Source organism: Paenibacillus sp. Soil766, assembly GCF_001428105.1.
GTDB lineage: Bacteria > Bacillota > Bacilli > Paenibacillales > NBRC-103111 > Paenibacillus_E.
Genome location: NZ_LMSJ01000011.1, coordinates 57,672 through 153,676, shown reverse-complemented (window position 1 = coordinate 153,676; position 96,005 = coordinate 57,672). Strand labels below are relative to the sequence as shown.

Annotated in this window: 70 protein-coding genes and 1 pseudogene (1 of these 71 only partly in view); 6 read left to right on the top strand and 65 right to left on the bottom strand. The window is 44.9% G+C overall.

The genetic code is table 11. The features are described 5' to 3' along the window. Positions 1-195 (top strand): hypothetical protein (locus tag ASG89_RS37550; RefSeq protein ID WP_235549679.1); only part of this gene is annotated, 195 nt, incomplete at its 5' end. Here ASG89_RS37550 and ASG89_RS09470 read toward each other — a convergent pair. The 10 genes from ASG89_RS09470 to ASG89_RS09425 form a co-directional block, all read right to left on the bottom strand. Beyond that, positions 173-1,573, bottom strand: a complete 1,401-nt coding sequence (locus tag ASG89_RS09470) for a sulfatase (protein WP_057310333.1) — start codon at positions 1,571-1,573, stop codon at positions 173-175. The genes ASG89_RS37550 and ASG89_RS09470 overlap by 23 nt on opposite strands. Positions 1,574-1,652: 79 nt before the next feature. Then, the gene (locus ASG89_RS09465) at positions 1,653-3,089 is read right to left on the bottom strand and encodes a sulfatase (RefSeq protein ID WP_057310332.1); all 1,437 of its coding nucleotides are present in this window, start codon (positions 3,087-3,089) and stop codon (positions 1,653-1,655) included. 35 nt (positions 3,090-3,124) lie between these two features. After that, the gene (locus ASG89_RS09460) at positions 3,125-9,160 is read right to left on the bottom strand and encodes a LamG-like jellyroll fold domain-containing protein (RefSeq protein ID WP_235549678.1); all 6,036 of its coding nucleotides are present in this window, start codon (positions 9,158-9,160) and stop codon (positions 3,125-3,127) included. A 101-nt stretch (positions 9,161-9,261) separates the two neighbouring features. Further along, positions 9,262-11,037: a glycoside hydrolase family 2 protein gene (locus tag ASG89_RS09455; RefSeq protein WP_057310330.1), complete on the bottom strand. Its 1,776-nt coding sequence runs from the start codon at positions 11,035-11,037 to the stop codon at positions 9,262-9,264. A gap of 46 nt (positions 11,038-11,083) precedes the next feature. After that, entirely contained in the window at positions 11,084-13,099 is a 2,016-nt protein-coding gene (locus tag ASG89_RS09450) for an alpha-L-arabinofuranosidase C-terminal domain-containing protein (protein WP_235549677.1), read from the bottom strand. A gap of 33 nt (positions 13,100-13,132) precedes the next feature. Continuing rightward, positions 13,133-13,975 (bottom strand): LamG-like jellyroll fold domain-containing protein, encoded by an 843-nt coding sequence (locus tag ASG89_RS09445; protein WP_082592941.1) that lies wholly within the window; start codon positions 13,973-13,975, stop codon positions 13,133-13,135. Positions 13,976-14,033: 58 nt separating this feature from the next. Next, entirely contained in the window at positions 14,034-14,675 is a 642-nt protein-coding gene (locus tag ASG89_RS09440; RefSeq protein WP_057310328.1) for a hypothetical protein, read from the bottom strand. Between the two features lie 43 nt (positions 14,676-14,718). Then, the gene (locus ASG89_RS09435) at positions 14,719-15,612 is read right to left on the bottom strand and encodes a carbohydrate ABC transporter permease (protein ID WP_057310327.1); all 894 of its coding nucleotides are present in this window, start codon (positions 15,610-15,612) and stop codon (positions 14,719-14,721) included. Positions 15,613-15,626: 14 nt separating this feature from the next. Next, positions 15,627-16,583, bottom strand: coding sequence for an ABC transporter permease (locus ASG89_RS09430; protein WP_057310326.1), 957 nt, complete (start codon positions 16,581-16,583; stop codon positions 15,627-15,629). A gap of 28 nt (positions 16,584-16,611) precedes the next feature. Then, positions 16,612-18,213, bottom strand: coding sequence for an extracellular solute-binding protein (locus tag ASG89_RS09425; RefSeq protein WP_057310325.1), 1,602 nt, complete (start codon positions 18,211-18,213; stop codon positions 16,612-16,614). Between the two features lie 205 nt (positions 18,214-18,418). On the opposite strand from ASG89_RS09425, the gene ASG89_RS09420 reads away from it, so the two are divergent. After that, entirely contained in the window at positions 18,419-19,261 is an 843-nt protein-coding gene (locus tag ASG89_RS09420; RefSeq protein ID WP_057310324.1) for an AraC family transcriptional regulator, read from the top strand. Positions 19,262-19,405: 144 nt separating this feature from the next. Here ASG89_RS09420 and ASG89_RS09415 read toward each other — a convergent pair whose 3' ends face one another. The 11 genes from ASG89_RS09415 to ASG89_RS09365 all read right to left on the bottom strand — a co-directional run bounded on the left by ASG89_RS09415 (position 19,406) and on the right by ASG89_RS09365 (position 31,524). Continuing rightward, entirely contained in the window at positions 19,406-20,233 is an 828-nt protein-coding gene (locus ASG89_RS09415; protein WP_057310323.1) for a sugar phosphate isomerase/epimerase family protein, read from the bottom strand. A gap of 28 nt (positions 20,234-20,261) precedes the next feature. Then, on the bottom strand, positions 20,262-21,719 hold the full coding sequence (locus tag ASG89_RS09410; protein WP_057310322.1) for a sulfatase-like hydrolase/transferase: 1,458 nt from the start codon (positions 21,717-21,719) through the stop codon (positions 20,262-20,264). A 53-nt stretch (positions 21,720-21,772) separates the two neighbouring features. Continuing rightward, complete coding sequence (locus ASG89_RS09405; RefSeq protein WP_063867801.1) at positions 21,773-23,452, bottom strand: extracellular solute-binding protein; 1,680 nt, start codon at positions 23,450-23,452, stop codon at positions 21,773-21,775. 47 nt (positions 23,453-23,499) lie between these two features. Next, positions 23,500-24,381, bottom strand: a complete 882-nt coding sequence (locus ASG89_RS09400) for a carbohydrate ABC transporter permease (protein WP_057310321.1) — start codon at positions 24,379-24,381, stop codon at positions 23,500-23,502. 17 nt (positions 24,382-24,398) lie between these two features. Continuing rightward, positions 24,399-25,373, bottom strand: coding sequence for an ABC transporter permease subunit (locus tag ASG89_RS09395; RefSeq protein WP_082592940.1), 975 nt, complete (start codon positions 25,371-25,373; stop codon positions 24,399-24,401). A gap of 169 nt (positions 25,374-25,542) precedes the next feature. Continuing rightward, positions 25,543-27,066, bottom strand: coding sequence for a response regulator (locus ASG89_RS09390; RefSeq protein WP_057310320.1), 1,524 nt, complete (start codon positions 27,064-27,066; stop codon positions 25,543-25,545). Next, complete coding sequence (locus tag ASG89_RS09385) at positions 27,056-28,891, bottom strand: sensor histidine kinase (RefSeq protein ID WP_057310319.1); 1,836 nt, start codon at positions 28,889-28,891, stop codon at positions 27,056-27,058. Before ASG89_RS09385 ends, ASG89_RS09390 begins: the two co-directional genes overlap by 11 nt. A 181-nt stretch (positions 28,892-29,072) precedes the next feature. Then, entirely contained in the window at positions 29,073-29,636 is a 564-nt protein-coding gene (locus ASG89_RS09380; RefSeq protein ID WP_057310318.1) for a hypothetical protein, read from the bottom strand. Position 29,637: 1 nt separating this feature from the next. After that, positions 29,638-30,048: a hypothetical protein gene (locus ASG89_RS09375; RefSeq protein WP_235549676.1), complete on the bottom strand. Its 411-nt coding sequence runs from the start codon at positions 30,046-30,048 to the stop codon at positions 29,638-29,640. Positions 30,049-30,097: 49 nt separating this feature from the next. Next, entirely contained in the window at positions 30,098-30,898 is an 801-nt protein-coding gene (locus ASG89_RS09370; protein WP_057310316.1) for a hypothetical protein, read from the bottom strand. A 23-nt stretch (positions 30,899-30,921) separates the two neighbouring features. Further along, positions 30,922-31,524, bottom strand: a complete 603-nt coding sequence (locus tag ASG89_RS09365; protein ID WP_057310315.1) for a histidine phosphatase family protein — start codon at positions 31,522-31,524, stop codon at positions 30,922-30,924. 359 nt (positions 31,525-31,883) lie between these two features. Between ASG89_RS09365 and ASG89_RS09360 the strand changes: the two genes are divergently transcribed. Continuing rightward, the gene (locus tag ASG89_RS09360) at positions 31,884-32,450 is read left to right on the top strand and encodes a CBO0543 family protein (RefSeq protein ID WP_057310314.1); all 567 of its coding nucleotides are present in this window, start codon (positions 31,884-31,886) and stop codon (positions 32,448-32,450) included. 55 nt (positions 32,451-32,505) lie between these two features. Here the strand turns inward: ASG89_RS09360 and ASG89_RS37545 are convergent, their stop codons facing one another. Continuing rightward, positions 32,506-32,637: a hypothetical protein gene (locus ASG89_RS37545; RefSeq protein ID WP_268795607.1), complete on the bottom strand. Its 132-nt coding sequence runs from the start codon at positions 32,635-32,637 to the stop codon at positions 32,506-32,508. Between the two features lie 524 nt (positions 32,638-33,161). Beyond that, positions 33,162-34,514: an exosporium leader peptide gene (locus ASG89_RS09350; protein ID WP_057310343.1), complete on the bottom strand. Its 1,353-nt coding sequence runs from the start codon at positions 34,512-34,514 to the stop codon at positions 33,162-33,164. Between the two features lie 756 nt (positions 34,515-35,270). On the opposite strand from ASG89_RS09350, the pseudogene ASG89_RS38190 reads away from it, so the two are divergent. Continuing rightward, positions 35,271-35,375: pseudogene (locus ASG89_RS38190) on the top strand (LysR family transcriptional regulator); the annotation flags it as partial. Beyond that, positions 35,355-35,795: a LysR family transcriptional regulator gene (locus tag ASG89_RS09345; RefSeq protein ID WP_268795606.1), complete on the top strand. Its 441-nt coding sequence runs from the start codon at positions 35,355-35,357 to the stop codon at positions 35,793-35,795. The pseudogene ASG89_RS38190 and the gene ASG89_RS09345, both read left to right, overlap by 21 nt. Before the next feature lie 256 nt (positions 35,796-36,051). Here ASG89_RS09345 and ASG89_RS09340 read toward each other — a convergent pair whose 3' ends face one another. Genes ASG89_RS09340 through ASG89_RS09325 form a run of 4 tightly spaced genes read right to left on the bottom strand, consistent with a single transcriptional unit; the run spans position 36,052 to position 40,294 of the window. Continuing rightward, entirely contained in the window at positions 36,052-36,756 is a 705-nt protein-coding gene (locus ASG89_RS09340; RefSeq protein WP_057310312.1) for a glycerophosphodiester phosphodiesterase, read from the bottom strand. A 12-nt stretch (positions 36,757-36,768) separates the two neighbouring features. Beyond that, on the bottom strand, positions 36,769-38,397 hold the full coding sequence (locus tag ASG89_RS09335; protein ID WP_057310311.1) for a hypothetical protein: 1,629 nt from the start codon (positions 38,395-38,397) through the stop codon (positions 36,769-36,771). A 43-nt stretch (positions 38,398-38,440) separates the two neighbouring features. Next, positions 38,441-39,322: a carbohydrate ABC transporter permease gene (locus ASG89_RS09330; RefSeq protein ID WP_057310310.1), complete on the bottom strand. Its 882-nt coding sequence runs from the start codon at positions 39,320-39,322 to the stop codon at positions 38,441-38,443. Positions 39,323-39,340: 18 nt separating this feature from the next. Then, the gene (locus ASG89_RS09325; protein ID WP_082592938.1) at positions 39,341-40,294 is read right to left on the bottom strand and encodes an ABC transporter permease subunit; all 954 of its coding nucleotides are present in this window, start codon (positions 40,292-40,294) and stop codon (positions 39,341-39,343) included. A gap of 257 nt (positions 40,295-40,551) precedes the next feature. Between ASG89_RS09325 and ASG89_RS09320 the strand changes: the two genes are divergently transcribed. Then, complete coding sequence (locus tag ASG89_RS09320) at positions 40,552-42,804, top strand: helix-turn-helix domain-containing protein (protein ID WP_057310309.1); 2,253 nt, start codon at positions 40,552-40,554, stop codon at positions 42,802-42,804. A gap of 86 nt (positions 42,805-42,890) precedes the next feature. On the opposite strand, the gene ASG89_RS09315 is transcribed toward ASG89_RS09320, so the two are convergent. The 38 genes from ASG89_RS09315 to ASG89_RS35075 all read right to left on the bottom strand — a co-directional run. Further along, the gene (locus ASG89_RS09315) at positions 42,891-45,158 is read right to left on the bottom strand and encodes a helix-turn-helix domain-containing protein (RefSeq protein WP_057310308.1); all 2,268 of its coding nucleotides are present in this window, start codon (positions 45,156-45,158) and stop codon (positions 42,891-42,893) included. A 322-nt stretch (positions 45,159-45,480) separates the two neighbouring features. Next, a complete protein-coding gene (locus ASG89_RS09310; RefSeq protein WP_057310307.1) occupies positions 45,481-46,524 on the bottom strand; it encodes a glycoside hydrolase family 88 protein in 1,044 nt (347 codons plus the stop codon). Positions 46,525-46,594: 70 nt separating this feature from the next. Further along, entirely contained in the window at positions 46,595-48,106 is a 1,512-nt protein-coding gene (locus ASG89_RS09305) for an extracellular solute-binding protein (RefSeq protein ID WP_057310306.1), read from the bottom strand. Positions 48,107-48,143: 37 nt separating this feature from the next. Continuing rightward, positions 48,144-49,025, bottom strand: coding sequence for a carbohydrate ABC transporter permease (locus tag ASG89_RS09300; RefSeq protein ID WP_057310305.1), 882 nt, complete (start codon positions 49,023-49,025; stop codon positions 48,144-48,146). Between the two features lie 20 nt (positions 49,026-49,045). Then, positions 49,046-49,930, bottom strand: coding sequence for an ABC transporter permease (locus tag ASG89_RS09295; RefSeq protein ID WP_157276580.1), 885 nt, complete (start codon positions 49,928-49,930; stop codon positions 49,046-49,048). Positions 49,931-50,339: 409 nt separating this feature from the next. Next, the gene (locus ASG89_RS09290) at positions 50,340-50,543 is read right to left on the bottom strand and encodes a hypothetical protein (RefSeq protein ID WP_057310303.1); all 204 of its coding nucleotides are present in this window, start codon (positions 50,541-50,543) and stop codon (positions 50,340-50,342) included. A 154-nt stretch (positions 50,544-50,697) separates the two neighbouring features. Further along, complete coding sequence (locus tag ASG89_RS09285) at positions 50,698-51,066, bottom strand: globin (RefSeq protein ID WP_057310302.1); 369 nt, start codon at positions 51,064-51,066, stop codon at positions 50,698-50,700. A gap of 152 nt (positions 51,067-51,218) precedes the next feature. After that, positions 51,219-51,509, bottom strand: a complete 291-nt coding sequence (locus ASG89_RS09280; protein WP_057310301.1) for a hypothetical protein — start codon at positions 51,507-51,509, stop codon at positions 51,219-51,221. Further along, positions 51,506-51,847 (bottom strand): hypothetical protein, encoded by a 342-nt coding sequence (locus ASG89_RS09275; RefSeq protein WP_057310300.1) that lies wholly within the window; start codon positions 51,845-51,847, stop codon positions 51,506-51,508. The genes ASG89_RS09280 and ASG89_RS09275 overlap by 4 nt, the downstream gene beginning before the upstream one ends. A 15-nt stretch (positions 51,848-51,862) precedes the next feature. Further along, positions 51,863-53,368 carry an MFS transporter gene (locus tag ASG89_RS09270; protein ID WP_057310299.1) on the bottom strand — a complete coding sequence of 502 codons (1,506 nt, stop codon included), beginning with the start codon at positions 53,366-53,368 and terminating at the stop codon, positions 51,863-51,865. Next, entirely contained in the window at positions 53,365-53,553 is a 189-nt protein-coding gene (locus tag ASG89_RS09265; RefSeq protein WP_057310298.1) for a hypothetical protein, read from the bottom strand. The genes ASG89_RS09270 and ASG89_RS09265 overlap by 4 nt, the downstream gene beginning before the upstream one ends. Then, positions 53,543-54,067 (bottom strand): Rieske 2Fe-2S domain-containing protein, encoded by a 525-nt coding sequence (locus ASG89_RS09260; protein WP_057310297.1) that lies wholly within the window; start codon positions 54,065-54,067, stop codon positions 53,543-53,545. The genes ASG89_RS09265 and ASG89_RS09260 overlap by 11 nt, the downstream gene beginning before the upstream one ends. Before the next feature lie 24 nt (positions 54,068-54,091). Beyond that, positions 54,092-54,655 carry a 4Fe-4S dicluster domain-containing protein gene (locus ASG89_RS09255; protein WP_057310296.1) on the bottom strand — a complete coding sequence of 188 codons (564 nt, stop codon included), beginning with the start codon at positions 54,653-54,655 and terminating at the stop codon, positions 54,092-54,094. Further along, on the bottom strand, positions 54,652-56,823 hold the full coding sequence (locus ASG89_RS09250) for a molybdopterin oxidoreductase family protein (RefSeq protein ID WP_057310295.1): 2,172 nt from the start codon (positions 56,821-56,823) through the stop codon (positions 54,652-54,654). Before ASG89_RS09250 ends, ASG89_RS09255 begins: the two co-directional genes overlap by 4 nt. Continuing rightward, positions 56,810-57,850: a hypothetical protein gene (locus tag ASG89_RS09245; protein WP_057310294.1), complete on the bottom strand. Its 1,041-nt coding sequence runs from the start codon at positions 57,848-57,850 to the stop codon at positions 56,810-56,812. Before ASG89_RS09245 ends, ASG89_RS09250 begins: the two co-directional genes overlap by 14 nt. 144 nt (positions 57,851-57,994) lie before the next feature. Then, entirely contained in the window at positions 57,995-58,549 is a 555-nt protein-coding gene (locus ASG89_RS09240) for a hemerythrin domain-containing protein (protein WP_057310293.1), read from the bottom strand. Next, entirely contained in the window at positions 58,549-59,151 is a 603-nt protein-coding gene (locus tag ASG89_RS09235; protein WP_057310341.1) for a molybdenum cofactor guanylyltransferase, read from the bottom strand. Before ASG89_RS09235 ends, ASG89_RS09240 begins: the two co-directional genes overlap by 1 nt. Positions 59,152-59,591: 440 nt before the next feature. Continuing rightward, a complete protein-coding gene (locus tag ASG89_RS09230) occupies positions 59,592-61,874 on the bottom strand; it encodes a beta-glucosidase (RefSeq protein ID WP_057310292.1) in 2,283 nt (760 codons plus the stop codon). Positions 61,875-61,913: 39 nt separating this feature from the next. Next, entirely contained in the window at positions 61,914-62,804 is an 891-nt protein-coding gene (locus ASG89_RS09225; RefSeq protein ID WP_057310291.1) for a carbohydrate ABC transporter permease, read from the bottom strand. 11 nt (positions 62,805-62,815) lie between these two features. Next, positions 62,816-63,748, bottom strand: a complete 933-nt coding sequence (locus ASG89_RS09220) for an ABC transporter permease (RefSeq protein WP_157276579.1) — start codon at positions 63,746-63,748, stop codon at positions 62,816-62,818. A 181-nt stretch (positions 63,749-63,929) separates the two neighbouring features. Beyond that, positions 63,930-66,215 carry a glycoside hydrolase family 2 protein gene (locus tag ASG89_RS09215; RefSeq protein WP_057310290.1) on the bottom strand — a complete coding sequence of 762 codons (2,286 nt, stop codon included), beginning with the start codon at positions 66,213-66,215 and terminating at the stop codon, positions 63,930-63,932. Positions 66,216-66,316: 101 nt separating this feature from the next. Continuing rightward, positions 66,317-67,825 carry an ABC transporter substrate-binding protein gene (locus ASG89_RS09210; protein WP_057310289.1) on the bottom strand — a complete coding sequence of 503 codons (1,509 nt, stop codon included), beginning with the start codon at positions 67,823-67,825 and terminating at the stop codon, positions 66,317-66,319. A 139-nt stretch (positions 67,826-67,964) separates the two neighbouring features. Further along, complete coding sequence (locus ASG89_RS09205) at positions 67,965-69,566, bottom strand: response regulator (RefSeq protein WP_057310288.1); 1,602 nt, start codon at positions 69,564-69,566, stop codon at positions 67,965-67,967. Between the two features lie 17 nt (positions 69,567-69,583). After that, on the bottom strand, positions 69,584-71,314 hold the full coding sequence (locus ASG89_RS09200; protein WP_057310287.1) for a sensor histidine kinase: 1,731 nt from the start codon (positions 71,312-71,314) through the stop codon (positions 69,584-69,586). A gap of 158 nt (positions 71,315-71,472) precedes the next feature. After that, positions 71,473-73,077 (bottom strand): response regulator, encoded by a 1,605-nt coding sequence (locus ASG89_RS09195; protein WP_057310286.1) that lies wholly within the window; start codon positions 73,075-73,077, stop codon positions 71,473-71,475. Positions 73,078-73,084: 7 nt separating this feature from the next. Next, positions 73,085-74,818, bottom strand: coding sequence for a sensor histidine kinase (locus ASG89_RS09190; protein WP_057310285.1), 1,734 nt, complete (start codon positions 74,816-74,818; stop codon positions 73,085-73,087). Between the two features lie 104 nt (positions 74,819-74,922). Beyond that, positions 74,923-76,278, bottom strand: coding sequence for an ABC transporter substrate-binding protein (locus tag ASG89_RS09185; protein ID WP_063867803.1), 1,356 nt, complete (start codon positions 76,276-76,278; stop codon positions 74,923-74,925). 121 nt (positions 76,279-76,399) lie between these two features. Then, positions 76,400-77,188, bottom strand: coding sequence for a carbohydrate ABC transporter permease (locus ASG89_RS09180; protein WP_057310339.1), 789 nt, complete (start codon positions 77,186-77,188; stop codon positions 76,400-76,402). Positions 77,189-77,245: 57 nt separating this feature from the next. Beyond that, positions 77,246-78,190: a carbohydrate ABC transporter permease gene (locus ASG89_RS09175; RefSeq protein ID WP_057310283.1), complete on the bottom strand. Its 945-nt coding sequence runs from the start codon at positions 78,188-78,190 to the stop codon at positions 77,246-77,248. A 110-nt stretch (positions 78,191-78,300) separates the two neighbouring features. Next, entirely contained in the window at positions 78,301-79,332 is a 1,032-nt protein-coding gene (locus tag ASG89_RS09170) for a glycoside hydrolase family protein (protein WP_235549673.1), read from the bottom strand. 376 nt (positions 79,333-79,708) lie between these two features. Beyond that, entirely contained in the window at positions 79,709-85,351 is a 5,643-nt protein-coding gene (locus ASG89_RS09165; protein WP_057310282.1) for an S-layer homology domain-containing protein, read from the bottom strand. Between the two features lie 278 nt (positions 85,352-85,629). Then, positions 85,630-86,457: a phytanoyl-CoA dioxygenase family protein gene (locus ASG89_RS09160; RefSeq protein WP_057310281.1), complete on the bottom strand. Its 828-nt coding sequence runs from the start codon at positions 86,455-86,457 to the stop codon at positions 85,630-85,632. A 117-nt stretch (positions 86,458-86,574) separates the two neighbouring features. Beyond that, positions 86,575-88,113, bottom strand: coding sequence for an extracellular solute-binding protein (locus ASG89_RS09155; RefSeq protein ID WP_057310280.1), 1,539 nt, complete (start codon positions 88,111-88,113; stop codon positions 86,575-86,577). A gap of 94 nt (positions 88,114-88,207) precedes the next feature. After that, on the bottom strand, positions 88,208-89,068 hold the full coding sequence (locus ASG89_RS09150; RefSeq protein ID WP_057310279.1) for a carbohydrate ABC transporter permease: 861 nt from the start codon (positions 89,066-89,068) through the stop codon (positions 88,208-88,210). Continuing rightward, entirely contained in the window at positions 89,062-90,018 is a 957-nt protein-coding gene (locus ASG89_RS09145) for an ABC transporter permease subunit (RefSeq protein WP_157276583.1), read from the bottom strand. The genes ASG89_RS09150 and ASG89_RS09145 overlap by 7 nt, the downstream gene beginning before the upstream one ends. Positions 90,019-90,161: 143 nt before the next feature. Then, positions 90,162-91,940, bottom strand: coding sequence for a sensor histidine kinase (locus ASG89_RS09140; protein WP_057310277.1), 1,779 nt, complete (start codon positions 91,938-91,940; stop codon positions 90,162-90,164). A 6-nt stretch (positions 91,941-91,946) separates the two neighbouring features. Further along, the gene (locus ASG89_RS09135) at positions 91,947-92,735 is read right to left on the bottom strand and encodes a response regulator transcription factor (protein WP_057310276.1); all 789 of its coding nucleotides are present in this window, start codon (positions 92,733-92,735) and stop codon (positions 91,947-91,949) included. 213 nt (positions 92,736-92,948) lie between these two features. Beyond that, positions 92,949-96,005, bottom strand: the 3' portion of a protein-coding gene (locus tag ASG89_RS35075; RefSeq protein WP_157276578.1) for a cadherin-like beta sandwich domain-containing protein. 1,680 nt of this gene lie beyond the right edge of the window; only the last 3,057 of its 4,737 coding nucleotides appear in the window; its start codon lies off the right edge, out of view; the stop codon is at positions 92,949-92,951.

Below are 96,005 nucleotides of genomic sequence, written 5' to 3'. Positions count from 1 at the left end.
CGACCTCACGGTCGACACCCTTGTCTTGAGCTAATGGTTACTACTGCCTTCACCATTCGGGATTTACACCCTATAGATAGCGCCCATGCTGGGCGCACAATGCAAGAAACCAGCAAACTCAAGGGTTTGCTGGTTCTTCATGAAAATAATATGACAAATAAAATTTTGAAGGCTATCCGCGGGCGGTCCGCATAATAATCCTGTCCTCGATCCAATGATCCCGATACCAGCTGCAGCTTTCGAACGTATCCCCTATTTCGTTCATCTTCTTCTCGAGCATCTTCCTAAAGCCGAGTACGACTGGCTCATAGTCCGATTGCTCCGCCAAATTCGTCATTTGGAACGGATCCGCCGTATTATCGAACAGCAGCTCCTTCCTGTCTGCCCGGTAAATGGCATAAGTAAATCGCTTGCTTCGGAGTGCCCTCCACTCATGTCCGTCCGACCAATCGGCCGTTGCTCCAGTTCCTTGCAGGAAAGCCGCTTCCGGCTCCTCCCCTTTTTCACCGAACGCGAACGGGCTCAAATCCATGCCCTCTACTTCTGCCGGTATCGGCAGCTTCAGCATAGAGAGCAGAGTCGGCATAATGTCACAGGTGTTCAAGCATACATCCGACTCACTGCCCTGCGGAACCCGACCCGGCCAACGGAGCAGGAACGGCACGCGAACGGCTTCCTCGTAAAAGATATTTTTCCCCCGTCTGCCATGGGCTCCGAACAGCTCGCCATGATCGGAGGTAAAGATGAATATCGTGTTGTCCGCCAGGCCAAGCTCGTCGACTGCCTCAATTAATCTGCCCACATTCCAATCCAGATTGGCCGTCATGGCGTAATACACCTTAAGCCAGTCGGTGATTTTCTCTCTCCCCACAGAACGGAACTTGGCCCAATTGTCTGCATACGGATCGTTATGTTCTTGGTAATTCGGCGGAAGCGAAAACTCGACATCTTTGAACTTTTCATAATATTCCGGCGGAACATTGCTGATATCCCAAGGGTCATGCGGTGTGCCGAGCGATAAAAACATAGCGAACGGCTTTTGCCCGGCGGACTTTTCCTTGAGCTGCTCAATGGCCAAGCTAGTTTGCCCGTCCGGCTCGTACCCTTCAATCGGTATCTTCGCCGCCGAGTCAGTGTGGTAGTACATGTTATAGTATTCATGGTGAAAATTGTAGGCTGCCCAGAAGCCGTCAAAGCCAAGCCGGTGCTCCCCAGGAGGCACAAAGGAATTTCGTGGCTCGTAATGATGGCCAAGCTCATTAGCCCACAAATGCCATTTGCCGATGTAGGCAGTATCATAACCCTGTTCATGAAGGACGTGAGCAAAGCTGTGATGGTTCGGATTCATGCGAATTTCATTGATAACCATGCCGGTACTCGTCGTATATTTACCGGTAAATAGCGACGCCCGATACGGAGCGCAAACCGGATGTCCCGAAATCGCGTTCGAAAAGCATCGGCTTTCCGCAGCCAGGCTGTCGATATTTGGCGTTAATGCCTTGCTATCGCCGGCAAAGCCGCAGGAAGACAAGCGCAGTTGATCAGCAAATATATAGACTAAGTTGGGTTTCATATCTATCACTCCTGTCAGTTCACTAATCTTGGATTGCTGCCTTTCGTCTTGTATCCAAAGGAACATCTGGACCGCTGCATCACCACGGAGCGATCTTCTCGGGCAGCGGATCAATTGTTTCAGCCATCCGGTGACATAAGCGCTCCATCATGCACAACTTCAGCGCGCTGTGTTCGGCTGAATGCCACAGATTCACGGATTCGTTCGGATCGTTCACCAAATCGTAGAGCTCGCCTTCATCTCGGGTATTATACATGACGATTTTGTGCGTGCGGTCCCGCACCATCAAGCTGTATCCATTCCCGTACTTGCCCTCTATCGTCTCATAGTTCTCGCAGTACACATCCTCCCGGTGCTCTGCCGTTTCGCCGCTGAGCAGCTTCGTGAGCGATTTCCCCTGCATGCCGTGATAACGTTCAACGCCGGCTGCTTCCAAGAACGTCGGCGCGAGATCTACTAACTCTACGAGGGCGGAACTACGAACGCCCTCTTGATATTTTCCCGGCCAAGAGACAATCAGGGGAACGTGTACGGAAGGTTCATAGAAATGCGATCCCTTCAAATATACCCCGTGTTCGCCCAAGAGCTCGCCGTGATCGGACATGAAGATGACAATCGTATTCTCCAGCTGTCCGGTCCGCTCCAAAGCATCCATCATTACACCGACCTGCTCATCAATCAGATCTACCATGGCCCAATAAGCTGCGGTCAAATAGCGATGGTCCGAATCGTTCATTTGATTGAAGGGATAAAGCTTAGGGTTACCGTAAGCCCCTTTATGATCGTGGCGTTGAAAGCTCGTTTTGGAATCGAGCTCGCCTTCTATGTAATTCGGAAGCGGTATTTGGTCAAGCTTTTCGAGATATCGGTGCAGGTAGCTTTCCGGCGGATCGAACGGGTGATGAGGGGCGTAAATGTTGACCGAAAATAACCAAGGCTGCTCCTTCCCGGTGTGCGCTTCAATGAAATCAATCGCCTTCTCCGCGCACCAGGCAGCCTGATGGTCCTCGGCATCAGGTCCATATGTGACATATTTGCACGCTTCCACCAGTCGCGATTCAAACGTTTTTCCTTTCGCCCTCAGCCACATGCTATATTCGTTGGTAGGCCAATCATCCTTCGGATGGTGCGACCAGTGAAACATATCGTAACCGTCGTCGATCCGGCGCTCTGTGCCGTGGCTCACCTTCGGGTTACAGGCGGTAAGGTGCAGCTTACCGGACAAACCACACGTATAGCCGGCGTCATGCAGCAATTTGGTCACCAGCACCTCGCTGTCCGGAATGTCCTGGCCGTTCTTGCGAAGGCGTACGGTTCTCGGGTAGCGCCCAGTCAAAAAGCTCCCCCTGCTCGGTGCGCAAATCGTTGATTGACAATATGCATTTTCAAAAAGAACGCCACGATTGGCCAATCTGTCAATATTCGGTGTGTTGACAAAAGGATTTCCATAACATCCCAAAGTGTCAAAACGCTGCTGATCCGTACAAATCCATAATATATTCGGCTGTTTGACCATAGTAATTCCTCCAGTCGCAGACGTCTGCTTGTCGATTAGTGCATATTGTAAATACGATACAGAAATACAGCGGCTTCCACTCTATTTGCGTTGACGAGCGGATTCAACTTGCTTTCGGAACCCGTTATCAGATCAGCGTCAACCAGCGAAGAGAGTTCGGTTTTCGCGTAATCCGCGATTTCATGATGATCGTTGAATCGATCCAGGTTGCTGACGGATTTCGTAGCACTTAACCAATTGTACTTCTGTAAGACACGCGCGGTTAGCACCATCATATCTTGTCTGGAAATATAAGCTTTCGGCTGGAATGTGTTGTCTCCCACTCCAGAAGCGATGCCGAGCGCTTTGGCGATTCCGACTGCTTCATAATAGTAATCTTCCTTGTTGATGTCTTCGAAGTTGGAAGTCACTTTCGCCTTCAGATCGAGTGTCCGAACAAGCATCAGAAGGAAATCCGATCTTGTGATTTCGCGATCCGGTGCGAACGCATCCTCCGATATCCCGGAGATCATGCCCTTGGATGCCAACACTTCCACTTGTTTACGAGCCCACGAATGGCGGTCCAGATCGCTAAACGTCTTCTTCACGTAGGCAACCGCATATGAACTGAAGTGGCTTGTACGGAATGTCACTTTGCCCGTTTCCCAGTTGTATTTGCCATTCGGCACGGACTGGATATGGCCTTGATTATCTATATACCACACGACAATATGCTCCGGATCAAGAAGCTCCTCGGATGTCGGTGTATAATCGAGCGATACGGTAACGATGGTATCGGGATTGCTCCAAGCCAGTGGTTTGTTGTCTGCATGGAGTTGAAGTTCCACGACCGGTCGATCACCGATCTTCGTGCGCAGTTCCTCCTCGAATCCAGAGATGTCAGCTTTGCCTATTGTCATCTGAATCGTCGGAAAACCTTCCGCCTCGCCTTGCTTAAACATGTTCTCCGGAAGCGTGACCGTTCCGAAAGGCATTTGCAATTCGATGGTTCTGGTCAACTTCCCCTCCGAGATTGCAGAAGTCGGCAATTCAATCCTGAAGGAGCCTGCATTCGCGATTTCAGGAAGCCCCAAGGTGATCTTTCTGATCCCGTTTGCGTCGCTTTGGGCCAGTGCAAATGCTTGCTCCAAATCGATGGCGCTTGCCTCGACTTGTGCCACATTTCCCCCACTTAGTTTAGCCGTCAATTTGACAATGACGCTGCCGTCTTCCCGAACTTGCGCATTAGCCGGATTCGGTTGGGTTGACGGATTCTGTGTCGGTGTCGGTTCAGACGAATCAGTCGGATCGGTCGGAACTGTCGAGTCGTCTGACTCCATTACCGTAACGACAATTCGGACCTGCACGTTATTCTTATTGTTGATGCCATCCGTCTGCAGCAATGTGCCATTTAACTTATAAGAACCGGAAGACGAACCGTTATAATCGCCTGCCGACCAGCTTACACCAATCGTAGAACTGGTTCCGTCATCCAAAGTGACTTCCACTTCGCTTGGCAGATCCAGTTGATCATAAGGCGTACCATAAGAAACTTCCAATTCGGGCAAAGCCGATGCACTGATTATCGTTCTTTCGATGATCAAGTTCTCGTAGCTCTCTTTGCTGTTCTTGTATAATTCACTGATGTCTTGATCGAACAGCGGAAGCGTGTAGATTTCAACTTGCCCGATCGCTCCCTTGAAATAAGTTGTGCTCGAAACGGTTCCGAATACATCATTTGCCGAGCCTGTTCCGATCATCGCCAATGAAGACGTTTTCTCGATATCGTACAGTTCGGGGTTTCTTGATTTCGGGTCTTCTCCGTTCGGATTCAAGCTGGATTGCTTCGGCTGGAAACCGGTATCCAATCGTCCTTTTTCAACCCCGTCCACGTACAGCTTCAGAATTCCTTCTTCGTAGACTACGGTTACTAGATGCCATTCCGAATCCGCATAGTCGGTGTTTACCGTCTTCAAAACGCCAGCTTTGGAAACACCGGCAACCAACTCATTCCCCTCGAGCTTCAGGGCGAGTCCGCCGTCGCTGTTCCCTTCGTGATACAGCATTTGCGAACGATCCGTCTCATCCGCTTTGACCCATAGGGAGACCGTCCGAATATAGAACGGTTGGTTGTCTTGCGTAAGCTTGACAGCATCTCCGTCACCATTTAGCACAACATAACCCGCGCCTCTTTCCGGTGAAGCGAATGTTGGATTGCCAATAGCCTCCCCGTCAAACTGATGACCGGAGCGATCTTGTGCGTTGCCGACGAACGAATAGAACGCCTCAAGAGAGTAATGCTGAATCAAGTTCCACAGTTCTGTATTGTTGATTAACGACATTCCCGAATGTCTGGCCCTGTACGGGATTCTAAGGTCTAAGTTTTCTTCCGACCATTTCAGTGGATCGGTAATATCGGACGTTGTTTTCAGTCCAAATTTGCCTGCCCACCAATAGTCATAAACCATATGCCACTTGTCCCCCACCTTGAATATCGAAGAGCCTTCCGTTTTCAATGGAGTTACATAATCGCTTATGTGCACCGGATCCTGGTAGGACGAGGTGCCAGTAATGCCATCGTCGGACCATGTTTGCCTGTTCCGCATTCCTCCTGCATTCTCAGGCGTTTCATCCTTAAAGAACATATACCAAACGTTATTGCCCGGAATCTCTTTGTCCTCCGGAATTCCGAGTTTATCCCTGACTCGTTGTCCGGCAATCTCTTCATCCGCAGAGATCGGATACAGCGTCGCATCGATCGTTTTCTTCCCGGGATCGAAGAACAACTTGGCGTCGCTGAAGGTTAACCAGTCCTTTGTCGTAAAATAATAATGCTTGTTGTTTCCTGAGGAGAAATCGCCAACGGTGGAGGACCAATAAATCACATATTCCTCATTTACGGGATCATAGGACCATTCAGGAGCCCATGAATTGAATACGACTTCGCCTCGATCCTTATAAGCCTTCATGACGTCCAGCATCTTGAAGTTGGTCCAATTAATCAGATCTTGAGATTCCGCATAGCCGAGCATACTGATTACACCTTTGCTTGTCGCAGTATTTCCGGTTGAGGCCGTAAACATCAATCGCCATATGCCATCCTCGCCTTGTGCGAGAAACGGATCTCTCAACGCTCTTTTGAAATCGACAACCGGCAGATTGTTGTTTAATTCGTACCATTTTAGGCCGTCTCTACTATAGGAAAAATGCAAATATTCATCCTTTTGACCCGTTTGCGAAATATCGGAGCGGAAATACGACATCAAATAGACGGGAGGGATTTCCTTTTCCTCCTCGACGATAATAACAGACGTCCCGCCGATGCCTCCTACACCCGTCTCCAGCTGAATAATAGCACGGCCTGGTGCATGGGTAGTGACCTTGCCATTTTCGTCAACCGAAGCAACCGCCGTATTGTCGGAGGACCACTTCAGATTGTGAAGCTCCACATTCGACGGCTCATACAACGGCGACATCACATAATCGACTCCAACAGGTAACGTGATGCGAATCGGATTCAGTTTGACGCTTTGCAGTTCCGGAGCGATTACGGTAACAGGAACGGATGCACGGTAGCTCCCATCGTAGGTTGCTACGCTTACTGTTGCCGTCCCGGTCGAATTCGCCACCAGATTTGCTTTAGACAACTCCGTGGCATCGATACGAACAACGGAAGGATCGCTGGATTGCCATACAAGAGCCGGATTTGTCGTATTGATCGGAAGCAACGATGCGAACAACGGATACGTCTGGCCTAGATTCAATGTTAATTCGGTCTCATTGAATTGGATGCTTTCGGCAGAAACGACACCGATCGTCGGCACAACGACGGTATTGTAGAGACGTACATCATCAATAAGTCCTTCGAAATTAGCCCCAGAAGCAGGTCCTCCAAACGCATCCACTTCTTGTCTCCAGCCAATGCCGCCTCCGTTTAACGCTGCAGCGACAAGCGGTATGCCCGTATCCTTCTGCGCCACGAGAACGCCATCCAGATAGAGCTTGAAATCCCCTTTGTCAAATGTAACAAGCACATGATGCCACGATGTCTTGTCGGTAAAATCCACAGAGAGAACATGCTGATTGGTCCCAGAAGCCACAGCTGCTTCCAGCTTGTTGCTATTAAGCTGAACAGCCAGGCCGGCTGCATTGCCTCCCCGCTCGTACAGCACCTGCTTGGCTACCATCTTATTGGCTTTGAACCACAACGAGGCTGAGTGTTGGTCAAATTCGTTTCTCAAGAATGTACCGGATGGCCCATTTATGACAAGTCTGTCCATTGTCCCGTTTAATGAAAGGGCGCCGCCGTTTACCCCTCCTTCAGGAAGCCAGGTACCATATGTAAGATACGAGTGATTATTGTAGTCCGAGGAGTCCATAGCAAAGAAACTGAGTGGAGCCTCGTCCAATTTATACCAGGCCTCTAATCCGGTATTGGGCAGGCTAATAACCTTCGGTTCCACCGGTTCCTCCGGCTCTTCCGGTTCTTCTGGTTCCTCCTCATCCGCCGGGTCAATACTCTTGATGCCGAAATAGTCAACCCTCACATTGATCGGATAAGTCGGCGTAACATTGTTGTTTCCATAAAAACCGACTTGAATATTTTGCAAATTCAGATTGACCGGTTCAGCCGCTAGCACCCAGCTTCCGTTTGACCAATAATAGCTCGTGTATTGATTTCCGACCTTCTTGATTTTAAGCTTGACTTGCAAACCGCCCGGATGATCAGTCATGCCATTTCTGGTGTACACGGCTGCCGTCTCAGAACCTGTCTCGATGAATTTAGCCGTATTATTCCATACCTGATTCACTCTGTAGAAGTTGTCGGCATCCTGCATCACAATCAAGCCTGCCTGTTGATGGTTCCGTAGTATCGGAGCGTGCAGACTGGTTACGATTTCAAAGTTCTCTGGAGCATCACGCAAAAATACATTGTTCAAAGTATTATTCGCCTGATAGAGATCGGTGGCTGTTGTCTGAATGGTCAAATAACCCGGATTTTGGGTAAGACTCCATTTGCCCGCATCCTCTTGATAAACTGACCATTCTACTCCATGGGAAGAAGAATCAAAATGATCGACGGTAAAGGAAGACAGATCCGGCTCTTGCGTTGCGATGCGATCGCTTGACAAAGACTGGATTCTTATGTTATCAAAAGCTACATTCCCAGTTGGGTTCGAAGCCAAAGCTGAGCTCCAGGCTCTTATTCCGAAAGTCCCAATGGTATGATCCTTATCGGTGAATTTAAAGTGAAACTTCCCATTCAAATAAACATAATAAGTAGTGCCTAGTCCGACCACCTTTAACCGATTCTTGGCGTTGGGCGTAACCGGAACCTTGCTCGTGCCATTCGTCCCATCCAATCGCATAATTTGGGTGAATTTGCCCGTAGACCCGTCACGTGTCATTTTAGTAGCCGCTAACACACCGCTTGCGGCAAAACCGACAAAGTAACCATTCATCGTGTCTGCGCCGGCGCCAGGCTCCGTCACTCGAAAGACAAATCCTGAATTCAACGTGCTGCTGTAAGGATTAATGTCAGCTTCCATGACAAAATTCTGCGGAGAAGCGTTGGCCAATGCCGCGATCATTGCCTTGTTGGCATCCGTCTTGTTCGCCACATACTGTCCATCGGAATTTGACCATGTGCCGTTAGTCGGTTGAGTATTACCTGCGTACAACTGCCAATCCGACGGGTTGAACTGGCTGAAATCATGGCTCCATTCCGATTCGATATTAGCGATGACATAAAGTGCTTCAACTTTCGCGGAGGCCGTTCCGCCTGGCATTTCGGCATAGGCCCGGATTTGCGTAACGGAATCGACAGGGATCGGCTCCGTATACACCTGAGAGCTTGATGTCGGTTCGCTTCCATCCAACGTGTAACGAATGACTGCACCCTGGGAATACGTGCTTAATGTAACCGTTTGCGGTTCAGAGTAAATGCCCGCCGGTATATTGAAATTCGGTGCTTCCGCCTCTTCCACCGCTGCCGAAGCAACCGGCACAAGAGTCGCTGGCGGGATCATGCCAAGCAGCATAAGTGTGAATACGAGGACCGCGAGCGTTTTTTGCCATGTTGTTTTTGTCATAGGCATCGATTTGTCCAAATCATTCCCTCCGATTGTATCCAATTCGATAATTCAATTTATTTAAGAAGGACCCGGCGGCCGCCGGGTCTTCTCTTGTGCTATTACTTACCTATAAAACCCAGATTGATCTCCCTAATCTTGTCGATCGGCACTTTAGGCTTACGATCCTCGGTCAGAAGTCCGTTAATCTCTTGCTGGACATCGGTGATTTGTGTATAGCAGTATCCGACGATGTAGTCCGTCTGTTTGATCGCTTCATGAATACCGCAGAAACGATTCATGAACGCCTCTTCGGTGGCCTCCTGATTGCCGTAGCCCCAGCCCTTGTCAGACTGGAAGGCGATGCCGCCGAATTCGCTGATGATAATCGGCTGCCCCTTGTAGCTGTAGCCGTCGGCGAGAGCATACTTGAATTGATTGCATGTCCTCTCGTTGCCCACGATATCGTCCTTGCTGGCGTAGCGCTCCAGGAATTTCTCCTTCGTTTCCACATAATCATGGAGAGTCAATATATCGGACACCGTATGCTCCCAACCGTCGTTGGTCACGACGGGGCGATTCGGGTCGAACACTTTGGTCAGATGATAGATCGATTCGGTGAATTGCTGCTGCTTGCGATCCTTGAAGATGTTTGCAATCCCCCACGATTCGTTGAACGGAACCCAGGTGATGATAGAAGGATGGTTGTATTGCTGGCGCACGATCTCCATCCATTCCGACGTGAAGTTCTGGACTGCGTTGTCATTAAATTCGAAGGTTGCAGCCATCTCAGACCAAACCAATACGCCTTTCACATCACACCAATACAGGAATCGGGCATCCTCGATCTTCATATGCTTACGGACACCGTTATACCCCATCTGCAGCAGCAGATCGATATCCTCGATCAGCGCTTCCTCGGAAGGGGGAGTCAGGTGGCTGTCCGGCCAATATCCCTGATCTAGGATTAGCCGCTGATAGATCGGCACATTGTTCAGCAGCACCTTGCCCTTCTCAATAGATACCTTCCGCATGCCGAAATAGGTATAAACATGGTCGATCTCGACGTCATCCCGATATAAAATTAACTCTACATCATACAGATTCGGATGGGCGGGAGACCAGTATCGGCGCTTCCACGGTCCGTTCATCTCGTGAACGAGATCAACCTCGAGCGAAAGCCAAGGACGGTCGATGGTCAGGCTGGTCTGTTTGACCTGGCGGTCCTTCATGGTGATGATCGTCTCCAGCCGAAGTCCACTTTGGGTGTATACATCACCCTTCACCTGATACTCGAAACGAACGGTTGAACGGTCGAGGTCTGGCGTTATTTTAACTGAATCGATGTGTAACCCGTCTACGTATTCGAGCCAGACGGATTGCCAGATGCCTGTCGTCTGCACATAGAAGCACTCGAAGTTTTCGTCCACCCATCGTTGTTTTCCACGCGGTTGAGTCGCATCCTTGCTGTCCTCCACCTTCACGGTGAGCTCATTCGGAGCTCCGAATGTCACATAGGGCGTGATATCGAACGAGAAAGCCGCATAGCCGCCCTGATGCCTTCCGACGCATTCACCGTTTACCCATACCTTCGCAATATAGTCCACCGCTTGAAAATGCAAGACGATTCGCTTGTCGTCCGCTTCCGATGGAATGTCTAGCTTTCGGTTATACCAGACGAAGGAATGGTGAGCTTCCTCTCCAATCCCGCTAGCTTTCGTCTCATAGGTGAAAGGAACGATAATCTTACGGTCTCCGCCAAAGCTACGTGGCCACCTATTGGCTTCACCTGCGTTGGCATCATCGAAACCGAAGTTCCATTCTCCGTTCAGATCGACCCAGTTATCCCTTAAGAACTGAGGTCTCGGATAATTTTTTACATATTTCTTGGTTGTCATTTGGTTTCTCCGCTCCTCTGTTTAAAACAATTCATTTTATGGAATTTTATCTTGTAATTTCCAGTATATAGACAGAAGATGCCCTCAGTTGACAGGAAACTACACCATGAATGAATGACAAATGATGTGCCTGGGGGATTACGTCATTCGGATGATTAACATCATTTATCGTCTCATAATCGTCTGCAGTCAATTCCGACAGACAGGCTGTGCCCGACTCGGCAAATCCGCCCAGTTGCACTTCCGTTAACGTATCTTCGAGGCTGCGATTCACCATAAAGACCGTAAGCCTATCTCCTTGTACGTTCGTACAAGCCACGACGTCCAGATCCGGCAAGCGATCAAGCTGAGGCGCTTCAGACAGTGGGCTGTTCACCTGAAAGCTGCCGCATTCGGTATGAGTTTGTACCAGGTAGCCTAGGTCCCGGTTCGCGTACATGTTCATAACATAATAGGTCGGTGTGCCGTAAACGGTTAACGATTTGCCGCTCCAACCCGAGGATTTGCCGCGAAATTGATCCGCATAATAATCCCCAACCCGGATACATCCGCCAAGCCAGCCGTTAACAAGGTCGGAGAAGCTGCCTATCTCTACCAGGTCGCATTGCCGGATAAATTCGTTCAAATTTGCTGCATTCGCTACCGCAGCTTCAAGGGTATGCTCATTGGGTAGATCCTTACGGATGGTATTGGGATAGTACATCGTATTGTATTCCGTAATTGCCAGTTTCAGGTGGGAATAGCGATCGGATGATCCGAACTTCTCCCTCAATTGACGTATAGATTCCCTTGTCCATTCGGGATAAGAGACGATCGCCTTATACCGCTCTTCCCTCGGTGTACGATGATTCATTCCAAATCGAGAATAACCGTGATATAAGTGCAAGGTCAAGTAATCCATGAACTCAGCCGCTTTTTCCAGAAGAGGCTCGTTCCACTCCATCTTCGTATCCCCGCAGGCGAGCAGCTTGATTTCGGGATCGATAGCCTTCATGGCCTTGGCAAACAGTACATATCGATCAGCGAATTGCTCAGCGTTGCAATGTCCGACCTGCCATGGTCCCCAAACCTCGTTCCCGATCTCCCAATACTTCACTCCAAAAGGCTCGACGTGCCCATGAGCGGCCCTCAACCGTCCCATCGGGGTATCCGTACCGCCATTGCAATATTCAACCCATTCGGCCGCTTCTTCCGGCGTTCCCGAACCGTCATTCACACAAATAAGAGGCTCGACGTTCAGATCACGGCAAAACCCAATAAACTCATCCGTACCAAAATACTTGCTCGTCCATCCTCCCCATGCTTCATTGATTACACAGGGCCGCTCATAAACAGGCCCGACAGCCTGCTGCCAGTGGTACGCGCTAATGTAATTCCCTGCGAGCCGCATCATGCCGGCGTTCAAGTCTTTGGTCATATCCATGACTTCCTTGCGGACATTGCCTCTACTGTCAGAAGGAAGGAGCGAAATGTGATCCAGCCAGAGCATCCCCGTAGATACATGATCAAGCCAACGCTCGTGATCCGAGGGTACGTATAATCTGAACTCCGCATGCTCACAATCACATATTACCGTGAGTCGTGATTCATAATGCATCCAGTTATGGCTCATCAGATCAATTCGCGCCGAACCGAGTATGTCTCCGCTCATCCGATCTACAATTTCTGCAACGACGAACTTGATTTCGACAGAAGCTCTTGCATAGAGGGCCAGTCGATATCCTTCTAGGTCTTTCTTTACTGAAATGGACTGGCTTACACCCGCGTAAGCTTCGTCATCGCTATAAATTCGAATCATTTGACTATGGCCGGAATGCAACGTTGCGGCAGGTTCAAGCGCATAGACAGTGCTTTTCCCGTTCGTATAAGGACGCCAGCTTCCAGAAAGCCTTTTAGACGTCACATCCATGCTTTCAAAATCCATATCTTTAAGAGGATAGGCCAACATCGCATCCATGTGATCACGGATATCCTCCACAAAATGTCCGAACAAATAAGGATGAATTGGGTCTTTGCCGACCTGCTTCATATCCACCTGTATCTTAGCTCTTGATTGCATCATGAACTTCCATCTTCCTTCCATCCGTTATGCGCTTCACCGCATTTTTTTAACTTCCTCTTTGTAAAGATAGGCCACATCCGCGTCCTGCAGAGGAGTGTTATATATGGCAGCCTCGCTCAGCACACCGCGGAAATCCGCTCCTTCGCCCGAGCCACCGAAAGCGTCCTTGTCGAATCGGCGGCCGAATCCGCCTTCACCCAGGTGCGCATCTACTTTCTGAAAACCAGTTTTAACCGTGTCATTCAATTTGCCATCCACGTACAGCTTTAAACTTCCCTCACTGAAAACCGCAGCTACGTGATGCCATATGCCCGGATCCTTTATCTTTGCGGAGACGACGGCATTTTTCCCTCCATCCGCCGTTGCAGCTTGCAGGCGTCCTTTCGCAAACTGGATAGCAAGCCCTGTGGTGTCACTTCCCTCGTCGTACAACACTTGCGTTCCATCTGTCTGTTCCGCCTTCATCCAGAAGGATACCGTTCGAAGTGAATACGATTCTTGAAGGAAATCTTCATTCGCCGCCCCTTCTTTTAACAGTTTTCCACAGCTATCGTCCATCCTGTAACGGGCCAGCAAGGAAAAATGGTTGATCAGCTTGAAGAGCTCTTCCTCCGAAACCGGGAAGAAAGACGCATGTCTGCGTTGGTACGGAAACCGAATATCGTCTTGCTTCAGCTCCTTGGACCAGTTGACCATATCGGTCGATTCCATCACGGCGTATTTTCCTTCTGCCCAGTAGTCATAATACAGATACCATTTTTGCTGCCCGGTTAATTGGAGCACTTGCGCCGCTTCGGTCGTATTCGGTGTGATCAGCTCGCTTATGCTGCCGTAGCCTCCGTCCATCCTGTCGGAAACGGCCACCCTGTTGCGCATGGGACGAGTGAGCTCATCCTTGAAAAATAAATAATTTTTTCCATTATGCTGAGTTACGTTAGAATCGATGATCGAGTACCGGGGGTTCAGCAGGAGTAAATGTTTTCCAATCCTTTGTATAGCTCTTGAAAATTCGGTTGTCGTTGGCCTTGTCTGAATTCAGCGTGGATGACCAATGGACCATGTACCGACCGCTCGCTTCATCCCAGTTCCACTCGGGCGCCCACGAATTTCCTACCTGACTGTAATTCTCCATCACGGTAAGAGGCCTAGCATCGGTAAATGTGATCAAATCGCTTGTTTGGGCAAACCCGATCTGCCTTCTGGCATAAGGGGAGAATGGTTCCGAATGCATGGTGTGAACCAGATAATAGTTCCCATCGGGGCCTTTGTTCATAAACGGATCCCGGATGATCTCTCCACCGACCGGTGTCGCCCAAACCGCCTTGTTATTGTTCAGCTCATACCAATGAAGCCCGTCTCGGCTAAACGCGTAATGCAGCTTTCGCGTCATGTCCGTTTGATTTGGGCCGGAGCGAAAGTAAGTCATCAAATAAGCCGGCTTCACTTCTGCCGAGCCTCCTTTTAATTCCCCTGTCCCAACCGAATCGCTCTGGCAGCCGGCAACCGACAGCATGAGAGTTAGGGCCGTCGACAGAAGAATCATATTATTTGCAAAACAGGGGACTATTTTTTTCATGTTACGCAACTCCAGTTCTAATCGATGTGTCCCTTTTCCAGACTTATCCTTTCAAAGAACCGATCATAACGCCCTTTACAAAATGCTTTTGCACGAAAGGATACATCACCAGTACCGGCAAGCTGGATATAATGATGACCACATATTTCATGCTCTCGGCCAGCAGCACCTTAGACTCCAACCCTACATTGCTGTCGAATGAATCCGCCTGACTGACCATAAGAACTTCACGCAGCACGAGCTGTAACGGGTACATATCCTTGCTGCGAATATAGATCAAGGCATTGAAGTATGAATTCCAGTGACCGACAGCGTAAAACAGGACCATGACTGCCAAGATCGGCTTGGAAAGCGGCAATATCACATGTGTCAACAGCTTCCAGTTCGAACATCCGTCGATATGTGCCGCTTCTTGGATTTCCCAAGGGATGTTCGATTGAAAATACGTTCTCATGACAATCAAATTATAGGTGGCAATTGCGCCAGGGATCACTAGCGCCCACATCGTATCCACCATACCTAAATTTTTAACGAGGAGATAAGACGGAATGAGCCCCCCGCTGAAAAACATCGTAAGCGTTACAAAAAACATGATGACTCCCCGCCCAGGCATGTCTGGTCTTGAAAGCGGATAAGCCGCTAATGTTGTCATGATCAGATTGATCGCCGTACCAACAAGCGTATATACAATGGTATTTCCATATCCATTCCATATTTGAGCGTTTTGAAATACATTCTTGTATGCTTCAAAAGTAATCTGTTTAGGCAGCAAAAGCACTTCGCCATTCAGCACCAAAGCTGGGTCACTGAAGGATGCACTAACGATATATAGTAACGGGTACAGCACCACTACCAAAATAATGGCAGCCAATGAGTTGACGACGGCATCGAATATTTTTTCATCCGATTTTCTTTTCTTGGGCGTTAGTTCCTTCATCACATAGCCCCTCCTTACCATAAGCTTGTCTCTGCCTTCTTACGGGCAAAGCGATTTACGAGTATTAACAGCACAAGGTTAACAAAGGAGTTAAACAAGCCAATTGCAGCTGTATAGCTGTATTCTCCTTTAAGAATACCTGCCGAGTAGACGAAGGTAGATATGACATCACTAGATTCCAAATTCAAATTATTTTGCATTAACAAAATTTTCTCAAAACCGACACTCATGAAATGTCCTACATCGAGAATGAGTAAGATAACGATGACAGGAAGAATGCCTGGAATGGATACGTGCCAAATGCGCCGTAATCGACTTGCTCCATCCATTTTGGCCGCTTCATACAGCTGCGGGTTGACGCCGCTAAGAGCTGCAATATAGATAATCGATTGCCATCCCATATTTTGCCATATGTTAGAACCGATGAAGATGGACTTAAACCAGCCCGCTGAATCCAAGAATCGAACCGGCTCTCCGCCAAATGCTTCAATGATCGTATTCACAGGACCTCCTCGCGGAGATAAAAACACCATCAGCATGCCTACCATGACGACGATAGAAATAAAATGAGGGATATACGTAATGTTTTGCACAATCTTGCTGTATGCTTTATTTCGGATTTCAGTAACAATTAAAGCCAGAAGTACTGGAATAGGAAAAGCAAACAATAAGGAGAACAAGTTAATCGAAATGGTGTTCCACAGCAGTCTCCAGAAATAGTAAGATTCAACAAAGCGTTGAAAATGATCTAAGCCTACCCATGCGCTGGCACCGATCCCCTTGGCTGGGCTGAAGTTTTTAAACGCAATTTGCAAGCCATATAAGGGACCATAATGGAACACCAGATACCATGCCATAGGAATCAGTAGCATCAGGTAGAGATCGTATCGACTACCCATTGATTTTAAGAGGCTGGAGCGCCTCGATTTGGATCGAGACGCAACGCCCACAGTATTTGCCGTACTTTTCATCTGTAGCCCTCCAGCCGTCATGCGGTTCTTATTTTTGCTTTTTGAGGTTATCATAAGCGTCTTGATACAGCTGTTGCAGCTCGTCTACTTTCATTTTCTTCAAAGTGGCCTGAAACTCTCCCCACTTATCGAAGCTGATGGCGCCTGCAATGAACTTAGTGCTTTGCTCATCGTAATATTTGTCAATATCATTGCGCAGCACGTTGATTTTTTGCGCGGTTGGTTCGTCGAACATGGGTGCTGCATAACGAATTTTTGGCATGTACGGATCCAACTTCTTTTGAGCTTCCTGAACCTGCGGTGGATTAATGAAAGACGCTACCTTTTCACTAATCAAGTGAGGGGCTCCTCCGCCGGCATATGGCGTGATTTTGGACTGATTGCCCGACTTCAGGAATTCTTCCTTATAGTACGGGATTCCGTTCTTCATATCGAAATGCTCACCTTCTCTGCCGAATCTAAGCAAGGTAGAGCCTTCATCACTGTAGAAATAGTCAATCCAGCGCATGGTTGCTTCCGGCTGCTTGTTGACCGGGGTAATGGCAAAGGCTCCGAAATCCCGCGGTACCGGTGCAGTTTGACTTTGCATCTGGTCTCCGAACGGACCTTTGGGAGGGGCAATCCCTGTATACTGATCCGTTAAGGTCATGAAGTTATTGTTGGTCTGATCGAAAAAGAATCCCGTATTGCCTGATCCTTGCTTGGCCAGATATTGTCCTTCTTTATGTGAGAATACTTCGGAATCTAGGAGTTTCTCCTTATAGAGCTTGTTCAAATACATCAGCATCTCTTTATTTCGGTCGCTTCCCATCCATATCTGTACTTTGTCTTTATCCAGATTGATAGCATAGCCAAACTGTTGATCCAAACCAAACGATCCCGACATCATGTTAATGAGAGGCAACCCTAGGCCCGCACCTGCGCTTGCTCGTGCGGTCATGGGAATCTCATCCGCTTTACCGTTGCCGTTCGGATCTTTGTCCCGGAATGCTTTCAGCACCTCGTACAGTTCGTCCGTTGTCTCAGGTATTTGCAGGTTCAGCTTCTTCAGCCATGCCTGGTTGATCCATTTTTTATCCGTGCGTGCCGCCGCCAATGTAACAATTCCTGGTATAGCGTAAATGTGGCCTTCCGGAGTTGTTATGGCTGAGCGGATCTCAGGATATTGTGCCATCAGCTTTTTGATATTAGGCGCATACTTGTCAATCAGATCTTCTAGCGGGATCAACTGGCCTCCCGTTCCATAGCGGATCGCTTCCAATGGTCCAATGCCTGAGCGATATAATGCATCGGGTAGCTCATTGGACGCGAACAGCAGATTCTTCTTCTCTTGGAAACCGTCTGTCGGCGCTTCGATAAATTCAACCTTGATATTGCTCTTTTTCTCAAAATCCTGGAATACCGGCATATCTTTGAACGGGCCGTTGACAGGCGCGATTCGGGTAAACATCTTCAGCTTAATCGGTTCCTTGACGATCGGAAATCCGTCCGCCGACACGGAATTACCATCTTTCGCTTTAGGCGTGCTCGCGTCTTGCCCAGCGCCTGGTTTGTCCGCATTGCATGCTGAGAGCAGCATGCCGGATACGACCAAGGTAGAAACCAGTGAAGTCCCCCATTTTCTTTGCATCTTTATGTTCCTCCTCATATTTGGGTATCATCTCAAGAAAAGAAAACGCTTTCTACGAGACGCTTTTCATCTATAATAATCCCTTCGGCATTCGAAGTTAATGCCTAAATTGGAATAGTTGGTGTGCAATAGGGACATTAGAATCGATACAATTCTGGCAATATGTTATAGTACTATTAAAGACCTTTATAAAGAAGGTGAGCTTATGAAGCATGGAGAGCTTTATTTCAATCCAACCGATCTTAGGGTGCCGATTCACATCCCGATGTTCGGCATAAATTACTGCCACTCCGATTACCGAAACGTTCGTCAAGGGTCGGAAATTACCGTACTCTGCTTTGTTCTGGAGGGACAAGGCATAATCCAAGTGAATTCGCTTACATTTCATCCGAAGAAGGGGGACGTATTTATACTCCCCAAAGGCAATAATCATGAGGTTAAAGCGGATCCGAAGCAGCAAGAGTACTGGACTTATTTGTGGTACAACTTGCGCGGCAACAGCCTACGTTTTCTGAAAGCGTTTGAGTTGCAGTCGACGATTCTGGTCCCTGACATCCCGCACCTGGAACCACTGTTTCGCAAAAGCTTTGAATTGATGCAGGGAGAACTGCCGGATAATGAACTGCTGCATCTCATGCTGCTAATGAATTGCTCGGAGATCTTAGCCAACTTAGCTAATGTTTTAGCAAAAAGAAAGTCGATTTTACCCGTTCAAATTCAGCAAATGAAGCAGTATTTGGAAAATCAGAGCTTGGATTCGTTCCATTCTAGCCAGATGAGCCAGCATTTCGCCATGTCGTTCAAGCAAATTAACCGTTTGTTTAAAAAAGAAATCGGTACAACTGTCTATGATTATCTAATGATTAAAAAAATAAACTTGGCCAAAATGCTACTTGAGGAAACTGATCTGTCGATTCATGAAATTGCTTACCGGATTGGATATGCAGAACCCCATTATTTCTCCAACGTGTTTAGGAAAAAAACGGGCTTCACTCCGACCGAATACCGGAAAAAAAGGCCGTTGATTTACGAATCCCCGTTACAATAGAAGGACCGTCCGGATGTATCACAATGCTCGCAGTAACGTTCGCCTTTAGAGTCTTATGTCTTGATTGTAAAAGAACAACAAACCGGCACCCCATCGGGGGTCCCGGTTATTACCCAACCTATCCATTCATACTCAACTTCGCTATTATTTCCAGTCTATACCTTCCTGTCGAAGTATTTCTTTAATGGCTCCGGAAGCCACCTTAAACAAATCCCCTCCGGAATATCCTTCAAATTTCCCAGCTGCTGAGAGATGAGGCTCCAGTGAAAGGAAACCTTCATACTTCCGCTCTTTCAAGACAGAGAGCAGTTCTGCAAGTTGACCATCCCCTTCCCCAGCCGGGACAACCTTTCCTGTTTCCAAAAGCGCATCCTTGATATGAATATAAGAGATATAAGATTCTACCAACGGGTATGCTTCTGTCATAGGCCGTACTTGACATTGAATATAATTTGCGGGGTCAAATGCACAGCGGAAATGAGAAGATCCGCAAGCTTCTAATAAGACTTGGCAGCGTTCCGCCGTATCTCCGTAGATATGCTTTTCATTTTCATGCAGCAGAATGACCTGCTCCTGCTCTGCAATCCGGACAAGCTCCTTCATTCTAAGGAGTACTTCCTCTTTGTAGCGATCAGGACCTTCTCCTTCGGGTATGAGAAAGGAAAAAATGCGGATATACGGCGTTTCGAAAAATTTCGCCAAAGAGATGGCTCGCTGAAAATCAAGCAAGTGAGATTCAAAATCATCTATGATTTTTATTTTCCCAATTGGCGAGCCGATAGACGAAACTTTAATGCCCCTGCTATCCAATCTCATCTTCACATCTTTCACCTGATCGTCCGATAATTTCAGCACATTTGTTTTCCACACGCTGCGCAGCTCTAGATAAGAGATGCCTTCCTGTGCCAGGATATCTAACTGCGTATCCAAATCAGGTGAGATTTCGTCCGCAAATCCAGTTAACATAATCATTGCAATTCACTCCCATTATACAAAGTTTTTAGCTAAGACCCATTCTTATATATTGGCTGTCAGGTGCTTCATATCGCACCAGAAGCTCCTTCATCTTGCTTTCCATATTTCCCTCGAGCTCTCGGTTACGGATCGGAGTCTGCTGCTCGGGATCGGTGAGCAAATCATAGAGAAGCGGCAAGCCGGAGGCATTGTGATGTCTGCGCGATTTCACCGGAACTCGGTAAACCGGCATCTGCGTTCGCTTGAGGAAACGCCCCATTTCTGCATTCGCATAGCTTTCCGGGTCAGCCATAGCTCCGACTGGAATAGCCGTATGGTGGTGAACGATACTGCCTTCGATTGGTTGACGGCAATACGTATACCTACCGTCCGTAAGGTTTATATCCTTGCCAAAATAGCCATAAAGCACAGCGTCATGATGGAATTGATCATCATGCAATAAATGAACAAGTGATTTGCCTTGCACATTATGGGAGGGGATGGCCCCATGCAGCTCCATAAACGTAGGCATCAAGTCAATGGTTGTCGTAAGCGCATTAACTCTCTGACCATTGTTCGCCGCCCGCGGTGAATACACAATAAGCGGGATGTGCGCTAATTTGGCGTAGTCAAACATATAGTTTTTGGCCCAATAGCCGTTGTCGCCTAATAAATGCCCATGATCTGTTGTCAGAATAACAGTGGTATCTTTCCATAGATCAAGCTCATTCATGGTATCCATAAATTTGCCAAGCCAAGCGTCTGCCATCGTCAGGGTGCCTGCATAACAATTGCGGATATGTGCTATGGCCTCTTCCCCTTCATGCTCAGGATCCACCGGTCCATAACTCGGCCAATCGAAATGATACTTATTGTTCCAAGTATCCTTATACATATCTACATATTTTTGCGGACATACAAAAGGTTCGTGGGGATCAAACACTTCCAAGTGCAAATGCCAGTTATCCTGCGCATAATTGTGTTTGAGAAAGTCAATCCCTCTCATAAACGATTGCGGAGTTGGGTAATCCTCATCTCGTTCCAAATTCATTGCCGCGCGGTTAACCCAATCCTGCCTTCTATTCTTACCTCGGTACACCGGAACAACCGGATCCTTGACCCGAGGATGCCAATGATCGCCTTCTTGCCCCCTTAGAAATTCCCAAGTGTTGAAGCCCGTGTGATAACCCATTCCATTCCATTCAAAATAATGAAAGTGGTCGGTAATCATGTGACTGTACGTTTCACGTTGTTTCCTCAGTTCACGGACTAAGCATTCATCGAAGGGCTGAAGTGGACTCCATGGCGTTTCGAGGAAGTTAAGTCTGCCGGTTATGATGTCGCGGCGGGCGGGCATGCAGGGCAGTGAACCGGCAAAATGATTGTCAAAAACGATCCCCCGTTCAGCCAAACGGTCGATATTTGGTGTCTGAACCCAAGAGTCACCGTAGCAGTTTAAATAATGCCTGTTTAAAGAATCCATTAGAATCATTATCGTCTTCAAAACAATACCTCCTAATGAAAAAGGGCTCGAGGATATCCTCTGCCCTATTCCCTTTATTTGAGATCTTGCATAATTTTTTTATACTGCTCATTTTGTTTTTTAGCAATGTCGAAAATGTCGGAAGACAAGATCGAGTTTTTGCTTTCTGTTTCGTACCACTGCTTGTACCAATCCTCCACTTGCTTGCCTCCTGAATTGTTCCAAGCAGCTTGCGCATCTTTAAGCGCCTGATCAATGGAGTACTTTGGCCCACTGACTATAGCTTTCAACCAAATATCACCAATCGCTTTATCCAAATTAGATTCCACACTAAAAACGTCTTTTGGCGGTGTCGGCATGTGTTCGGAATGCGTCAGCTCTGGATAGCTGCGGTCGAACGTCATGTAAGTCTCGCGGAACGAATCGTACGTTTTTTGATATTCGTCTTTTTTGGGATCACTCTTGAATGCGACAAGAGGCACATCGCACTTGTTAAATGAGTTACCACTGTTTTCCAACATTCTCATATCAAGCGTAAGGTCTGATACTTCCTTCTTAAATTTGTTGGCATCATTAATTTCTGCACACCCATCTGTTACCTTATAGTGCGTCCCCTCTTGGCCATAATCAAGCGCCTTCGTTGTTGTATCCTTGAGTAGGAAATCAACGTACTTGATGACGGCATCCGGATTTTTCGTAGTCGCGCTAATGGCAGCAGTCATTTGAACGGGATTTTTAAACGTTGGCACGAAGGAACCGAACGGACTCTTTGGATACGGCATGAACGCAACATCAGCTCCGGGTACGTTCTTCTTCAGAGGGTTAATCGTTCCTAGAAGCGTATCCTTCACAACATCCGAAGTGAGGAATCCGTAAATACCAACCTTACCAGTAAGAAAATCCTGCTTCGCTTTGGCGCCATTTGTATCTGTGGTAAAATCCTTATCAATCAAACCCTCATCATACAAACGCTTTGCAAACGTGAAATACTCTTTCTGACGGTCCCAATCTAGCTTCAACTGGTTGTCTGTTACCACCCACTTGGACATCGCCCCGAATATTTGCTTGAGGCTGAAGCTGGAATTGCTGCTTAACGAGATGCCGTACGTATTTCGCTTGCCGTCTCCGTCTGGGTCTTGTTCCGCGAACGCTTTCAATACCTTGTACAAATCTTCCGTTGTTTGCGGTACGGAAAGCCCCAACTTCTGCAACCAATCCGTCCGGATCAGTAACCCACGGTTCGGTTCAACCCAATTCACTTTTCCAAAATAGTATAGCTTTCCGTCGCTTTTCGTACCCGCCTTCTTCAAAGAAGGATTATCCTGCAATACTTTTTTATATTCGGTACTGTATTTCTCGATCAATTGGTCAAGCGGCATGAACTGCTTCTGCTGCTGAAGCGGATCCTTCGTTTTTGGCGCATACTCGAACAGCAGGTCTGGCGCACTTCCAGAAGCGTACAGTACGTTAATCTTTTCTTCCGGCTGAGCTCTTGGAATCGCTACGAACTTTACGTTTGCTGGGCCATTCTCGTTGATCCACTTCGTCCAACGATTCGCCTCAATCGTCCCCTCGTCTGGCGACACATTCCCCCTGTCGTAGATAGACACGGTAATGTTCTTTTTCGCCTCGCCTTCGCCATCTTTCCCAGATTTTCCTGAATCGCCTTTATTCGTAGACGAGCAGCCAGCAAGCAATGTCCCTCCCGCTAAAGTGAACACCAGCATGCCTGTAACCCATTGATGCTTTTTCATACGATAACCCCTCTCAACTCGATAAGTTTGTTTGTATGATTGCGAGCTTAGCCCTTGACGGAACCAAGCATAACACCTTTTACGAAAAACTTTTGCAGAAATGGATAAACCGCAAGCATTGGTAGAACAACAACCAGTACACCTGCCGCTTTCAACGACTCTGGCACGACCTGCGATTGTACACCAGAGGTTACACCGCTATTTAATAACTCCTGCAGCAAGCTTTGGCTTTGAATCATATTTTGGACAAGTACAGTCAAGTTAAAACGACTCGTATCATGAATATAAATCAATACGTTCATGAACATGTTCCAGTAGCTGACGCCATAGAACAAGGTTAAAGTTGCAATTACCGGTAAAGATAGCGGAAGTACAATACGAACCAGGTAAGAGATCTCCGAACAACCGTCAATTCTTGCAGCATCATCAATTTCATCAGGTATGTTCTCGAAAAATGTCCGCATGACGAGCATGTTATATGTGCTTACAAGCGCAGGCAGCCATAAGGCAAAATAGGAGTTCATCAAACCGAGAGACTTAACAACCAAATACGTCGGTATGAGCCCCCCTGAGAAGAGGATCGTAAATACCATAGCCAGTGTAAAGAAACGGCGCCCGTAGAAAATTCGTCGGGATATTGGATAAGCGGTCATGATCGTGGCCGTCATACTCAAGACAACACCAATGATAGTAATGATGATACTGTTCTGAAAGGCGGATACGATGCGCGTACCTTTGAACAGAGAGACGAAAGCCTCAGTATGCCAACCCACTGGATAGAAAGTGACCTGTCCAGTTTCGATAGCCGCGGTGTCGCTAAATGCGATAGCTATCGTGTTGATAAGCGGAAACAAACAGGTCAGCCCTAGCAGAGCCAAAACCATATTATTAATGGCGTAGAACCATTTTTCACCCTTCGAAATTCTCATGATTATTCCTCCTAAATCTACCAGAGCCCACGGTCGAATTTGCGTGCAAGCGCATTGGCACTAAGCACTAGAATTAACCCTACAATGGATTCAAACAAGCCCATGGCGGTAGTGAGACTGAACTGCGCTCCCTGCAAGCCGACTCTATACAGATAGGTGCTGATGACGTCAGCCACATTAGAAACGACTGCATTCTGCAGCACATAGACGTGATCGAAGCCCACCTCCATGATTCGTCCCATGGCAAGGATGAAAAGCAGAACGATCGTTGTGCTGATACCAGGAATTGTTATGTGCCTGATCTGCTGAAGCTTATTCGCTCCGTCCAAGCCGGCCGATTCATACAAGCTTGGATCGATAGAAGATAATGCCGCCAAGTAAATGATCGCACTAAAGCCCATTTCCTTCCATATGCCAGATCCTAGGTAGATACCAATCCATGAGCTGGGGGTGAATAAGAACGGGAACGTCTTACCGGTCCAACTATTCAATATATGATTGATCGTTCCTGACTCCGTTGCAAATAGGGTGACGACGAAGCCTCCGATGATCACCCATGAGAAGAAATGAGGCAGATATACGATGGTCTGAATCGTTCTCTTGTACCATGATTTCCGAACTTCATTGAGTAGAATTGCTAGAATTATAGGAAATGGAAAGCCAACGAATACGTTCAGTAAGCTAAGCACAACTGTATTTCGGATGATATTCAGCGTTTGCGGCTGCTGAAAAATCATTTCGAAGTTCTTGAAGCCGACCCAAGGGCTGCCAAACACTCCGTCAAAAAAATTATAATCCTTGAAGGCTATGATGAGTCCACCCATAGGAAGATATTTAAATAATACATAATACAGCAACCCAGGAATAAAAAGCAGCATCAGCGGGACGTTTGCTTTCCATCTTCGACGGCGGGCCGCCTGCCTTGTCCTGCGCTGCACTTCATAAGCCTCTGGCGTTCCGGCGGTTTTGGGGGAGATAGGCGCTGTTGTCATGACGTTGTAACTCCTCTCTGTTTCTTTCGCACCTTCATTATAAACCGGACAGTTCGACTAAAACCTTCAATCTCTACGGGCATATCTTGAATATCTACAGGAGGTATTCGCAGCTTTGCAGGAGAAAAGAAAAGCTCCTGACCGCATACATATCGGCAGGAGCATATTTTCAATTGCGATGCAGCTTGCGGTATTCGCTTGGCGTGTGTGCGACTGACTGCTTGAAGGCCGTTGCAAAATAGTTCGAATCCGCATATCCTACCGCTTCAGCGATTTCGGTGATCTTCATATCCGTGTTCGTCAACAGCATCTTTGCCTTGTCTGTACGCAGCTTGGTGAGATAGCCGCTGAAGCTTTCGCCTGTTTGCTTTTTGAACAAGTTGCTGAAATAGTTCGGATTCAAGTGCACTTGAGCAGCTACAGTCGCAAGGCTGCACTCCTCCATATAATGCTTCTCCATATATCGAATGGAGCGATCAGCAAGACCGCTATTCCGTTCCTCCAACCACTGGACCGTTGCCTGCTCTAAAGAGGCAATTCGATCTGCTACCCATGCCTCGACTGCAAGTTGAGAAGGCAGCACACGAAGCTCCTCAAGCTCAGAACCTATGTCCTCCGTCTGCAGCTGGGCCTCAAGGTCCTTGTGCATCACTTGCCGGACCACCATCGCTAGGCACAGCGCCTCTCTTTTTCGATGGGCTAGCGAATCCTTCGGCTTACCCTCAAAGCTCATTTTCAGAAATCCACCGATCTCGGCATGTTTCCCCAGTAGCAGCAGTGAGGTAATTTCGGCGTGAATCGCTCGAATTCTCGTCTCATCGTCAAATACGGTCTTGTCATCGGAGACCAACAGAAGTGTCGATCCCGCCTTGTACATATCGAAGCGCTTTACCACATCTCCTATGGAGCTTATTGTACCTAGTTGAAGCACGCTTAGAGGAAGTCCCAACAGGGATTGAACGGTCGTAAGCAATTTATCGAAGTAAGCCTTATTAGAGCTGTCCATCTCTAAGAAAAACGCAAATCTTCCGTATTCTACCGTTATCCATCGTCCTCGGATTCCTTGGGACAGCATTAATTCCGCTGTGATGTTGCTAATAGCGAATTGAAGCAGCTCCACATCATCGGCACGATAAAGTTTGCTCTCTGGCAGGAAAGTCTCTACATGAACAACCCAGAAATCAAGACCTAATACCCAATCGATTTCTTGAAATCGTTCACCGGCCGGTTGAGGCAGACCCAGCAGCGCTGACCGTAGCGCATGATCTTCTCTGACACGCTGTTCTCTATGTTCCCGCTGGCGCAGCTCGCTCTTCATTCTGAGATGTTCATGAGCTTGACGAAGCACCTTGCAAATCTCTTCTTCCGAACACGGCTTCAGTAAAAATTCTTTCACTCCATAACGCAACGCGGTCTGAGCATATTCGAAATCACGATAGCCAGTCAAAATAATGACCGCAGTCTCGCCATGTTGCTCTGAGATGCGCTGGGTCAATTCGAGCCCGTCCATCATCGGCATGCGGATATCCGTAAGCACCATGTCGGGTCTTAGATGTTCCATTTGCAGAAGAGCTTCTTCCCCATTACCAGCTTCACCAGTTACGCTCCATCCAAGCTCGTTAGTCTCAATCAACTTCTTGAGTCCTCTGCGGATCAGCGGCTCATCGTCTACAAGTAAGATACTACCTATCATCTGCTTCCCCTCCCAACGGCAAAATCACTCGGAACGTCGTACCGATTCCCACTTCTGACTCAATTCGCAGCCCGTATGGCTCACCGTAAAGCAGGTTAAGCCGCCTTATGACACTACGGATTCCAATGTGATTTCGCCTCCGCTTGTCTTTCCCAGGTGTATCCTCCGAAGAAGTAATCTGCCCCCTGCTCGCCTCCGCGGCGCCGATCACCTTCCGTATCATCTCGTCAGACATGCCTTTGCCATTGTCAATAATTTCGATAATTATGGCCGGCACCGGGTGGGCGGTTACGTTGTCACTTGCGTCTGCGCTATATGCGCGGATGACAAGTACCTGAGCGGAAGACTTTTCCGTGAAAGCATGAACAAATACATTCTCCACCAACGGCTGCAAAATAAGTCGGGGTATCGGCATGCGCTCAATCCCCTCCTCCATTTTCACGATCGACTCCAGTTGATGACCGAAACGGTGATTCTGTATGTTCAAATAATTGCGAATTTGGCTGAATTCATCATATAACGTTGTGTCCGTCTCAGCCGGCTCCAATGCATACCGCAACATGTCCGAAAGGGATACAATGAGCCCTGCCGTCTCCTTATCATCTTTCAAATAAACCATCCAGTAGATGCTATCGAGTGTATTATGCAAAAAGTGCGGATTCAATTGGGCTTGCAGCGCAGTAAGCTCGGCTTCCCGTTCGCTAAGTTGGCGCTCGTACACTTCTTTAATTAGTGAATCCACATGCTCTGCCATCGAGTTGAAACTGCGGGCCATGAAGCCTAGCTCATCATCCGAACGCACTTCAACACGGGTACGCATGTCCCCGGCTTTCATCCGCGTCATCCCTTGCACCAGCTCGCGAAGCGGGCGCAATAACCGACTGCCCGCCCAAATCACCAGCACAACAGTGAGCAGCAAACTGATGATTCCAATAAGTAGATTCACTTGCAGGATGATGCCGCTTCGTGATTGGAGGGAGTCTAGCGATACCCGGCTAATTAATGTAAAGTCAACTTGACCGGAACGGCTTTTCGCGTATAAGTACTGCTCATTATCTACATGACCGATGCTGCGGTTAATAACGCTGCCTGGTTTGGGCGCTGCATTTAATTCGGACACATCACTATATACAAGATTATCCATTTTGTCATAAAGGAAAACGTTGGCCTGATCATCCTTAACCAGGTCAATCAAATACTCCGATATGAGCGACTGGTCGAACAACATAATCATAATGCCGTAAGGATTCTGTTGAACGGTCTTCATTTGCCGGGCTGCCGCAAAAAAAGTTTGATAACCTGAAGCCGCATTCGAACTCGGTAACTGCAAAGGGAACCAGATGAGATTACCAAAGGATCCATCTAAAGAAGATTTGATATGTGAAAAAGCTTCCTTGGTCAGCTGGGTTGAGTACGTATTCGTCCCAGCGAAACTAAAGCCATTCTCCTTGACGTCGTACAGATACATGGCGGTCAATTTCGGCTCGTCGTATTTCACTTGAAACAGCAGCTTGTTAAGCTCGTCTTGATCGGAAAGTTGGGTAAAGGTTTCTCGCTGTTCGGTTTGAGCGGATCGCTCAAGTACTTGCTGTACATAGGGGTGAAACACGATAAAATTTGAGATCCTATAGATATCTCTGATCTGCAAATCCAACCTCGCCGCTGCCTGTTCATTGGTCTTTGAGAACTGTTCGCTGATCTCCTCAGTGAACAGATTGAGGTGTATTCTATAGGTAATGTACCCGGATACTGCAAACGCAATCAATATGATAACAGCAAGGCTTACGATCAGCTTCTGGGAAAAACTCTTGCGGTCCAGTTTCATGAAGTCACATCCATTCCTTACGAGCTTATGAAACATTTCTATTATTCTTAAATAGATCTATAATTGTCAAGTAGATGACTTGCGTGAATTTCAGCTCCGCTTGAGCGGGAGTAAGCATTTCGCAAATAAACGAATGTTCGCAAAAAAACCTCCCGTTTGGAGGTGGATGCGTAACTTATTGTCATAATGTACGACGACGTAGTTCAAAAAAATACTGTACAATGGGATGCTTTAACTTCATCTTCTCGGTCATGTTTATAATTCGTTTTTTTCCAACTCGTCTGTCAACCAAAGCAAGAATATTCAATAAGATATCGTTGCTCTCTATGCTTTCCTCAATAGAAATGGATAAAAACTTGTTAGCTATATCCATAAAATTTGATTTACTTAATGATGATTGTGCTGACATAAGCTCCTTTGCATATTCCGATATTTTTCTACTTCTTGCTATTACTTTTAAACGATCCTCCGGCACACTCCCTTTGGTATCTTTTCTAACCGCTTCGATTTCTTCCTTGTTGATAGGAATCTGGATATCTGAATCATTCTTAATTTCCAACTCCGTCTGATACCATCTGATTAAGGTATCATTCATATTGAGTACGTTCTTTTTATCTACCGCAATATAACAAAGTCCTGCTTTATCCGGTAAATAGCGGTAGCTAGTTGAAAGGTATTCGACCCTTCCATTTAGCGCAGGACTGAGAAAACTCTCCAGTTGTTGTTTCAATTTACTCCAGGCCATTTCATCCTCCTATGGATCGGTTAATTCTGATATATATATATACAATATATTTTTCTCCCAGTTTTACAAGAAGCAATTCAGATTGCATTTGACCTTGAATCGTAAATATCTTTGTCCCAACTTGGAGTTTAGTTGCCATGTAATCTTCAAAAGTATTTCCATCTTTGTACTCTTTTCTTACCTCGCCTAACTCATGATTTATTGTCAAATCCATTTGTTTATATTGCTCCTGATCTTCGTCACGTTTGTAAAAACGTGCACCATAGACACATAGAATGTCCGCGTCTTTGTTCTGCTTAAATATCTTCTCTGATGTGGAGGTTCTCTCCATTTGACTAATCTTATTTGCCCCTTCAATTTTTGGGTCTTTATAGCACCCAACTATTAATAATAGCACAATGCAAACGAGCATGATCTTGAAAAAGGGGGTCATTGTTGTTTCATCCTTTTATAAAGATAAATTAACTATTCTCAAAAACACGTGCAATTATGGATTTGAATGCCTGATACTCTTCGCTAAATTTAAGATAATCACCTTTGGAAAATATAGCGGAAACAGATAAACGGAAAATGATTGCACGAATAATCATTTCTTTATATAGTTCATTATCTGGAAGCAGATTAATCTCAGAAATATCGCTTCCCTGCCATGCTATACAATCACAAACTAAAATGGCTTCTGCATATTCTACTGGAGCAATTGTTGGAGAAAAATCAATTACTAAAGGACTCAAAACATGGTCAAAAAGAATATTTCCCGACAAGTCACTATGAACAATTTGCACCTTATATTGCTCTTTTAGGCTTACCCTATTTAGTAATTCATTAATAATTTCTTGTGTTTCTCTCGGTAATTCCCTTGGTAATTCTCCTATTTGCCATGCTATACGATGACCCTTGGACCAAGGATTATCAGTATGTGGGAAGTTCCGAAAATCAATGGAAGATAGATCACGGTGAAATGACTTCGACACCAGAAGTTTTTCTTCGATGCGACCTTTTACATCCTTACCTACCTCATAGTGAGTACAAGCCCATCCTCTATTTACAAAAGTACCGTATTTACTTCTAATAGGCTTTGATACTCGATAACCTTGAGGGATTATATTGAAAATAATATTCAGTAACCATTCAGCATGGTGTACGTCATCAACAGGTTTAAATACCGCATTCCTGACTCTTACTGATGTATTCTGTCCGCCACTCAATGGCACAATATCCCCACTAAGATTAAATGAATATAGTATATCTTTGGAGAGCACGATTTCTTCACCCCTCTAGCAGATTAACAATGCATGTGAGTACTATTAGCAAAATCAACAAATTGAAGTCCTTCAGCATCATGTCTTATTTTAGTAATAGAGCACTCTGGAACCAGATTGCTTTGTTCAATTATAAAATTCGGATGTTTATTATTGAGCTCTTCTTGAGAAAATTCATTTAATAAAAAGTCTGTAATCAAACCACCGTGGGTCACTATGAAAGTACTTTCCTGTGGATATTGGGCTGATATTTCTAATATGAATGAAGATAAACGCTCACCAGCTCTTCTTGCGGAATCTCCAATAGGAGGCGAGAAATCCCTGTCCTTCGTGCATAAATCGCACATTTCAACGAATTCCTGGAAAGTTTGTCCTGGCATGTCTCCCCAATTAGCACGCTCTCGTAAGCGAGCATCCTCAATAATAGGTATTCTTATTGCATTTCCAATAATCTGAGCGGTCTGTTTTGCTCTGTTGAGTGGACTACTAAATATTCTAGATATATGTATTTGTTTAAAATAGCTTGCTGTCGCATGTGCTTGCTTTACACCCTCGGCTGTAATAGAGACATCGCCAATATTTTTTTCTTTTATAGCATGCCTAACAATGTAAAAATCTGTACTCATTTTCACCACTTCTCTCGAAAGATTTTACAATCATCTAATTAGATGAAAGTCTAATTAGATGATACAATAATTTAAAATAGACTTAAAGATTATTCATCTAAATGCCTCCTCTTTTCTTTTTTATTAACTGCCATTGTTTCACATAACTTTCGAAAACACACATTTTTGATACTTTCCTGCCACGCTCTACTGCCAGTTAGTTAAGAAGGCTGCCGCTCTATGCTGTCGGCAGCCTTCTCCTTATTTTCTATTGAGCTGCAGTGTTCCGTTAGTTTAACGACTAACCTCGTTATCCGACACAGTACTTAAATAAATCTCCAGTAAATGGACATAATACGCATAGATTAGGGGGGGACTATGTGGATAAACAGAAAATAATTGAACTTATAGATTCCAATGCTGAAAAGGCAGAAGACGTAATAAGTGAGAAGATAACGATATGGGCTGAATACGAATTATTTTCAGCTTTGTGGTGGATGGGGGTCGTACTAACGTTGCTTCCATGGGTTATTTGGTTCTTAGTTAGACCAAAAGAAAGCACTGACAGGTTACTTTATGTTGGGCTCATGGTTATGGCATTTTCATTGACTACAGATGTACTAGGGGATCAATTCTCTTTGTGGCACTATAGATTTAATGTTATTCCCATAATTCCAACGTACTTTCCTTGGGATGTAACACTAATGCCTGTTACTTTAATGCTCTTTTTACAAACAAAACCAAAAATGAATTTATATCTAAAAGCACTGATATTTGCATTAATTTCATCTTATATAGCGGAGCCAATTTTCCATTGGTTGGGGGTTTACAACCCTAAGAACTGGAGATACACTTATTCAGTTCCGATACAATTTCTTCTCTACCTAGCTGCCTATTATATATTACATAGAAGAAGTAACTTTGAACAAATCCCGCAACGTCTTTAAATTCATGTACTAATATGATCGTCCTGAACCAAGTTACAAATTTCTCGAAGCCTTACTAGCTGTTCTCAAACGCTATTGGCTTCCCAAACTCGACTCCGCGAAAGTCTTGCGCTCTAGCCACATGGTTAAATTTGGCGATGTCTATACCAATAATTAATGTAGCCGGAGTGACTTGGGTAGAATTCATAGTGTAGTCTCCTTGATATTGTTATTGGATCTGTCGCTGGCCAGCAACCGGGATCCTTTTAACATCATACCAAGGAGTCTTTTTGTTCTTCAAACCTCGCATTTCTACATAATAGGAATGCTGCCCGTTACTTCAACATACAAAGCGTCGTGTGATGATTGAACTATAATTCACCAGTTAGTGTAATGGAGGTTCCGTTATTACCATCATATTGAATTATTTAGCTTCCATTCTAAGTCTTCTTTACTCTCACACTAAGAACATTTTTACCCAAATCCATTAAGTTGGTATGTCATTCTCATAATAAACTTCACGTACATCATATGAAACCGCTACCAGTTCCTTTGCGTGACCAAACTGATCGATTTCCCGATCTCAGCAGCCAACATTTTCGAAAATATACGCTTAGAAAATGATTTGCAAGAAAAAAGCCAATTTCCCCTACTTTAAGGAAAATCGACTTAGACTCTATTATCAAGTGAGGTAAGACCAATGGCAATTTCCTCATACCTTGTACTTCGAGTTTATGGAATGAGACCTATTTGGGCTGCTATTCTGTCTAATGCTTCTTGTACTGTAGTCGGAGGAGGTGCTACCCAATTTGCTGGATTACTAGGTGTGTAAGCTAATCCGAAAGCATCATCTACTCGTATTAATGTTGTATTAGTTCCAACGAGAGTGACTCGAGAGCGAATAGGTATCGAATCAACAGTGGCCCTAACTCTTGTAATAACATTATTAACTCCGTTGACAACCAATCTTCCTGAATTAGGAAAAGGATTGAAAATGTTCTCCGTAATAGCAAAACTAGTTATATTTAATGGATCAATTGGAATATGACCAGATTGAACATTAATGATGACATTTCCATTTATTCCCCCGCCTACTAAATTCAGCTGAGTATCTGTCGTTGATTGTGAATTTATAATGATATCCCCACTAGAGACAAATGAAGCAAACAAGAACATGTTAATTCCATTTTGAGTGTAGCCGGAAGATAGCATCGAATCACGGATATTGACTTGATTAACAGAAGTAGTTAGCGCTGTAAAGATCGGAGCAGGAGTTAAATTGACACTGACAAAAAATAATTTCCCGCTAAAACTGCTAGCTGTCACAAAGTTAAAATCAAGCGGCGCAGTTAACAAAGTAAGGTCCACAAATCCGGAGCGATTATCATTGACAAATCCGGTTTCAAACCATGATGGATCATTAATATCAAAAGGTATGGCTAATCGAGTTAATAAAGTGCTGGTTCCTACCAATTGCACGTTTGCTTTAAGATGAATTAATGGTTCAGTATACGTACCTGGACCAATAGAGATTGCATAGCGCTTAGCTGGGGATGCATCTATGATCGATGCCATTGCTGCAGTGACTGTCAAGAAGGGGTGGCACTCACTACCATCAGCAGTCGCATCATTACCAGCTTTATTTACGTAAACGATTTGAGTCGCTATTGGTAGAGGTTCTATGCATCCGGGTCCAGTTGCTCCTGTTGCTCCTGTTGCTCCTGTAACTCCTGTAACTCCTGTAACTCCTGTTGCTCCTGTTGCACCTGCTGCTCCAGTTGCTCCTGTAACTCCTGTTGCTCCTGTTGCTCCTGTTGCACCTGCTGCTCCTGTTGCACCTGCTGCTCCAGTTGCTCCTGTTGCACCTGCTGCTCCAGTTGCTCCTGTAACTCCTGTTGCTCCTGTTGCTCCTGTTGCTCCTGTTGCACCTGCTGCTCCAGTTGCTCCTGTTGCACCTGCTGCTCCAGTTGCTCCTGTAACTCCTGTTGCACCTTTAGCACCTTTAGCACCTTTAGCACCTTTAGCACCCTTCGGGCCTACTGGACATCCAGGGAATTCCAATTCTATTTTTTCTCCATCGTACATTTTTATTTCAACTACCTTGACTTGAAACCAATCAGTATCTTCTAAAAATTCCTCAAGTTTGGATACTCTTTCAATTTCGCCATCGCTTTTGTCGAATATTAATTCGTGTTCGTTCCCATTAAAATACTCGATAATAATTTTTTTGATATTAGAAATACCCAATTTTGAAATTTCTTCCAATAACTCGCTAAGTTTACTCAATAACCTGACACCTCCGTATAATTTGATCATAGTAGCATGCAATCGATATACAACCTCTCTTTCTTTAATGGTAACTTTCTCTGGTTTCCCAATATTATATGATCATAAAATTTCAATGCATGGACAAAACAATAGACTCTATGACTTTTTTACTACTTAAATAGCGAACCAATTCAAAGCTTTAAATCTAGTTCTATATTTTAATGAATAATAAACAAAGTTTTTTCATGATAACCTCCTTTGCGTCTTACAGAAGACACGTTGTAATCTTTTTAATGGTTAGAAAGTTTTTCGCTATCCTGCAGAGTTTGTTGAGCGAAACTGCCCTTTACTTCAACGAACAACGGCAGCCGATCGTCTTGTCGGCTGCCGCTTTGACTTTATTCCGCTATCGTTTCCCGTTTAAAGGAAGTAGTAATTTCTTGATCAGATTACACTTTAGTATCTTTAGAATATACAAAAAAGCCGCTTCTTTTTTCCCAACCTATAGCGGACCAAAAATAATTGCCTCCGATGTTGTTTTCAATAACAAATATGTGACACACCAAAGCCGCTGAAAAATTAAATATGACTCAGTCTGCAGTAAGCCACTCCATTGCCGCATTAGAAAAAAATTTAGGTATTAGATTATTTGAACGGGTGAATAGAACTGTAAAAATAACTCAGGCTGGTATATCTATACTCCCTCATGTAAGAGAAATTTTTAATCAGGAAGAAATCATTAAACAGAAAGCAAGAGAACTAGTTGACCTTGAATTTGGTCTAATCAAAATTGGTTGCTTTCCGAGTTTCATAGCAAAACTGCTTCCTGGACTTATTAAAAAATATAATGAAATGTTTCCAAAGATCGAATTCCATGTATTTGAGGGGGATTATAACGACATTATTGAATGGGTTAAAGAGGGCAGTGTAGATTTTGGTATTTCTATCAATTCAAGTGAATTAATATTCGAACCATTAATTCATGATTCAATGCTTGTTGTTATGTCTGAATCTCATCCTTTAAGGGATTCACCTGTTGTTACTATAAAAGATATAGCTACTGAACCCTATATTATCCGACTTTTACTCGTACGATAGGAAGTGTTATAAGGTCGATGGAAACATTAACTCCTGCTTCTAGGTCGTTTATAAACTTTTTATCTGAACAACTGATTTCATAATCTTGTTGTTCAATACCGACCACGGTGTTATCTGCTGTTCGTCACTTCAATAAATCTGCGATATAAAGTATCGTTGATCACGTTCGAACCTCCTAGTTGATGTCATATCGTTAAAAAAAGAAAAAGAGCATAGGATTAGATATCTAATCCATACTCTTTTTCTATACCTCTTATTATCCTGTTGAGAGTATAGAAGCCCATCTTTCCAGCTCATTCGTGCAAATGAGTACGGATGGATAGCGAAGCATATCCCGCATATCCTCTTCCCGGTCAACAGGATAAGGGATAAAGATTATGTTTTCCTGATCACAACGTTGAATCAGCTCTGGAGTTACATAGTTCAAACTAATCGACAGATAACGGGCATTAAGCTCTTTTAGGAGCGGAAATAAGGCTGGGCTTGCACTATGATTAATCAACCCAATTTCAGCTTTAGGGTCCAACTGTCTTAGCTTCACCATGGAATAGTGATCGAAGGATGTAAAAAACACCTGATCCAACATCCCCATCTCTTTTACCATAGTCAATACCTTTTCTTCTAATCCTGGATATAGATTTCCCATCTGCTTAAGTTCAATGTCAATGATTAGTTGATCCCTCAGCAAAGTCAAGGCCTCTTCAAGAGTAGGGATTTGCTCGGTTCCCCCTATCCGCAGCTCCTTGAGTTCATCCAAAGTCAAATCCTTTACCCGCCCGTGCCCATTCGTCATCCGGTCCACTGATGTATCGTGGATAATTACGGGGACGCCATCCTTGCTAAGCTGAACATCCAGTTCCAGATAGGAATAAGAGAGATTCACTGCCTCCTTAAATGAAATCAGCGTATTTTCAGGATAACGGTTAGGGCAGCCTCTGTGTGCGATACCATATACTTTCATCTTGATCCCACCTTATTTCGTGTTATATCGATCATATGCCGCTTTGTAAATTTTCATATATTCGTCTTGTCCCATCTTCTTCACCGTAGCCGTGTATTTGTCCCATTCACTGAACGGCATGGTTCCATTGATAAACTTAGCTTCCGATTCCGTTATGTAATCCGTAATATCCTTGCCAACTGAAGACATGACTTCAATCTCCGCTTCGGTGAAGTTGAAATTGTTCCAGATCTCTTTGACGGCATCCGGTTCCGCTTTTTTGCTTGCAGCAATTGCTGCCGGAAGCGATTCTGAGCCTTTAAAATATTTCTCCTTCACGAATCCTGGATAACCGCCCCCAAGCCATGTGAAATACTTAGCCGATGCTTGGTCTTGGGTTAAACCTTGTGGATTTTTTGTTATATCGCTCACATACTCCATGTTTCCATCAGGCGTTTCTTTGTATGTTACGTCCTTCTGCCCCATAAAATAAAACTTAGCACCTTCATCACTATAGAAGTGATCCATCCAGCGAATCGAAGCTTCCGGATATTTGTTTTTGTTCGTAATCGCAAAAGCGCCAACATGGACCATCGGAACCTTGATATTCGCGTACAGATGCTCACCACCCGGACCTTTTAAAGCACCCAAGCCAATGAAATTCTTTTGTCCCATGACTGTAGCTGGATTCGGCACAATCGTCGTACCCAGCGTATTTTGCTGCCCTTTTGCATACAATGCGCTTGACTTGATTGTAAATATTTCTTTATCCACCAATCCATCAGCATACAACTTGTTAACGTACTGAAGGAGTTCTTTATACTTAAGATCTGTTTTGATAAAGCGCAATTGATTCGTTGCAGGATCAATATCGACATACTTATGGCCAAGACCCCGAGTGCCTAATCCCCAAGCTCCCTTTAATTGATCAAGCAAGCTATCCGTACCCACCCCCGAATAAGGTATTTCATCGGACTTGCCGTTGCCATTCAAATCCGTATTTTTGACAGCCTTGAGGTATTGATAGAACTCCTCCGTTGTTTTGGGCTCAGACATTTTCAACTTATCGAGCCACTCATTGTTGATCCACATCGGCGAACCGATTAGCAGGGATAAGAAGCTTGGGTCATAGAAGGAAGGCAGTGAATAAATATTTCCGTCAGGCATCGTCAAGCCTTTTTTCAAATTAGGGTATTTATCCATTAATTGTTTAAAATTTGGTGCATATTTATCTATTAAATCATTCAGTTTAACAAATACGCCTTGACTTCCGTACCGAGTAAGGTCTGCTGGGGTCAGCTTCGCCGTATAGAAAACATCAGGATAGTCGCCGCCAGCCAGCACCAGATTCCGCTTCTCTACCAGTGCATCGAAGGGGATAAGGTCGAACTTGATGTTCATATTCGTCATCTTCGCATATTCTTTCCAAATGAGCGTTTCTTCAAAGTTGCTGCCGTTCGTCGGCGATTTCCCAGTAAAGAAAGTCAAAGAGATCGGTTGATTCACTATGGGTAGGCCCATTTTATTCAAGTTTGCAACTTCTTCTACCTTTGTTCCCTGCTTATTATCTCCTTCACTGCTCGGCTTGTTGCTGCACGCAGCTAACAAGCCTGTTGCCATCGCAAGTGAAACCATAATCCCTATTGTTTTATTCCCCTTCATTTTTCCTAACCTCCCTAATTTTCCATTCCTTTTGCTCTCACGGCTAACCTTTGATTGCACCAATCATGACTCCCTTCACGAAATACTTCTGAAGGAAAGGATACAGAATGAGCACAGGCAGGTTTGCGAAAATAACTGCTGCGTATTTGATCGATTCGGCATCCATCATGCTCCGGATGAGGGAATCGTCGCTTACATTGACCATTTCCTGCATATTCCCTTGCACCAATATCTCCCTTAAAAAGAGCTGAAGTGGGTACATGTTACGGTCATTCAAATAAATTAAAGCGTTGAAATAAGCGTTCCAATGTCCAACACTGTAGAACAAGATCATAACAGCAATGATCGGCATGGATAAAGGGAGCACGATGCGGAGTAACAATTGCATATTGGAGCAGCCATCGATTACAGCCGCTTCCTGGATTTCATTTGGCATCCCTGTCGTAAAGAAAGTTCGCATAATTAAAATGTTCCATACAGATACTGCGGTTGGAATAACCATGACCCAGAAGGTGTTCAGCATAGCCAAATTTTTGAGAAGCAAGTAGGTTGGAATCATACCCCCACTGAAAAACATAGTAAATACGATAATCGCCATAAATAGATTTCTGCCCTTGAAATCGCTGCGTGAAAGTGGATAAGCCGCTGCTATCGTCATGCCCAGATTGATCGCGGTACCTACGATCGTGTAAGTAATCGTATTCGCGTATCCTCTAATCATGTCAGGGTTTTGCAGAAGACGATCATAGCCGACAAAAGTAATATCCTTTGGCCAGAGCCACACTTCCCCCCTAAGCACCCCCTCCGGATTGCTAATTGAAGCGATTGCTACGAATAGCAGCGGATACAGGACCACAACAGAAACGATGACCAGCATCAAGTAGATGAGCCCCACAATTAGTTTATCAGACCGGGTTTCCCGCATCTCGAAGTTCCATCTCCTTTACCATAAGCTAGTTTCGTTCATTTTACGAGCGATGCGGTTAACGCTAATCAGCAAAACAAAATTAACAACGGAGTTAAACAAGCCTACAGCTGCCGAATAACTATACTGAGCACCTACTATACCGCTTTGGTACACATGAGTTGAGATGACGTCAGAGCTCGACATGTTCAGCTTATTTTGCAGCAAATAGACTTTCTCGAATCCTACCCCCAGAACCGATCCCACATTTAAAATAAGCAAAATAATAATAGTAGGCATCAGATACGGCAGGTTAATATGCCAAATTCGCTCCAATCGGCTCGCTCCATCTACCCTAGCAGCTTCATGAAGCTGCGGATCAACCCCTGCCAATGCAGCAAGATAAATAATCGAGCTCCAGCCCATATGCTGCCATACGCCTGAGAGCACATAGACCGATTTAAACCATGCTGGATCAGTCATGAACGAGATGGGCTTCCCACCTAAAGCCTCAATGCCTATGTTGATCAAACCGTGCTCCGTAGATAAGAACATCATGATCATGCCGACTACGACAACCATGGACAAAAAGTGTGGAGCATAGGTGATCGTTTGTACAAAACGTCGGAAGGCACCTGACCGTACTTCGTTAATCATAAGCGCGAGAAAGATAGGGATGGGGAATCCGACAACCAATTGATAAACCCCGATGCCGAGTGTATTTAGGATCAGCCTCCAGAAGTAGAAGCTATCAAAAAAACGTTGAAAATGCTTCAAGCCCACCCAAGGGCTCTCCCATATTCCTTTAGAAGCGATAAAATCCTTAAATGCGATTTGAACCCCATACATCGGCAAATATTCAAAAATAATAAAAAACGCCAAGACGGGTGCAAATAATAAATAAAGTTCCCAATTTTTACTAATGCTTTTCCAAGTTCGCCGTTTCTTGTTTTTTACAGCAGGATTGGTCGTCCGTATTGAGATCTGTTCCAATGTGCCGTTCACCTCCCTCTTTTTACAGCATCATAAAGCTGCCAATCCTTATCTGTTCGAGTGTTTACTGCTCGAGCATACCGCCTCCATCGATAGGGAAGCAATTCACTTCATTTTCGTTTGCAGGCTATTTTTTTGTTAAATGGCTGATCATAAAAATAGATAATAATCTAAAAAAGATTTCATATCATCCAAACCCCGATATCCTGTAAGATGAAAAAAGAGAATTTCTTTCTAAGGGGTTTGATAAAACTGTGATGTGGTACAAGCAAAGTAGAAATTCACTTTTTTTCAAAATATTCATTAACTACTTAGTCATTATATTAATCTTCGCTGCCTTCTATATGGTGGCATTCACTTTTCTGAAATCCAAGATTCAAAATGAAATTATTCAATATAACAAATTGATCTTAAATAATACAGTCGAACGTTATAGCACCCACTTTACACGGATCAAAAATGTATTGTTCCAGTATTCAAGCAATGAGTATTTGGTTGCCTTCAATAGCCAATTGCTTACCAAAAATGAGAATGACGTTAACTACTTGCTAGCCAAGAAAGTCATCCAAAATTTACAGACGGATAGCTTTAACCCGCTTTTTTATTTAGACAATATCGTGATTTATTTCAATTCAAATTCGTTTACCATCGATAAAGAAGGGAGCAGTGAAGCCCAGGGGATGTTCTCGAATTTGTATGGAAGCGACAAGTATACTTACATGTTCTGGAAAGAGCAATTTAAACTGAATCAAGCCTTCCAGTTGCTTCCTTCCGCGAAGTTTTACAAAACAGCTGAGCGGTCAAAAGGATACGAGCTCATTCCATTTTCCTTCCAGACGTTCAACGGCAACTATCAAATCATCGCTTTCATCGATATCAGCAAAACCCAGCAAGCTTTTTTCGGCGATGACGATAACCGTCAATTCATGATTCTGGGTGCTGACAACAAGATCATCTATCGTTCGTCTGATGAACTGAGCGCCGCAGCTATGCCAGCATTTGAAACGAACCAGGCATACAAGTTGCAGAAAGGTTACTACTACTTTAAACAAAAAGACACAGACGGTTTAACCTATGTGACCCTTGTTCCCTATGCGAACATTGCTTCTGAGTTGCGAAAAATGAACTTAACCCTTGTCCTCATTTTAATCATCACAACGGTCATTGGACTTGCGGCTTCGTTCTATCACAGCAAACGAATTCAATCTCCGGTGGAACAAATTATTTCGTCCATTACAGACCGCAATCCGCTCAAGGTGAAAAGTAGTATTAATGAATTTGCTTTCATTCATCAGAAGATTCATTCTTTACTGGAGGAGAGAGATGGGGTAAAGAATGAACTTGCAAGCAAGCAATCTGTGCTGACGAGCTTCAATTATATTAATAGGCTGAAGAGCATCAACAGCGATCTCAGTGAATGGAAGGATTTTATCGCTACCGAGGACAACTTTATCGTCGTCCTATATGAGCTGAATTTCCGCTCTGCCGCCTATGAGGAATTACAAATTCAAGTCGAACGTGCCTCTTACTATATCCGTGAGCATATCGATTTGATGGTTTCGGAACGGTTTTCCGATTCGCATACGTTCCAAATCGAGAAAAATCAAATTCTGTCCGTCATTAGCGGCGATACCCCCATAGACAATATCCATTCCCTGCTGATGGAGCTCAAGCATCACTTGGATCAAGACAAGAAGTATTGTATTGTGACGATTGCCATCAGCTCCAAGTTCGAGCATGTGTCCCAGTTCAATAACGCTTACCTGCAAGTTCTAGAGCTTGTACAACGGTCTCGGCTGGTGGAAGAAACTCAGATCGTGTTTCAAAGTCGTCCCCTAGCCCCTACGTTTGCTTTCAGTCCCGGTCAGGACCAAGAACTGAACGTCTGCCTGCAAGCCGGAGACAAAGATAGAAGCCTTCAGTTAATCGTACGTTGCCTAGACGATATGTACCAAAAGGAGGCAAGTGTCGCCCAATTCCGTTTCTTTGCCGATGCGGTTATATCAAAAGTATGGAAAATACTTGAGATATTTAATGTCCACACAAGTGCCTCTTGGGAGTTAAAACCACTCATGCATCGACTTAAAGATTGCTATACGCTGAATGAATATAAACTGGCATTCAACTCGGTAATAGAGTCGGCAACATCGCTTGTTCGAAGCAAAAAGGGGGATACTGACCCTATTGTTACCTACGTTATGGATATTCTTCATACGAAGTATGCTGAGGATATCTCGCTCGATAACCTAGCGGACAAACTTAATATGTCCAACGCTTACTTATCCGTCTATATTAAAGAAAAGACTGGGGTGAATTTTATTGATCATTTGAACGACATTCGCATCAACCAAGCACAGGCTTTACTGTCAGGAACAGATATGAACATTAACGATATCAGCATACAGATAGGTTATCGCAATATAACCTCCTTCAATCGTATGTTCAAAAAGCGGACCGGCATGACACCTGGTGAATACCGCAAAAACAATCTACAAATCACTTCTTTGTAAAAACGATTAAAAATGGAATTTAAACAGAAGAAAAAATAAAAGCCCTAGGGGATGCACGGATGCTCCCCTAAGGCTTTTATTTTGCGCTAACCCTCTTCACGATACTGGCCCGGCGTCATGCCTACCAATTTGCGAAAGGAGCGGATAAAGTTCGCAGAGTTGTTGTACTGCAATCGCTCAGCGATTTCAATAACCTTCATATCGGACTCCTTCAGCCATTTTTTGGCCATATCAATTCTATACTGTGTTAAATATTCACCGAAATTAATGCCAGTTTCTTGACGAAAAACACGGCTCACATAATGAGGATGATAGTTGATCCGGGAAGAACATTCCTCAAGTGTGAGCTCTGAATCAAACTCCCTTTTAATCATATCAATAATCGCTTCTGAAATATGCTTGAATTGACTATCTCGACGATTCTCTAGTTCTTGAATATATGGATGTACAAAAATCGACCAAAACCAATGCTCCATCTCCTGTACATTCCGCAGCTTGAACAGAGACTGAATTAAAGAGGCTTCATCTTCTGCAATCCGGTCCAGAGGGATGGACAACTCCTGCCCGAACTTAAGAAGGTCGACAAGAAGTCGAAGTAATGACAGCTGGTAGTCCCGATGCTGAGTGTCAGGTTGGAACAATTCCCCGATAAAATGCTTCAAGGCCAGGTTGGACTGTTCCAGATTTCCTCCTCGAATCGCATCAAACAGGGCCTGCTCCCCTTCATTCGGAAACATAAACAAATTGCTTTTCTGTGGCTGTACATCCTCAATAAACAAAATCGACTCTTGCCCTAGTCCTACCCTGATCTTCAACGATGTCATAGCTTCGTGTAAAGCCTGCTGGGTTTCCGTAAACGAGCTGAAAGAGCGGCTAATTCCAATGCTCACTTTTATGTCCAAATATTGAAAAATAGCCGATTGAATCTCGTCAGAAAGGGTGAAAATTTGCTCTTTAAACTCCGCCCCCTCTTTCGTTGAACCAATCAAAGTGACTTGACTATCTGCTTTGACGATGGGTACCAGCCTTTGCTCAGACAACACCAGTTCACCGACAATATTGCTAATGGCAAACATGAGCAAATCCCGATCCGACTCTTCATATCTGGTATCTTTGAGTGAGTCGATTTGAACAGCAAGTACGCACATGGAAGGCCAGGGCTTATCCATATTGTATAAGCTCAATTTCTCCTCAAAATCAGCAGGATGCATGGCGCCGCTAAACAATTTTTGCATGAAAAACTCCTTGAGCTGATCTTGCTGCCCCTTGAGTTCATTCATGATCAGGGATTGATTTTTAATTAAATAATCGACACGTTCCCCGATAACCTGGAGTTCCCCATTCGGCTTCTGCTCATCAATCGAGGAAGGAATGCTATTGAGCGTAGCATAGATGGATTGGATCGGACTGTACATCTTCTTGGACCCAATCCACGCAAGTATCAGCGTGACCAGCAAAATGACCATGCACACGAGCAGTGTAATCCAACCAATAATTTTATTCTGTGCATTCACTTGATCGTTAGAGGCTACGGAGACATAGCTCCAGCCATTGTACGAGGAAATCCTGTAGGTGACCGTCATTTCCTCTCCATCCAGCTCAGTTTCATATTGATCAGAAGCATTCTTCTTTTCGAGAATGGGTTTCAAGAAGGATTGGCCCGACATATTGCTACCAAGTTGAGTCCGGTCGTGACGATCAACGATATTGAAATTCTGATCGAGAATAAACGCGCTGCCCAACTTACCGTTTTGAAACGCATCAAACTCCTTTATCACATCAGACGAAAGAACTACACAAATGATCCCCGTCGGATTAATGGCGTTAAAGGGATACTTTTTCACAAAGTAAATGAAATGGGAAGAATTCGATGAGTCATCCGATCCGCTTGTCCAGAAGGAACCTGCCTCATTGGTAGAGAATGCCTCTAGCTGTGCCCTGAATTCCGGGGAGCTGTATTCGTTAATCCCGCCACCAGAAACCATCCATTTGCTGCCTAGACTGTATAGAAAAACATCCTTGATCCCTAACTCATAGGTTTGAATCAGTGAGATGCCTTTATACAACTGATGGACCATTTCGAAATCATGATTGGAGATCTCTTTTTCAAAGGCGCCGGTAACGACGGGTGACTGCAACAGCTGCGTTGCCGAATTATCGATCGTTCTAAGCGTTTGCTCGACACGCATCTGCATTTGCTGCAGAAGTTGTTTGTTACTCTCATTTACTTTATCTAATACTGTTCGAGATGAATTGTAATAAGCAAAGGTGCCCAACAGAATAACCGGTATAGTCCCAATCAAGACGGACAAGAACATCAATTTTATTAAATAAGATGAGGAACGAAATCTCATAATGCCTCCAAATCCTAGATCCTTAACAGTTTGTCCAAATTTACAAGAAAACTATAATGTGAGTCATTATTATAACACGCTTTAGCTGTGAAACAGCAGTTCCAATATACCAATAGACTAAGGTTACGTCGACAGTCCCTAGTTGTTCAAATTGGTATCCGAATGCCGTTTTATCCCATTAATCTCGGAATAGTCATAAGTTGTACTCGTTGTCACTAGTTGCGATTTATGAGTACGATTAAAAATCCCCCATAGGATAACAGATCTTTATCTGTCTAACCTATGAGGGAGTATCTACTTATTTACAAGTATGTTATTCAATTTAGCAACCGTTACCAAACTCATTCTTCTGCGTACCCAGCACTGCGGCAAGGAAGGCTAGCGTAAGTCCTTGTCCCCAGCCCTGAATGCGTTTATCCGGTACGTTTCTATATCCATCGGCATCTTTCATGACTGCCGTGCCAGCAGAAACGCCATGTACCGTACCATCCACGCTAATACGCTCTAAGATACCATCGATTGATTTCTGCGTGAACTTATTATATAAGCGCCCTCGCGTTAACAAAGCTGTCGCAATCCCTGCCGATCCCGAAGTCTCCAGCGGTGAGGCAGGATCATCAACAATCGTATGCCACAAGCCCGATTCATTCTGCAGGCGTACAAGCGTGCTTAATTGATCACGAAGCGAACCATCAATGATCATGAAGGAAGGATGTGTAACTGGAACAAGGTCGAGTGCTCGAGCCATTGTCAGGGCTGCCCAGGAATTGCCACGTGCCCAATGGATAGCGGAAAGGTTGTTTTTTACAATGTTGTCCCAGCCATGATAGTACAAATTCGACTTAGCATCCTGTAGGAATTTCTCATGCCCGTGGTACTGCTTGAGCCCATCCTCGATATAGTCCTGATTGTTAAGCAGGGTGCCGATGCGAAGCAAGAAGTATCCAGCCATGAACATCGTATCCACCCAAGCCTGTTCTGGGAAATTGTAGGTTTCTGAATTAACGGTATGTTGGAAAATACCGTCGTCAAACCGCACAGCCTCGTGTGTTAGAAACTCCGCCATATCCTTAGCCGCATCCAAATATCGGTCATTCTGTGTGACTTGATATAAAGTAAGCAGCGAATGGCCGATTGATACTGCGTTGACGGATAGTTTCGGCAAACCGTCCTCCATATTTTCGTCGACCCAAACTTGCAATTGGGTTAAATACTCTTTCTTGCCAGTAGCCGCGTAAGCTTCGCACACACCATAAAATGCTACCCCGCCTGGCCAATCCCAGCTAAAATCCATCTTAAATGTACGATCTACGACTCGGTCGATAGCCGACCGAATCTTTTCTTCGTCGAATAGTATCTTCGCCATCTCTTCTATATCCTCCCCCTTTGAAGATGTAGGATGAGGAATCCTTTTTCCCCATCCACAACAAGTTCCGTTATTTAGCTACTTTAGCGTATTCTGCATTGAATTCCTCGATTACCTTGCTTCCACCGCTTTGCTGCCATTTATCAACCGTCATCTTCCAATCAGCCTCAGTGATCGCACCCATAATGAATTTTACAGTGGCATCTGCAATGATCTTCGAGAGCTCTTTGCCCTTCTCAATCTCCGTATTGGAGATAAAAGGTGCGGCTGGATTAGCTATGGCGATCGTGGCGTTATCTTGGAACAGCTTCGTACTGAGCTTCTCCAGCTCGGATCCATAGTTGACAACTTGATCTTGCATAATCATAAACTGGTTACCATCTGTAATTTCCGCTTTGATCTTTGGATCCTGATTTGGCTTATAGCTGCCGTTCTCAATTGTATATTGCTTTCCTTCAATCCCATATTTCATCAGGTTTTGATTATCCTTCTCGGATACTTTATCGAAATATGCAAGAATTTGTTTGAGCTCAGCTTCCGTTTTCACACTCGTTTTCGGAATCACATACATGCCTAGATAGCCGGCACCGGCGCGGGTTTTTTCACCCTTAGGACCGGAGATGCGATTAATTAAATTAATCTTTGCATTTGGATAGACTTTCTTGATGCTGTCCTCTATATTTCTGCCGTCAAGCATATTATCGATCCAAAGTCCGGCTTGCCCCTTATTCATGACTGCACGGCCGTCCTGTACAAGCGCGAAGTCCTGATTAATAATTTTTTCATCATATAATTTCTTGTAGAACTTCATTGTATCCAAGTAGGCTGTCGTCATATGAGCTGGAACAAGCTTGCCGTCCTTCAATTCCCATTCATTCGGACCGCCCATATAGACCAGAATATCTTTAAAACCAGCTATGTTATTCCCTTGCATCCCCACAGCAAGTCCAATTGTATCCTGTTTACCATTCTTATCGGGATCCCCTGTTGCGAAGGATTTAAGAACAGTATAGAGCTCATCAACGTTCTTTGGCGCCTGTAAGCCTAAGTTTGCCAACCAATCCTGACGGATCATCAAACCGAATCGAGCCAGATCTCGCTCGCGGTATACGCCATAAATTTTGCCGTCGATGGATACGTTCTTCAGCACGATATCCGACATTTTGCTCAAGTTAGGGTAGCTTTTCAGATACGGTCCAACCTCCCAGAACATACCGCTGCGAGCAGCGTTAACAATATTGGAAGCCTTCGGTTCCAACGCAACAAACGTTTTCGGCAGCTCTCCAGAAGCAACTGTCGCACTTAATTTATCCGAGTAGGTCGAAGAAGGCACCCAAGAAATTGTAAGTTTCGAGTTTGTCTTTTCCTCTAGCGATTTGAGCACCGAGCTGTCTGCGGGCATTTGCTCCGCGTTGTAGGTTGGCAGCATCATCGTCAATTGCAGCGGTCCTTGATTAACCCCAGCATCACCATTTCCCTTGGGCGCGGCTTCGTCCTTCCCGCCACAAGCAGTAAGAACTAGTGCAACTGTTGTGAGCAAAGCTCCGGCTTTCACCAATGTCTTCTGATTTCTTTTGTTCATTTTTATATCCTCCCTATGTCTCATATACTATTATATCTCAACCCTTAACCGAGCCCATCAATACCCCTTTGGCAAAATGCTTTTGCAAAAATGGATATACTAACAGGATGGGTAGTGTAGATACCACAATTACCGCCATCTTCACCGATTGCTCTGGCGGAGTGACATAATCAGCATCCATCGCGGTGGAGTCCCCGATCCCGCCTGAAGCCAAGATCACAATCTGCCTTAAGAGTACTTGAATTGGCCATTTCGTATTGTCATTGATATACAGCACTGCGTTGAAGAACGTATTCCAGTGTCCTACCGCGTAAAATAACGAGAAGGTTGCGATTGCGGGCATGGATAGCGGAAGAACAATCTTGAAAAAGATGCCTAGGTCGTTACAGCCGTCGATCTTGGCCGATTCTTCCAAGCCGTCTGGCAGCTGCTGAAAAAAGTTCCGCATAATAATTAAGTTGAAGGCGCTGATGGCGCTTGGGATCAGCAATGACCAATAGGTATCGATCATCCCTAATTGCTTGACAACCAAGAACGTCGGAATCATCCCGCCGCTGAACAGCATGGTGAACACAACCAGCATCAAGATTGGTTTGCGGAAATCCATATCTTTTCGTGCTAATGGATATGCCATTAAGCATGTAAAGAAAATATTGATCAGCGTACCTACGACCGTAATGAAGATGGTAACCAGCAAGCTTCTAACCAGTGTTTGGGTGGAAAAAATATATTTATAAGCATCCAGAGAAAATTCTGTCGGGAATAAGATAAATCCACGTGTCAGCAACTCTTTCTGTGTGGCGAACGAGCCAGCAACGACATATATGAATGGGATTACGGTAAGCAAAGCGAATACAATCAACAGCAACATGTTCAAGCCATCGAATATTCGGCTTCCCCAGCTTTGCTTTAGCGGCATAGCGGTTCAACACTCCTTTTCTAGTAGATACCTTCTTCTCCGAATTTTTTGGCTAAATAGTTAGATCCGACGACAAGAATTAAACCGATGATCGATTTGAACAAACCGATTGCTGTACTAAAGCTGTACTGTCCTTGGCTAATCCCAACAGAGTAAACATAGGTGTCGAACACTTCTCCGACCTCACGATTCATGGCATTAAGCATTAAGAAGATCTGCTCGAAACCCGTATCGAGGAAATGGCCAAGTCGAAGGATTAGCATAATGACGATCGTGCTGCGAATAGCTGGCAGCGTAATATGCCACAGTTGGCGAAGCCGGTTCGCTCCGTCCATGCGTGCAGCTTCGTAAAGTTGCGTGTCGACGCCCGCTAGTGCAGCAAGGAAAATGATCGTACCCCATCCCGTTTCTTTCCAAATGACCTCAGCGGTAATGACCGTCCGGAACCAATCGGTGCTCACAAGGAAATTGATCTTTTCTCCCCCATAACGCACCAGCATCTCATTCACTATGCCTCCTTCCGTCGTTAAGAAGATGTAGGCAATCCCAACGACTACGACCCAGGACATAAAGTGAGGAATGTATACCAAGGTTTGAACGATCTTCTTCATAAATTCCCGTCTTAGCTCGTTTAGCATGAGTGCAATCACGATCGGCAGAGGAAAGAAAAACAGAATATTATAAGTGGCCAGAATCAGGGTATTGCGAAAGAGAACGAGAAAGTTCGAATCGCCAAAAAGTCGTTCGAAGTGTTTTAGTCCTACAAACGGACTATCCCAGAAACCCAGAAATGGTTGATAGTCTTTAAATGCGATAAAGATTCCGTACATCGGCCAGTACTTAAAAATAAGAAAGTACAAGAGACCAGGGAATACCATGAAATAGAGCCATCTGTTTCGTGCCATTCTCCCTAGCATCGTAGACGACCTTGTTGCAGGAGGATATAGTGATTCGCGTATTCATATTTTTTGGCATACTACTTACTTCCTTTCATTCCCCAAATACATTCACTAATAACTTTGAAACTGTATTCACATCATAAAGTGGGGAGTAAATTACAGTCGATAGTCCTTGGTTGTTCAAATTAGTTGTCCATGCCTTTTTGGTGACCACCAACTGTAAACAGTCATTAGTTGCACTTGCTGTCACTGGTTGTTTTTTGTACAGTTCATACCCATCCTTAGGGGGAAAGGCAGCCGAAATAAGCCTTTTCAATGATCTTGAAAACACAAATAGCCATACGATTTCTCGTATGGCTTAGTACTGTTTTTCAATCTCGTCTACTTTCGCTGGAAGATCGTTCGTTCCGCGGCGTTAAAAATAAATCAAATATACAACCAAAACAACGACCAAAATAACGACATATAGAACATTCAGCAGCGTTAATCTGAACATATTATTTTTCGTGTCCTTCATGTATTGGTCATCTTCAGTTTGATTTCCTTTGGAAAACCCCACTGCAAATGTAGCTATAATGGAGATTAGTGAAATAACTGCTATAAAGATGAAAGATATCATGGAGATTCTCCCCTTTTCGTAAAAGATGAATGGCTTCTCTTTATATTCTAAGTCCTAATGAGGGCTAAGCTGTGTGATTTAAGTCACACCTTTTAAAAAAAATAAAAAAAACAGACTTAGCGCTTCATGCCAAGTCTGCTCATTGAAACATTCTCTACTCTTCGCTATTTACGAAAAAGTGTGCCGGACCTTTCAAACGTTCTAAAATAATTAAACGCATTTCATTAGAAGGAACAACTTCCTCAAGTGTTCTTTGCATACAAGTCAGCCATGCATCTGCCCGTTCCCTAGTAATCGGGAAAGGCGCATGCCGTGCTCTCATCATTGGATTACCATGTTTGTCTGTATATAAGGAAGGACCACCGAAAAATTGAGTTAAGAACTGAAACTGCTTTTCAATCAATGGCTCTATGTCCTTGGGAAAAATAGGTGCAAGCAAAGGATGTGCCAGAACTTTTGGATAAAACGACTCCACAATATTCCTTATTGTTGTTTCTCCACCGATATAGACATACAGTTCCATACCTGCAATCGCCTCACTTTCGACTCATCTAGAAATAGTATATCTCCCTAGTTTACACGATTCTTTCAACCAAGGATGTTATCTAAATCACATTTTTCATGTGCTGATCGAAAAAGGACGTACCTGCATGTGTATCGCCTATAGTCGGCTTTCTATGAACCGAAATGGACCTTATAGACCAATTGCGCCGCAATATCAGATGATTGAAGAACTGTTCCATGCTCTGAACTTATTAAACTCGTCAGCTCTCGTCCCCTCAAAGGTATGGCTAGAAACTGATGTTCATTCATATACATTTGCATATAATCTTGATCTTCGGACATGCGTATCTTCTCAAGTGTCATTATTTTGGGTGGTGCTACAGGGTCGAGTCCAGCTTGATCCTCGATATGCACTTCAATTTGAGTGCCAAGCCACCGTGATAATTTTTCTTCCCATTTCATACCTGTGCCTCCCTTATTAAGCGGCAGCAACCCGCATCTGCTTTGGGCATCACTTTTACTTGATACCCTTGGAGATGAACCCAGCAGTCTTGTTCAGCAGGCAAACCACTCCCCGTGTGCGCTTCGATATATCTCAGAACATCTGCTTCACTTTCCCAAATTGCCAACCCTTTAACTTCAGCAACCGCGATATCGAGCCCCTCTTGTTCTCGGAGATCCACATACCAAGTCCCTTTACCTACGAAGAGCTCACTCATCTGCTGTTCTATAATCGTATAGAAGGGAGACTGCGCATGTTCACGAATAAAGCATAAATCCAAAGTAAACTCACTCGGCATATCTCATCATTCCTCCTATTTCACACTTCTTAGCTTAGTGATATCGCTAAACATTCCCGAATAATAGACAACCTCTCCGGCATCATTCTTGACTGCGCTTATCGTGAGCCATTCCAGATATATATCTCCATTCTTTTTACGATTCCAAATCTCACCCTGCCAGAAGCCGTGACCGCGAATTTCATCCCACATCGCATCGTAAAAAGCGCGATTCTGTTTCCCAGATTTCAATACACTCGGCGTCAGCCCCATAACTTCCTTGGCTTCATAGCCTGTTAATAGGGTAAAAGCAGCATTCACCGAATGAATTTTCCCAGTCTTATCGGTCACCATAATTCCTTCAACCGTATTCTCAATAATCCGCGAGGATAACCCTAATTTCTCATTATAAAACATCCAAACAATGAGAATTAAGCTGGCCAAGGCCACTTGGGATAAAGCCATGAATCCAATGGCATAATGCCCTGTCAGTTTGAAGAGAAACGTAAGCAGCAGCGGCGGGAAAAATCCTCCCAAACCACCCATGGCGGAAATGATACCATTCGCAATACCAGCTTGCTTAATGAAATACATAGGAACCAATTTAAAGATCGTACCGTTACCCGTTCCTGCGCACAGTGCAATGGTTAAGCAACCGACTGTGTACCACATCATTGACGGAGCAAATGAAAGTAAAATACCAGAAGCCGTTAAGCCAGCGAATACAAACATAAGAATTTTAAAAGGGTTAAACTTATCCCCGAGGTAGCCACCGATAGGTCTCATAACTGTTGCCAGTACGATAAATCCGCCCGTACGCATCCCGGCATCTACTTTCGACAGGTGAAAGCTGCTGACCATGAAATTCGGTAAATACACAGTGAGAGCAACAAAAGAACCGAATGTAAGAAAGTAGAACAAGCATAATAACCATAGCTTGGAATTGCCGGCAACTCCTTTCATTTGCTCAACAAGAGAGGTCTGTACAGGAGGCTCTTTGCGATCCCCGGCAAGGAAGTTCAATCCTGCCATGACGATCAGTAGAATACTGTAGAGCATGACCGTTTTGGCCCAACCTATTTGGTTGGCTATGACAGGTGCGCCAAAGGTGGAGAGCGCTGTCCCGAGATTACCGATCCCGTAAATTCCGTTCACGAAGCCATGACGTTCTTTCGGATAATATTTAGGCAAAGAAGTCACACCCACTGAGAATACAGCTCCGCCAATGCCAAGGAAGAACCCTCCAATGATGAGATCCCCGAAGGAATTCGCTTGGCTGACCCAGTAAACAGGCGCAAGCAATAGGATAAAGGAGATCGCAAACAGCTTTCTTGCCCCGTAACGATTCGTCCAATATCCCACAGGTACCCGCATGACGGAACCAAACAAGATAGGAATAGCGGTGACCCAGGTGATCTGTGAAGGGGTTAGTTGGATCGTTTCTTTAATAAATGGCATTAACGATGATAGGATGACCCATACCATAAAACCTAGGACAAGAGAGATGGTTTGAAGCGGCAATTGCACTTTTTTAATCGTCATTCGACATCACGCTCCCGACGATAGATCATAATGGCAGTAGGGAATAACAACATATTCATCACAGCATAGACAATAACCGTACGGTATTGGTCGAAATAGTACGCATTCACTGCCTTTTGTGTACATACGATACAGAGGAACAAGATGATGCATAATAAAATAACACCGACATAGCTACGCTTCATATCGTTTCACTCCTATCGCATAAATCGCGCCTTGCTCGTTCTTCAGAAGGACTTCTGGCAATGGTCTCTTAGGCGGCCCAGCTGTCGGGGACCCGGTTCTGGCATCGAAAATGCCATGATGGCAAGGACAGACCATTTCATCCTTCTCTTTACTCCAGAATACGGGGCATTTGAGGTGCGTACACGCATTTTGATATGCTTTGTACTCGTTCTCACCAAGGCGAATCAGCAGCGCGGAATCATGCTCGCCCGGGTAAGCGAACTGGACGGCATCTCCAATTTTCAATGAGCTGATATCTGTAATCTTTAGCTGCGGATAGGACTTTTTCGATAGTCCCGTCAGTTCTTTGGCAGCGAGTGCCCCCCATGGGAGGGTGGATACAGCGAATACGCCTGCTGCACCAACCAACGTCTTCATAAAGCCTCGGCGATCCAATTTTCTCTCATCGTTTTTTCTTATATTGTGTGTATAGTTATCTTCCTTAAAAGGACTATGATTATTGTCCTGTTTCATAAAGCCCACCCCATCACAAGCAGATTAGAACAACTTTTGTTTACCTTGCAGAATACCTGGAAGAGAGATCTTCACATTCGTTTCTCCTTCTAATGGGTCCCAAGGCTGATGACTCGCCGTCCATTTTCCCAGCTTATGCTGAGCTTTCTTCTCCGCTAATTCATCCTCAGTCACCCATTGCAGCGTATTCGTGGGACAAACCGAAGCACACATGGGAGGGATGCCTTCTTTGGTCCGATCATAACAAAGATCACATTTATACATCAGATTCTGCTCTTCATCGAATTTCGGTATACCGTAAGGGCATGCGATGGTACAATTCTGACAGCCGATACATTTCTCAACTAATGCTGAAAGTACCGCGCCTTCTTCGGTAATCTGGATGGCTTGGGCCGGACAGCTTCTAGCGCAAGCAGGATTCACACAGTGAAGACACATTAACGGAATCGTTTGGCGGGTGACAAGCGGATTAACGTCGTATACATAATTACGGTTTCGTTCATCGTGGCCCCCACATTGTGTACAAGCAGCCAAACAGCTTCGACAGCCGATGCAATTATCCATTTCAATATATAAATGATGTTTCATCGGATGTTCATCCTCTCTGTTTGCTTTTCAATTTGCGCTGCGCAAGCCTTAAACTCCGGCATGCGTGACATGGGGTCCAGCGCCGCGATGGTAAGCAGATTAATCGACTGCTCGTGTCCGAAATGATAAGGAACGAATACGGTATCTTTACGAATTGCTTCGATGATTTTCACTTTATACAAGGCTTCCCCCCGCCGTGTATACAATCGAATGACTTCGTCATTTGCGATGTTGTATCTTGCCGCTGTTTCCGGATGGACTTCAACGTAAGGCTCCGGACACATGTCTCGCAAGAAAGGGATTCTTCGCGTTTGATTCCCCGATAAGTAATGATAGACAACCCGGCCTGTCGTAAGACGAAGCGGATATTGTTCACAAGGCTCCTCGGCAGGAGGTCTGTATGGGAGTGCGCATAACTGAGCCTTCCCATCTGCATGATAAAATTTATGGTCTAAGAACATATGAGGTGTGCCTGGATCATCTTCACTTTTACATGGCCAGAAGACACCGTCTTGCTTGTCAATCTTATCCCAAGTAGCTCCGAAATAATCGGCATATCCGCCTTTGGAGGCCAAACGGAATTCATCCGCTACATCCCTGGCTGTCTTCAGATGCCTGAAATACTGCCCTCTGCCAAGTCGCTCTGCCAGTTCTACTTCGATCAGCCAGTCAGGCTTCGATTCGCCAACGGGCTCTTGCGCCTTATTAATCTTGATGATCCGTCCTTCCAGATTCGTTACTGTGCCTTCATCCTCCGACCAGGTTACGGATGGCAGTACGACATCGGCAAACTCGGCAGATTCAGATAAATAAATATCTGCACAGACCATGAAATCCAAATTATGGAGAGCTGCACGGACATAGTTCTGATTCGGCGCTGAGACAGCTGGATTCGAGCAAAGCAGGTATAAACCGCGAATCGATTTGTCTTGCATTAGCTCAAACATTTCATAGGCCGAGACACCTGGCTGCGGCATCTCTTCCGGTTTGATCCCCCACACTTTGCATACTTCTTCGACATGCTTCGGATTCGTAATTTTACGGTAGCCTGGAAGCGCATCGGCTTTCTGTCCATGCTCTCTTCCGCCTTGACCATTTCCCTGTCCAGTAAAGGTGGCTACGCCCGACTTGGGACGGCCGATCTTCCCTGTCACTAAGCACATATTCGTGTAGGCCGATACGTTATCTGACCCTTTGATTTGTTGTTCAATCCCGCGGGCGAACATGACGACGGCGTTCGGTGCTTTGCCGTAAATCTCAGCGGCACGGATCAATTTCTCGGGAGCAACGCCTGTGATTTCACTCGTATATTCAGGTGTGAATTCCTTCACAACTTCTTTCATTTCATCAAAGCCGTTGGTGTGATTGGCGACAAATTCAGCATCCACGTGGCCATTTTGAATTAATAGATGGATCATGCAATTGGCAAGCGCCAAGTCCGTGCCTGGGCGTAAATCAAGATGAATGTCTGCCCGCCTCGCGATAGGCGTTTCCCGGGGATCTGCTACGATCAAATATCCTCCTCGATTCTGCACTTCCCAGATTCGGAACATCGAGGTAGGGTGACACTCGGCTGTATTACTGCCAGCTATGAACAAGCAATCCGTCCCATGCAGATCAGTCCAAGGTAAGGTTGATCCTCTATCCACGCCAAAGCTCCGAAGGAAGCCTGCGGCTGCGCTTGACATACAGAATCGGCCATTGTAATCAATGTAACGTGTTTGCAGGCCAACCCTGGCGAATTTCCCAGTCAGATAGCATTTCTCATTCGTCATCGACACGCCGCTGAATACAGAAAGCGAATCCTTGCCGAACTCTCCTTGCAGCTCTTGGAAACGTTTCACAATCAACGCATAAGCTTCTTCCCAGCTGGCTTCGCGGAAGCCTTCCTTCGTTCCTTTGAGCGATGCATCGTCACGGATCAGTGGACGCAGCAAGCGGTCATCGTGATTCGTTTGCTGGTAAGCCGTCACGCCTTTGGGACACATCTTGCCCAGTGTCACTGGCCAATCATATCGCGGCTCGACACCAATTATGGTATTGGATGAAGTATCTACCCGCAAATTCATCCCGCACTGCATCCCGCAATAAGAGCAATGGGTTTTAACCAATGTTTCATTCGGGTGAGTTTTATTCGCGATCACTTTAAAAAATTTATCCTTTGGCATTCTGGTTGGCCTCCTTCACGCGAATCTGGTGAGTCGGTATCCCTGTAAATCGGGACATTCTATATTTCCGGCGGCATGGCAGGCACAGTTCTGCCAAATGAAAGCCTTCCTCCGTTTTGAATTCAATTTCATTCACTTTAAGCACAGCGATGACATCCTGGGATTGCTCGACAGAAACAAAACCTGTTCCGCAAACCTTACAACTTTTCGTCTCTTGCTCTGCATAATGTTCTCTGTAATTTCGGGCCAACACGCTCATAGGACGGAATGGGATGTGTGCAAGCTTACCGAAAGGGATATAAATCAGCGTCACGATAACGGACCATTGGTGGACTAAAGTAACGACCGGATGTCCATAGCCGTGAAGGACGATATTACAGAAGGTAAGCAGCAGTCCTGTTAAGCTTACGAATAACAGCATATATAAAGGGAGGAAATCGTAGACAAATGTCTGTTCCGCACGGGCTTGCATGTTCTTGATCCTGCGATATAAGGCCATGCAAACACCACCGATGACCATGAAAGCTGTAATATTCAACGCATTGTAAAACAGAAATCCGAGAACGCCATCCGCTTTAATCTTCATCAGGTCGAACCCGAAGCCAACAACCGTGTATGTTCCGTTCTCAGCCATCGTAAAGTACATCCAGCCGAATACGAGTGGGAACGTAACAAAAGCTGACAAGATGCATCCCCAACCAAGTAGAACGTGCTGCGTCCAACGGTACCACCCGCGATTCCAGATAAAGCGATACGTTAGTAAATGTTCGGTTGTTGTCTGAGGCGTACTTTTTCTAAATAATAGCTTGATGCCCTTTTTCAAAATAATTTTTGTTGGCGGCCGTTCACCCCAAGCAATAAAACGATAAAAGAAACCGCAAATGAAAACCACCGTACCGACCATATATCCATATAAAGCTAAGTCAATATGTGTAAAAAATCTCGAACCGACTCCCATGAGAATAATTAATCCGCAAACAACTAGAAAGACACATTTGGCGAATTTTGATGCGAATGCTCGATCCATGATTGATCATTTCCCCTTCACTTGTGATCTTATAGTTGTATTAAACCATGATCCGCTCGTACAGCACTGTGAGAAAAATCACTGTAACATCAAGCAGTTGTAATATGTCCATAGAGCCGGCATTTCGGCGATAACCAATTGATTCTATGAGAAAAAGGATTCCAAATCTGTCAACACTTTTTCCATTAATGGAAAAATAAGTTGTTCTTCCAGGGTAAGGTGGTCATTTAATATCAAACATGCTTGTAAGAGTTGCGCTGCCGCCTCCGCTAATCGCTTCTTCACCATAAGAGGTGTTACCACAATTACAGCTTCTTGAAAGGATTGGATAAATGACATGCCAAGTTCATGGTCTTTTTCCAATACCCAGAAAGAAGGCATAATAGAGGGTACCGATTGACGATGAAAATATGTTAACAGGAACGGAAACAATTCCTGCTCCTCCCATTTCAAATGTTGTTCCAGCTCATCCACAAATTGATCGGTCTGTTTGCTGAGCTCTTGGACAAGCTGTATGCCCTTCACCGAATCATCCAAAAGAATCAGTTCCTTGGCACTCGTTTCGAGCATCCTTAGCTTTTCCCTCAATTCTTCATGCTCTTCCCTTAAACGATCCGTAGCAAAAGCAAGCATCTCTGGGTTTGAAGAAGCAATCCCCAAGGTATAGCCTGTGGAATGTATCGCCATACGGTTTTTCATTATCGTACTCCTTTCTTGTGAGCAATAGCTTCGTAGTCCTCAACCGTCTTGATATTGGAAACAAAATTCAAATCTACGCCGTTCTCAAGTAAGAATCGATCACCTAGTCCGCCCATAAAAACATGGTTTAGCAACGCTGAAATTCTGGTTTCCCCTCTATGTAATAGAGGCACGATATGCGACGCGCAGGCTCGATCATAAATCCCGTGCAATGGATAAAGCTCGCCAGCCACCACTGGAATAACGGATTCGAAGCCATCCAGCTTTCTTTGCAACAACAATTGAGCAGCTCTAATGGAAATAAAAGGCATATCACACCCGACGACCCATACAGAATCATGTTTAGCAAGAGATAATGCCGCATGCATACCGCCAAGAGGCCCATGGTCCGTGAAATAATCCGTAATAATACGAACGGAACGATCGACTTTATTTAAATAGGGTTTGGGATCATTGGTTACAACAATCAACTCATCGCATATTTCCCGCATACAATCTAGTTGTCTAACAATAAGAGGCTTTCCCCCAAACGGAAGCAATGCCTTCAGTTCTCCGTTCATTCGACGGTTTGCTCCACCGGCCAAAATAACTCCTGAAAGCATATCCATCATTTCTCCTCTCAAAATTAATGTATAGTTCCACTTTAGACAAAATAACATTGGTTGTAAGTGAAAAATGTCACACTCCTGCAATACTTGTTGTGATACTCATCATTCATTCCACCTAAAATAAAATGGCTGCGTTCACCCATTGAAGTGAACGCAGCCATTTTGGTATTGCCTCGAGTTGGGAGTGCTCGTTCACATACATCACGGTGATGTGTTCCGAATTTGTCATTTCATCACCCGTTGGAGAGTACGGGATATATACGATTACTGGTGTATTTGGATTATATCAATTTATGGTTATTTATCCATCTAGTACCACCAAATAGATAACTGGGTGGTTGCCGATGACTTCGCGTTAACGACTTCTCTTTATTAAAAAAATTCAAGCGCCGCAATAGTTGCGGCGCTTGAATTTGAACACGAAACAAGGTATATCAAACAAGCGATTTCTTATTAAGATTAAGAATAACCTTATCTAACATGTCTTCTGTCAGTGCACCTCCGCTAAATGCAGCCAGCCCTCGAATCGGTAAATACTTAAGAAAGGCTGCCATCATCTCAGAGCTCAAACCATCCCCTTCTACGTCTGCTGGGGAACTAAACGGAGAATGCTTCACAAGTTCCATAATAACAGGCACTAATTGGGGATGCTCCAACACATCACCAACCGTTGAATTTCGTGTAAATGTTGGCTGTATGACCAAGGAGGATATCACATGAACGGTTTCCTTTAAAACGATGTCCGCAGATGACTTACCAACGAGCACCTCAAAGTCACCTGTTTCGACAACCCAATCCTGGAGTCCAACGTGGTAATAGGCAAAGGTTCTTTTATCTAAGGTAAACGTCACTTGCTTCTCTTCGCCCGGCTCGAGGCTGACCTTCCCAAAGCCTTTTAGTTCTTTATCCGGCCTGGATACACGACTTGCAACATCACGAACATACAATTGAACGATTTCTTTCCCCGCGAGTGTGCCACAATTCTTCACCTTAACAGAAACGATTATTTCGTCGCTGTCTTTAATATGTGTTTGATTAACAGTCAAATCGGAATATTCAAAACTCGTATAGCTTAAGCCATGTCCAAATGGAAAAAGAGGTCGCAGCTTCTTTGTATCATAATAGCGATATCCGACATAAATGCCTTCATTGTACGTAACCGTATCTCCGTCACCTGGGAAAAAGAGATAAGACGGATTGTCACTAAGTTGCACTGGAAATGTCTCCGCTAGCTTACCGCATGGATTTGCATCGCCAAACAAGAGATCTGCAATTGCGCCGCCCATAGCCTGCCCACCTAAATAGGCCTCCAAGACACCGTTAACGCTGCTGAGCCAAGACATCTCAATCGGAGCACCATTACTGAGAACGACCACTACGCGACTCTGTACCGCACCGACTGCTTCAATCACCTTTATTTGGTTGTCTGGAATACGCAAATGTGTGCGGTCAAAACCTTCCGACTCATAACGCTCAGGCAATCCAGCGAAAATAACAACAACATCAGATCCTCCAGCAATCCGGGCAGCCTCTTCGATTTGTGCTGAATCCGAAGCATCACTGTCCAGGTCATACCCTTTTGCATAAGTTATCGTTGCCTGGCTCCCTGCTGACTTTGTTAACTCCTCAATGATGTCGTCCAACTTCGTCGGCTTGATGTGTGAACTGCCACCACCTTGGTAACGAGGCTGTTTGGCTAATGCCCCCACGACAGCAATGCGTCCTTCTTTAGCTAATGGGAGAATGTTGTTCTCGTTCTTTAGCAAAACCATGCTTTCCCTAGCAACTTCTCTAGCCAAGCGGTGGTGTTCTTCTACATCATAAGTTGCGTCCAGCTTCTTATAATCAACTGCCTTAAAGATTACACGTAATAGTCGTTCTACAGCTACATTAAGATTCTCTTCGGAGAGCCGCCCACTTCTGACCGCGTCTATAATCTTCTGGTCTCCCGTTCCTGCGGAGGAAGGCATCTCCAGTTCAAGTCCTGCCTTCAACCCATCAGCTCTCTCATTCACTGCGCCCCAGTCGGAAACAACAAAGCCCTCGTGGCCCCATTCCTCCTTCAAAATATCGGTCAACAGTCGTTCGTTCTCCGCGCAAAACTCTCCATTAAGCTTGTTATAAGCGCACATCACGGTCCACGGCTGACCTTGTTTAACGGCTCCCTCGAAGCTTGCCAAATAGATCTCGCGCAGTGTGCGTTCATCGACAACCGCGTTCGTAGACATTCGGCGGTGCTCCTGGTTATTAGCAGCAAAATGCTTTAAGGATGTCCCCACGCCTTGGCTTTGAACGCCTTGAATATGTTCCGCTGCCATCTGAGAGGATAGATACGGATCTTCCGAAAAATATTCAAAGTTCCGCCCGCATAGCGGTGATCTTTTGATATTGGCGCCAGGGCCAAGTAGAACCCCAACTTCCTCTGCCTGGCACTCCTCTCCGAGCGCAACGCCTACCTTGCGAAGTAGATCTCTGTCCCAAGAAGTCGCTAGCCCTGCTGCGGATGGGAAGCATGTGGCTGGCACACTGTCGAAGAGCCCTAGATGATCTGCCGAAGCACGCTGTTTTCGAAGACCGTGTGGCCCATCCGTCATCATGATCGAGGGAATCCCCAGCCTCTCAATTCCTTTGGTGTTCCAGAAATCAAGACCAGAACAAAGCCCGGCCTTTTCTTCTAGGGTCATTTCAGCTATGATGCCTTTTAAATCTCGTTTCATCGGTATTTTACCCCTTTCATTTATGATCCTAACTTCGTATTAACCTTTCACAGCCCCAATGGTCATACCCTTCACGAAATACTTTTGGAAAAACGGATACGCAATGAGGATCGGGATAACTGCAATAACCGCGATGGCCATACGGAACGTTTCGCTAGGCAGCTGGGCGACCTTAGCCCCTGCACTTGCACTTAATTCGCCATTGCTAGCAAGGAACTGAATGTCGCTCATAATGCGATTGAGCACATTTTGCAGGCTGAACAATTTAGGATTTGTCACATAAATCAAACCATTGTTCCAATCGTTCCAGTACGCCAGTCCCTGGAATAAACCGACCGTGGCCAGAATCGGCAGCGATAAAGGCAGTACGATTTTATAATACATCTTAAATTCCGTTGCACCGTCGATACTAGCCGACTCAAGCACCGGCACAGGAATCGTTGTCATGAAGAACGTCCGCATGAGGAGTACATTAAAGCCATTCATCAGCAAACCTGGGATAATTAGCGCCCAAAGCGTATTCTTCATATCCAGTAGCTGCGTGTAGATCAAGTAGGTCGGAACAAGTCCTCCGTTAAACAACAACGTGAAGAACAAGACGAAAGCGAAGAACGTTCCACCCGGTAAATCCCGTCGTGATAACGGATAGGCAAGCATTGACGTAATAGCTAGGCTTGCCACGGTTCCAACAATCGTGATGAGAATGGTAATCCCATAGGCGTTAAAAATAAGCGATGATTGCTCCCATAAATACTGATAGGCAGTTAAACTGAACTGTTTAGGAAAAAAAGAATAACCGTTTTGCAAAATGGTAGTCTCGTCGGTGATCGAGGACATGACGAGCAGTGCGAACGGAAGCAAGCACGTTAGCGAAAATAAGATCATCACCGTATGAGCTGCCCATTGCCAACCTTGATTTTCTTTATGCATGATGATCCCCCTTAGAACAAAGCATTTTCTTTATTTATTTTTCGTACAACATAATTCGAAACAATAACCAGCACGAATCCAACCAGAGACTGATAGAAGCCCGCTGCTGATGACATTCCGATATTGCCGAGTTGCAGAAGTCCGCGGAATACGTACGTATCGATCACGTTCGTCGTATCGAATAAGGCACCAGCATTCATAGGTACTTGATAGAACAAGCCGAAATCCGAGTAGAAAATGCGACCGATCTGCAGAAGTGTCAGCATGATGATGACGGGGGTAATCAACGGAATGGTAATTAAACGAATTTGATGCCATTTGGATGCACCGTCTAGGGTCGCGGCTTCGTAATACTCTGTGTCAATGCCGATAATGGCGGCGAGGTAAATAATACAAGCATAACCGGCCCCTTTCCAGGTATGGACTAAGGTTAGTATGACAGGCCAATATTTCGGCTCGTTGTACCATGCGATTGGATCAATGCCGAGCAGCGGCAATACCGTCTTATTCATAAAACCATTCTCCATACTAAGCATGGAAAATACTAAATAACTAACCAAAACCATGGAGATCAAGAATGGTAAAATAATTAGACTTTGATAGAGTCGGGAAGCAAATTTACTTTTGATCTCATTAAGTAAAATAGCGAAAGCAACAGCAACGACAAGCCCAATGACGATAAATGCCGCATTGTATAGAAGCGTATTCCGCGTAATGATATAGGCGTCTGACGTTTGGAAAAGGAATTTAAAATTCTGAAATCCAACCCAGTCACTCCCCCAAATACCCTTCGCGAAATTAATGTCTTTGAAAGCAATGACAAGTCCGAACATTGGCAAATAGTTGTTGATTAACAAATAGGCAAGCCCGGGCAGCATCATAAGATAGAGCGGACTATACTTCCATATTCTCTTCGCCGCCAAGCTCTGCGTATGCATTTTCATTCTTGTTTCCCCTTTCAGTTTCGGCAAGATGTTAGGTCTCTTTACATATTCTCATAGTAATCGATTGCCTGTTCTACTCACTACCGTTCCTACGACTTCCGAATTGCACTTTGCCGACCATTGGATTATTTCGAATAAAAAAGCCTCACTGGCGGCATGGACCGAGCGAGGCAATAAATGATTATTTCGGGATGATGTTTAATTCCTTTTGAATAACCGACAGCAATTCTAATGGAATTTCGTAAAATGCAAGCTGTGACATCTTCTCAATTGACATGACTCCTTTGGTCACCTCGAAGAACGGGTTATTTGTCGTATGCCCAAAATATTTGAGAAATACCGCTTTCGCATCAACATGGGTGTAGAGGTCTTCAATGGTATCATAGATGGAGAAGCAGCCATCTTTAAGTTCAATCTGGCCATCTCCGGACAGGTCGAAGTTCTCAAACCAATTGACCACATGCTTGGTTTTCTCTTCTTTCACATGAATGTAACTCTGATTCGCTTCCATGACAGGGATCAAGACCATTTCATCGACATGAACCACGTCTGCTTGAATACCCTCTACGCGAATGCGGTTTTCTCCTTGAACTAACGTAACATCTTTCACTTCAAATACACGCTCACTGCCTCTCATCTCTGCGAGCAGCTCATCATTGTGATATACACGGATATGGTTCATATTCGTTAAAACCTTGATGTCATTTCGTTCCTGATGTCGATGAATGAATCGGCGCCCGGCGAGGTACACAAATGGATCTTGGGACCAATAAGCCTTGCACAAATAGAAGGAATCCTTTTTCAAGGTTCGATCGATGGTCACGAGCCCTTTCAAATTTTTACCCTTCTCCCCGCCTTCATTCCGGTTCGCACTTCCGAAATCAAACATGTTCCACACGTACCCGCCAAGCACATAAGGCCTCTCCTGGAACGTTTGCAGCGCATTATGATGAAACTTAAGCTGATACTCTTCTGTGTAATCCTGAACTTTCGGTTTGTAGGAGTGATAGTTCGGGTTGGTGTCCACGCCGTATTCGGAAACTAGCACGGGAACGTTCGGACTTGTCCGATGGAATTCATCCAGTCTCGTGCCAAGATCATCAATCTCCCCATAATACCAGCCGTAATAGAGATTATAGCCGACAAGATCCGTAAAACTATTGATGATGCTGTCATCCGCCACCCCGTTAATATTCGCCTGAACGACGAAACGGCTGCGGTCCAATTGCCTAGTCATGTCGACCAGCTTCTGGATCGTTCGATACGTATTTTCTGTTTCCACAGCGATTGTAATTTCGTTCTGAACACCCCAGCAGTAGATAGAGCTGTGATTATACGCTTGCTTGATCAGGCGCTCCAATTGTTCGACGGCGTTGCGGCTTTCCAGATCTTTCGTGGACGGAATGCTAATGTACGGAATTTCAGCCCATACCAGGAGCCCGTATCGGTCACAAAGGCTGTAGAAGTAGTCATCATGCTGATAGTGCGCGAGCCGAATGCTATTGACGCCTACCTCCCGGATGATATCCATATCGAGATCCATATGCTCTTTGGTGATCGCATTGCCTACGCCGCCGAAGTCCTGATGTCGGCACACCCCATTGATTTTGATTGGCTTACCGTTCAAAATGACCCCACGTTCGGAAGACAACTCAACTGTTCGAAATCCAATTTCGATTTGACGCGAATCGATGACTTGTCCTTGCACTTTAACTGAAATGAATGCCGTATATAAGTAAGGCTGTTCTATGCCGTTCCATAGAACAGGACTACTTATCTCCCCTTTAAAAGCAAACTCGCTATTCGCCATTAGGGCAAGTATCGAGTTGTCCTGCCAAACGGTATTTCCCAGATGATCCCTGAGTTCGGCCTCTACAGATGCCTGTACTGATCTTGAAAATTCATTCACGATCCGCCCATGAACATCGAGTTGAAACCTCTCTTCACCAAGAGAAGTCTGAGTAAGATAGACACCGTCGCGTCCGTTGTCCATCACATCAAAGTGGATGTCGTCCATAACTAAAAGCTTCACCTCGCGGTAGAGCCCTCCGAAGAATGTAAAATCGGCGAGCAGCGGATAAACTTCGTTATCATAGCTATTATCAACCTGAATCGAGATCCGATTGCCCCCGGCTTTTAAATACGGATTTAAAGATACACGGAACATCGCGTATCCACAGCGGCTCTCCCCTGCAAGCTGGCCATTAATATACACATGACCAATATTACCGGCTGCTCCGATCTCTAGGTAATAGCGTTTGCCTAGCGCTGCCTCGTCAATCTCCAGCTCTCTCTGATACCAACACGCGCCGCGGTGATACGGCTCTTCTCCGCCTTGACCATCCTTATCATTCCATGTATGCGGCAGCGTAACCATTTGCCATTCTTTTAATTTTTCACTAGCATAAGCAGGATCATTTTCTTTGGTGAACATCCAGCAATCATTTAGTTGACTCGATTTATACATATCGGTATCCTCTTTTCTTAAAAATAGATTTGCGTGTGAAAATGGCGTAAAAAAAATGCCCGATCAACCTGCAAGTTGATGGGCATTGGGGAACCGGTGGCTTATTTGCTGCTTTTCGCCCATGCATCCAGCTGTTTTTGCTTCTCCGCAATAATTTTATCAATTCCAGCGGATTTCAGCTTAGCGATGAATTCTGGTAAGGTCTTCTCCGGATCAACGCTGCCTGTTTCAAGCGGAAGTTTATATTGCGTAACAACACTCGCCACCGCGGCATATTCCGTCTTGACCGCACTTGCATCAAACGTGAAGCCCAGCGCCTTGGATTTTAACGCTGATTTATTGAATTGATCCATATTTGACCAAATCTTTGGATCATTCCCGTTAAATACATAAGACAAGAATTGATTACCGAATAAATAACCCATATTCAAGTTGTAACCTGAGGTTTTCGCATCTATGCCTTGAGGGAAGTCGATCACGTTATCTGATTTCACAACGTAATGCTGTCCTTCAATGCCCCAGTTGAACAAGTTCACGATGTCTTTATCCGTATACATCAGGTTCATGAAATCCATCGCTTTTTCTTGCGCTTTGGAATTAATCGGAATTCCCCACATCACATTGATAACGCTCGCTGTTCTCGATACAGGTTGTACCAAGGTTGATGTAACCAAAGGAGTACCCGCAGCAGTTGATTCCGATTGCTCGAAGCCTAATTTCATATTAGCCAGATAGGCGAATGCCCGATTCGACTTGATGAAATCATACTGTGAAGTTTTGTTTGTTGCTGCATCTTTCAAAATCAGTCCCGAACTGTACCAGCCTCTAATCTTTTTGAGAAGCTGCGCATATTCCTCAGTCTCATATAAATTGACGACTTTCAAGTTATTATCGTAATTCGGCAGAACACCCATAGAATCACCAAGATCATCATACGTGCGGTACCTGTCGAGAATGGAGACCCCAATGTTACCTGGAATCAGCGGCGTCATATTCGGTTCATTTGCTTTAATCGTCTTCAATGTTGCTTCAACATCGTCGAGCGTACGTATGCTATTGACATCAATATGATACTTGTCGACGAGATCCTTACGCATGGTTATCCCTTGACTAGAAGCAAAGTCGCGAATCGTTGGAATCGCGTAGATAGATCCGTTAATTTTAGTCGCATTTAAGTAGGCAGGATCCATCGTTTTCGTGATTCCTTGGCCATGCTGCCCAAGAAGCTTATCAAGCGCAATAATTTGCCCTTTCACAACCAAACTGCTGTAATTATTGTTCCCGACAATCATGAGATCTAGCTTCTCATTACTGCTCAGCATCAGGTTCAATTGTTGATCCCAGTTTCCATAACTAATTGGGGTTAGTTTCACTGTCGCATTGATTTTCTGCTGCGTGATTTTGTTAATCGCACCCTGAACAAGTGACATGTCTTTAGGGATCGTTCCGATCACAGGGAAAGCTACGTTCAACTCCGCAGTTTTCTCTGTAGGCATCGAGGATGCCTCTCCTGCGGAAGGCGTGCTGCTAGCGTCATTACCTCCACATGCAGTTAATACGATCATCGATCCAAGAATGAGTGCACTTGCCGACTTTATGCTTTTTCTCATGGTTTTCCCCCATTTACATAGTGTTGCTCGCTTTCAGAAATGGCGCTTAGGATTCATCGGCGATAAGTTTATTTTACCTTCACCCTTCCTTATCCTCTGCCCCGTTCACGACTTTTCATTATGCATTTGCCGACTATAGTCACAGCTCCCGTTGCTGGTGCAGTTGACGATATTCGTTGGGATTCATATCGGTATGCTTCTTAAACATGCGGGAGAAATGCGAAAAATTCGCATATCCAATATGTGATGCAACGGCACTAATCGGCATATCAGTCTTGACGAGCAGCTCTTGCGCAAGCTTAAGTCTCTCTTGAAAGAGATAGTCAGAGATAGCAAGCCCAGTCTCTTTCTTAAAGATGCGGGTCAAATAATCGGGATTGAGAAATACATGATTAGCAATATCTTCACGTGACAAATCCTCGGCGATGTGAAGTTTAATGTAGGAGATGACGCGATTAACCACACTCTCCGATTGCTCAATGGAGCCTAGGAATTCCACCGCTCTGCTCATCGTATGGTTCATCCACGAAAGTAAGTTCGTCACCGAACGGGTCGCTGTTTCAGTAAAGTTCAATGAAATAGGATCGCTAAACAATTGATGTGCTTGAATGCCTTTATTTTGAAGGGCTACATACATCATCTGCTGAAAATCTTGATAAAAAAGTTGGAGCAGGTTCGCATCCAACCGATCTTGCTGCACTTTTTGCTCCAAATACGTGATTGCTTCTTGCAGTACTTTGGAAAACTCCCCTTCCTTCAGCATAACCGCCCATAACCCCATATTTGGAAGTTCGTGATGAGTGAATTGGACTTGGAAGTTGGAAATATGAAACACTTTGTTGTTGTAGGCGACATTACTTTTCTCAACATCACGCAGCTGATTAACCATCGCATACATGTCTTGACCGTGTATAGGTGACCCGATATAACAAGAAAGATCACAATAAAAATACTGACCGCAAGCTTCGATATAGCTTTCGCACTTATTTTTTAAGAGTATTTCGAACTCCGCATGGTTGTCTGCTGGTAATATGGCAAGCAGTCTTCCGCTGTCGAGCGCAATGACTTGACCGTTCTGTTTATTGCCGACTATCAATTCTTCTGCGGCATTCTTAAGCGCATATTCCATAATTTTCTCTTCGCGCAAAGTTAACTTCTTATGCCACCGTTGCACACTGAGAAGTACAGGGACAACCGTCATCGCTTCATCATAAGGAATGTTCCGCTCCGCGGCAGCATTGCGAACCGCTTCCGCTGCAGGGGGAATTGCTTGATGGATCAGATCGATCCAGAAGCGCTCGATCAGCATGGGCTGGTGCTGGAACCAGAATTGACCGTATTGACTGAACTGAGCTTGCTCCGAATCCTTTTGAATTTTATCTATCGCTTTTTGGATTGTTTTCTCTAGTTCAGTAAACGGAATCGGTTTAAGAATATAATCGATGCTTCCAAGTTGGAGCGCTTGCTTCGCATATTTGAAATCCGCATGACAGGTAAGGAAAATAGTCAATGTCTGAGGGTGCTTTTCGTTAACCCACTCTGTTAACTCGAGCCCATTCGCTTGTGGCATCTCAATATCGCAAAGCATAATATCGATCCGCTCGCTATCGAATACTTCTTTAGCTTGTTTCACCGTAAAAGCGGAAAATACGGACGAAATCCCAAGTCTTTCCCAATTGACGCCGGAACGGATTCCTTCAACAGCGTGAATCTCATCGTCCACAATGAGGAGATGAAGCATGATGTTTCCCCCTTATCTTATAACACCGTTTCATAAGGCAGCTTGATTTCGACAACTGCGCCTTGAGGATATCCATTGTAACAGGAAATAGATGCTTTCCCTCCGTACAGAAGCTGCAATCTCTTCTGAACATTCCAAATCCCGATATGCTCTCCTTGTTCGTCGTGAACTGTATTCCCCGAACGAATCATCGATAGAACGTGCTCTGAAAATCCTTTTCCCGTATCCCCAATAACAATCTCAATGTACGGATTCAGACCATTTTCTTTTAAATCAATTGAAACGGAGATGTAAACTGGTTCTTCCAGCGTCACACTATACTTAATCGAATTCTCCAAGAATGACTGTATCACGAGAGGAGGAATCGGGATGTTCTCCAAGAAATCTGGTACATCGATCGAACACGTGAGGCTTGCGGGGAATCTCAGCTCTTGAATGCGAACGTAATTACGGACATGCTGAAGCTCTTCACGAAGAGAAACAAACGTTAGATTGCTTTGAAACATAAACCGGAAGTAACGGACCAAGCATAGGGTCATCTCCTGAATCAACTCGTAGTTTTTCACTTGAGCCAGGTTAAACAAGATGTTTAACGAATTCATAAAAAAGTGCGGATTAATTTGAAGCTGCAAGTGTTGAAGCTCCGCCTTCTGTTTGCTGAGTTGCTCCTCGTACACATGAATCTTGAGTTCCTCGATCTGCGCCATCATATGATTGAATGTTTGATTCACCAGTAGAATTTCATCAGAAGCTTTATGAGATTCAATCCGAACATTGACATTCCCGTCATTAATCCTTTTCATAACCATAATCAATCGTTTTAAAGGAACCAACAGAATATGACGAAGAAAAAAGAGACTCAAAGGTAATAACGCAATGGAAATCACCGAAATAAACAACGTCAGGTGAGATAAATTCGGTAGGTTTTGCAGGATTTGCTTGTCCTCAATAACTGCTACTAGGCTAAAATTACCTTCCTGTGAAGGTTCCCCGACGACCAGCAAACTATTCTTCTCGCCAGACATATAATACTGGTCAAAACCTTTTGTAAAATCGATCTGCTCATCTGGCAGCGATTTCGTACTTATCATGAGCTCTCCCGCTTTACTTACGAGAAGAGTGCTCCCCTCTTTTCCCAAATCGATCAGATTCAGCGGGATCAGCAGTGTCTTCGCATTTACCCAAGCTCCGATGTAGAGATCACCCGACCGAAGAATACGCAGTGCATAGAAGTCTTGTCCGATTTTTCTCACAAACCATCGGCTTTCCGTCTCCGCAAAGTCCGGATGGCTGCCTAAAATCCCATGTAACTCCTGTTCAACCCGATCCCGTTCGGCAAACTCAATGTTCAATTTAAATACATCCAGTAGATCGTTGCGTGTGTCAGAATACACAAAGAAAGCGTCAATGGATTTATAAAGAAGAATATCGCTTGATAATTTATTCGAAACACTGTGCTTCGCCAGTTGGTATTCGTCTTCTGAATTAGGGATGTTCATGGACTGAATATCATAATCGGAAGTCACTAACCCGATCAGATTCCGCTCTGCATCTCTTAATTGCGTGTCGATCTGTCCCATATACAACGAGATCAAATTTTTATTAGATAGTGCAACTTGATTATGAACGACTCGAATACTATAAAAATTATTGTAAAGGAGTAATGTGATGAGTGGGACCGTCACAAGCAGCAGTCCCACCACCAGCTTGAAACGTATCGAATTCCATGAAATATGAAGAATTTTCATTTCTGCTCCCCCGTATGGTTAATTAAAAGACTGTCGAGACGGGCTCGACAGTCCTGTTCATCTTCCTATTGTCGGTTTTTTTGCGATTCTTGAATCATAACAAAATTCGCGATGCTACTCTACCGTTTTAACGACATCGGGTTGTGCATTTCACGACATTATAACTTCTGATAATTCCTGCCCTTATTTTTAAAATCAACTGGGCTTAGGCCATTGTATTTCTTAAAGACTTTAGAAAAGTATGTACGATCGGAATAACCCAACTTGGCTGCGATTATTTCGACAGATATCTCTTTGTTTTTTAACATCTGCAGAGCCAAATTCATCTTATATTGATTTACGTAATCCGTGAAATTGACTCCGGTCATTTTCTTAAAGTACCTAGAAAAATAACTAGGATTCAGGTACAAATGATTGGCAATCGACACTAAGGAGATCGTTTCTGATAAATGCTCCATGATGTAACGGTCAATCAATTGCAGCTTTTGTTTATCAATTCCGGCTGTTTCTCCCTCACCGCTATCTGACATCATTCTTTGAATACGCCCATTAATGCTCTGAATCAACTCTTGCAGCCGCACCGTACCGTCCAAGCCCTGATAGAACAAAGTACGTTCGACTTCGTACCCTGCTTCATATTCAATCAGCCTTACCCACTGGGAGAGATGGACCCTAATCGATGAAGGCGTTGGCTTATCGACTGACAGCCTTTTCTCAAGATGATTCATTTCTTGGGCAAAGCCTTCAAAGTCATGGTCGCGAAACTTCTGAAGCAACGTTTCCTTGAGGATTTCCCCTTGAGGATTAAAGGTATTCATGAATGCTTCTGGTTCTCTGGATGACATCATCTGAATCGAAGCTGTATCATAAAATAACCCTCTATCATACGCTTTCAAATCTTCATACGTCTTGGCTATCCCAGATACGCCACTAAACTCATAACTCATTACAAAATAACTGGCAAGCTTCAAGTAATGTTCCACCTTGTCACTTAAATCACCAGCAAATCGGCGAAAGTCCTCTGGGACGTTGACCGCCAAATTTCGCTGATAGTTCATGACCATATATAACTCTAACTCCTCGCTTGCAAAAACTGATAAACCGCTGACAGCAGAGGCTAGCTCTCTGGCAATATTGTATACCGCATAATAAATAAGCTGTTTATCCTGCAAGCCGTAACAACGAGTGAGTGAAGCAAAATCAATATGAAACATGCCCAGTAAAAAATAGGGAGCCTTCCAGTCGATGCCAAGTCTTCTACCCGAGTTCAAAACAGTGTCGGAATGATCCCCGGTTAGGATTTGCTTCCAAAACGATCTCATTAAAAGATCACTGTTTCTGTCAACCTCTTCCCGGTATAATAAGTTCTCGGTTCTATTCTGCATGAACCCCATCAGTTTGACTGTTTTCTCAATACTTTGCTTAAGCATGTCCGACGTTAGTTCATCTTTGATTAAGTAATCGTCTGCGTTCACTTGGACCGCTTTTTTGGCATAATGAAAGTCTGCATGACAGGTAAGAAAGATAATTCTCACATCAGGCTTAATCTGCTTTAGCTGGTTTGCAAGCTCGATGCCATTCATTTTGGGCATTCCAATATCAGTAATTACCAAATGAGGCATTGATTCTTGAAAAAATTGCATCGCCTTAACTCCTGATTGGGCCGTTGCGATGATTTGCAACCCCATTTCTTCCCATGGGATCAGTGATCGCAAAAACCTGAACATCGGAGCATCATCATCAACTAGCATCACTTTTATCATGACTGACTCACCTCTCCGGCGTACCTAGTGTGTTAAAACCGAAAATCACCGACGTACCGCCATATTCATTAGACCGGATGTCCATGCTAAGATCATAGCCAAAAGTTAACCTTAACCTCTTATATACATTAGCCAAGCCAATCCGTTGATTGGGATCTTGAGGCTCTACAGTGGAAAATAGCACTCTTTCTAACAGTTCTTTCATTTCTGTTTCCTTCATGCCTTCACCATTGTCTTTCACTTCGATGAGGCACCGACTTCCATCGATCTGTGCACGAATCCAGATGCAAGCTTGCTCGGATTCATTTGCAAATCCGTGTACGATGGCATTTTCCACCAACGGCTGCAGACATAAGCGCGGAACCTCCATAAACTCCAGTGCTTCGTCGAGCTGAATGTGAAGATCAACTTGGATCTCGCTACGCATTTGCATGATTTCGACATAGTCACCCAGCAGCTTGCATTCCTGCTTCAATGTACATTTTTCATTGACGATCATGTAAGCTCGCAGCAGGCTCATTAATGCGTCAATTTGCCTGCTATTGACAGAGTCGCCTTCTGTCACTAAGTTACACTTGATTGAATTCAGCGTATTGAGTAAAAAATGAGGTCGAATTTGCGAAAATAGCGCGTCTAACTCAATCATTCGCTTCTCTTCTTGCTCCTGCTCCACTTCCTCGATAAGCAGATTGATTTGATCAAGCATATGATTAAAGGCATTCCCTAGCACAGCTACTTCATCTTTGCCGCTCACTTGAAACCGTATTTGCCTATTGCCGTTGCCGAATCGTTCAGCTGTTTTGCGAAGCTTGTTCAGCGGTGTATGAAGCGTTCTGGCGATAAATATTGAAATAATTAAAAAAGCGAGTATACACAGAGATAAAATCAAAGTATAAATACCGAACACTTTAGAAATCTCCGCAGTAATTTTTTCTGAGGAAATCTGGTATACCAGTTTCCAGTCAGCCCGCTGTATTATCGTTTGTACCTCCAATTCGTGCCGACTGTCCATCTGCACCTGCTCTTTAGGATACTTTTCAATCAACTCTCCCTCAGAGGTAAACAATTGAAATTGGCCTGTACCACTTCTTGCAAACATCCGTTCGAAATAATCCATTGGAATGCCTACGAACAACGTTCCGATCAATTCTCCGTTATCTGGATCGCGAATAACCTTCACAGCAAAATAAAACGATTCCATCGACTTCGCATAAATCTGCTTCAGACCTTCCCCTTTCAGCCAAATGAGAGGACTGGAACTCGAATTGTCTAATACCTTCATTTTATTTTGGGATAGCCATCGTCTTAAATATTCGTAGTCCAAGGAATTATTCCCAGCGTACGTAACGAAATTGCCTTTGTTCACAAAGAACACTTGCGTGCTGAGCCCTGATGTTTTCGAAAACGCCATATCCAAATATTCCGATATGCGCTTTTGTGCAAAAAGCTCGCTTGAAGAGTTTAGTCTCTGGACGTCCTTAAAATCAAATAACTCGTTATAGAAGCTGCTTTCCTTGTTGCTAAACAAATACGAAGCGTAAATAATATCTTCTATATTTTTTGATAAATCTGATGATATAACGTTAACAACACTCTGATTGGAGGTACGAACTTTGTCGATCACAACGCCTTTAATCAAGGAGTACGAGAAGATCGTCACCAACGTAAGCGGAACCAAAATGAAAATTGCAAATGATATTTGGGTTTTCCTGTGAAATGAGAATCTCATTAGCCAGTTCATACACACGTTAACTCCTGTCTCAAACGTTTCAATAGATCAAATATAGCATACCTTTTCGATATTTTTGAGAACAGAGAAAGGCAGCCTGCAGGCCGCCCTTATCCTTATTTCTTATTTTGTTGAATAATTTTGTTTGCTTCTTCGATCATTTGCTTTTGCGCATCCTCTGGCGTCAGATTGTCAAGCAAGAACTTGCTCAGTCCGCTTTCTAATACCGGCTTCAATTGGCTGGAATACGCTGTTGAGAAAGACGGGTCATAAACAGTCTTGATGCGCTTGTCAAACAGCGTTGCAGAAAAGGAATCAACATCGATCAAATCCGTTTTGTCACCAACAACCGCTTTAATTACTTTATCTTTGTCAGCATTTTTCACGCCTGGCACATCACGAATAACATCCATTTGCTGTGTCATGTATTTAACAAATTCATAGGATTCTTGCTTATACTTCGAGCTTTTGCCTACGCTGACGAAACTGCCTCCAAGATTGGATGTACCCACTTCAACATTTTTCGAAGAGACTGGCATTGGTGCAAACACAGTTTTGAAGGTGTGCGGGAATTTAGCCGTATCCTTTATCAAGTTCACAACAAAGTTAGCCGTTGGAATCATAGCCGCCTTACCGCTAAGGAACTCGGAATCATAACGCAGCTTACCTCCGATAACGTCTGAGTACAGTTTAACGGATTGATCATCCTTTTCCATAGCACGACGAAGATTAAAGAAATTCTTGAACGACTCGTCGCCGAAAACAGGCGTTTGATCTTTCTTCAAGTAAGGATGCGGCAGTTCCATAAACGCTGACATATTCGCATACTCACCCCAAGTGAAGAAGAACGCGCCATACTGCTTGGAATCTCCGCTACCTTTGGTCATCTTCTTCGCATACTCTCGGAAATCATCCCATGTCCAACCCCATGTTGGAACCGGTAGCTTAGCGGCGTCAAGTGCATCCTTGTTAATCGCGACCAACCACAATTGGCTGCTATTCTCCAGTCCGTACACTTTGGCATCTAGTTTCGGTGTCATATAGTAGGTTTCGTCGACGTTGATGTTGTCCTTCTTCAAGTATTCGTCAAGCGGCTCAAGTACGCCACGAGCAGCCCTTTCAGTGACAAAGTCTACATTGGAGAAATCTGCTACGTCGATTGGCTCGCCGGAAGCCGCCATAAGGTCAAGTTTCTTGTAAAACTCAACCGAGTTTCCATTGTTCACAAGCTGCACATTTTCAACATGAATATTGGGATTTTTCTTCTCAAAGTTAGTGATAATCTGATTGATTTGATCAATCGAAGGACCTGTCGCCCAGTTATAGTACTTGATCGTTACTGGACCTTTGGAAGCTGCAGATGCTGCCGTTGCAGCTGCATTTGTTTCTTTCGGCGTTGATTGAGATGTTTCTTGTTTGCCGCATGCAGCCAACATGGAAACTGCAAGACCGGACACTACTAACATTTTCATTACTTTCACGCTTATTCCCCCTATGATTAACTTAGTTTAGACTATGTTGCTAAGGCTATTGTAATCGGTTTAATTCTTTCATTGTGTGCACTTTCTTGATGATCTCGTGCACTTTATCGTGCTATCCTTTTACCCCGCCACCGGCAATTCCATTAATTACTTGTTTCTGCAAGACGATAAAAATGATGACCAATGGAATAATCGCTGAGACCGAAGCCATCATCGTTATTGCGTAGCTGCTCGCGTATTCGTCATTAAAAGCCCCCATCCCAAGCGGGATTGTAAACAATTTTTGATTCATTAGAAAGATTAGCGGATTTTGATATTCATTCCAAGTCCACAAAAATTTTAAAATACCGACGGTCGCAATAATTGGCTTGGCCATGGGTAGAACGACCTGCCAATATATACGCAAATATCCAGCACCGTCAATCTGTGCAGCTTCCAGATATTCATGGTGAATGCTTAACATAAACTGTCTCATCAAGAAGGTCAATGCAATGGTGAAAGAACCCATTAGAATCAAGGCAGCGTGCGTATCGTAGAGTCCCAGCCATCTAATCATAATAAATCGAGGTACGAGCGTAGATTCGGATGGAATTAAATAGAAGGACAGTAACAAAATGAAGATTTGGTTCTTAAAAGGAAAATTCAGCTTTGAAAAGGAAAACCCCGCCATGGAAGCAAAAAGCAGCGTAAATAATGTCATAATAAGTGAAAGCTTCAGCGAGTTGAAGTAGTTCAAGCCAAAGGGAACATGACCGAACCATACCGTTTTAAAATTTGCAATCAAATTCCAATGTTTTGGTATCCATTGAATCGGATATGCCATGACATCCACCTCAACCTTGGAAGCAGCTGACAGCATCCAAATTAAAGGTGACAAGAATAAGAGTGACAGGAGCCCCATACATGCCGTAATAATACTTTTCGATAATACCTTTGTACTCACTGCACAACCTCCCTTCTAAAATTGTTTTTTCTGAAGCCGCCAGGTTATGGACGTCACGACAGCAATTATGAGAAACAATACCCAGGACAGCGCCGAGGCATAGCCCATTCTGAAATTTTTGAAGCCTTCTTCATAAATATAGTACACGAGGACATTCGTGGCGTTATTAGGCCCACCTTGCGTCAAAAATGCAATCAAATCAAACACTTTAAATGAAGCAACAATCGAGGTAATGCTTAAAAAGAACGTTGTCGGCCCCAGCATTGGCAGTGTAATCTTCACCAACCGCTGCATCCACGAAGCTCCGTCGATTTGTGCTGATTCGTATAAATCCTCCGGTATATTCGTTAATCCAGCCATATAGATGACAATGTTGTAACCAATTTGCATCCAGATTGCCACGATAATGATTGCCCATAGTGCATAGTCGGTACTTCCAAGCCACTTTGGCGGATTCGAAATACCAATCTGCATCAGAAAATGATTAACCGGCCCTCTGGAAGGATGAAACAATGCGGTGAAAATGGTCGCCACGGCAACACCTGTCGCGATATATGGAATGAAGAACACAACTTTAAAGTACTCTTTCAGGTAGACAGCAGAATTAATGAGTACAGCAAGAATAAATCCCAATGCCATTCCAATAGGAACCGTAACTAGCGTATAGATCGCATTGTTTTTAAGCGAAAAGAGTAATTTGCCGTCATGCAACAACTCCCTATAGTTGTCCAAGCCGATAAAATGAATTGCGCTTATCCCGCCTACCAGGTTCCATTCCGTAAAGCTCAAATAAAGCGAAAAGAAGAGCGGGAAAACCCCTAACAATAGTATTCCAAGGAACTCTGGCGCGACGAAAAACAACCCTACAGCGGCTTCTCTTCGACGATTCGTCCAGAACAATCTCTTGTTTTTTATTGGCGTTACATTCTTTACATCTACTTCACTGATTATACTTTCCATCGTCCCTCTCACCTCTGATTCCTGTACTGTCTTCATGTGATGTAATCATAGTCATAATAACCCCCTGCAACGAGGGACTCATTTCACAAGAGCGTGCTGCTTGCAGATGCTTATTTTAACGGTATTACCATGTTCCATGTGTTTACGGCATTGGTAAATTCGCCAGGACCATCTGCTGTCGCAAAGAACATATGTGTCGGTTTCTGATCATGAAACAAGATGAATGGCCGTTCCAGGCTTCCCATTCTACGTTCCGTACCATCTTCCCATTTAATTATGCGAGTATAAGATTTCTGCCCTTGTAGAGCTTCCCATTTCACGCCATCCTTCGATCTCGCAATAATTCCGCCATGGTATTCCCCGCAGATGTTGCCTGTCATATCCTTGGCGATCATTTCATAACCGCCAGGCACTTGATATATAAATGGATCTTCCAAGTTAAACGTGTCGATCGGGAAAATAGACTCATCGGACAACGCCGTATATGGCCCCAGGTAATGCTCGGCGCGCGCTACTCCGAAAGACATTTCAAAACTGTGCAGGAACGCCGGATAAGGCCGCTGCTTGTACGTTCTTGCTTTATATACAAGCAATACAGAACCGTCATCATGAATACATGGTGCTGGATTGGATGTGAAGAAGTTGTCAAACTTGCTTGGACGCGGCTGTAAGATCGGATGATCCCGACGCTCCCAAGGCCCCTCCAAACTTTTGGAAGTAGCGATACCGATCCGCTTATTGGAACGAGCAACAATTGTTCTAGGATCATCTAAGTCGAACTGCTCATCTGACGATACGTCTTGGAAGGGATGAGTGGAACCCATGTAGAACAAGATGTAGGTGTCCCTATGCTTAAGGATCTGTGGATTATGCGTGCTTCTTCCATCCCAGTATTCAGCTCCTCTAGCAGGCAAAACAACTTCAACAAACTGATAAGGTCCTTCTGGTGTATCCGAAACAGCTCGCACAATCTCAGAAGCTACTAACCAGCCCGGGTGCATAGGCAGCTCTTTAGACCACCGCGATGCAAACATGTGATACCGATGATCTTCTCCTTTAATAACCGAACCGCACCATACCCAATAACCTTCCATACGAAAGCCGCCATTGCTAGGGGCAGGCAGCATATTTTCATGCAACATCTTACTTCACACACCCTTCTAATCTGCTACTTAAATAATGCACCATAACACCAATGTGCTTCGCTTCCTTCATCCAAATTGAGTGGCCTGACATGTCAGCCTCTCCTTTACAAGCAAGTATCTGATCTTAGTATAAAGAGCTGCTCTCTCTTGATGGTGGATATATTCGACCTAGATGTGCACTTTCTGAACTATCTGCAGCTTCATGAGAAAAACTTCTATCGAAGTCCTTCGAGGATGTGCGACCGCGTTTCAAAGGTTGTTTTTATCGCCAATTTGCAAGCCATTTTTCGGGAACCGAAAACTTATACTTTCTAATGTGGTAAAAAAAAACGGGCTGGAACCTGTGATTCATGCTCACAAGCTCCAATGCCCGTTAATATTTGTTCTCCATCTGCCACAGCCTCATAATCACCGTAATCGCCTCTGCTCGCGTAACCTCACCCATCGGGCCAAAACGGTTCCCCGTGTATCCGTTCATCAGTCCTGCTTCTTGGACGATACTCACCGCGTTCAGTGCCCACTCGGCAATATCAGCGTTGTCAGCAAAGGCAGCTTGGCTGCCAGCTTTGGCGGATGCGCCGAGCGCGTTGGCCAGAATAACAGCGAGCTGTGCTCTCGTTAACGTAGCGCCTGGACGGAAGCTGCCGTCCTCGTAGCCTTGCACGAAATTCGATTTAGTTGCTAGTGCAATCGCTTGCTTCGCCCAATCACCGATGACGTCAGTGTCCACGTAATCCTGCAATGTCACCGATCCCGCGTTCGGGTACAGCGCGTTCGTCAGCATAACAACGAATTCAGCCCGTGACACGGTTTGATTTGGCCTAAATGTGCCGTCTTCATAGCCATGCACGATGCCCGCTTTTAGCGCAGCTTGAATATCAGTCTCGGCCCAATACCCTGCAATATCACTAAGATTTGATGTTATAGCTGCCGATGGTTCCTCAGCTGCAGTTTTTTTGTCGTTCACTGCGAAAACCGCAAACTTCGTAAAATGGTCCACATCGACGGTGATTTGGTTACCATCCACCTTACTTCCAGGGACTTCCACCCACACTTTTTGACCTTCATTGAAATAGAACACGGCTGGTTTTTGGCCAGCAAGTAAGCTATTTTTGTCGAAATCAAATGTTAATGTGACGGGTTTGCTGAAATTTTCACTGAAATTTTTCAAAATTTCAAAAATCGGACTGGCAAGAGCCTCTTTTCCTGTGAGCAGCTTATGGTTGTCTAGCACCTTCTCGATCGTAATCTTGAGATCTATCACTGACGCTTGTGCCGGAACTTTAACGGTAATCTCTTGATTTAAGCTAACCTTACCTTCTTTGCCAACAGGCAATGTTAAACTACCATCGTTAGAATGAATAGGGAGGCTGTTTGAAACGGTTAATCCACTCAGGTCTGCGTCGCTGCCGGCGATCTGTGCTGGCGCCGCACGATTCACGGTCACTTGATATAGGTTCGTAGTAGTGCCATCTTCCGCTGTTACGAGAATGCCGACTAGATTAGATCCCACTTGCAAATCGGTCACTGTGTACGTATACACGCTATCCGTCACTGAACGGTAAGTCGCGCCTGTTACTGAAAGGAACTGACTTGGGTTGGATTTACCAACCGTCAAGTTAAGACTGGTGACACTATTTGATACATCTAGACTATAGTTCAGTTGTGTCGGGTCGAACACTTGTGTACCTTGATCTAAGGTCAGGTTCGACAGCAAGGCATCTGTACTGACCACTTTAGTTGCTATTTTAGGAAGTTTAACAATTACGTAGGCTTTTCCTGGAATAGAAACCATCGGGAAGAACAACGTTTCCACACCTTGATCTGTTACCCGGAATGGATTGTAATTCTCTACGCCAATCATGGTAGCATCACTAAGATCGGTGACACTAACCACCTTCAATCCATATCCTGACCCATCTGCAAACTTTGTTTGGATGCGTTGTCCAATCAATGCGTTGGCATTTGAAATCTTACCTTTTACGGTAATCGTATTTCCTCTTACTTCAGGATCAAGGCCCGTGTTGAGCGATGCGGTAGCAGCTCCCGTAATCTCCAATTGTTCCGTATCATAACCGATTAAAGTTTGATTATGAACCACTACTTTTCCTGTCCCATATACGTAACTGAACAAGAGATTGCCTGTCACTGCGTCGATTCTTGCTAAAGCAATATTGCCGGCAAAGGTGATGCCATCGAAGTTGCGTTCAATGGTGTCGCCGCTTGTATAGATGATATCCTTGTATGTATCGCTTATCACGACTGCAATGTTGGTCATTGGGTCTGCTTCGTCAGATTTATACCATTCTACATTGGTTACCTCGCCTGACTGACCCTGTCTATAGATTTCGTGTACAGCTCCGAATTGTGTAATTTGATTGCTATCAGAAACAATGTGTCTTCTCGTGAGATGCGGCGTCACATAGATGGTTTCGTCTGTTTTTGTTTCAATTCTTCTAGCTGTTGGAATACTCGATAGAAAAACATCCGAGCCGTCCACAGCATTCATGAATGTTCGAATCGAAGCGCCCGTTTGTTGTCCTGTCCATGTGAAGGAGAAGCTATTGTCCCCGCTACCTGCTTTCGGATCCATCAGTAGATTTCTGTCAGTTGATAAGCCCGCCGTACTGTTAATGCTCGTCAGATACTCCTGTAAGTTGGCCTTTCCAGTGTCGGCAAGCGGAATGCCTTGGGCCTGAACATCCATATTTTCCAACTCAGCGCCCCGCTGGTAAATTTCATGCGCTTGACCACCTTGCATCCGCGTCAAATCAAACGTATAGTTGCGATTTCCATCGAGATTAACCATCATGAGCAATCTGCGATTCATGACCGCGCCTTTACCTTCCGGGCCTGGATCGGAACCTTCCACGAGCTGTACCTTCTTACCATTAGCCTCTCCGGAATCGTAAGCTAATAGCGCAGGCTTTGCCCAAGCATCTGTTGATGTCGCATTCGCTCCGTCTTGCCTCCATACCCATGGCATATTTCTCCATAACGGTCGCATCGATGGATACCGCAAGGTAGCGCCACTTCCATCACCATAGGTGGTCCGATTCAAGTAGCCTGTATATGGCAGCATTTCGACTCCTGCCCCCCAGAGGTCAAGGGACAAAAAATTCGTATGCGTATGGCCGCCTGAAAAGCCCAGATCCGTAGGTTGATACAACAGCCCTGCATGGGTAGCCTCATTCGTATCACCCTGGAACAGGCCATAATAACCCAGACCTGGTACCTCGATATTCATTAATCCCTTATTGGTAATAGGCAAAGGCTGCGGATCTCCCGTTTTTCCATACGTATCATTAACCGGTATAGCTTTGCCGTCTGGATAAATCATTTTGTCGGTGCTATACCCAAGAGACATCTGAAGTAACGGCCACCTTGAGCTTAGATCCGTGTTGTTTAAATGAAGTCCAAATTTGGTATCCACATAACCCGCTGGATCGATCCAGTTTCTAAGCACATCCACGGTCGTCTTCACATTGCCAACGGCCTGGTCACCGTAACTTGTAGCTTCCTCATACCACATGCCATCAAATAAATAATTGTCACCGTTCATTAACCGGTCATACATATCAATAATTTCACGAATCATCTTCGGATCGTTTAATAGCATACCCGTTACGACAGACGAGCGACCACCATAAGGAGTGATATTATTCAGCCTCATGCTGTTTACGAGCCTGATGTTCTCGTAAGCGCCAGGTTTAAGCCAGAGCTCCTCAATGGTTTGTTTCACTTCAGAAGGGGCAACATTAAGGTCAAGCTGTCCCCAGATATCAGAGTCAATTAATGAACCGTAAGTGTATACCGCATCCTGTGGGAATTGATAATTCCCTCCCCAGAAGTCCGTATAGTTTGTATTCACGACAATTCGTGGATAATCCAACGCCTGATAATAAAGGATAAGTGCTGCCTTCCTTGCGTATTTGGGGTCATTCGTCAGCTTGTAGAGCTGAGTGAACAGCCGTGCATACTTTTCAAACTTGGTATGGAGATCAGGAATACTAATTGCAGATGATGCTTCTTGAACCTCTTGGACAAAATCACTCTCACTCATATCCGTATATACTTGAAGATCGGCCGTCATAATTTGTTCGAAGCTGTAATTAAGCTCGGGTCTGTAAGATGAAGTTAGAACCGCGGCTAAGTCGTCAGAGCTAATGGCGTGAGAGCTCCAAATAAAAGTCGGTTCTTGAACTGTGACTTGAAAAGATTTGCTGATCCCGCTAGCTAATTCGGTCGCAGTAATCGTTGCTGTTCCTGTATTTAGCGCCAACAGTCCGTTACCGGACAGTTTGGCCACACCAGGGTTCGAAGAGGTCCAGGTTACTTTATTAACAAATGCCTTGTCTGGAACCGTCCGATAAGTTAACACTGCTCCCTTCCCTCTATCCACCGTCATATCAGGAATGATAAGTTCCTGCAGCGTTGGAGCAACTTCACCAACTCTCATATAAGCAATGGAAGTCCGACTCGCTGTCTTGCCTGCATTTGTGTTTTGAATCATTTTATTTTGGAGTACACCGACATAATTGCCCAAATCAAGATTGTTGACTTTCAACACCCCATTGATCCAGACACTGTAGCGATGGTTTGGTGAATCCATATCAATAACGATGTCGTACCATTGATTAGCTGCATAAGCGCCTAGCACATTTCCTTTGTAATCTTTGATATTCCCAGATTGATCAAAAACGAGTAACGTAGGCCATGCAGGAGTTCCTGATGGCGGATTCATGCTTTTCATCTCAAAAAGCGATCTGCTGGAATTCGTATTGTTGAATTTCACTCGCGTTTGGATGCCAAATCTATCCGTTTTATTCATAGCGGATTTATATGAGTTTAAACCAGTGTTGACGGCTTCCATAAATAGTACATTGTTATCATCATCGTTAGTAAGCCCCGCACTATTTGAACCCGCTGTAGTCGTAATGCCCCCTACAAATTTAGAATCGACCGTTACAACATTGTAATTTACTTGAAGACTAGAGGTGCTATAATCGGCGTTCAAATATGTAGCATTAATTTGGACTGGTGCTGGCATGGCTTTAACCGTAATACTAATCGAAGCCGTTATAGATGGATTCATGATAGATGAGACCGTAATTTGCGCTGTTCCAGCACTCATACCCGTGATTACGCCTTGATTATCGACCTCTACGATTCCCTCGCTGCTGGATATCCAGTTATAGTTTAGATACGTCGTATTTGACGGTGTTTTGGTTAGTGTTAATGGCGTGGTTTGATTGACAAAGAAATCTTCGCTTAGCGGTTGAATAGCTAGACCAGTTAGTGGAATTGGATCACTAATTGTACCTGCTTTGACGTAGGCGATTGACGTCCGGCTTGGCGCATTGGATGCGTTTTTATTTTGAGCAATCTTATTCTGAAGTACGCCGACATAGTTACCCAAATCAACATTATCAACGACGAATAAGCCATTGATCCAGGCACTGTACCGATGGTTTGGCGAATCCATATCAATGACGATGTCGATCCACTGATCCGCTGCATAGGTCGAAATTATATTGTTCTTCGCATCTTTAACCCTACCAAGCTCATCAAACGTCAACAGTGTTGGCCATGCGGCTGTTCCCGTTGGTGGCGTCATGCTCTTCACTTCGAAGAAGCTTCGGCTAGAAGTGGTATTGTTAAACTTCACTTTGGTTTGAATGCCGAATCGGTCTGTTTTATTCATAGCACTCCTAAAGGAATTAATAGCTCCCGTATTCGCTTCCAGATAGAACACATTAGAACCGTCGCTATCAGCGACTCTTCCTGCCGAGTTACTTCCCGTGCTCGTTGTAACCGTTCCCAATAGTTTAGAATCCAATGTATACACGCCATTCGTAACAGACGGATTGGTTACATTAAAATCTATATTGGTAAAATCACCAGAAACCGTAACAGGCTGTCTCTGGGTAGTATCTGCTCTTACTGTAATCGGTAAAGATGTGCTAATTAGCACCATAGAAAGAACGAAATACATCAATCGCTTTAACGTTTTCAATTATATCCCCCCACGACTACGACAAAATACTTGCAAGTGACCAGTGCGTACAAATCAAACAAATGTAAAAATGCCATCTCCTTTCTATCCGATGCGATTCCACCTCCTTGTGCAATTTAAGGTTAGTATAAACAATCGCCAACAGACGTACGGGTAAATTCTTTACCTTCTATGTGCAATTTAAGTACTTTCTCAAGATTGAGTATACGCTTATATTCAATACATAAAAAACGACCGCAGAGGAAACACCCCCGCGGTCGGCTACATCAAGCTTACTCTTACTTATAGACACTTTTACCAGCATCCTGCACGTATAGCTCCTTCAATGGTACCATAGACTCCTGCGGGACATAATATTTAAATGGATCTTTGTCAATAACGCCCAATAACTGCTTACGCCCAGGTGACGCATTTTCCAGTAATCGGTCAGATGCGTTACGGTAATCGATAGGCCTCATCCAGATCGGACTATAACCTAGAAATAATTGTCTGCGTGTAAACTCAGAGCGGTTAGGCGCCCCGGCATGCCACAAGTTTTGCGGGAAAATGAACACATCCCCAGGTTTACCACAGACTTGCACTTCGCCGGCCACTAGACCATTCACATCCTGACTCTCGGGAAGAAACGGCTTATTGTGAGAGCCTGGTATGACTTTCGTATTGCCGCGGTCAGGCTGTGACATGTCGCTCAGAATATAGCACGTTTTGATGTAATACGTAGAGGTGATGCCGTTTTGTTGCGGGAACTGCGGATGCGGTCCATCTTGATGCCAGTTAATGAAGCTGTGTGACTCGGTTTTCACATCGTTCGGATTCGGCTTCCGAATGGTTAAATGTGAAATATGCAGTTGAATGTTAAATCCGAGCAGATTGACCATTAGCGGGAGCAGAGAGGGCTCGTCGATCAGTGAAGCAATTTCATCGTCACGCTCCACACTGTTATAAATGTTATAGGCTAAGGACTCCGGTTCCTCGGCAACGATCCGGTCAATGGCGGCATTCAACCGATTGACCTTATCTTCCGATAAAATGCCAGGTAGAATCAAATAACCGTCCTCATTAAATTGTTGGATTAAGGCAGGAATATCCAGATGATTTGTAGTCATAGCGCTTCACTCCTTTTAAAAGGTTTATACTCATACTTTATTCTATAAATTTACTCGTGTAAATATCAATTTTAGAGGGAGGAAAGGAAGCACCTTCTCCTTCCTTTCCTCACAATTTCACTTCAAGTAGCCAAGTTCTTTGATTCTTTTCTCCGCTGCATCCAAATACGCTTTATAATTCATGGAACTTTCCAATGTTTTGAGGAAGCTGTCATATTCGCTGAGCGGACGTTTGCCATACAGGAATTTGGAAAACTCTTCTTCGATGTACCGGCTCGCGTCTGCGGCATTATAGCCGTTTGGCATGTCAACAAAACCTGCCAGTCCGTCGATATGCGGCTGTTTACTTGCAAATTCCATAAACTTGGCCTGCGGACCGAATTTCACTGTCAAATACTCCATTTCCGGACGTCCTGCAAATTGATACAACCAGAAGTAACCGCCTTCTTTGCCCATCAATTCAGTCGGAACCACTTTGGTGCCATCGAGATTATAGTGCTTGCCCTTCACCCCGTATTGTACCAACAATGAACCATCCTTCGAAGAAACATAATTAAGCAATTCGATGACCTTTTGCAGCTTCTCTGGATTTTTCTCAAGCGACTTCGGAATCGCATACATAGCTGCTGACCGCCCAATGTCATAGACGCTTGCATATTTACCGCCTGGACCTTTCAACGCATCAACCTGCACCCATTTGGCATTCGGATTAACCGCTTTCATCTGTTCAACGAATTGGTCCTTCGTCATATTCGGCCAATCCAGATAAACGATACCGGCTTGCCCTTTAATCGCCTTTTGTTGATGCTGAAGGCCCGTGTTGGCCAAAAGCTCAGGATCCACCGAGCCAGAAGCAATCATTTTCTGAACAAAAGCAAGTGCATCCTTCATCCCTGGATCATACAGCGCGTTCACCATTTTATTATCCCTTACATAGATGCTCGGTGTGCCACCATCTTGACCAACGCCATAGGCTCCGAAAACGGTATCAAAAGCACCCGCTTTACCGCCTGTTAAGCCATACGTATCTTTTTTCCCATTGCCGTCCGGATCCTTTTCTGTAAAAGCTTTGGCAACTTCGAGCAATTCATCCGGTGTGGTAGGAACCTTCAGATTCAACTTATCCAACCAATCCTGACGAATCCAGTACGTATTGTAGGGAACCTGCGGCGATTTCGAAATCGCATACGTTTTACCGCCTAACATCCCTTTCTTCAAGCTGTCCTCGCCAATAAAATCTTTGGTCGGCTTCAGTTTGTCTAAATACGGCGTCAGGTCAAGAAGAAGGCCTTGATCTGTGAATTGCTTTAGCTGCTGGCGGTCTACAGCGAACAAATCCGGGAAATTTGCGGAAGACATACGTACATTCAATTGATTTTTATAATCATCGCCTGATGCATATACGGTTAGATTGAGATCCGTGTTCAACACCTTATCTATCTCTTGCTTAATAATGTCTTGATCTGGAGAAGGAAGACCGCTGCCGGTTTCAATGATATCAAGCTTAACTGGTTTAGAGTTAGCTACCGCTTTGCTGCTTTCCGCTGGTTTGTCTGCGGGTTTATTTGCAGCAGGTGCTCCACTGCAGCCGGCAATGAGTGTTCCACCGGTGAAAGTCATAGCGAGAAGCATAGGTACAAGCAATTTCTTTTTCATAGATACCCCTTCTTTCTTTCAAAGTTATTGATGTATCAATATGTCACCGTTACCTGAATCTCAGGCTGCAGTCCTGATCATCTGGCATACGGGGTCAACCCTTGACAGAGCCCATAAGCATGCCTTTGGTGAAATGCTTTTGGATAAACGGATATACAAGAATAATGGGTAAGCTTGCAGCGACGACGGATGCCATTTGCATCGTTTCAGTAGGCAGCATATTTTCAGCATTTTCCAGCGGTTGCTGGGTGAGCATGAGAAGTTCACGAATAACGACTTGCAACGGAAATAAACTGCGGTCTGTCACATACATAATTGCTTGGAAAAATTCATTCCAATGGCCGACCATATAAAACAAACCAATCGTGAGCATAGATGGCATTGAGAGCGGCAATACGATTTGCCATAAAATCCGGAATTCCTTTGCGCCATCCATCCGTGCGGATTCAAACAACTCTTCAGGAAGGCTTTCAAAAAAACTTTTCATAATCAGAATATTAAAACTCCAAATCGCATTCGGTAATATCATAGACCAGACGGAATCCAAGAGCCCTAGAGACTTCACAACTAAATAAGTTGGAATGAGTCCCCCGCTGAACAGCATCGTAAAGACGACCATGAGAAGGAACAAGCTTCTGCCTGGCAGATTGCGGCGACTTAGTGGATAAGCCATTAGGGATGTCAATATCAGGTTTACCAGCGTACCTACAACGGTGATGAAGATCGTCACCCAGAAAGCCTTTGGTATATTGGTTTCGGTGAAAAGCTTGTGATACGCACTGAAGGTGACGGATTTCGGAATGAGGATGAAGCCTCCGTTTTTCAGTACCTCAGAGAATGGAGTAATGGATACGGCGATTACATACATCAGCGGTAGAATCGCCGCTAGCGCAGCAAGCCCGAGAATGATAATGACGATCGTATTCACGATCCGGTCTTCCCAGCCTCTTACCATATGCCCTCACCCCACTTCTTAGATAATTGATTGGAACCAAGGACCAGAACGAGCCCAATCACGGATTTGAACAAACCGACGGCAGCCCCCAGGCTGAAATTAAGCTGCTGCAGTCCTGTTCGGAATACCCAGGTATCCAATATATCTGCAACTTGATAAACTTGAATGTTATAAAGAATATAAATTTGATCAAAACCGGCATCCATAATATGTCCCAATTTCAAAATGAGCAGAAGTACTATGACATTTCGAATGCCTGGAAGTGTTATGTGCCAAATCATCCGAAGACGGCTTGCACCGTCAACACGAGCTGCCTCGTACAAGGTCGGATCAATCGCTGTCATGGCAGCCAAGTAGATAATGGCCCCCCAGCCCAGATCTTTCCAAACTTCCGAACTAACCAGAATCGTACGGAAGTAATCAATCGATGTCATGAATCCGATGGATTGTCCGCCAGCATCTTCGATCCAGCGGTTGACGATTCCGGAGTTTTGCGATAGAAGCGCCATTAGGATCCCGTAAATAATGACCCAAGATAAGAAGTGCGGCATGTACGTTAGCGTCTGGACAACAGTTCTGAACCAACGAAGCCTGCATTCATTGAGAAGCAACGCCATAATAATTGGTGGAGCCATGCCGAACAGCAGCTTATAAATGCTAATGACGAAAGTGTTGACCATGAGCTGTCCGAAATACGGAGAATTAAAAAACGTTTGAAAATGCTTGTACCATGGATCAGCCCAACCACTGCCGAGAATGCCATCCAGTATTTGAAAATCTTTAAACGCAATGATTACACCGTACATGGGAATGTAGCGGAATATAATGTAGTAGGCAACACCGGGTAACAGCATGAGGTAAAATGCACGGAAGGCCCAAACCTGTCTAGCAGATAGTTTAAACCTGGATTCCTTTACCTTGTTCCCCGCCTTTGTTTGCTGTTCAATCATAATTTGCTGTTCCATAAGGACACCTCTTTTCCATCTCTGTACTCGCTTCCAACGGGTTACGTTTAGTATAGCAAGCGCTTTCTTTGGAAAATATACAGTGATCCTGCGAAAATGTCCGAATTCTTGCAAACGTTTTATTTTTGTCATTCTGTATGTTCCACAGATGGAAGCTCGATGCGGATCAACGTACCCACTTCCGGAATAGAGAAAATGGTCAGGCCGTATTCGGGGCCGAAATGCAGTCCAATTCTCTCATGAACATTCATAATTCCGATTCCGGTAAACCTGTGTTTGCTCGGTGCTTTGTGCCTCTCCGCAAATAAACTGTCCAATTGCTCAGAATTCATGCCAAGCCCGTTGTCTCGGACTGTAATAATCAGTTTATCTTTGAGGCATTTTGTGCGGATTCGAATGGTTCCCGTTCGCTTTAATGGGACGAGCCCATGGAAAATGGCATTTTCTACAAGTGGTTGCAGGGTTAATTTCAGAATCGTTTTCGATTGCGTTTCAGGAGCAGCATCTATCTCCATTGTAAATTTATCGCCATACCGTACTTTCTGAATGTAAGCATACATTCGCAGCCCTTCTAGTTCATCGTTTAAGGTAACGAACTCCGAGCTTTTATCAAAGCTGAAAGACAATAAGCCTACAAGCGTCTTGATCGCTTCTCGAACTTCGTTGATTTTGTGTTGTTTGGCCAAAGAGCTAATGCAGGCGAGAGTGTTGTACAGAAAGTGCGGGGCAATTTGGCTCTGGAGCATTTTCAGCTCAAACTGCTTCTTCCGCCGTTCTGCTTCCTTGGTCTCATGCAGCAAATGATGAATACGCTCCATCATAGCGTTATAACTGCGCGCCATGCGGCCAATTTCGTCATTCCCAGTCACATGAATGGTGTGAAGCACCTCCATATCACGAACCCGGTCCATCTTCGCAACTAAAGTACGCACGGGCAATGTAATGTAGCGACTTATCATATACGTACTGACCAATACAAGGAAAATCCAAAAAACACCCGCTGTACTAAACGTACGGTAGAGACTGCTAATATTATGATAGAAAAAACTATTCTCATAGAAAGCGACAAAATACCAACCCAGCTTGTTCATTCCTGATTTTACAGCGACTAAGTCACCTTCTGCTCCTTGAATCTCTGACGCGCCAAGTGGAAGCTCCGCTATTTGGTCAACGAAACCTGTATTCAGTTCCGGCGGAAAAACAGTCGTGTTGTACGGAAGCAACCGATAGGAACTTAGAGGAAGACTAGCATCGAAGGCATGAACAACGTTCCGTTTATTGGTGATGATCGAGAACGTTTGATTTTTCGTATTCATGAATTGAGCAATCAAACTCGTTAACTGAACGAGATCGATTTCCACGACAGCCATACCTTTAAATGACTTCGTCGAAGAAGATTGAATTGGCAGAACGAAGGCGACTGTTTTTCCCGACATGGAGGATTGATACGGTTCGGAAATGAACATGCCGTAGGTTTCTTTGGCTTTCGTAAGCAGCATAGGGATTTGCGGATTTCCGATAATCTCAAAGGTAGTTTGAGAATTGGAGATGATATTGCCATCTTCTCGAACCAAATAGAGCGATTTATATAGCGTGCTGTTCATCTTCGCATAGGCACGCAGAATTTCCGAAGCTTCCTTCTCCATGCCTTCATTTAATAGATCTTCACGGGTAGAGATCAATAGAAGAATGTTTTGTACATTGTCCAAATAGGCATTCATATAGAGATTGGTTCGATCAATAATAATTTGGGCATCCGAAACGACTTGCTTCCGAAACAAATCCTCTGCTTCGCGCAAGTTGATCCACGCAAGTCCCCCTAACAGAACCAACGTCCCCAGGGACAAAAACAGAAAATGTTTGGCCAGCATGCTCCAACCACTGAACCACGAGATAAGCGCTTTCATTTGTCATCAGCCCTTTTTATAGTCTGTTGGTGCTACACCGGTCCAATTCCGGAAAAGCTGTGAGAAATACCTGTAGCTTGGTATGCCTACCTGTTCAGCAACTTCGTACACTTTAAGCTGCGTGGTCTGAAGCAGGTTCATGGCCTTCTCTATGCGCAGCCTGGTCACATAATCGTTGAAGGATTCCCCTGTTTCTTCCCGAAACAGTCGGCTAAGATAATACGAACTCAGACCAACCTCTGCCGATACGGTAACCAGCGTAATGGGCTCCCCCAGCTTATTCTCAATGATTCTTTGGGCAAGAAGCACTTCTCTTCTAATCTTCCGAATGTCGCTTACTTCCGACTCCGGTAGACTGGCTATCTCTCGTTTCATCCGTTCTTGTTCATATTGCTTTAGATCGACTTCACGCCTAATCGCTTCTCTCGCCTTTTCAATCAGCGCCTTCATATCCTCTTCGTCAAAGGAAAGCTTGGTGAAATAGTCCAAGGCCCCGAGCTTCAGTGCTTCTTGCGCATAATGAAAATCGCTATGACAGGTTAATAGTACGAACTGAATAAGCGGAAATCTCTTTTTGACTCTGCGAAAAAGTTCTAACCCGTCCATAATGGGCATCGTAATATCCGATATAACCAGATCCGGCTTTAGGGCTTCACACAGCTCCAAAGCCTCTTCGCCATTCTCAGCTTCCCCTGCAAGTTCAGCTCCGAACGAATGCCACGGCATGGTCCTTAGCTCTTGCCTTAACGGCAGTTCATCATCAATGATTAGCACCCTTATCGGCGTAGCAGACACATCAAGCACCACCCTATCAGTGAATCAATTTTAATAATAAAGATCATTATAGCAGTTTTTGTGAATACCGATATAATTCCTTAGCATCTTTACACACACACATGTCGGGTGACAAATATGTTTTGAAGTGCAAGAAGCCAGCAAACTGGGGGGTTTGCTGGCTCTTTCATATAAAACGATGTACCCACTCTCCCATACTATTTGGACGAAGCTTCAATATGTCCGTAGGCCCAGTGATCTGCAGGAACGTCTTTCCAAGTGATATGACCCGTGATGTTCGCCGGCAAAAAAAGTACCGTCTTCATAACCGAATACGTAGCGTGGTAACGGTTGGGACAACAGCTTCGGCAACTGCACTAGTGTAAACGTACTGAACTTCTCAACTTCGATTTGAATCCCAATCGGACGGCCGTTTGCGTCTGTTTCTACGTTGCCTTCTTGCAGTAATCTCTCTCCGTCACTATGCTCGATGTACACTGCCAGCGTATGTCCACTCACACTCAAATCCAATCCTGCATCCGTGATCGGGAAATACAGTTTTGTTTTGTGCCCTGAATAGTTGGTTTCGATGTCCATCGGCTGCCCGATGACCTTGGCGCCAGCATTGATGACGTGCAATGCGGCTTCCTTGTTTCCACCTTCACCTGCAAGCGACTTCATGCGGAAGATGGCATCTTGTGAAGCTTTCTTCAATCCGGCAAGAGCGTCAACAGACAGTTCAATTCGTGCATTAGCTGAACTGATTTCGAGCTTGATCTGCTTATTAATCAGCTCCTCCATAAATGCAGGATTCACCGAGATTTCATATTCATTAGGCTGGTCCGAAGCATTCGTGTCCAGATTAATCCGCACGGTTCTTCCCGTATTTGCCATAGCTGCGGCTAACACTTGCTTGGCAATCGACGGATTGAGGATAATCGCGTCCACTTTTGCCCCGTTTAAGCCAACCGTGCGTACGATTTCAATACGAACCGCTTTTTCGCCCGATGTGGCCTGTGCAGTGCGGGTGCCTGGAGCCGATCCTGATGAACCGTGCTGCTCTTCATCTTGGCGCGTGACCTGGATTTCGTATTCCGCATGGTCAATTCCATTTGGAGCCATTACTGCCACCGTAATAGTATTGACGCCAATTTTCAGCGGAATGGCTGTTGATGCTGCTCCGCTTGCCACAATGTCACCGTTAATCGTAACGATAGACAGAGACTCATAGGCAGATTGCGTCACTGTGATGGCATTGACGCTGTTCGCTACCGTTGCCTCATAGCGCATTACATTCTTTTGGAAGGCAGGTGTTAACATACCACTGCTAATCGCGAGTGAATTCAAACTTGCATTAGTAGAAGGCAAGCGTGTAACAGTTATACCGTATGTCTGGGTATCACCGTTTTGCCCTGTAACGACAAGGCTCACTTCGTTGGCGCCGACATGCAGCGGAATAGCTTGCGACGCTGCACCATTCATAGCCGCAGTTCCGTTCACCGTAACCGTAGCAAGCGGATCTTCCAGCACTGGTGTAACCGTGATCTCATAAACATTGTTGGTTACCGTCGACGAGTAGTACTGCTCATCGGCATGGAACGCTGGAGTCAAGGTGCCTGCGCTCAAGAACAACGCATGCAGGTCCGTCATGCCAGGAAGCTGGCGGGTCACATGGACCGTGTACGCCTGGATCGCTCCATTTTGCGACGTGACTTGAATGGTAATCGTATTGAGGCCTACGTTCAGTGGAATCGCGGACGAGCTTTGACCGCTGGCCATAAGCGTTCCGTTTACTGCTACTTGCGCATGAGGCTCATCCGCCACTGGGGTAACGGTCACCGCATCGACCACATTCGTGACAACAGTGTCATACATGCCGTCAAGTCCCTGCGATACAAGGGTATCGTTGAGCGCGAGTGAACGCAGGTTGGTGTTGCTGGACGAGTTCACTACAATGTATGGCTGATTTTCGGCATTTTCCCTACTGTTGATTTTCACAACATTCGGGCTGAGCGGCAGGAAGCGGAAAGACGCCTTTTTGTCCAACGCCATCTGCGCTTCTACGAAGTTTTTTACATCCACACTGTACCAGCCTGTGTGATTGATATTACTCGTAGTCAGTTTCGTAGCTCCACCGATCAAGCGATTGTTCCAGTTCATCGTGTTCTCGACCCAGGTATCGCCGTCATACACGTAAATTTCCACATTATTCGTGCCGCTGGTGGCTTCGCTAACGTAAAAGTTCAGCTTAGCGGTTTGGACAGGCTCCGCGTATGCGCCGAAATCGAATTTTATAAACGAGATCCGGTCCCCACCGCCGGCCGAAGACGGCACATCGACCACTTCCAGTGCCGTTTCACTACCATAATTGGTTGTCGGGAAATTCTGATGCACATACGTATCCGCCGTCACCGTAAATACATTATTGACATACACGGAACGTGTTACTTTGACGGAGTAACTATCCGTTACACCTGTGTTGCCAGTCACGACAATCGAAATCGTCGTTTCCCCTTCGTTCAAAGCAATACTTTGCGACGCGCTGCCGCTGGCGACTTTTTGCCCGTTCACCGTGATTGCGCTTCCGTTCACTAATGCAGTCGGCGTGATTTGGAGCGAGCTTACACCGTTTGGCACCGATACCGTATAGGAAGCTTGGTTTGTCGAAAATGCCGGAGACAAGCTGCCGGTGCTCATTGTCAATCCACTTAAGCCGACCTGCGGATACATCGCCGTCATATGCGGCTGATCGTAGGCCTGAGCCCAATAATAGCCAGGTGCCGTAACACGGCGGGGCTCAAATCCAGACTGCTGCCCGTTTGGAATGCTTTCCGAAGTAAAGGAGATCGTTCCGCTACCATCGGCAGTACCGCTTACATACTTACCCCCTGCAAAATGGAAACGTCCTTCGACTGCGGCGCCGCCTATCGCCTGAGACGTCGCTTTATCGACGACCTTCATTCTGGCCGCTGAATTCCCCGTGCCGCCCGTTACATGCAAGCCAGTCACGATCATCGGCTTCAGCGTCGTGCTGCCCGTTTTGGCAGATGCTTGCGCAGATGCCTGCCCGATATTGCCCTGCATATCCATGGCCGCGACTTTGTAATAATAGGTCGTATTTTGCAGCAGGCCGACATCGTTGTACGATAAGCTTCTGGCGAGTCCTGCCACATACTCAGGGCCTGGCGTAAAGCCGCTCTGTGTGCTGCGGTAAACGATATACCGGTCAATTTCGGAGTTATCCATTGCCATGCCGAAGCTGATCCGGATCTGCTGGTAATCGAGCGCCAT

Coding starts and splice junctions, on each gene's coding strand:
- ASG89_RS09395 (WP_082592940.1), bottom strand. CDS start 25,373: ATGACAACAGCGCCTATCTCCCCCAAAACCGCCGGAACGCCAGAGGCT.
- ASG89_RS09205 (WP_057310288.1), bottom strand. CDS start 69,566: ATGCTTCATCTCCTCATTGTGGACGATGAGATTCACGCTGTTGAAGGA.
- ASG89_RS09140 (WP_057310277.1), bottom strand. CDS start 91,940: ATGAAAGCGCTTATCTCGTGGTTCAGTGGTTGGAGCATGCTGGCCAAA.
- ASG89_RS09240 (WP_057310293.1), bottom strand. CDS start 58,549: ATGAAAAACCGTATGGCGATACATTCCACAGGCTATACCTTGGGGATT.
- ASG89_RS09450 (WP_235549677.1), bottom strand. CDS start 13,099: ATGATGCAATCAAGAGCTAAGATACAGGTGGATATGAAGCAGGTCGGC.
- ASG89_RS09460 (WP_235549678.1), bottom strand. CDS start 9,160: ATGACAAAAACAACATGGCAAAAAACGCTCGCGGTCCTCGTATTCACA.
- ASG89_RS09455 (WP_057310330.1), bottom strand. CDS start 11,037: ATGACAACCAAGAAATATGTAAAAAATTATCCGAGACCTCAGTTCTTA.
- ASG89_RS09145 (WP_157276583.1), bottom strand. CDS start 90,018: ATGATTGAACAGCAAACAAAGGCGGGGAACAAGGTAAAGGAATCCAGG.
- ASG89_RS09340 (WP_057310312.1), bottom strand. CDS start 36,756: ATGAAAGTATATGGTATCGCACACAGAGGCTGCCCTAACCGTTATCCT.
- ASG89_RS09195 (WP_057310286.1), bottom strand. CDS start 73,077: ATGATAAAAGTGATGCTAGTTGATGATGATGCTCCGATGTTCAGGTTT.
- ASG89_RS09435 (WP_057310327.1), bottom strand. CDS start 15,612: ATGAAGGAACTAACGCCCAAGAAAAGAAAATCGGATGAAAAAATATTC.
- ASG89_RS09255 (WP_057310296.1), bottom strand. CDS start 54,655: ATGAAACATCATTTATATATTGAAATGGATAATTGCATCGGCTGTCGA.
- ASG89_RS09245 (WP_057310294.1), bottom strand. CDS start 57,850: ATGGATCGAGCATTCGCATCAAAATTCGCCAAATGTGTCTTTCTAGTT.
- ASG89_RS09260 (WP_057310297.1), bottom strand. CDS start 54,067: ATGAAACAGGACAATAATCATAGTCCTTTTAAGGAAGATAACTATACA.
- ASG89_RS09190 (WP_057310285.1), bottom strand. CDS start 74,818: ATGAACTGGCTAATGAGATTCTCATTTCACAGGAAAACCCAAATATCA.
- ASG89_RS09470 (WP_057310333.1), bottom strand. CDS start 1,573: ATGAAACCCAACTTAGTCTATATATTTGCTGATCAACTGCGCTTGTCT.
- ASG89_RS09400 (WP_057310321.1), bottom strand. CDS start 24,381: ATGAGAATTTCGAAGGGTGAAAAATGGTTCTACGCCATTAATAATATG.
- ASG89_RS09210 (WP_057310289.1), bottom strand. CDS start 67,825: ATGAGAAAAAGCATAAAGTCGGCAAGTGCACTCATTCTTGGATCGATG.
- ASG89_RS09275 (WP_057310300.1), bottom strand. CDS start 51,847: ATGCCGAGTGAGTTTACTTTGGATTTATGCTTTATTCGTGAACATGCG.
- ASG89_RS09385 (WP_057310319.1), bottom strand. CDS start 28,891: ATGAAACTGGACCGCAAGAGTTTTTCCCAGAAGCTGATCGTAAGCCTT.
- ASG89_RS09415 (WP_057310323.1), bottom strand. CDS start 20,233: ATGATTATGTTAACTGGATTTGCGGACGAAATCTCACCTGATTTGGAT.
- ASG89_RS09270 (WP_057310299.1), bottom strand. CDS start 53,368: ATGACGATTAAAAAAGTGCAATTGCCGCTTCAAACCATCTCTCTTGTC.
- ASG89_RS09170 (WP_235549673.1), bottom strand. CDS start 79,332: ATGTTGCATGAAAATATGCTGCCTGCCCCTAGCAATGGCGGCTTTCGT.
- ASG89_RS09420 (WP_057310324.1), top strand. CDS start 18,419: ATGAAGCATGGAGAGCTTTATTTCAATCCAACCGATCTTAGGGTGCCG.
- ASG89_RS09215 (WP_057310290.1), bottom strand. CDS start 66,215: ATGTATAAATCGAGTCAACTAAATGATTGCTGGATGTTCACCAAAGAA.
- ASG89_RS09295 (WP_157276580.1), bottom strand. CDS start 49,930: ATGGCACGAAACAGATGGCTCTATTTCATGGTATTCCCTGGTCTCTTG.
- ASG89_RS09285 (WP_057310302.1), bottom strand. CDS start 51,066: ATGGAACTGTATGTCTATATCGGTGGAGAAACAACAATAAGGAATATT.
- ASG89_RS09160 (WP_057310281.1), bottom strand. CDS start 86,457: ATGACTACAAATCATCTGGATATTCCTGCCTTAATCCAACAATTTAAT.
- ASG89_RS09330 (WP_057310310.1), bottom strand. CDS start 39,322: ATGCGGGAAACCCGGTCTGATAAACTAATTGTGGGGCTCATCTACTTG.
- ASG89_RS09315 (WP_057310308.1), bottom strand. CDS start 45,158: ATGAGATTTCGTTCCTCATCTTATTTAATAAAATTGATGTTCTTGTCC.
- ASG89_RS09335 (WP_057310311.1), bottom strand. CDS start 38,397: ATGAAGGGGAATAAAACAATAGGGATTATGGTTTCACTTGCGATGGCA.
- ASG89_RS09185 (WP_063867803.1), bottom strand. CDS start 76,278: ATGAAAATGTTAGTAGTGTCCGGTCTTGCAGTTTCCATGTTGGCTGCA.
- ASG89_RS09390 (WP_057310320.1), bottom strand. CDS start 27,066: ATGATAGGTAGTATCTTACTTGTAGACGATGAGCCGCTGATCCGCAGA.
- ASG89_RS09375 (WP_235549676.1), bottom strand. CDS start 30,048: ATGCTCGTTTGCATTGTGCTATTATTAATAGTTGGGTGCTATAAAGAC.
- ASG89_RS09365 (WP_057310315.1), bottom strand. CDS start 31,524: ATGAGTACAGATTTTTACATTGTTAGGCATGCTATAAAAGAAAAAAAT.
- ASG89_RS09180 (WP_057310339.1), bottom strand. CDS start 77,188: ATGGGGCTCCTGTCACTCTTATTCTTGTCACCTTTAATTTGGATGCTG.
- ASG89_RS09430 (WP_057310326.1), bottom strand. CDS start 16,583: ATGAAAAGTACGGCAAATACTGTGGGCGTTGCGTCTCGATCCAAATCG.
- ASG89_RS09380 (WP_057310318.1), bottom strand. CDS start 29,636: ATGGCCTGGAGTAAATTGAAACAACAACTGGAGAGTTTTCTCAGTCCT.
- ASG89_RS09445 (WP_082592941.1), bottom strand. CDS start 13,975: ATGCGCAACAGGGTGGCCGTTTCCGACAGGATGGACGGAGGCTACGGC.
- ASG89_RS09225 (WP_057310291.1), bottom strand. CDS start 62,804: ATGCATAAAGAAAATCAAGGTTGGCAATGGGCAGCTCATACGGTGATG.
- ASG89_RS09200 (WP_057310287.1), bottom strand. CDS start 71,314: ATGAAAATTCTTCATATTTCATGGAATTCGATACGTTTCAAGCTGGTG.
- ASG89_RS09235 (WP_057310341.1), bottom strand. CDS start 59,151: ATGCTTTCAGGAGTTATTTTGGCCGGTGGAGCAAACCGTCGAATGAAC.
- ASG89_RS09175 (WP_057310283.1), bottom strand. CDS start 78,190: ATGGAAAGTATAATCAGTGAAGTAGATGTAAAGAATGTAACGCCAATA.
- ASG89_RS09305 (WP_057310306.1), bottom strand. CDS start 48,106: ATGAACAAAAGAAATCAGAAGACATTGGTGAAAGCCGGAGCTTTGCTC.
- ASG89_RS09440 (WP_057310328.1), bottom strand. CDS start 14,675: ATGAAAAAAATAGTCCCCTGTTTTGCAAATAATATGATTCTTCTGTCG.
- ASG89_RS37545 (WP_268795607.1), bottom strand. CDS start 32,637: ATGAATTCTACCCAAGTCACTCCGGCTACATTAATTATTGGTATAGAC.
- ASG89_RS09155 (WP_057310280.1), bottom strand. CDS start 88,113: ATGAAAAAGAAATTGCTTGTACCTATGCTTCTCGCTATGACTTTCACC.
- ASG89_RS09320 (WP_057310309.1), top strand. CDS start 40,552: ATGTGGTACAAGCAAAGTAGAAATTCACTTTTTTTCAAAATATTCATT.
- ASG89_RS09280 (WP_057310301.1), bottom strand. CDS start 51,509: ATGAAATGGGAAGAAAAATTATCACGGTGGCTTGGCACTCAAATTGAA.
- ASG89_RS09265 (WP_057310298.1), bottom strand. CDS start 53,553: ATGAAGCGTAGCTATGTCGGTGTTATTTTATTATGCATCATCTTGTTC.
- ASG89_RS09290 (WP_057310303.1), bottom strand. CDS start 50,543: ATGATATCTTTCATCTTTATAGCAGTTATTTCACTAATCTCCATTATA.
- ASG89_RS09350 (WP_057310343.1), bottom strand. CDS start 34,514: ATGTACGATGGAGAAAAAATAGAATTGGAATTCCCTGGATGTCCAGTA.
- ASG89_RS09465 (WP_057310332.1), bottom strand. CDS start 3,089: ATGGTCAAACAGCCGAATATATTATGGATTTGTACGGATCAGCAGCGT.
- ASG89_RS09405 (WP_063867801.1), bottom strand. CDS start 23,452: ATGAAAAAGCATCAATGGGTTACAGGCATGCTGGTGTTCACTTTAGCG.
- ASG89_RS09425 (WP_057310325.1), bottom strand. CDS start 18,213: ATGCAAAGAAAATGGGGGACTTCACTGGTTTCTACCTTGGTCGTATCC.
- ASG89_RS09250 (WP_057310295.1), bottom strand. CDS start 56,823: ATGCCAAAGGATAAATTTTTTAAAGTGATCGCGAATAAAACTCACCCG.
- ASG89_RS09220 (WP_157276579.1), bottom strand. CDS start 63,748: ATGAAAATGCATACGCAGAGCTTGGCGGCGAAGAGAATATGGAAGTAT.
- ASG89_RS09230 (WP_057310292.1), bottom strand. CDS start 61,874: ATGAAACGAGATTTAAAAGGCATCATAGCTGAAATGACCCTAGAAGAA.
- ASG89_RS09310 (WP_057310307.1), bottom strand. CDS start 46,524: ATGGCGAAGATACTATTCGACGAAGAAAAGATTCGGTCGGCTATCGAC.
- ASG89_RS09150 (WP_057310279.1), bottom strand. CDS start 89,068: ATGGTAAGAGGCTGGGAAGACCGGATCGTGAATACGATCGTCATTATC.
- ASG89_RS09300 (WP_057310305.1), bottom strand. CDS start 49,025: ATGCCGCTAAAGCAAAGCTGGGGAAGCCGAATATTCGATGGCTTGAAC.